The organism is Pseudomonas sp. CMR5c (assembly GCF_003850545.1).
GTDB classification, from domain to species: domain Bacteria; phylum Pseudomonadota; class Gammaproteobacteria; order Pseudomonadales; family Pseudomonadaceae; genus Aquipseudomonas; species Aquipseudomonas piscis.
Genome location: NZ_CP027705.1, coordinates 1,969,235 through 2,081,459 on the forward strand (window position 1 = coordinate 1,969,235; position 112,225 = coordinate 2,081,459).

A 112,225-nucleotide genomic window follows, 5' to 3' on the forward strand; every position below is an offset into this window, starting at 1 on the left:
CTTGGTGCCGGGGACGCGACGAACGGTGTCAGGTTTCCCGGGCCTGGAGTCGCTGGCGCTGCCGCCAGCCCAGGCGTCCGAGGCTGATCAGCCAGTTCAGCACGGCGATCGCCAGGACGGTGGATAGCAGGGCCTGGATGCCGGAGCCGACGATGAGCCTGCCGGCCAGCCAGGGGAAGCCGAACACGCCGATGAAATACGCCAGGCTGAACAGCAGCAATGCCTGCGAGGTGTGGCCCGGTGGCGCTTCATTGGCTGCCTGGCCGTTGATCACCGAGTAGGTCAAGCCATAGCCGACCCCGAGCACCATGGCAGCCAGCAAGTAGCTGGTGCTGCTGTCCACGACGAACAGCAACAGCAGGACCGCCACCACCATCAGCCCCGACAGCAGGCAGGCGGCGCGGTACGGATCACGCTTGACCACCAGGCCGGCCAGCAGCATCCGGCTGGCGATGGCCGCGCTCATGAAACCGATGAAGAACAGCGAGTAATCCACGCCCCTGGAGGGGCCGTAGCTGGTCTGGAAACTCGACAAGCCGCCGAAGACGCAACCGCCCAGGCCCACCATCAGGATCGGCAGCGACGCCCCGGACCTGAGGACGCGGGCACTGCCACTCCAGGTGATTCGTGCCGCAGTGGCCTGCAGGTGGTTGGCCTGGTTGCGCAACTGGCCAGCCAGCCTCCAGAAGATCAGCACGCCCAGCAGGCTGGCTGCCGCAGCGATGAAAAAGGCGCTGCTCAACGGATAGCCCAGGGCACTGGCCAGGCGCCCCAGCAGTGGCGCGCTGCCGATGCCGGTCATCATGCTGCCCGAGAGCAGGGCGAAGTAGCGGGCTCGGTGGGCCGGCTCCACCAGCATGGCGACGATGATCGGGCCCAGGGTATAGAACACCCCCCAGCCCAGCCCCAGGAGCAGGCCGAACCCCAGCAGCACCGGGCCAACCCCCGGGCTCAGGGCGAACCCCAGGCAGGCCACGGCCAGCAGGCTGCCGAAGCAGGCCACCGAGCGGGCGGCGCCGAGCCAGTCCGAAAGGTGGCCGGATCCGATCACCGCGGCGAAAGTGCTGAGCATCGCCACGGCAATCACTTGGCCGGCGTCCTGTTCGTTGCCGCCGTGGCTGCCGATCAGCAACGCCAGGAGGAAGGTCGAGCCATAGGACAGCGATAACAGGTAGCTGCCCAGGCAGAGCAAGCCGAACACCGGGCCGGGGACGCGGGTGGCCGGGATAGAACAGGGGGACATGCAGGCGCCTCTTTATGCTTGTGGTTATGCGGGGCTTTCTAGCATGACGGTGGCGGGTGTTGGTTGTATTCCTCGCTGCCTCAGGGTTAGCCGGCAGCGGAGTAAGAGCGGGCGCTATTGGCCGATTTCCTCCAGCAGCTCCTGGCGAAAGCGTACGAGGCGCTCATGCCGGACCTGGGCCAGGCGGCTGCCGGCGGCGGTCTGGAAACCTTCGGCCAAGTGCAGCAGCTTGCTTTGGAAGTGGTCCAGGGTGAAGCGCGAGTCATCCAGTTCGCGGTGGTTGGCGCGTGGGTCGGCCGGGTCATACAGGGCCCGCCCCAGGCGCCCCGAGACATAAAAGGTGCGAGCCACGCCGAGCGCGCCCAGGGAGTCGAGACGATCGGCATCCTGGAGGATTCGCGCTTCCAGGGTGGTCGGCGTCAGTCCTGCGGAAAAACTGTGGGTGGCGATGGCATGGGCCACGGCCTCGATATCGCTGGCGCTCCAGTGCAGGTCGGCCAGGATCTGCCGCGCCCGCTCTGCCGAGAGCCGTGACGCCTGGGAGCGCAGCGGCGAGCTTTTTTCCACGTTCACGCAGTCATGGAGCAGAGTCGCGGCCAGCAACAGGCGCAGGTCGCCGCCTTCCTCTGCGGCGATACGCCGGACGTTGCTCCACACCCGATACAGGTGGGACAGGTCGTGGGCGCCGTCGTCGTGGGGCTCGAAGGCATGGGGCAGCAGGCTGGCGGCCAAGGACTCCAGGGGCGCGAAAGTCATGGGCAGGCTCCGGTTGGCGGTTGGGCCGTCACTCTAACCGCTGGCGCCGGTGGTGATAAGTGTCGATGGGGGCAAGGCCGGTACGGAGCATGGATGGCCGATGGCGGAGAAATGCCCGTGCATGTCTTTCGGCTGTCGTTTTAATATGGCCGACCTGATTCCGCCATGAGACCCGCCGATGACCGTCGAAATTCGCCCTGCGCTGCCCAGCGATGCCCTGCAGATCCTTGCGTTCATCACCGAACTCGCCGACTACGAGCGAGCCCGTCACGAGGTGATCGCCAGCGTCGCCGACATCGAGCGCAGCCTGTTCAGCGAAGGCGCCACGGCCCATGGCCTGATGTGCCTGCGCGACGGCGTACCGATCGGTTTTGCGGTGTTCTTCTTCAGCTATTCCACCTGGCTGGGCAGCAACTGCCTGTACCTGGAGGATCTCTACATCACCCCCGAGCAGCGTGGGGGAGGGGCCGGCAAGCAACTGTTGCGGCACCTGGCGCAGATCGCCTGCGACAACGACTGCGGGCGTTTCGAGTGGAGTGTGCTGGAGTGGAATGAACCGGCGATCCAGTTCTACAAGTCCCTGGGCGCGCAGCCCCAGGAGGAGTGGGTCAAGTACCGCATGGATGGCGAGGTGCTGCGCGCCTTCGCCCGGGGTTGAGGCGCGGGCGCCAGCGATCCGGGTCGCTGGCGCCGTACTTCAGGGTGACTCAGCCCTTGAGGGTCGCCATGTCGATCACGAAGCGGTATTTCACGTCGCCCTTGATCATGCGCTCGTAGGCCTGGTTGATCTGGCGGATATCCAGCATCTCGATGTCGCAACGGATGCCGTGCTCGGCGCAGAAATCCAGCACTTCCTGGGTTTCGGCGATGCCGCCGATCAACGAGCCGGCCAGCACCCGGCGGCCCATCACCAGCTTGCCGGCGTGCAGTGCCGGGTCCACCGGTTCGATCAGGCCCACCAGGATGTGCACGCCGTCAAAGCGCAGGGTATCGAGGTAGGGATTGAGATCGTGGGCCACCGGGATGGTGTCCAGGAGGAAGTCGAACTGCCCGGCCGCGGCCTGCATCTGCGCCGGGTCGGTGGACACGACCACGTGATCCGCGCCTTGTTGCCGGGCTTCCTCGGCCTTGCTCGCCGAGCGGGTGAACAAGGTCACTTCGGCCCCCAGGGCCTTGGCGAACTTGATGCCCATGTGGCCCAGGCCGCCCATGCCGAGAATCCCCACCTTGTCCCCGGCCTTGACGCCGTAGTGCTTGAGCGGCGAGTAGGTGGTGATGCCGGCGCAGAGGATCGGCGCGGCGCTGGCCGGGTCCAGGGACTCGGGGATGCGCACCACGAAATGCTCGCTGACCACGATGCTGTCGGAGTAGCCACCCATGGTGTTGCTGCCATCGACCCGGTCTGGCGAGGCATAGGTCAAGGTCGGACCCTGCAGGCAGTATTGTTCCAGGTTGGCGGCGCAGGCCTCGCACTGGCGGCAGGAGTCCACCATGCAGCCGACGCCGACCAGGTCGCCGACCTTATGCAGGTTGACGCTGGAGCCGACGGCGGTGACCCGGCCGATGATTTCATGGCCCGGCATCAGCGGGTACACGGCGATGCCCCATTCGTTGCGGGCCTGGTGGATGTCGGAGTGGCAGACGCCGCAGTAGAGGATCTCGATGGCCACGTCGTCCGGGCGCGGGCTGCGCCGCTGGAAGCTCATGGGGGCGAGGGGAGTGGTGGCCGACTGGGCGGCATAGCCGATGGCGGTGTACATGGTGAACCTCGCAAAGCGCTGACAAGTGAGGCGGCGCATTGTCGGCGCGAGGCTTGCGGGCAACCATGGCGATTCCTCGGCATGTCATGCCTATTCCTCCGCCATCGACGGTTTTCACGGGGCATTGGCCAACGGACCTGCGATGATGCTGGTATCCCCTCTCTTGCATGAAGTTTGCCCATATGTTGTTGACCCGCCATCTGGACGCCAATGCCCCCCTGGTCGCGCTGCTCGAGCCCCTGGCCAGTCGCGAGGGCTTCGCCGCTACTGCCTTGCCCGGGATCCAGGTGCTGCGGGCCAGTCGCGATGTGGCCCGGGGGCCGCAGATCTACGAGCCGAGCCTGATGATCATCGTCCAGGGCAGCAAGCTGGCCTACCTGGGCACCCGGACCCTGGAGTACGGCGCCGGGCATTACCTGATCCAGGCGCTGTCGGTGCCCTTCGAGTGCGAAACCTTCGCCTTGCCCAACGCGCCGCTGCTGGGAATCTCCATCGGTATCGACCGCGCCATGCTCAGGGAGCTGGTGCTGGCCATGGGCATCGGCGATGGGCCGGCTGCTGCGGCGCAGACCCTGGAGTCCATGACCTCGGTGGTCCTCGACGACAGCATGCGCGGTTGCGTGGAGCGCTTGTTGCGCTGCCTGCACGATCCCCTGGAGTGCAAGGTCATGGGACCGGCGCGGGTCCGTGAGCTGCTGTTCGCTGCCTTGCGCGGACCCCAGGCCGAAGCCTTGCGGGCACTGGTGGAGCAGCAGGGGCATTTCGCCCGGGTCGCCGCCTCGCTCAACCATTTGCACCAGCACTACACCGAGCCGTTGAACGTCGAGACCCTGGCCCGCTGCGCCAATATGAGTACTTCGACCTTCCATGAGCATTTCAAGCGCAGCACCTTGTTGTCGCCGGTGCAGTACCTCAAGCGCTTGCGGTTGCTCAAGGCCCAGCAATTGCTGCTGGGCGAGGGGTTGGGCGTGGCCCAGGTGGCTCATCGGGTGGGATACCAGAGCACCTCGCAATTCAGCCGCGAGTACAAGCGCTACTTCGAGCGCAGCCCTGGGGATGAGCGCGTAGCTTGAATGCTGGAATGAAAAAGGCCCCCATTTGGGGGCCTTTTCGCAGGGCGTCGACTTACATGTTCGGGTAGGTCGGGCCGCCGGAACCTTCCGGGGTAACCCAGGTGATGTTCTGCGCAGGGTCCTTGATGTCACAGGTCTTGCAGTGCACGCAGTTCTGGGCGTTGATCTGGAAGCGCTTCTCGCCGTCTTCCTGGGTGACCACTTCGTACACGCCGGCCGGGCAGTAGCGCTGGGCTGGCTCGTCGTACAGCGGCAGGTTGCGGCCCAGGGGGATGCTCGGGTCGGTGAGCTTCAGGTGGCAAGGCTGTTCTTCTTCATGGTTGGTGCCGGAGATGAACACCGAGCTCAATTTGTCGAAGCTCAGCTTGCCGTCGGGTTTCGGGTAGTCGATCTTCACGCAGTCCTTGGCCAGCTTGAGGCAGGCGTAGTCCGGCTTGGTGTCGTGCAGGGTGAACGGCAGCTTGCCGCCGAACAGGTTCTGATCGACCCAGTTGAAGCCGCCACCGACGATGGCGCCGAACTTGTGGATCGCCGGGCCGAAGTTGCGGCTGGCGAACAGCTCGTCATGCAGCCAGCTGGACTTGAATGCGCTGACGTAGCTGTTGAGCTCGTCGGCGCCTTCGGAACCGGCCAGCAGCGCATCGGCCACGGCATCGGCGGCCAGCATGCCGGACTTCATGGCGGTGTGGCTGCCCTTGATCTTGGCGAAGTTCAGGGTGCCCAGGTCGCAGCCGATCAGCGCGCCGCCCTTGAACACCATCTTCGGCAGCGAGTTCAGGCCACCCTTGCAGATGGCACGGGCGCCGTAGCTGATGCGCTTGCCGCCTTCCAGGTATTGCTTGAGCACCGGGTGGTGCTTGAGGCGCTGGAATTCATCGAACGGCGACAGGTAGGTGTTGGCGTAGGACAGGTCGACGATCAGGCCGACCACCACCTGGTTGTTCTCCAGGTGATAGAGGAAGGAGCCGCCGGTGTTCTCGGTGCCCATGATGTCCAGCGGCCAGCCGGCGGTGTGTACCACCAGGCCCGGTTGGTGCTTGGCCGGGTCGATTTCCCAGATTTCCTTGAGGCCGATGCCGTAGTGCTGGGCGTCGGCGTCGCTGTCCAGGTTGAAGCGCTTGATCAGCTGCTTGCCGATATGGCCACGGCAGCCTTCGGCGAACAGGGTGTACTTGCCGCGCAGCTCCATGCCCGGGGTGTACATGCCGTCCTTGGGATGGCCTTCGCGATCCACGCCCATGTCGCCGGTGAGGATGCCGCGAACCACGCCGTTTTCGTCGATCAGGGCTTCCTGGGCGGCGAAGCCTGGGTAGATTTCCACGCCCAGGTTCTCGGCCTGCTGGGCCAGCCAGCGGCACAGGTTGCCCAGGGAAATGATGTAGTTGCCTTCGTTGTGCATGGTCTTGGGCACAAAGAAGTCGGGAACTTTGGTGGCGGCTTCGCCGTTGCGCAGGACATAGATGTCGTCGCGGGTGACCGGGGTGTTGAGCGGGGCGCCCAGTTCCTTCCAGTCAGGGAAGAGTTCGTTCAGGGCCCGTGGTTCGAACACGGCGCCGGAAAGGATGTGGGCACCGACTTCGGAGCCTTTTTCAACGACGCAGACGCTGATTTCCTTGCCTGCTTCTGCAGCCTTCTGCTTCAGGCGGCAAGCGGCGGACAAGCCTGCGGGGCCGGCACCGACGATGACTACGTCGAATTCCATGTATTCGCGTTCCACTAGGCTATCTCCTACTCAAGGCTCAACGGTTTTTTCTAATTGGAGGTTTGGCATTGCGTCCCGCTTTCTCCCATCGCCGATGGGGGGAGAGGGGAGGGACGGCCGACCTTTCTCTCTGGGCGGCGCATTATATCTACACCACTCCTAGCGTCCAATACAAACGTTTGTTTGAAATTGCCGCAGGCCAGGTAAATCAAAGAAGCGCGGCTCATGAACGGCCATTTTGCCGTATTGACCGGAAAAGGTGTTCCGGTCAAGATACGGTCGGTTTTGCGCTCGCCGTAGGCTGACTGTTGGTCTCAAGAGCACCTCTAAAGACAGGGCAAAGGCAGTGAAGGTGATGCGCCGCGCAGCTTGAAGGTGCGCAGTTTACACGCCGCGATAATGAATGACTCGTCGGTCGCCACTGACGAACGGTCATCGTCCCGTGAGCAAGGTCAACCTTAGTGTGCCGGCGTTTTTGGAGGTGCCCTTGTGCCGATGAGCATCAACCGCCAGGTTCTCGCCTAGGCGACTTTCTTTTCACCGGAGAGTAACGAGGAATCCATGAAGGTTCTTGTAGCTGTCAAACGAGTGGTCGACTATAACGTCAAGGTTCGCGTCAAGGCGGACAACTCCGGCGTCGACCTCGCCAACGTCAAGATGTCGATGAACCCTTTCTGCGAAATCGCAGTGGAAGAAGCCGTACGCCTGAAAGAGAAAGGCGTGGCGACTGAAATCGTCGTCGTCTCCATCGGTCCTGCTACTGCCCAAGAGCAGCTGCGTACCGCCCTGGCACTGGGTGCCGATCGCGCGATCCTCGTCGAATCCGCTGAAGAGTTGACCTCCCTGGCCGTGGCCAAGCTGCTCAAGGCCGTGGTCGACAAGGAACAGCCACAGCTGGTGATCCTGGGCAAACAGGCCATCGACAGCGACAACAACCAGACCGGCCAGATGCTGGCTGCCCTGAGCGGCTACGCCCAAGGCACCTTCGCCTCCAAGGTCGAAGTGGCTGGGGACAAGGTCAACGTCACCCGTGAAATCGATGGCGGCCTGCAGACCGTTGCGCTGAACCTGCCAGCGATCGTCACCACCGACCTGCGCCTGAACGAGCCACGCTACGCGTCGCTGCCGAACATCATGAAAGCCAAGAAGAAGCCGCTCGAGACGCTGACTCCTGATGCTTTGGGCGTTTCCACCGCCTCCACCAACAAGACCCTGAAAGTCGAAGCGCCGGCTGCACGCAGCGCAGGCATCAAGGTCAAGTCGGTGGCTGAACTGGTCGAGAAACTGAAAAACGAAGCGAAGGTAATCTGATCATGACTATCTTGGTAATCGCTGAACACGATAACAAAGCGCTGGCCCAGGCCACCCTGAACACCGTGGCTGCTGCTGCCAAAATCGGTGGCGACATTCACGTGCTGGTGGCCGGTCAAGGCGTTGGCGCCGTGGCCGAGGCTGCTGCCAAAGTCGCTGGCGTGGCCAAGGTGCTGGTAGCCGACAACGCTGCCTATGCGCACCAACTGCCGGAAAACGTCGCACCGCTGGTTGCCGAGCTGGGCGCTGGCTACAGCCACATCCTGGCTGCCGCCACTTCCAACGGCAAGAATATCCTGCCGCGGGTTGCTGCCCAGCTGGACGTCGACCAGATCTCCGAGATCATCTCGGTAGAAAGCGCCGACACCTTCAAGCGTCCGATCTATGCCGGTAACGCCATTGCCACCGTGCAGTCCACTGCTGCGGTCAAGGTCATCACCGTGCGCGCCACCGGCTTCGACGCCGTTGCCGCCGAAGGTGGTTCGGCGGCGGTGGAAACTGTCGGCGCGGCCCACGATGCTGGCAAGTCGAGCTTCGTCGGCGAAGAGCTGGCCAAGTCCGATCGCCCTGAGCTGACCGCTGCCAAGATCGTCGTTTCCGGCGGCCGCGGCATGCAGAACGGCGACAACTTCAAGCACCTGTACGCCCTGGCCGACAAGCTGGGCGCTGCGGTCGGCGCTTCCCGCGCGGCCGTGGACGCAGGCTTCGTGCCTAACGATATGCAGGTCGGCCAGACCGGCAAGATCGTCGCGCCACAGCTGTACATCGCTGTCGGTATCTCCGGCGCGATCCAGCACCTGGCGGGCATGAAGGACTCCAAGGTGATCGTCGCGATCAACAAGGACGAAGAGGCGCCAATCTTCCAGGTGGCTGACTACGGCCTGGTGGCTGACCTGTTCGAAGCCGTACCTGAGCTGGAGAAGCTGGTCTAATCCAGCCGCTTCACTTATAAAGAGCCCGGCCTCATGGCCGGGTTTTTTTTGTCTGTCGTTTATCGAGGGAGTGATGTCATGGAACTGCGCCGCATGAGTGGTTGGCCCGTGTTGCTGGGGCTGGCGCTGTTGCCCTCGCTGGCGATGGCGGTGGGCAAGTGCGAGCGGCTGGTGGTGACCGGCAGTCCCGATGCGCCACCCTACCTGTGGCGTGATCCACAGGATCCCAGGCACCTGATCGGTGCCAGCGCCGACTTGCTGCAACAGGTGGCCGGGGAGCTGGGGCTCAAGGTCGAGCTGCTGTACGCCGGCAAGCGTTCCGAGGCGCTCGAGGAGGTGCGTACCGGGCGCATGGACATGCTCGCCGATGCCCCGTTGACCCTCGACGAGCTGGAGTCCCTGGACTATATCCACCCGGCCCTGGTGCAGAACGACTATCTGGTCTGGACGCGCAAGGAAACGACCCTGGATTACCGCCAGTTGTCCGATTTGCAGGGCCACTCCGGCGCCGTTTCGGAAAAGGCCCGCCTGACCCAGCCATTCCAGGCCTTGGCCAAGGAGCAATTGCAGCTCAAGCGCCTGCCGAACCTGACCCAGGTTTTCCAGAAACTGCTGCTGGGCGAGTTCGACTATGTGCTGGCGCCACGCTACGCCGGCATGGTCATGGCCCAGTCCCTGGGAATGGCCGCCGACCTGGCGGCATTTCCCCTGCCCATCGACAAGCCCGGGTTGTTCCTGGCGCTGTCCCACAACTCTGCCTGCAATGACCCATGGTTGCGCGGACAGCTGGCGAAAAAGATGACAGAATTGCCCGCGTCCGGTCTGACGGAGGCCCTGTTGCAGCGCAATCTCGAGCGTTGGAAGGCCCAGTTGCAGCAACCCGTCAGCAGTCCCAAACCGTAGGAATCTCGTGTGACTATTCGACCTCTTTTTGCTGCCTTGGCCCTGCTGGCCATGGCGGGTTGTGCCTCAGACCCAGCCCCCAACGAGCAGATGCGCCTCACTGCCCAGGCCCTGGAGCAGGCCAAGGCCGTGGGAGCCTCGGCCGAGGATGTGCCGGAGTTGAAGCTGGCCGAAGACAAGTTTTCCCGGGCCCAGGGCAATATGCAGGATGAGTCCTACAAGAAGGCGCGGGTCCGTGCCGAGCAGGCGGAGTTGGATGCGCGCCTGGCCGAGGCCAAGGTCCTGACCCAGAAGAGCCGGGAGCAGGTGAATATGCTCGAGACCCGCATCACTCGCCTGCGCAAGCAACTGGGGGATGCCCAATGAAGATTTCCAAGCCGCTCTTGGGTGCCGCGGTGTTGCTGGCTGGCGCCAGCCTCCTGGGATGTGCCGGCCAGCAGAGCGAGGAAGCGCTGCAACAAGCCGGCAACGACTTCCAGAAGGTCAAGGAAGACTCCAATGTCCTTCGGGTCGCCCCCAAGGATGTGATCCGCGCCGGTGAGTCCCTCGCTCGTGCCGATCGTCTGTCCAGCTACTGGGGCAGCGGCAGCGACGTGGAGCATTACGCCTACCTGAGCCGCCGCTACAGCGAGATTGCCCGCGAGCATACCGAGCAGACGCTGAACCAGGAGCGGGCGGCCAAGCTCGAGCTGGAGCGCCAGCGCCTGCAACTGGCCCTGCGTGAAGCCAAGTTGATCAGCGTGCAACAGCAGGGCAAGTGGCTGGAGGAGCAGATCCTCAACATGGCCACCACCCAGACCGATCGAGGCCTGGTGATGACCCTGGGGGATGTGCAGTTCGATACCGGCGAGGCGGAGCTCAATAACTCCGCCAACCGCATCGTGCTCAAGGTGGCCCAGTTCCTCCAGCTCAATTCCAAGCGCGTGGTGCGGATCGAGGGGTACACCGACAATACCGGTGAACATCAGGGCAACCTGCAGCTGTCCCGCGACCGGGCCCAGGCAGTGGCGGATGTGCTGGTGGACCTGGGCGTCGACGAAAAACGCATCCAGGTCGAGGGTTATGGCGACGACTATCCGGTGGAGGCCAACGCTTCCGAGCGCGGCCGGGCGCAGAACCGTCGGGTAGAGATCGTTTTCTCCGATGAGAAGGGCCAGCTCGGCGCCGCACGCTGAGGTTTTGCCAGCTTTCATGAAAAACCCGATGCCTGGCCGCATCGGGTTTTTTTATGCCTGCCCAACGGCTGGAAAAAACTTGCCGTGGTGCTTTTCACTGCCTGGTGTCCTCGACTATTGTGGAAACTGTCCCAGTACACTTCTAAACTGTGCCGGTATTGTTTCACACAAGAATAAAACACCGTGAAATCGGGTGCTGCGCCATGACCAATCTCTTGCTCTATCAACGTATCGCTCAGCAGTTGGCTGAGGATATTCGCCGTGGTGTCTATCAGCCTGGGGAGCGCGTACCGTCGGTGCGCAAGATGAGCTCGCAGCTCAATGTCAGCCACGCCACGGTGCTGCAGGCCTACGCCAACCTGGAAGACCAGGGGCTGATCCGCGCGCGACCGCAGTCGGGCTACTACGTGCACCAGACGCCTGCGCTCACCGCGCCGACGCCGGATATCGCCCGGGTCGAGCGTCCGGGGCTGGTCACTCGCAGCAGTATCATCCAGCAGGTGCTGGTGGAGTCGCGCCGGGAAGGGGTGTTTCCCCTGGGGGCCGCGGTGCCCAGCGTCGACTACCTGCCCGTGCGCGCACTGCACCAGCAATTGGCCAAGGTCACGCGCTTCCATAGCCCTCGCGCCTTCAGCTACATGTTCAGCCCGGGATTCGAGCCGCTGCGGCGCCAAGTGGCGATTCGCATGCGCGATGCCGGCGTGGTGGTCGACCCGTCCGAAGTGGTGATCACCCACGGTTGCGTCGACGCGCTGCAGATGTCGCTGCGGGTCCTGACCCGACCCGGTGACCTGATCGCCGCCGAGTCGCCGACCTATTACGGGTTGCTGCAACTGGCCGACTTGCTGGGGCTCAAGGTCATCGAGATCCCCAGCGATCCATCCACCGGCATGAGCCTGGAGGCCTTGCAACTGGCAGCCAACCAGTGGTCGATCAAGGCCCTGGTGCTGACCACGCGCCTGAGCAATCCCCTGGGCGGCACCATGCCCGAGGAGCGGCAGAAGCAGTTGCTGCGCCTGGCGTCGGACTTCGATATCCAGGTGGTCGAGGACGATATCTACGGCGAGCTGATGTTCGAGGTCGGCCGCACCAAGTCCCTGAAGGCCTATGACCGCCTGGACCGGGTGATCTACTGTTCCAGTTTCTCCAAGACCTTGTCGCCCGGCGTACGCATCGGTTGGATGATCGCCGGCAAGTACCAGCAGGAAATCCAGCGCCTGCAGACCTTCAGCACCCATTCGGCCTGCAGCGTGACCCAGATGGCCGTCGCGGCTTACCTTGAGAACGGCGGCTACGATCGGCACCTGCGCTACATCCGCCAGGAGTATCGCAAGAACCTCAGCGCCTTCCAGCTGGCGGTCCAGCAGTACTTCCCGGAGGGCACGCAGATCACCCGGCCCACTGGCGGCTTTATCCTCTGGGTCAGCTTGCCGGGGCGGGTCAACACCCAGGAATTGCATGTCCGGGCCCTGCAACAGGGCATCAGCATCGCCCCCGGGTTGATCTTCAGCAATACCGAGCAGTTCAACCACTGCGTACGCCTCAACTGCGGCACCCCATGGAATCGCGAGGCCGAGCGGGCGCTGATGACCTTGGGGATGCTCGCCAGCCAGTTGTGCCAGGAGGCGGCAGGCGGATTCTAGACAATGCAGTCCCGTGCTTGTCATGGGGCGTGCAACAAGCGAGCATAGAGGCACCTTGTTCTCGATCTGCCTGTTTTTATGAAAGCCTTTCTTCCTGCCATCTGGTTATGTGCCTGCCTGTTGGGAGCGGTTGCTGCCATGCCCGTCGAGGCCGCAGCACCTGTGGAAAAAACCGCTGCCGGCACTACTCGGACGGACCATTCGACAGCCTCTGGCAAAGCACCGGCAAAGAAAGTCCCGGTAAAGAAAGCTCCGGCCAGTAAAACCAAGGCCAGCAAGACCCAACCGGCAAACAAGAAGCCTGCTCCCACCAAACAGTCCAAGTGGGCCTACCAGGACATCAAGACGCCGCTGGTCAGCCCCAAGCTGGACTTGAACCTGCCAACCGAGATGGTCAAGCACCTGCAACCCCTGGGCGCCACGCCATTACCCAAGCGCGCGCCGTTGCTGCCGCCGATGTTTGGCGAGAAACCCAAGGAAAGTACCCCGTTCCAGCTCAACGGCCGCCTGCTCACCAACGAGATGCAGCTGCAATTGCGTCGGGAAGAGCGTCGGGACATCGAGGGCGCCGCCCTGGATTTCGAGTTCAAGCAGTAAATTCTTTGCCGTCCTTGTGACCGTCGTGGCCGACACTTTGTCGGAGACTGATCAGTCACGCACGGTTGTGCGTCAAATCCGTTCTTCGAGTAATTTTAAACGGCTGTTTTAGCGGTTACTCTTGTGCGGCGTCATCCAACTCTTTGCTTGTCGCGAGGAAATCTTCGTCATGAACTGCCGTGAAGGTTGTGGCGCTTGCTGCATCGCCCCTTCCATCAGCACCCCGATTCCCGGAATGCCCCAGGGCAAGCCGGCTGGAGAACGTTGCCTGCATCTTTCGGTCGAACACCTGTGTGGGCTGTTCGGCCTGCCTGAGCGGCCGGCGGTGTGTGGGGCCTTCCAGGCAGAGGCCGAGGTCTGTGGCCAGAGTCGTGAAGAAGCCATCCGCCTGATCGGCTGGTGGGAGCAAGTGACGGCGGCTTAGGGTGTTCTCAATGAACGGAACTTCAACAATAAGGAATAAGACAATGGGTTCGCTGCATCGAATCGCTGTGCTCTGTGGTTTAACCGTGCTGTTGTCGGCAACGGCCCAGGCCGAAGACTGGCAGACGGCCAAGGACGAAGACGGCATCAAGATCTCCTTGAGCGAAGTGGCCGGCTCCAAGTACAAGGCCTACCGTGGTGTCACCACCATGAAGACCTCCATCGACAAGCTCCGCGCGCTGCAAGAAGACGTTGCCGGAGCCTGCTCCTGGATCCACGAATGCAAGACCCAGAAGCTGCTCAAGCATGAGGGCGACCAGAGCTGGACCTACACCCAGTTCAACACCCCATGGCCGGTCACTGCCCGCGACTCGGTCCTGCACATCACCACCAGCCAAGGCGCCGACGGCAGCCTGACCCGCAAGCTGGAGGGTGTGCCGACCTATATCCCCGAGGAGAAAGGCTTCGTGCGCGTGGCCCAGGTCGAGGGCTACTGGAAGTTCGTGCCCAAGGGCGCCGACCAGGTGGAAGTGACCTACCAGGTCCATACCGAGCCAGGTGGCAGTGTCCCTTCCTGGCTGGCCAACAAATTTGTGGTCGATGCTCCGTTCAACACCCTGAAGGCACTCAGGGCCCGTGCCGAGAAGCCTTGATCGCAGCGTTGCATCCGCCATGCAAAAGGCCGCCTTCGGGCGGCTTTTTTAATGGCTTCGGGCCATGGCGCAGCGGAACGTTTGCCTGGGCCACAAGGTCCAGATTATGTGGGCCCATACAGGGGCCATCGAGGAGGCATTGATGCAAAAGTGGCAAGTCACTTTCGTTGATGATCATGGTGTCCAGTCCGTCGAGCATTTCGACTGCGAACAGCCACCGACCCTGGAGCGTGCCGCGCAGCTGGTGCGGGCCAGATTACTGCCGGTGAGTGCCGAACTGGATCTCAACGACCTGGAGGGGCGCACCGACACGCCCACCCTCAAGAGCCTGAAAGAACAGAACAGCATTCAGATTCTGAGCATCACGCCGATCCAGTAAGTAGCAGAGATGGCACCGGCCATGATTTCTGGCAGCGTCCAGAGGCAGGCGCTAATCTGCAAGCAAGGTCAGCGAATTCTTCACCAAGGCCTGATCTTGCCAGCTCCATGCTTGTTTCCTGTCGACCTCCCCCGGGTCGTGATACGGGCCTTTTGGGCCTGTCATTCGGGAAGCACGGAAAGTCTATCCATCGGTTTGAGGAGGACGTTTCATGAGCACAGCCTTTCAAGACGACATCAGCAGCAGCGTGCTGCGCCGCATGAAAGAGGGCGGCTTCGATTTTTCACGCTTTCATCCCATCGAGTTCTACGCCATTTTTCCGGATGAGGAGCGGGCGCGCAGGGCCGCGGGGCAGTTTCGCGGCGAATCCTTGAATGCCCAGGTCAGTCCCCGTGACGACGGTGCCTGGTACCTGGAACTGAGCAAGGTGATGTATGCCACCCATGGTGGCATCGGTGATTTCGAGCAGGACTTCGAAGCAGTGGTCGAGCCCTTGGGCGGCATCATCGAGGGCTGGGGAGTGAAGCACGAGATTCGTGGGCGGCTGATATAGCCGGATAAGCGCACCGAGACCGACGATTGGCCAACCCACGGGTTGGCCAATTGCATTTCAGGGCCCGCAAAGGCAAAAAAAAGCCACCCGGGAGGGTGGCTAAAAGGGAAGACCGGTCTTGAGCGGGAGCCGGTCAGGAGAGTCCGGATCCTTTGATCGTCGGCGTCATCAGGTTTGCAGCAGTGGCTTCATCAGGCAGGTGAAGTGTTGCTCGATGGGGGCGATTATCCGCCGGCATGCGCAGTGGGTGAAATCGACTCTGGCTATGCCAGCGATAGCCAGGGTCTCTAGTCGAACCGAGGGGTTCAGGGCTGCTTGCGCCCGGCCATGTGGCGCAGGTAGTCCAGCAGCAGCTCCAGTTCGGTATCGGGCAGGACGCTGTTGCTGAAGCCCGGCATCTTCGCCTGTGGCCAGCGTCTCAGGCTCTGTGGATCGCGGATGTAGCGCTTGAGGAAGTCACCGCCGAAGTACTCGGTGGGGTTATAGGGGACGTTCAGGTCGGGGCCGAACTGCGAATCCCCGGCGCCGTTGAGCCGGTGGCAGGCCAGGCAGTTCTTCTGGAACAGGGCGAAACCCTGGTTCACCGGGCCATCGGCGGCTAGCGCAGGGTCCGGCCGCAGGGCCGGGAAACGTTCGGCCACCGGCGCCAGGCGCTGGATCCGCGCCACCTGGAACGGCCATTGCTCGGGGCTGATATGCCCGGCCGCGGGGTTGGTCCACACCAGGTAGAAGGGGCCGGCGCTGGGCTTGCCGGCTGCCAGGGCTGGCCAGGGCTTATGTGGATCCTCGATGGCCAGCCAGGCCCGGGCTCCCTGGCGTTCGAGCAGTGGCGCGGCGCTCAATTCGGCGGCGAAGCCGTCCAGGGCCACGGCCTGCAAGTGGTCCTCGGGCTTGAGGCCGGGGAGCAGGTCGGCCAGCGGGACCGCGCGGTAGCGCATCTGGCGTTTGTAGGAGACATCGTCCTGGATGCTGATGTCCCGGGCCTCGGGGTGGCGCAACAGCTCTTCGGTCTGCCAGGCGCGGCTGCCGGAGCCCAGGTCGATCAGCAGTTGTGCGGCGTGCAGGGGCATGCTCAGCAACAGGGCAGTGCACAGGAACAGGGTTTTCAATTGATGGCCGTCGGATCGTCGTCAGTGGGTTCGTTGCCGGGCAGCACGTCGTCCGGTCGCGACACGTGATCGAACAAGGCGTCCCGGAGTTCTTCGTAGTTGCCGCCGTTCACGATACCGAAATAACCACGCTGGATCAGCGTGTCCTCGGCTTCCAGGGCGTGCTGGTTGGTGTCGCTGTAGATCACCACCGTGGCGTTGGGGTCCAGCACCACCTTGCGCAGCTGGTAGGCCAGGCCCTCGGCGCTGATGCCGGTGCCGTCTTCCAGTTCGAGGTTGACCTGCAGCGAGTTGTGCAGGTTGCCGGCGGCGAAGTCGCTGTCGTTGCGCAGATCCAGGATCAGGGCACCGTCGTTGATCTCATCCACGGCGCGGTTGACGTCGATGATCCCGGCATGGGCGTTGAAGGCGCTCAAGAGCGCGGCAAGTGCAATCCAATGGCGCATGAATCTTCCCCGTGATGTTCCCCAGGAAGACTGGCACACAAGTCCGTGCCCCGGTAGGAACCGGGGACAATTTTATGACTCGTTGATCGAGCCGCCATGAATCAGCCGATCACCTTGGTGAGGTTCGGCAAGATCAGCAGCAGCGTGGTTGCGAAGAGGATGAGTCCCGCCTGGCGAACTTTCGAGTGTTTGAACATGGCTGAATGCCTTTTGTTGTTATTCCTGAGCATCAATGCAAGCCGGTCCCTGTTCTTCACTATGGGCCGGCCATGTTTCCATTTTCTTACCTGTCCCGGTGCAAAGACCCTCCGGGACTTCCTACAGTTTCTACCTTAGGGGCCTTGAATCCCCTGGCTTAGATCCAATTCATATGACGTCATCGCGAGCTTCGATAAAAACCTTATAAGTTCTTCCCGATGCCCCCTGGCCGCCCTTTGGCTAGACAGCTCGCGACCCTTGGTCGGGCTATCCATTAGCTGCCTACCGTTCGTCTGAGCGTCACCGTCAAGGCGGCTGAGCGCATCGGTCATTGAATCCGACGCTGCCGCGCCTAAGGTGGGAACTCGACATTTTCTCCCTGCACAAACGGTTCGAGGACGTCATGACCCAAGCTTTGATATTCGATGCGTTACGCACGCCCCGTGGCAAAGGCAAGGCCGATGGCGCCTTGCACAGTGTGAAGCCGGTGAACCTGGTGGCGGGGCTGATGCGGGCCCTGCGCCAGCGTTGCGAGCTGGATACCAGCCAGGTGGACGATGTGGTCCTGGGTTGTGTGACGCCCATCGGCGACCAGGGCGCCGATATCGCCAAGACCGCGGTGCAGGTCGCGGACTGGGATGTCAGCGTGGCCGGGGTGCAGATCAACCGCTTCTGCGCCTCGGGCCTCGAGGCGGTGAACCTGGGAGCGATGAAGGTGCGCTCCGGCTTCGAGGAGCTGGTGGTGGTCGGTGGCGTGGAGTCCATGTCGCGGGTACCCATGGGCAGCGACGGTGGCGCCTGGGTGCTGGACCCCGAGACCAACCTGCACAGCCACTTCACGCCCCAGGGCATAGGTGCCGACCTGATCGCCACCCTCGAAGGCTTCTCCCGCCAGGATGTCGATCAGTTCGCCCTGCAATCCCAGCACAAGGCCGCGCGGGCCCGGGCGGCCGGAGCCTTCGCCAAGTCCCTGGTGCCGGTGCAGGACCAGAACGGCATTGTCCTGCTGGACCATGACGAATTCATTCGTGCCGACTCGACCCTCGAGGGCCTGGGCAATCTCAAGCCGAGCTTCGAGATGATGGGGCAGATGGGTTTCGACGCCACGGCTTTGCGGGTCTACAGCCACGTCGAGCGGATCAATCATGTGCACACCCCGGGCAACAGTTCCGGGATCGTCGACGGAGCGGCGCTGATGCTCATCGGCTCCGAGGCCAAGGGACGTGAGCTGGGTCTCAAGCCCCGGGCGCGGATCGTCGCCACTGCGGTCACCAGCACCGACCCGACCATCATGCTCACCGGCCCGGCACCGGCCACCCGCAAGGCCCTGGCCAAGGCCGGGCTGCGGGTCGAGGACATCGACCTGTTCGAGGTCAACGAAGCCTTCGCCTCGGTGGTGCTCAAGTTCATCAAGGACATGGCCATCGACCCCGCCAAGGTCAACGTCAACGGTGGCTCCATCGCCATGGGCCACCCCCTGGGCGCCACGGGCTGCGCGATCCTCGGCACCCTGCTCGACGAACTGGAGGCCCGCGGCCAGCGCTATGGCCTGGCCACCCTGTGTGTCGGCGGCGGCATGGGCATCGCCACCATCATCGAACGCCTCTGAGCCCCGATATCAAGGAATCCTTTCATGACCGATGCCATCCGTTACGAAAAAGGCCAGGACCAGATCGTGGTCCTGACCATCGATATGCCGGGCCAGAGCGCCAACACCATGAATGCGGCCTACCGCGACGCCATGGCCGCCACCCTGGCCCGGCTGCAGGCCGAGCAAGCCGACATCGCCGGGGTGATCGTCACTTCGGCGAAGAAAACCTTCTTCGCCGGCGGCGATCTCAACGAGCTGATCAAGGTCGGCAAACCACAGGCCCAGGCCTTCTATGACATGGTTCTGGCCCTCAAGGCCCAACTGCGGGCGCTGGAGATCCTGGGCAAGCCGGTGGTGGCGGCAATCAACGGCGCGGCCCTGGGCGGCGGTTGGGAAATCTGCCTGGCTTGCCATTACCGCGTGGCCCTGGACGACAAGTCGCTGCAGGTAGGCCTGCCGGAAGTCACCCTGGGCCTGCTGCCTGGCGGCGGCGGGGTAGTGCGCATGGTGCGCATGCTGGGCCTGGAGAAGGCTTTGCCGTATCTGCTCGAGGGCAAGAAGGTCCGGGCGCAGCAGGCGCTGCAGGCGGGCCTGGTGAATGAGCTGGCTGGCGATCGCGACGAGCTGCTGGCCAAGGCCCGGGCCTGGATCGCCAGCAACCCGACGGCCAAGCAGCCCTGGGATGTGAAGGGCTACCAGATTCCCGGCGGCGCCCCTTCGAACCCGAAAGTGGCGCAGATGCTGGCCATCGCTCCTTCGATCCTGCGCACCAAGACCCAGGGCTGCTTCCCCGCACCGGAGAAGATCCTCTGTGCCGCGGTTGAGGGCGCCCAGGTGGACTTCGATACCGCCCAGTTGATCGAGGCTCGCTACTTCACCGAGCTGACCACCGGCCAGGTGGCGAAGAACATGATCGGCACCTTCTGGTTCCAGCTCAATGAAATCAACGCCGGCGGCTCGCGGCCCCAGGGCGTGGCGCCCCAGGCGACCCGCAAGGTCGGGGTGCTGGGCGCCGGGATGATGGGCGCGGGCATCGCCTATGTCAGTGCCGTGGCGGGCATCGAGGTGGTGCTCAAGGATGTCAGCCGCGAGGCGGCGGAGAAGGGCAAGGCCCATTCCGCGGCCCTGCTGGAGAAGAAGGTCGGCCGTGGGCAACTGAGCGCCGAACAGCGCGACGCGACCCTGGCACGCATCCTCACCACCGCCGAAGATGCCGACCTGGCCGGTTGCGACTTGATCATCGAGGCGGTCTACGAGGATCGCGAGCTCAAGGCCAAGGTCTCCAAGGCGGCGCAGCAGGTGGTCGGTGCGCAGGCGGTGATCGCCTCCAATACCTCGACCCTGCCCATCACCGGGCTGGCCAGCGCGGTGCCCAATCCGGACAAGTTCATCGGCCTGCATTTCTTCAGCCCGGTGGAAAAGATGCCGCTGGTGGAAATCATCAAGGGCGCCAAGACCAGTGATGAGACCCTGGCCCGAGGGTTCGATTTCGTCCAGCAGATCAAGAAGACCCCGATCGTGGTCAACGATAGCCGCGGCTTCTTCACCTCCCGGGTATTCGGCACCTTCACCAACGAAGGCATCGCCATGCTCGGCGAAGGCATCGCCGCGCCGATGATCGAGACCGAGGCTCGCAAGGCCGGGATGCCCGTGGGTCCGCTGGCGATCTCCGACGAAGTGTCCCTGAGCCTGATGAGCCACATTCGCCTGCAGACCACCAAGGACCTGCAAGCCGAAGGCAAGCCTGTCATCGAACACCCGGCATTCGCCGTGATCGACCTGCTGCTCAACGAGTACAAGCGCGCGGGCAAGGCCGCCGGTGGCGGTTTCTACGACTACCCGGCCGGTGGCCAGAAACACCTGTGGCCGCAGTTGCGTACGCGCTTCTACAAGGCCGACGGGCAGATCTCGCCCCAGGACGTGCGCGACCGTTTGTTGTTCATCCAGGCCATCGAGACCGTGCGCTGCGTGGAAGAGGGCGTGTTGCAATCCACGGCCGACGCCAACGTCGGTTCGATCTTCGGCATCGGTTTCGCGGCCTGGAGTGGCGGCGCGCTGCAGTTCATCAACCAGTACGGGGTGCAGGATTTCGTCGCCCGCGCCCAGTACCTGGCACGTCAATACGGCGAGCGCTTCAACCCGCCGGACCTGCTCCTGGAGAAGGCGCGCCAGGGCCAGTTGTTCTGAGCCTGGCGGGCGTTAAATGACGGCCCCCGGGGCTTGCCTTGCCGTGGTATTTCAAGGCAGGCTCTGGGGTGTTCGTTATTGCCATCGCCTTGTCAGGAATATTTTATGTCGCTACGCATCTGCATTCTTGAAACCGATATCCTGCGTCCCGAACTGATCGACCAGTACCAGGGCTACGGGCAGATGTTCCAGCGCCTGTTTTCCCAACAGCCCATCGCCGCGCAGTTCAGTGTCTACAACGTGGTGCAGGGCCAGTATCCGGCTGACGACCTGAAGTTCGATGCCTACCTGGTGACGGGCAGCAAGGCCGATTCGTTCGGCACCGATCCGTGGATCCAGACCCTCAAGGCCTACCTGCTGGAGCGCTACGAGCGTGGCGACAAGCTGCTGGGCATCTGCTTCGGCCATCAGTTGCTGGCGTTGCTGCTGGGGGGCAAGAGCGAGCGGGCGAACCAGGGCTGGGGCGTGGGCATCCACAACTACAAGCTTGCGGCCAAGGCGCCGTGGATGAGCCCGGTGGTGGAGGAGCTGACCCTGCTGATCAGCCACCAGGACCAGGTCACCGCCTTGCCGGAGAACGCCACGGTGATCGCCTCCAGCGATTTCTGCCCGTACGCGGCCTACCACATCAATGACCAGGTGCTGTGCTTCCAGGGGCATCCGGAATTCATCCACGACTATTCCCGCGCCTTGCTCGACCTGCGCCATGAGTTCCTCGGCGAGCAGGTCTACCAGAAGGGCGTGGCCAGTCTCCAGCACGATCATCACGGCACTACCGTGGCCGAATGGATGATGCGCTTCGTCGCCCACAAGCCCGCAGCGGCCTGAGGCAAGCCGTGGCCCCGCCTGGCGCGGGGCCACGTCGTTTCACAGCCAGCCTGAACGCTTGAAGCTGGCCCAGAGGGCCACGCAGCCCACGCTGATGAAACCCAGGACGCCAAAGTAGCCGTAGTGCCAGCCCAGCTCCGGCATGTTCTGGAAGTTCATCCCGTAGATCCCCGCCACCGCCGTGGGAAACGCCAGGATCGCCGCCCAGGCGGCGAACTTGCGCTGTACGATGCTTTGCCGCGAGGCCTCCAGCAGCACGCCGATCTCGATGGTCTGGCTGGCGATGTCGCGCAGGGTCGAAAGGTCTTCCATCTGCCGTGTGACGTGGATCTGCACATCGCGAAAATACGGCCGCATGTTCTTGTCGATGAAGGGGAAGCTGAGCTTCTGCAGGTCCTCGCTGATCTCCACCATCGGCGCCACGTGGCGGCGCAGGCGCAGTACATCGCGACGCAGGCTGTGCAGGCTGAGGATGTCGCGCTCGTTCATCGACTGGCACAGCACGTTGCTCTCCAGCTCCTCGATCTCGGCGTGGATGGCTTCGCTGACCGGCTGGTAGTTCTCGGTGACGAAGTCCAGCAGGGCATAGAGCACGAAGTCCTCGCCATGTTCGAGCAGCAACGGGCGGGCCTCGCAACGCTGGCGCACATGGCCGTAGGAGGCCGAGTGGCCATTGCGGGCGGTGATGATGTAGCCGTTGCCGGCGAAGATATGGGTTTCGATGAACTCCAGCTTGCCGTCGGTGCGCACCGGCGAGTAGGTGACGATGAACAGGGCATCGCCGAAGGTTTCCAGCTTGGGCCGGCTGTGTTTCTCCAGGGCATCCTCGATGGCCAGTTCATGCAGGTTGAACTGGCGTTGCAGGTTGGCCAGTTCGTGGGCGTTGGGTTCTTCCAGGCCGATCCAGACGAAATGCCCGGGCTTGGCCGCCCAGGCCGCCCCCTCGTCGAGGCTGATGTTCGTGACTTTCTTTCCGCCGCTGTAGACGGCGGCAGCAACAACTCTACCCATGGTTCAGGTTCACTTCTTCTTATCAAGGGAGCGGTGGCAAATCAGCAGCTTAGCCTGCATTGCAGCATCAGAGTCCCCTGGGAGATGCGAGTTCGTAGATAAATGAAAGCCCGCGCGAGGCGGGCTTTGGCTCAACAGGGCTCAGTTCGATTGCAACTGACGATCCATACTGGCGATGCACTCGAGCATTTGCTCGCGACATTGCGCCATCAGCCGTGGCAAGTCGTCCATGCTCAAGCCGGCAGTGGGGATCGCCGGTAGCGAACGAATCAGGATTTCACCGCTGTTCCAGCGGTTCAGGCGCATGTGCTTGATGTAGTTGCTGGTACAGACCGGAACGATGGGGACCCCGGCGGCGATCGCCATCTGGAAGGCGCCGCGCTTGAATGGCAGCAGCTCTTCGCCGCCGTTGCGCGTGCCTTCCGGGAATACCCAGATCGAGGTGTCCTTGTGTTGCAGGGTGTGGGTGGTGGTGACTATCGAGCGCCGGGCCTTGTGTGGGTTACCGCGGTCGATCAAGACGTTGCCCGACAGCCAGAACAACTGGCCGAACAGCGGAACCCATTTCAGGCTCTTCTTGCCAATGCATACGGTGCGTGGCGGCACCACGTTGCCGAACACGAACAGGTCGTAGTTGGACTGATGGTTGGCGATGATCACGCAACTTTGTGGCTTGTCCATCAATGGCCCGGCCTCGGCCCTGACCTTCAGGCCCAGGATGCGCATGGCCGGCCAGGCATACAGGCGGGCACACAGGCGGCTGTTGTCAGGGTTGAAGGGACGACACAGTCCAAGCAGCAAGCCCAGGCTGCCAGCAGCTATAAAGTGCAAGCCCATCAAAGACATACGAAACAGATACAGCATCTAAACGGCCACCGCGCAGGGGACAAAAGGTGGCGCAGTGTACGAATGTGCACTGTTTTCGGCAATTGCTCCGCCAGGCAGGATGAGCAGTGATGATTGAGCGGATGTGTCCGATGGCGGGGCGTGCAGGGGGGGAGGCTTCGCGAGGCAATAAAAAGCCCGGCACAAGGGCCGGGCCATGCTCGTTCATGCCGGGGTTTAGCCCAGATGCCCCTGGTCTTCGATGATGGCGTTGTCCAGTCTTTCCAGCAGGGCCTTGCGTACCTTCAGCTTGGTGTTCTTGTGGGCCAGCATGTTGATCTTCTTCAACTGGCGCGCTGCGGCCAGGGCGGCGCCCTGGAGTTCTTCGGCGCTGACCACCTTGTCGAGGAAGCCGGCATCCACCGCGCTGTGGGGGTCGAACATCTCGCCGTTGATCACCGAGCGGTGCAAGGCCGAACGCCGCAGGCGGTCACGAGCCAACTCGATGCCGGCGTGGTGCATAGTCATGCCGATCTGCACTTCGTTGAGGCCGATGCTGAAGGGGCCCTCGACACCGATGCGGTAATCGGCCGACAGCAGCAGGAAGGCGCCCTTGGCCACTGCGTGCCCGGGGCATGCGACGATCACCGGGAACGGATGGGACAGCAGGCGCCGGGCCAGGGTCGAGCCCAGGGTCACCAGGGCCACGGCCTCCTTGGGGCCGGCGGTCATGACCTTGAGGTCGTAGCCGCCGGAGAGGATCCCTGGCTGGCCAGTGATGATCACCACCGCGCGATCGGCGGTGGCCTGGTCCAGCGCGGCATTAAAAGCGGCAATCACGTCCGGGGAGATGGCATTGACCTTGCCATTGCTCAAGGTCAGGGTCGCGATACCGTCTTCGAGATGGTAGGAAATCAACTCACTCATGACGCAATTCCTTGTATTAGAAGTGCAGCAGAAGTTACCCAGCATGACCGGCCTGGTAAAGCGCCATGACTGACTGATGAGTCAGGCTTTGTCCCGGGTGGCAGGTCGCACGACCCGCTGGGCTGCATCCCTGTAGCTGCACGGCAGCCAGGAGCGAGCCGAAGATTGGCCGGTTTGCCGTGTGCCGCAGGGGCGTGTAGGCCCTGAAAACCAGAAAAGTGCTTAAGCGCATGAAAATTCTGAAAAAAACCTTTGCCATCTGAAAAGCTTTCGACTACATTAGCGCGCCTCGACAGACTGAATCGGTTTGAAGAGAAACGGTGAGGTGTCCGAGTGGCTTAAGGAGCACGCCTGGAAAGTGTGTATACAGGAAACTGTATCGAGGGTTCGAATCCCTCCTTCACCGCCATATTCGATACAAGAAACCCCTGAAGGCCCATGGCTTCCAGGGGTTTTTTGTTGCCTGCGAAAATAGCCTCCCGCCCAGGGCTCGGTCGTTCTCGGCGCGTGGGTGCGCTCACCGGGGGTTGCTGTTGTTCTGGTCCTCGGGCAACTGCACGTTTGCCCTTTCCAGCATTGCCTCCACCTGCGCCAGGAAGTACCGGGGCAGGGGCGAGCCCTGGCCGTACATATCCGCCAGGCCGACTTCCACGACATTGCAGGCCAGCGCCTGCAATTGTTCGACCTGTTGCGTATCGAGCATTGCACAGAGCGAGGCCGGCATGTCGTCGCCCCGGCCGTTCAGGGCCAGGCCGGCGCCGGCCTGTTCCCACAAGGTCAGGTTCGAGTAGCTGGCCATGGATCGCAGATGCTCCAGCAGTTCGTCGATGCACGGGTGGGCGATGCCTTGCGCCTGACAGTAGGCATCCAGGCAATGGGCGGCGTACTCCTGTAAGGCCGATAGGGATGCAGGCGAGGGACTGGCGTTCATCGGTAGTTTCCGTGGGGAGTATCGGCGCTGTCGACGGTCGTGGTCTGCGGCTCGTGTGCGGCGGCCTGCTGGCTATTCACTAGCACCAGGTCCACGTGCAGCCCAGGATCGAAGTCGGCCCAGGCATCCTGCAGGTGCAAATGCTCCATGCCGTCTTCCTGCATGCGTTGTGCGGCCTGCAGCAGGAAATCCCCCAGCGCCCTGAGAGCCGCGGGCGAGGCGAGCAGGGTTATTTCGTCCAGCGGCATTTGCGTAGGCGAACCGGTGCGGGTGCCGTATGCCTTGAAGGCGTCGATCGTTATCATTGCGCGATTTTCCCGGAGTAGGGCGCTTGGCGTGCTACTGGCCCTGTGCAGGCCGCCATTGAAACAAAGAACGACCACAGCGGCTACGCCTGGGGTAGCGCCTTCAGATGGCACCGGACTAAGCATCGAATGGAGATGAGCTTGTGAAGCATCAGCAGTTGCTGGAGAAACTGGCCGCCAGGCACCTGGTCCAGGCTTTGGACGAGGACCTTGCGCGGCTGACCTGGAAGGCGATGGTTGCACAGCAGCATGGTCACCAGGGCCCGCGGATCGATGTGGTGTTGCCAGGTCTGCTGGCTCGCTGGAATTGCGTGCTGCTGGCGGATGAGTCCCAGGTCGCGCCGCTCTATCGGCACAAGGCCTGGCTCGCGCTGGCCACGCTGTTACATAAATATGGCCTGGCCGAGCCGGGCATTACCGCCCGGGCCGTGGAGGCGATCGAGGAACTGAATCGAGCGGTGGCCCTGGGGGACAAGTTTCACCAGCGCTCGCAGGAGTTCAGCGCTGGCCTGCAAGTGCCTCCCGTGGCCCTGGCGCGCAAGCCGGCGCTCCCGGACTCCGTGACGTTCTACCGTGCTGGCGACGTATTGGCCATTCAGCTGGAAGGCCGGTTCTACGCCGCTTATGTGCACCGCCTGGGTAGCATCAACGAGAGCCCGATCATCGAGTTCTACGCCCGGGTATTCGACCAGGTGCCGACGCTGGAACAGTTGCAGCAAGCACTGGCCCAGGGCGAGCTATACAACGATGGCATCCGGCGCAAGAGCCTGTATTGCGTGAGCGGCATCAAGTTCCAGCCCGATCCTGCCAATCAGCTGACACTGATTGCCGCCTGTGTCGCCAATCCCCCGGATAGCCGCCACCTGGCCCCTTCAGTGGGGCTGTATGCGCTCTCGGACATCCTGCGCATCCAGGGCACCATTCGCAGTCTGTTCGAGGAGTCCGCCCCGGCGGCCTGAATACCACCAGACCAGCTGGCGCCCGGATGTTCGCCGCGGGGCCCGGCCGTTCATCCCCGGCGAATAATCACTGGCAGTTGGAACACCATGACGATTTCAAGGAAAGGCCGCTACCGGTACGGCAGCGAAGACGCGGATATCCAGCCGGAGATCCACCGCTACAGCCAACCGAGCTACGAGGCAGTGAGGTTCAACGCTGCCCGGTGCGTCTGCGGGAACGACAGGTTCACCCTGGAAACCGACGAGGAAGTCGGCGCCGGCAGATGCACTTGCACCCGGTGCGCAACCGTCAAGCTGCTGGGTGACAGTGCCGACTATGCGGCACAGGCGGCTTTCGAGAACCATGTCTGCGTCTGTGACCACGAACACTTTGCGATCACCTCGGCAGTCGCGCTCTATGCCGATAGCAACGATGTGCGCTGGTACTACATCGGCTGCCGGTGCGATGCCTGCAATTTGGTCGGGGTGTTCGCCGACTGGAAATGCGAAGGAGGCGACGCCGACAGCTTCCTGGCCCGGACTTGAAGGCTCAGCTGCGCCGGTCCAGGGGCTCGGGCAACTGCTGCCGGGCGGGGGGCGCGGTCGTCGGATCGCCGGTGCTGGCCAGGACCGTCTCGATGAACTGCAAGATGGCCTGGTTCATCTGGGTCAACCCCGGTTCTTCCAGTGGATAGTGCCCGGCATTCTCCAGCATGCGGATCTGTACCTCGACCCGGGCCAAGCGCTCGAGGAACGGCTGGCTCAGTTCCAGTGGCGTCCAGCGGTCCGCAGCCGGCTGGGTCAACAGTACCGGGCAGGCCTGGAAGTCTTGCGGGGCCACCACCGGCACGTAGTTCAAATAGGAGCTCAGGAAACGCAGGCTGGCCCAGTTGCCCGCCGAGGTGCGGTCCCTGAGGCAGGTTTTCAGCGCGGCGCGGTCGTTGACCAGGGTGTGCATCTTGCTTGCCAGCCACATCGGCATCTTCATTCCTGCCAATGGAGTACCGGCCAGGGCGTGCATCAGCGGCCCGCCCAGGCGGCCCAGCAAGGGGGTGAGGGCGGTCTGCTCCCTGACCAGGGCCAGTCGCTGGTCGAGGAAGGTCATGCCGATGATGCCCGCCACTTTCTGGTTCATGGCCGCCGCGTGGTAGGTGAGCATGCCGCCGGCGCTGAGGCCGTAGAGAAAGATCGGCCGAGGGTCGCGGCGCCGTTCATGCTCGATGAACTCATGGGCCAGTTCCACCCAGGTGTCATAGCGCACCTGGGCGCCTGGGGCGACCCGGGTCTCGCCGTATCCAGGCATGTCGATTGCCACCGTTTCCAGCCCTTGCCGCGACAGGGGTAGGCCGACGATGGTCGACATCTGCCGACCGTTGGTCCCGACCCCATGGAACAGGATGACCTTGGCCGGTGCTGTCGGATTGACGAACCGGTCCAGGTGCACCTGATGCCCACGCCATGGCCAATACTCCTCTTGCGGGGCATTTTCAGCGTCGATGCGATAGGCCGCGGGGAGGAAGGCCTGGATGTCTTGCCATTGGGTCTGGTCTTGGTAGCTCATTGCAGGTCTCGCTCTGGACGGGGAAGATGGAGCGCTTGGTGAACATGACATTTGTCACGTTGAAATATAACTTATGTTGGATTTATGCGATATGCAAGACAGCTCGTCGGTTCCCAAAGGCAAGAAGGTCGCAAGGCTGCCCCAGCAGGAGCGCTCGCAATCGCGCATGGAAAAGGTGCTGGCGGCTGCAGAGCAACTGCTCCAGGAAGTCGGCCCGGACGCCACATCGATCCCCGAGATCGCCAAGTTGTCGGGAGTCCCGAGGGCGAGCATCTATCAGTTCTTTCCGGACAAATACGCGTTGCTCGCCCATCTGGCGAGCCAGCAGATGGAGCGTATCGCCGCGCTGATCGATAGCTCCAGACCCGGCCCCGAGGGCGACTGGAAACAGGCCATCGGTCGGGTCATTCGCGGCGTTGCCGGTTACTACAACGCTCACCCGGCCGCCAGCCTGCTGCTCCTGCGCGGCAACTTCACCCCGCTGGACAGCCAGGCCCACGAGCGCAAGGACGCCATGATCGGCAGCTTGCTGCGCGACTACCTGCTGGCCCGGGGCGGCTTCGACAGCCTGCCTCGGCAGCCGGACGTGACCACCCTGGCGGTGGAAATCGCATTCGCCTGCATGAAGTACGGCTACCTGGCCGAAGGCCGCATCAGTGAAACCATTTGCGTCGAGGCGGAGCAGGCGGCGACCGCCTACCTGTCCCGTTGGCAATCACCAGCGGCTTGAGGCTGCGTTCGGACACGCCGGATGCTAAGTTGCGCGCCTGCCTTGGCCCAGGATGGCGATCCACCGATGAAGAGTTGTAACCAGGCGTTATTGATCTGTGCGTTGTGTGTCACCCCGCTCTCGGTGGTGGCGGGAGAGGAGAGGAACCCCGTGGACCGGGCCTCGATGATGGTCACCGGCGTGACCGGCCTGACCACGTTCGGCACCTTGGGCACCACATCCAATCCTGGCGAGATCTTTCATTCGGCCAAGGGCGATGCCCTGGCCTTCGTCGGTTCCGGGGGCCAGATTCGCGGCGCCCAGCTGGAGCAGGCACTGCGTTGCTATCGGACACTGCATCCTGCCAGTGATGCCGACGACATGCGCCTGGCCCGGGCCCTGGCGGCGTACGACAGCTGAACGTCGAGGGAAAATTTGCCCTGGATCAGTTTTTCTTCCACTGGCTGGCCGCTCGTCGGCGTCTGCGGTGCTTTGGCCGGCAGGTCGGCGAATGACTGTCTAGTCTCAAGCGCCGTGACGATCAGTACTTTCCAGGCAATCAGGAGCTTGCCGGTGCTGGTCGGTTGTTGGAGGGAGCTGGGAGATGAGGAGTCTTGCTTATATCGAAGACAACGGGGATGAGTTCCCAATCAACAACTTGGTGCGTTGCGGGCAGGCGGCATTCGAGGCGAAGGCTGAGCCTTCTGCGAATGTCGTCAGGAAAAAATCCGCGGTGACATCGGTCGCCAGCAATACGATGTTTTTTCCTCGGGCCCTGCCCAAGAACAAGCGATCTTGAATAACGACTGCCCCGCACTTGCGGGGCTTTTTGTATGTGGGCGAAGAGGCGCGGGTGGCGGGCGGCAGAAAATTTTTCATTCGCGCCGCCACGCCCGCAGGCCGGGGGCGACAGAGGTCGCGTTGGAGGGGCGTCGGGCCTGGCGGTGAAATTTTTCACGCTTTCTTCACATCTGCCTGCGTAGGCTCAAACCATCCGTTAAACGCAACACCCTAGCCCGTTCCCCAGCGGGCTTTTTTTTGCGTGGTGATAAAACTCTTCTGGAATTGGTTGTCCAATCCGGCGCCAAATCCCGGGTGGTTTCGCGGTGACCTGCGTCGAGTCATGCGGCGCCGGGTTCTTACATGTCAGTTTGACAGTCTTTTTTCGAGGTTCAAGTCATGCGTTTAACTCTCCCTGCCCTGGTTGTGGGACTTTTGCTGGCCCAAGGCGCGATGGCCGGTGACGGTACAGCAGCCATTGGCGGTGGCCTCGGCGGCGCGCTGGGCAATGTGGTGGGGCAGAAGCTTGGCGGCAGCACCGGAGCGGCCATCGGCGCGGGTGTCGCCGGGGCAGCCGGCAGCGCGGCTGGTGCGCGCAAGGGCAGCCGGGCCAAGGCGGCGATCGGTGGCGGCCTGGGTTCGGCTGGTGGCTCGTTGATCGGCAATCGCCTGGGCGGCAGCACCGGCGCCACTGTCGGTGCTGGCATCGGTGGTGCGGCGGGCGGTGCCCTGGGCAGCAGCATGGGGCACAAGAAGCGTCACTGATCCAGGCGCAAGCAACCCGAGAACCCGGCCATGCGCCGGGTTTTTTGTGCGCCTCGCCCAGGTTTCGCCATACTTGCCAGGATGGTCCTGGCGATCGAGGAGGCGATCATGGCCCGTGAAGCTCCAGGCAACACCCAACCCATCTCCGGGGAGCCCGAGGTGATCAACGACCCGGGCAACGAGGACCCAGGTTCCTTGCTGGACGATGCCCGCGTCCCTCTGCAAGAAGCCCTCGATCCGGACGCCAGCGGGCCCGACCCGCGCGATTGAAGCCTGCGTGCCCCGTCGCACCTGTGCCGGGTTGCCCCTGGCACAGGCCCGCCGCTATGCTGCTGAACCCTTTCATCGAAAGGCTGGCTAACGAACGGGCCGTACCTGAGCCGCTCCCTGGAATGTACTTTTGCTAACGGATCAGATGCGATGAATGCACAGTTGAATGATTTTGGGCCGATCAAGGCGGTCATTTTCGACATGGACGGTCTGCTGCTGGATACCGAGGGCATCTACACCGAGATCACCCAGTTGATCGCCGAGCGTTATGGCCGTACCTACGACTGGACCATCAAGCAGAACATCATCGGCCGTGGCGCCGCCGACCTCGCGCGTTATGTGGTGCAGGCCCTGGACCTGCCGATCACTGCCGAGGAGTTCCTGGTGATGCGCGAGCCGCTGATGCGCGAGCGCTTTCCCCGGGCCGAGGCGATGCCCGGGGCACAGCAGCTGGTGCGCCATCTCAAGGAGCACCGGATTCCGATCGCCGTGGGTACCAGCTCTTCGCAGATGTCCTTCGTCGAGAAAACCACCCGCCATGGCGACTGGTTCGCCCTGTTCGACACCATCGTCACCGCCGACGACCCGGAAGTGACCGCCGCCAAGCCGGCGCCGGACATCTTCCTGACCGCGGCCCGACGCCTGGGAGTCGATCCGGCCGAATGCCTGGTGTTCGAGGACTCGCCGTTCGGCGTGACTGCCGCCAAGGCCGCCGGCATGACCGCGATCGCGGTGCCCGACCCGGCCATGGCCGATCATAAGTTCGCCCATGCCGATGGGATCCTGCGTTCGCTGCAAGGCTTCCAGCCCGCGGCCTGTGGTTTGCCGCACCTGGCGTGGAGCTGACGCCGCACAGCCAGGCCATCGTATCAACCAAGACGCCGGGCCCCCGCAAGGGTAGCCCGGCGTTTTTTTGCCCGGGGCTTCAGGCGCCGAAACCACCGTCGATGCTCAAGCTGGCACCGGTGATATAGGCCGCTTCGGGGCTGGCCAGGTAGGCCACGAAGCCAGCCACTTCTTCGGCGCGCCCATAGCGGCCCACCGCCATGAGATCCATCAGGCTGTCAGCGAAATCGCTGTCGGCCGGGTTCATGTCGGTGTCCACCGGGCCGGGTTGCACGTTGTTGATGGTGATACCGCGCGGGCCCAGGTCCCGGGCCAGGCCCTTGGTCAGGCCCACCAGCGCGGCCTTGCTCATGGCATAAGGGCCGCCACCGGCGAAAGGCATGCGGTCGGCGTTGGTACTGCCGATGTTGATGATGCGGCCGCCTTCGCCCATGTGCCGGGCGGCTTCCTGGGTGGCGATGAAGACGCTGCGGACGTTGATCGCCAGGGTCCGGTCGAAGTCTTCCAGCTGGAACTCATCCAGCGGTGCCACCGCCAGCACCCCGGCATTGTTGACCAGGATATCCAGGCGGCCGAACGCCTCCACCGTGCTGCCCACGGCCTGGCGAATGGCTGCGGCATCGGCGCTGTCGGCCTGGATCGCCAGGGCCTGGCCACCCTGGGCGATGATGTGTTCTTGCAGGGCCCGGGCTTTATCCGCCGAGCTGACATAGGTGAAGGCCACGGCAGCGCCTTCGGCCGCCAGGCGCTCGACGATGGCGGCGCCAATGCCGCGGGAACCGCCCTGGATCAAGGCCACTTTGCCGTTGAGGTCGAACTTGCTCATGTAGGTCTCCTGGATTGAAAGGCGAATGCCTTGGGTGGAGCCCAGTATCGAGCGCTGATTGAGTCCTGGGTAGCGGGTAATCCCTATACTCTGTGTAAACCAAAAGTTTGGAATCCTGGTGTATGGAAGGCTTCAGCAGCATTGAGTGTTTCGTGCGCAGCGCCGAAGTCGGCAGTTTTGCCGAAGCGGCACGGCGCCTGGGGCTGACCCCGGCGGCGGTGGGCAAGAGCGTGGCCAAGCTGGAGGCGCGGGTGGGGGTCAGGCTGTTCCAGCGCAGTACCCGGCGCCTGACCCTGACCGAGGCCGGCCGCCTGTTCCTGGCGGAAGTCAGCGACAGCCTGCACACCATCCAGCATGCCGTGAGCAGCCTGGCCAACGCCCAGGGGCGGCCCGCCGGTACCCTCAAGGTCAGCGTGGGCACAGTGTTCGGTTGCCTGTACATCGTGCCTCTGCTGGGGGCGTTCCTGGCCCGTTATCCGGATATCCAGCCGGACTGGCATTTCGATAACCGCCAGGTAGACCTGATCGGCCAGGGCTTCGATGCCGCCATCGGCGGTGGCTTCGAGCTGCCGCCCGGCGTGGTGGCCCGGCGCCTGACCCCGGCCCATCGGGTGCTGGTGGCCAGCGCAGCCTACCTGCATGGGCGAGGGCCGATCAGCGAGCCTGCGGACCTGCGCGATTGCCGCGGCATCCTGATCCGCTCCCCGCAGACCGGGCGTATCCGCACCTGGCAGCTGACTGGGCGAGCAGGGGGGCAGCAACCCCTGGAGCTCAAGGCGGCCATGACCATGAGCGATTCCGAGGCGGCCTGTATCGCCGCCGCCCAGGGGCTGGGCGTGGCCCTGGTGAGCATGCCGTTCGCGGTCAATCACTTGCGCTCCGGCGCCCTGCGGCGAGTGCTGCCGGATTGGTACGTGGATGATGGCTTCACCTCGATCTACTACGCCGAGCACAAGATGTTGCCGGGCAAGACCCGGGCCTTCGTCGATTTCGTGATCCAGCAGTTCGCCGAACAGGGCCTGGCCCAGGCCTTCAGCGCGGTCTAGCGACCAGTCGGCTCAGCGGCCCTGGCGCATCGGCCAGCCGACGACCCGCTTGGGGCGTGGCGTGGCATAGGTGCGCACCTTGGAAGTCGACAGGCCCTGGCGCACCAGGGCCTCGGCGGTGGTCACCGCTGCCGTCACCCCGTCCACCACCGGCACGCCGGTACGCTGGCGGATCTGCTCATCCAGCCCGGCCATGCCGCCGCAGCCCAGGCAAATGACCTCGGCCTTGTCCTGGGTCACCGCAAGTTCCGCCTGGCGCACAATGGCCTCCACCGCCCGTGCCGGATCTTCCTCCAGCTCCAGCACCGCCAGGCCACTGGCACGCACCGATGCGCAGCGTTGGTCCAGGCCCGACAGCCTGAGGCGGTCCTCGATCAACGGCACGGTACGGTCCAGGGTGGTCACCACCGAATAGGCGTGGCCGAGGAACATCGCGGTGCTGGCGGCGGCGTCGGTGATGTCCACCACCGGCACATTCAACAGCTCCTGCAGGCCCTCGCGGCCGTGCTCGCCGTAGCCGGCCTGGATCACCGCGTCATAGGGCTGATCGTAGGCCAGTACCCGATCCATCACGGCGATGGCCGCCAGGTAGCTTTCGAAGTTGCCTTCCACCGATTCGGCGCCGAAGTAGGGCGTCAGGCCGATGATCTCGGTGCCTGGGGCGGCAACGCTCCGGGCCTGTTGGGCGATGGCCTGGGTGATGCTGTCGGTGGTGTTGACGTTGACCACGAGAATTCGCATGGGGGTTCCTTGCAGGTTGGATAGGTTCAGGCCCGGCGGAGCGGGCCGTGCATGGGGGCTCAATGACCGGCATCGTCCACGGCGATCGACTCGCCGCTGACGTCCGCATAGTGCGACTGGCGCTTGGCGATGATCAGGTACAGCAGGCTGGCGATAGCGGCGCCCACCAGCCAGGAGAACGGCGAGATGCTGGCGAACCCCGGGACCAGGGCCAGGACGATGGCGATCAGCGCCGCGGGAACGAATGCCGCCACTGCTCGCAGGTTGACGCCGTGGCTGTAGAAGTACGGTCCTTGAGGGTCTTCGCTGTACAACTGCGGCACGTCGACCCGGCCTTTGCGCAGCATCCAGTAGTCCACCATGATCACCCCGTACAGCGGGCCCAGCAGCGCGCCGAGGCCGGCCAGGAAGTACTGGATCACCAGCGGGCTGTTGTAGAGATTCCACGGCAGGATCAGCACCGCGATGGTGGCGCTGATCAGCCCGGCCCGGCGGAAGGTCAGGTGCCGGGGCGCCAGGTTGCTGAGGACGAAGGCCGGGGCGACGAAGTTGGCCATGATGTTCACCGCCACGGTGACGATCAGGAATGCCAGGCAGCCCAGGGCCAGGAACGGGGTGCTGGGGATCGAGGCGATGATGTCGGTGGGGCTTTCGATGATCTTGCCGTTGATCTGCAGTTGTGCGCCGCACAGCAGCACCGTGATGCTGGCGAACACCAGGATGTTCACCGGCAGGCCCCAGAAGTTGCCCACGGTGATGGTCTTGCGGCATGGCGCGGAGCGGGCGAAGTCGCAGAAGTTGAGCACCATCGTGCCGTAGATCGCCAGCCACAGCGTGCCGCCGGCGAAGATCTGCCGCCACATTTCACCACCGCTCAGGGGCTCGCGGATCGACCAGGCAATGTGCCCGTCGGCCTGGGTGTACATCCATCCGGCGAGGCAGGCCACAGTCAGCAGGATGATCGGGCCGGCGAAGGCTTCGTAGCGCCGGATGGTCTCCATGCCGTAGGCCAGGATCGCCAGCTGCACCAGCCAGATCGTCACGAAACAGGCCCAGCCCAGGCTCGACAGGCCGAGGATCGCATCATGGTCGTAGGCCGCGAAGCCTGGATGGATGGCGGTGAGCAACACGCGAAACACCACCGAGGCCAGGTAGGTCTGGATGCCGAACCAGGCGATGGCGATCACGGCGCGGATCAATGCCGGGATCTGCGCGCCATGGATGCCGAAGGCGATGCGGCTGATCACCGGGAACGGCACGCCGGTCTTCTGTCCCATGTAGCCGGAGAGGTTCATGAAGCCATAGACCAGCAGTGCGCCGATACCTAGGCTCAACAAGATCTGCCAGCCACCCAGGCCCAGGGCATACAGGCCGATGGCGAAGGAGTAGTTGGCGATGTTGTGCACATCGTTGGTCCACAGGGCGAAGATGCTGTATCGGCCCCAGCGCCGGCCCGCGATCCTGGTGGGTGCCAGGTCATGGTTGTGCAGGCGTGGGCTGAGGGCGACGGACCCTTGATCGCTGTCGGTCATGGGCTGTGACGAGGTGTACGGGTGCAGCGGGGAGGCGGTGTCCAGTGCGATGTCGTGGGAAGGGCGGGTCTGCATTCCGGCGTACTCCGATTCCGCCCCTGGATGACTGTGCCTGAGCCTGGGCTCGACAATCTTCCGCGTAGGGTGGAATCACCTGGCTTCGGGGCATCTGCAGCCTGGGGCGTGCGGATGGTGAGTGTATGTATGTTTTGATTATTTTTGTATACAAAACATGTTTCGACTCAAGCCACTTTTATGCCAGGTTTGCTTCTATGGGTTTTCCTGCTGATTTCGTTTGGTTATTGGTTTACGCTAACCGACTGAAATAGCGCAGTTAAAAATTGACCGTTCGAACAGGTATTTATTTTCAGGCAGCAGGAGGCAGCAACTGGCGGGGAGGGGATGTGTAACTTTCTGGGGCGATCGAAGAATCTAGTGCACACAAAAATGGCACCTTGAGTGACATTTTTGTGTACATGTTTTGTGCTCGTGGGGTGGGCACCCCAACGGATGCCCGGGAGGATCAGGCCTTGCCGATGAGGTTGCCGGCGTGCAGGCCGCATTCCTTCTGGGTGGCTTCTTCCCACCACCAGCGACCTTCGCGTTCGTGCTGGTTGGGCAGGACCGGACGGGTGCAGGGCTCGCAGCCGATGCTGATGAAGCCGCGCTCATGCAGGCTGTTGTATGGCAGTTCGAGCATGCGGATGTAGCCCCAGATTTCCTCGCTGCTCATCTGCGCCAGCGGGTTGAACTTGTACAGCGTGCGCTCTGGGGTGGAGAACGCGCTGTCGATCTCCATTACCGCCACTTGGCTGCGGGTGCCCGGGCTCTGGTCGCGGCGCTGGCCGGTGGCCCAGGCACTGACGGTGGACAGCTTGCGTCGCAGGGGCTCGATCTTGCGGATGCCGCAGCATTCGCCATGGCCATCCTTGTAGAAACTGAACAGGCCCTTTTCCTTGACGAAGGGTTCGAGCTTGCTGTGGTCCGGCGAGATCAGCTCGATATCGATCTTGTAGTGCTCGCGCACCTGGTCGATGAAGCGGTAGGTCTCCGGATGCAGGCGCCCGGTGTCGAGGCTGAAGACCTTGACGTTCTTGTTCAGCTTCCAGGCCATGTCCACCAGCACCACATCCTCGGCGCCGCTGAAGGAGATCCACAGGTCATCGCCGAACTGGGAAAAGGCCAGCTTGAGGATGTCCTGGGCGGATTTGTTGGCATAGGTCGCGGCGAGTTCAGCGACGTCGAACGATGGGGTCATCAGGGCGGTTTCCTACAGGTCGGTGGCGCTATGCGCTCTATAGGGGGGCGATCTTAGCAAAATCCCCCAGGGCCTGGCGCCATTTGACGCGGCAACGCGGTTTGCGCCGAAACGGCAACAGACCCTATAGTTCGGCCGTCCTTTTGCTCGCTCAATTTCAATAATCAGAACCAATGGGAGTATCTCGTGGAAATCGCCTGTCTCGATCTGGAAGGTGTGCTGGTCCCGGAAATCTGGATCGCCTTCGCCGAAAAAACCGGGATTGAATCCCTCAAGGCCACCACCCGGGATATTCCCGACTACGACGTGCTGATGAAGCAGCGCCTGCGCATTCTCGATGAGCACGGCCTGAAGCTTTCGGACATCCAGGAAGTGATCGCTACCCTGAAGCCGCTGGACGGCGCGGTGGAGTTCGTCAATTGGCTGCGCGAGCGCTTCCAGGTGGTGATCCTCTCCGACACCTTCTATGAGTTCTCCCAGCCGCTGATGCGCCAGCTGGGTTTCCCGACCCTGTTGTGCCACCGCCTGGTCACCGATGACAGCGGCCGCGTCACCGGCTATCAGTTGCGCCAAAAGGATCCCAAGCGCCAGTCGGTGCTGGCCTTCAAGAGCCTGTACTACCGGGTGATCGCCGCCGGCGACTCCTACAACGACACCACCATGCTCGGCGAGGCGGATGCCGGCATCCTGTTCCACGCGCCGGACAACGTGATTCGCGAGTTCCCGCAGTTCCCGGCGGTGCACAGCTTCGCCGAGCTCAAGCAGGAGTTCCTCAAGGCTTCCAACCGTAGCCTGAGTCTGTAACGACGGCGGCAATCGCGCTGGCTGGAGCGGCTACGGAATCAGGCTTCGTGTAGCCGCTGCCGCAGGCTGCGCACGGGCGCGCAGCGGCCGCAAGATCGGGCAGCCTCCGCCATCGTTGGAAGGCCCCGCGGGCCTTGGCGCAGCTTCGCCGGCTCAGCAGCGGCTACAGATGCTTCGTGTAGCCGCGATGTTCGTCAGAGCTGCTGCAGGGTGTCCAGCAGCACTCGCACCTTGGTGATCGACTCCTGGTATTCGGCCTGCCAGTCCGAGTCGGCCACGATTCCGCCGCCGCCCCAGCAACTGATCTGCCCGTCCTTGGCCAGCAGGCTGCGGATGGCAATGGAGCTGTCCATTTCCCCGCGCACGTCCAGGTACAGCAGCGAGCCGCAATACAGCGCCCGGCGTGTGGGTTCGAGTTCGTCGATGATCTGCATCGAGCGGATCTTCGGCGCGCCGGTGATCGAGCCGCCAGGGAAGCTGCCGGCGATCAGGTCCAGGGCGTCCTTGTCTGCCGCCAGCTCGCCGGTGACGCTGCTCACCAGGTGGTGGACGTTGGGGTAGCTCTCCAGGCTGAACAGTTCCGGCACCTTGACCGAGCCGATGCGGCAGCTGCGGCCCAGGTCATTGCGCAGCAGGTCGACGATCATCAGGTTTTCCGCCCGGTCCTTGGCGCTGGCCAGCAGTTCGGCGGCGCTGGCCGCATCCTCGGCGGCATCCCGGCCGCGGGGGCGGGTGCCCTTGATCGGCCGGGTTTCCACCCGGCCCTGGCTGACATGAACGAAGCGTTCCGGTGACAGGCTCAGCACCGCGCCACCGTCGGCCAGGCGCTGGAAGCCGGAGAACGGCGTGGGGCAGGCGGCGCGCAGGGCCCGGTAGGCCACCCAGGGGTCGCCCTGGTACTGGCCGCGAAAGCGCTGGGCGAAGTTCACCTGGTAGCAGTCGCCGGCCTGGATGTATTGCTGGATGCGCTGGAATGCCTGGCGATAATCGTCGGCGCCGAGGTCGGCCTGCATCGGCCCATCCAGCTTGAACCAGCCGCTTGGCGCCGGCAGTGGCTGTTCGAACAGTTGCACCAGGCGCTGGCGTTCGTCTTGCTCCAGGGCCGGATGGAACACCAACTGGCTGGTACCGGCCTGGTGATCGTTGACCAGCGCCCAGGCATACAGGCCCAGGCGTGCATCGGGCAGGTGCAGGTCGTCCCGGGCCTGGCTGGGCATGCGCTCCAGGTGCCGGCCGAAGTCATAGCTCAGGTAGCCGATCAGGCCGCCGGCGAACGGCAGTTCGTAGGGTGCCGGAATCTGTGCCGGGCCCAGTTGCGCGAGGTTGTCCCGCAGGCGTTGCAGGAATGCGCCGCCGCTTTCCTCGGCGGCCACGGTCAGTTGCGCCAGGGGCCAGGCGCTGAGCAGGTCGTAACGGCCGCGCTCGGCGCTGGGGCGGCCGCTATCGAGCAGCACGGCGCCGGGGGCGTGTTCGATTGCCGCGAAGTAGTCGGCGGGATTGTCGCGATAGGGGAGCGGGTGTACGGAACAGGTCAACATGCGGGGCAGATCAGCCATCGGGGCGCGGCTGGCGATTGTAGTCCCCCCGGGGATTTGCTCCTAGGGGGGAGGTCGGCAATGGAGTGGTTTGCGACGTACCGCTTGCATTGGCCATGGCCACCGGCTGCGCCAGGACCTTCAGGCAGCCGTCGCGATCAGCCTTCCACGGCGGGGATATGGCCGAACAACTGCTGGGCGAAACGTACCCGCTCCTCGACGCTTTCCTCGATGCCCTGGGCCTTGAGCTGTTCCAGGTGGGCCTCGATGGCGTGGGTGCGCTGGGTCAGGCCGCAGTCGTTGGCGATCTGGATGTTCAGGCCCGGGCGGGCGTTGAGCTCGAGAATCAACGGCCCCTTATCCTGGTCCAGCACCATGTCCACGCCGATGTAGCCCAGGCCGCACAGCTCGTAGCAACCGGCCGCCAGCTTCATGAAACCGTCCCAGTAGGGCAGCTGCACGCCGTCTACCGCGTTGGTGGTGTCCGGGTGCTTGGTGATGATGTTGTTCAGCCAGGTGCCGCGCAGGGTCAGGCCGGTGGCCAGGTCGACCCCGACGCCGATGGCGCCCTGGTGCAGGTTGGCCTTGCCGCCGGACTGGCGGGTCGGCAGGCGCAGCATGGCCATCACCGGGTAGCCCATGAGCACGATGATGCGGATGTCCGGCACGCCTTCGTAGCTGATGCTCTTGAAGATCTGGTCCGGGGTCACCCGGTATTCGATCAGCGCGCGGTCGCGGTGGCCGCCCAGGGAATACAGGCCGGTGAGGATGCTGGAGATCTGATGCTCGATTTCCTCATGGCTGATGATCTTCCCGGACACCGTGCGATAGCGACCCTCGAAGCGGTCGGCGATCACCAGGATGCCATCGCCGCCGGCGCCCTGGGCCGGCTTGATGACGAAGTCGTTGCGCCCACCGATGATCTCGTCGAGCTTGTCGATTTCCTTCTCGGTGGAGATCACCCCGTACAGCTCCGGCACGTGGATGCCGGCCTTGAGCGCCCGCTCCTTGGTGATGATCTTGTCATCGACGATGGGGTACAGGCTGCGCTTGTTGTACTTGAGCACGTAGTCGGCGTTACGCCGGTTGATGCCCATGATCCCGCGCGCTTCCAGGGCCTTCCAGGTCTTCCAGAGGCCGAACATCAGGAGTCAGCCTTGACGAAGGCTTTGAACCGCACCAGCTCCGTCAGCCGGTAGCCGCGGTAGCGACCCATGGCCAGCATGAAGCCCACCAGGATCAGCAGCATCGCCGGGAAGGTGAAGACGAAGTACGTCAGCTCCGGCACGCTCATGATCAGGTGCGCCAGGGAGGCGGCGAACAGGGTGCCGATCGCGACTTTCATCGCATGGCCGCCGCCACGCTCTTCCCAGGTGATGGACAGCCGCTCGATGGTCATGGTCAGGATCACCATCGGGAACAGCGCCACCGACAAGCCGCGCTCCAGGCCCAGCTTGTGGCTGAACAGGCTGATGGCGGCGATCAGTACCACGACGAAGGTCAGCACCACCGACAGGCGCGGCAGCATCTGCAGCTTCAGGTGCTCGAGGTAGGAGCGCAGCGACAGGCCCAGGGCGGTGATCACGGTGAACAGCGCGATGCCGAAGCCCAGCTGGGTCTCGCGAAAGGCCAGGGCGATCAGCACCGGGGTGAAGGTGCCCAGGGTCTGCAGGCCGATCAGGTTGCGCAGCACCAGGATCACCAGCACGCCAATCGGGATCATCACCATGATCATGAAGGTCTGCTGGGTCTGCAGCGGCAGGCCGTAGAGCGAGTATTCGAGGAAGTTGGCGTCGGTGTTCTCGTCGGTCAGCTTGGCCAGGCGGATGGCATTCATCTCGCTGTTGTTCATGCTGAAGGTGACGTTGGCTTTCTTGCCGCCATCGACGGTGATCAGGTTGTCGTCGCCGGTCCACCACAGCAGGCGATCGCTGGGCAGGCCCTGCTCGCCGGTCTCGGGGTTGAAGTACAGCCAGTCGGTGCCGTTGAAGCTGCGCAGCCACAGCTCCGGGGTCTGCGGCTGGTCGGCCACCAGGCGGATGGTGTGGACCTTCTCGGCCGGCACGTGGGCGATGGACAGCAGCAGTTCGACGATCTTGGCCTTGTTGGCGCTGGATGGGTCGCCGGCCAGCAGCAGCTTGGCGTTGTCGTCGTTGGCGTTGTTGACCCGCTTGATGGCTTCGCTGATGAAGGTCTCGACGTCTGCCGAGTGCTGGCGGATCGGTGCCAGCAAGGCGTCGGCGGCGATCTTCTCCGGCCCTTCGATGGCCATGCTGTCGCGGAAGGTCGGACCCTTGACCTTGGCTTTCTCGGCGCTGTAGCGCTTGGTCAGGACCAGGCGGTAGTACAGGGTCTGGTTGCCCTTGGCCCGGCGTGCCGACCAGGTGACCTTGCGGTTGCCGTCGATGCGGTTCACCGCCACCCCATAATTGTTGGAGATGAAGCTCTCGTTGAGGCTCACATAGTCACGGCTCAGGGGCGGCACGAACATCTGGATCTTGATCGGGTCCTTGCCGTTGGCGACGAACTCGACCTTGGCGTCGATGTTCCACAAGTCGTCGGTAGCGTCTTCGGTCACCGGAATGCCGAGCACGAAGATCTGGTAGGCCGTGATCGAAATGCCCAGCACCACCAGCACGGCGATCAGGACTTTCAGATGAAGGGTAAGAGAGCGCATTGGAATTACTCTGCGGTAAGAGCGGCGGTGGCGCAGGCAGGTTTGCCAGCAGCGTATTTAAGACTGGGGTCGACCAGCGCATCGAAACGCTTGAGGGCTTCGGAGCCGATCAAGAGCGGGTATTGGAATGCACTACGGTCGGTCAAGTTCACTTCGATGCTGCGCAAGGCGCTGCCCATGCAGACTTCCAGGGCGATCACCGGGCGCGCGGTGTAGTTCTTGTCCTCATCGGGGTCGTAGTCGCCAGCGCGGCGCTTGATCTTGCTGACCCGGGCCAGGGGGCGTTCGATGGGGTGGGAGTGGGCGGTGTCGATGGCCAGATAGAAGCGTACCCAGGACTCGCCATTGCGCTTGAAGCGCTTGATGTCGCGGGCGCTCAGCGAAGCGGTCTTGGCCCCGGTGTCGAGTTTGGCGGCGACCTCCAGGTCGATGCCCGCCAGTTGGGCGTATTCATTCAAGCCGTAGACGGTCTTGCCGGCGGCGATGCCGGTACCAGGAAGGATGAATAGGCAGAGCAGTGGGAGAAGGGCCTTGAGAGTCATAGATCCTGATGGTCATGGGTTCTTCAGTTCAAGGCGACCGGCATTGCTGCGCAAGCTCCCTCGTGTGCGTGGCATAAAAAGATGACAGGCCAATGCGGGCGGCATTCTAGCATGCTGGTTTGTTGGCGCCAGCGTCCGGGGCGGGCCATTTGTCTCGTTTAGAGTTCATGGAGTCTTAGACGATTGTCGACAATCTATATTTTTCCTTTGACTGTAATGGGGGTATTGGCTAATTTTCGCCTCATTGATTTTCAAGGTGTCGACAATATGCTGGATCAACTGGAACATTCGACGCCGGCCCAGGACGACTCCGAGACCCTCTCCGAAAACGTCTTTCGGCGTATCCAGGCGGCCATCGTCAAGGGCGAGATCGCCCCGGGCAGCAAGATCTCCGAGCCCGAGCTGGCCCGCACCTACGGCATCAGCCGTGGCCCGCTGCGCGAGGCCATCCATCGCCTGGAGGGCCAGCGGCTGCTGGTGCGCGTGCCCCATGTCGGCGCCCGGGTGGTTTCCCTGAGCCATGCCGAGCTGATCGAGCTCTACGAAATCCGCGAATCCCTGGAAGGCATGGCCTGCCGCCTGGCGGCCGAGCGCATGAGCGTGGCCGAGATCGACGAACTGCGCCGGGTACTGGAGACCCACGAGCGCGATGCGGCGTTCCAGGCCGGGGTTGGCTACTACCAGCAGGAAGGGGATTTCGACTTCCACTACCGGATCATCCAGGGCGCGGGCAACCAGACCCTGACCAAGATGCTTTGCGGCGAGCTCTACCAACTGGTACGCATGTACCGCCTGCAGTTCTCCAGCGTGCCGAACCGGCCACGCCAGGCTTTCGCCGAACACCACCGAATTCTCGATGCCATCGCCGACCGAGACGGCGAACTGGCCGAGTTGCTGATGCGCCGTCATATCGGTGCCTCCAAGCGCAATATCGAGCGCCATTACCAGGAAGCGCTCGTCAACCCGTCCAAGACACGAGGTGAGTCATGAGTCAGAAAACCGCCGGCCAGCGCTTCCGCGACGCCATTGCCGAAGAACATCCGCTGCAGGTCATCGGCGCCATCAACGCCAACCATGCACTGCTGGCCAAGCGCGCCGGCTTCAAGGCCATCTACCTCTCCGGTGGCGGTGTCGCCGCCGGCTCCCTGGGCCTGCCGGACCTGGGCATCAACACTCTGGATGACGTGCTCACCGACGTGCGTCGCATCACCGATGTCTGCGACCTGCCGCTGCTGGTGGACATCGACACCGGTTTCGGCCCCAGCGCCTTCAACATCGAGCGTACCGTCAAGAACCTGATCAAGGCCGGCGCCGCCGCCGCCCATATCGAGGATCAGGTGGGTGCCAAGCGGTGCGGCCACCGTCCGGGCAAGGAAATCGTCTCCACCGAGGAAATGGCCGACCGCGTGCGCGCCGCCGCCGATGCCAAGACCGACCCGAGCTTCTTCCTGATCGCCCGGACCGACGCCATCCAGGCCGAGGGCGTGGACGCCGCCATCGAGCGCTGCCAGCGCTATGTGGAGGCGGGCGCCGACGGCATCTTCGCCGAGGCCGCCTACGACCTGCCGACCTACAAGCGCTTTGTCGACGCCCTCGACGTGCCCGTGCTGGCCAACATCACCGAGTTCGGCGCCACCCCGCTGTTCTCCCGCGATGAGCTGGCCTCGGTGGGCGTCGCCATCCAGCTCTATCCGCTGTCGGCCTTCCGCGCCGCCAACAAGGCGGCCGAGGCGGTCTACACCGCTATCCGCCGCGACGGCCATCAAAAAGAAGTCATCGACCTGATGCAAACTCGTGCCGAATTGTACGACCGTATCGGCTACCACGCCTTCGAGCAGAAGCTCGACGCCCTGTTCGCTGCCAAGAAATGACCGGACCCGGGCCGCTCCCCGAGAGCGGCCTGCGGATATAACAAGATGCAAGCAACCGGATAAAAATGAGGAGATTCACGCGATGAGCCCCAGCGAAACCACCACCGCCTTCAAACCGAAGAAATCCGTGGCCCTGAGCGGCACCGCCGCCGGCAACACGGCCCTGTGCACCGTTGGTCGTACCGGCAACGACCTGCACTACCGCGGTTATGACATCCTCGACTTCGCCACCTCCTGCGAGTTCGAGGAAATCGCCCACCTGCTGGTCCATGGCAAGCTGCCGAACGTCGCCGAGCTGACGGGCTACAAGGCCAAGCTCAAGGCCCTGCGCGGCCTGCCGGCCGGGGTCAAGCTGGCGCTGGAGCAACTGCCACCGTCCGCCCACCCGATGGACGTGATGCGCACCGCCGTTTCCGTGCTGGGTTGCCTGTCGCCGGAGAAGGACGACCACAACCATCCGGGCGCCCGGGACATCGCCGACAAGCTGATGGCATGCCTCGGCTCCGCGTTGCTCTACTGGTACCACTTCAGCCACAACGGCAAGCGCATCGACGTGGAGACCGACGACGATTCCATCGGCGGCCACTTCCTGCACCTGCTGCACGGCGAGAAGCCGCGTGAGTCGTGGGTACGCGCCATGCACACCTCGCTGATCCTCTATGCCGAGCACGAATTCAACGCCTCGACCTTCACCTCGCGGGTGATCGCCGGTACCGGTTCCGACATGTTCTCCTGCATCGCCGGGGCCATCGGCGCACTGCGCGGTCCCAAGCATGGTGGCGCCAACGAGGTGGCCTTCGAGATCCAGAAGCGCTACGACAACCCGGACGAAGCAGAAGCCGACATCCGCGCCCGCGTCGAGAAGAAGGAAGTGGTAATCGGTTTCGGCCATCCGGTCTACACCGTGTCCGACCCGCGCAACAAGGTAATCAAGGAAGTGGCCCGCGAGCTGTCCGTCGAGCAGAGCAACAGCAAGATGTTCGACATCGCCGAGCGCCTGGAATCGACCATGTGGGAAATCAAGAAAATGTTCCCCAACCTCGATTGGTTCAGCGCCGTCAGCTACCACATGATGGGCGTGCCCACCGCCATGTTCACCCCGCTGTTCGTGATCGCCCGTACTTCCGGCTGGTCTTCCCACGTCATCGAGCAACGCATCGACGGCAAGATCATCCGCCCGAGCGCCAACTATGTCGGCCCCGAAGACCTGAAGTTCGTGCCCCTGAAGGACCGCAAGTAATCATGAACAGCCAATACCGCAAGAACCTGCCTGGTACGGCGCTGGACTACTTCGACACCCGCGAGGCGGTGGATGCCATCGCCCCGGGTGCCTACGCCGGCCTGCCGTACACCTCCCGGGTGCTGGCCGAGCAACTGGTGCGCCGGTGCGACCCGGCGCAGCTCACTGACTCGCTGAAGCAACTGATCGAGCGCAAGCGCGACCTCGACTTCCCCTGGTACCCGGCCCGCGTGGTCTGCCACGACATCCTCGGCCAGACCGCGCTGGTGGACCTGGCCGGCCTGCGCGATGCGATCGCCGACCAGGGGGGGAACCCGGCCCTGGTCAACCCGGTGGTGCCGACCCAGCTGATCGTCGACCACTCCCTGGCCGTGGAGTTCGGCGGTTTCGACCCGGACGCCTTCGAGAAGAACCGCGCCGTCGAGGAGCGCCGCAACGAGGACCGCTTCCACTTCATCGAGTGGACCAAGACCGCGTTCAAGAACGTCGATGTGATCCCCGCCGGCAACGGCATCATGCACCAGATCAACCTGGAGAAAATGAGCCCGGTGATCCAGGCGCGCGGCGGCGTGGCCTTCCCCGACACCTGCGTCGGCACCGACAGCCATACCCCCCACGTCGATGCGCTGGGCGTGATCGCCATCGGCGTCGGTGGCCTGGAGGCGGAGACGGTGATGCTCGGTCGCGCGTCGATGATGCGCCTGCCCGACATCGTCGGCGTCAAGCTCACCGGCAAGCGCCAGCCCGGGATCACCGCCACCGACATCGTCCTGGCCCTGACCGAGTTCCTGCGCAAGGAAAAGGTGGTGGGTGCCTACGTCGAGTTCTTCGGCGAAGGGGCCGACAGCCTGTCCGTTGGCGACCGCGCGACCATCTCCAACATGTGCCCGGAGTACGGTGCCACCGCGTCGATGTTCTACATCGACCAGCAGACCATCGACTACCTCAAGCTCACCGGCCGCGAGCCGGAGCAGGTAGCCCTGGTGGAGAACTACGCCAAGACCACCGGCCTGTGGGCCGATGCCCTGGTCACCGCCGAGTACGAGCGGGTGCTGACATTCGACCTGTCCACCGTGGTGCGCAACATGGCCGGTCCGTCCAACCCGCACCGGCGCTTGCCGACCTCGGCCCTGGCCGAGCGGGGGATCGCCGACGAAACCAAGCTGGCCGCCGGCAAGGTCGAACAAGCCGAGGGCCTGATGCCCGATGGCGCGGTGATCATCGCGGCGATCACCAGCTGCACCAACACCTCCAACCCGCGCAACGTGGTGGCTGCCGGCTTGGTGGCGAAGAAGGCCAACGCCCTGGGCCTGGTGCGCCAGCCTTGGGTCAAGACGTCCTTCGCGCCGGGCTCGAAGGTCGCCAAGCTGTACCTGGAAGAGGCCGGCCTGCTGCCGGAGCTGGAGAAGCTCGGCTTCGGCATCGTCGCCTACGCCTGCACCACCTGCAACGGCATGTCCGGTGCGCTGGACCCGGTCATCCAGCAGGAAATCATCGACCGCGACCTGTATGCCACCGCAGTGCTGTCGGGCAACCGCAACTTCGACGGCCGTATCCACCCCTACGCCAAGCAGGCGTTCCTCGCCTCGCCGCCGCTGGTGGTGGCCTATGCGATCGCCGGCACCGTGCGCTTCGACATCGAGCAGGACGTGCTGGGCCATGACCAGGCCGGCAACCCGGTGACCCTGAAGGACCTGTGGCCGAGCGACGAGGAGATCGACGCCATCGTCGCCGCCTCGGTGAAGCCCGAGCAGTTCCGCCAGATCTACATCCCGATGTTCGACCTGGGCACCGTCAAGGAAGCCGAGAGCCCGCTGTACGACTGGCGCCCGATGAGCACCTACATCCGTCGTCCGCCGTACTGGGAAGGCGCGCTGGCCGGGGAGCGCACGCTCAAGGGCATGCGCCCGCTGGCGGTGCTGCCGGACAACATCACCACCGACCACCTGTCGCCGTCCAACGCCATCCTGGCGGACTCCGCGGCCGGTGAGTACCTGGCGAAGATGGGCCTGCCGGAGGAGGACTTCAACTCCTACGCCACCCACCGTGGCGACCACCTGACCGCCCAGCGCGCGACCTTCGCCAACCCGCAGTTGGTGAACGAGATGGCGGTGGTCGATGGCGAGGTGAAGAAGGGTTCCCTGGCCCGTGTCGAGCCCGAAGGCAAGGTCACGCGGATGTGGGAAGCCATCGAGACCTACATGGAGCGCAAGCAGCCGCTGATCATCATCGCCGGTGCCGACTACGGCCAGGGTTCGTCCCGCGACTGGGCGGCCAAGGGCGTGCGCCTGGCGGGTGTCGAGGCGATCGTCGCCGAGGGCTTCGAGCGTATCCACCGCACCAACCTGGTGGGCATGGGCGTGCTGCCGCTGCAGTTCCTGCCGGGCACCGACCGCAAGACCCTGGGCATCGACGGTACCGAGACCTATGACGTGCTCGGCCAGCGCACTCCCCGGGCGCAGTTGACCCTGGTGATCCACCGCCACAATGGCGAGCGGCTCGAGGTGCCGGTGACCTGCCGCCTCGACACCGCCGAGGAGGTGTCGATCTACGAGGCCGGCGGTGTGCTGCAGCGCTTTGCCCAGGATTTCCTGGAATCGGCCACAGCCAGTTAAGCGACGTACCGGGGGTGGGCCGCAAGGCGCCGCCCCCGGTCTTTATCAGGACCTGAAATCCATGGCATTTGTAGCGCAAATCAAGATTCCGGCCACCTACATGCGTGGCGGCACCAGCAAGGGTGTGTTCTTCAACCTGCAAGACCTGCCCGAGGCTGCGCAGCTGCCCGGCGCAGCCCGCGATGCCTTGCTGTTGCGGGTGATCGGCAGCCCCGATCCCTATGACAAGCAGATCGACGGCATGGGCGGCGCCACCTCCAGCACCAGCAAGACGGTGATCCTGTCAAAGAGCATCAAGCCCGACCACGACGTCGACTACCTGTTCGGCCAGGTCGCCATCGACAAGCCTTTCGTCGACTGGAGCGGCAACTGCGGCAACCTGTCGGCGGCGGTGGGTTCCTTCGCCATCAGCAGCGGCCTGGTGGACCCGGCGCGCATTCCCCACAACGGTGTGGCGGTGGTGCGCATCTGGCAGGCCAACATCGGCAAGACCATCATCGCCCATGTGCCGATCACCGATGGCGCGGTCCAGGAGACCGGCGACTTCGAGCTGGACGGCGTGACCTTCCCGGCGGCAGAGGTGCAGTTGGAGTTCCTCGACCCGGCGGCCGAGGAGGAGGGCGGTGGCGGTTCGATGTTCCCCACCGGCAACTTGGTGGACGACCTGGAAGTACCCGGTGTCGGCACCCTCAAGGCGACCCTGATCAATGCCGGGATCCCCACTATCTTCGTCAATGCGGCGGACATCGGTTATCGCGGTACCGAGTTGCAGGGCGTGATCAATGGCGACCCCAAGGCCCTGGCGATGTTCGAGACCATCCGTGCCCACGGCGCCTTGCGCATGGGCCTGATCAAGCACCTGGACGAGGCCGCGCAGCGCCAGCACACGCCGAAGGTGGCCTTCGTCGCCGCGCCGGCGGACTACCAGGCCTCCAGCGGCAAGGCGGTCAAGGCGGCGGATGTCGACCTGCTGGTGCGCGCCATGTCCATGGGCAAGCTGCACCACGCGATGATGGGCACCGCGGCGGTGGCCATCGGCACGGCAGCGGCGATCCCCGGGACCCTGGTCAACCTCGCGGCCGGTGGCGGCGAGCGTAGCGCCGTGCGTTTCGGCCATCCTTCGGGCACCTTGCGTGTAGGCGCCGAGGCCAGCCTCGAGGCCGGCGAGTGGAGCGTGGTCAAGGCGATCATGAGCCGCAGCGCGCGGGTGCTGATGGAAGGCTGGGTGAGAGTGCCCGGCGACACCTTCTAAGGACCGGCGGTGGCGAGGGAGCCGGCTCCCTCGCCACCGATGCCGTTATCGAATCATTGAGCAGACGCAGACCTGCGATGCCGTTATTGACCTGAACCTGCAGCCTGAGGAATCGACCTACCCATAACCCCGTCATTGGAGTGCACGATCCATGAGCGCCAACGTTGATCTGAACAACCGTCCCGATTACGACCCGGTTTTGCAGGACATCGCCGATTATGTCCTGGAGTATCGCGTCGACTCCCCCCTAGCCCTCGATACCGCCCGCCATTGCCTGATGGATACCTTGGGCTGCGGCCTGCTGGCATTGCGTTTTCCTGAATGCACCAAGCACCTGGGGCCGCTCGTCGAAGGCACCGTGGTGCCCCATGGCGCCCGTGTGCCGGGTACCAGTTATCGCCTGGACCCGGTGAAGGCCGCCTGGGATATCGGCTGCATCGTGCGCTGGCTCGATTACAACGACACCTGGCTGGCGGCGGAGTGGGGGCACCCGTCGGACAACCTCGGCGGCATCCTGGCCGTGGCCGATCACCTTTCGCAGAAACGCGTAGCCAACGGCGAGGCGCCGCTGAGCATGGGCGATGTGCTGCAGGCGATGGTCATGGCCCACGAGATCCAGGGTGTGCTGGCCCTGGACAACTCCTTCAACCGCGTCGGGCTCGATCATGTGCTGCTGGTGAAGGTGGCCTCCACCGCCGTTTGCGCCCGCTTGATGGGGGCCAATCGCGAGCAGCTGTTGTCCGCCCTGTCCCATGCCTTCGTCGACGGCCAGGCGCTGCGTACCTATCGCCATGCACCCAATGCCGGGTCGCGCAAGTCCTGGGCGGCGGGGGATGCCTCGAGCCGCGGGGTGCGCCTGGCGGACATGGCGCTGCGTGGCGAAATGGGCATTCCTGGCGTGCTCAGCGCGCCGCAGTGGGGCTTCTACGACGTGCTGTTCAGCCATGCCAACAAGGACCTTTCGCTCAAGCCCGAGGGCCAGCGGCGCTTCAGCCTGCCCCAGGGGTACGCCAGCTACGTGATGGAAAACATCCTGTTCAAGATCAGCTTTCCGGCCGAGTTCCATGCGCAAACCGCCTGCGAAGCGGCAGTGGCCCTGCACCCGCTGGTGCGCGATCGGTTGCAGGAGATCGAGCGGATCGTCATCACCACCCATGAGTCGGCGATCCGCATCATTTCCAAGGTCGGACCGCTGGCCAATGCCGCCGATCGCGACCACTGCCTGCAGTACATGGCCGCCGTGCCCCTGGCGTTCGGCACCCTGGTGGCCGAGCACTACGAGGATGATTTCCACGCGGCGCATCCGATCATCGACCAGTTGCGCGACAAGATGCAGATCGTCGAGGACCCGCGCTACACCCGCGAGTACCTGGAGGCCGACAAGCGTTCGATCGCCAACGCGGTGCAGGTGTTCTTCGCCGATGGCAGTTGCACCGAACAGGTGGCGGTGGAGTACCCCATTGGTCACCGCCGGCGGCGGGCCGAGGGCATCCCGCTGCTGGAGGACAAGTTCAAGGCCAACCTGGCCACGCGCTTCAGCGCCCAGCGCTCGGCGCAGATCTTCGATCTGTGCAAGGACCCGGGACGGCTGTCGGCCACGCCGGTGCAGCGCTTCGTCGATCTGCTGGTGATTTGAAACCGCGATGCAGGCAGCGCCTGGTGCGCTGCCTGCCGATGGTCGCCGGGGCCGCGCAGGCCCTGGGAATGGGGGACAGCTTTACTTGAAACGGCGTTCGACGCCTTTTTCCACGAGGATCTTGGCCGAGATTTCCTCGACGGAGAAGTGCGTGGAGTTGATATGCGGGATGTTTTCCCGGCGCAGCAGGTTCTCGACTTCCCGTACCTCGAATTCGCACTGGGCGAAGCTGGAATAGCGGCTGTTGGGCTTGCGCTCGTTGCGGATGGCGGTGAGGCGGTCGGGGTCGATGGTCAGGCCGAACAGCTTGTGCTTGTGCGGGCGCAGCGCGTTGGGCAGTTGCAGGCGCTCCATGTCTTCTTCGGTGAGCGGGTAGTTGGCCGCGCGGATGCCGAATTGCATGGCCATGTACAGGCAGGTCGGGGTCTTGCCGCAGCGTGACACGCCCACCAGGATCAGGTCGGCCTTGTCGTAGTAGTGGGTGCGGGCGCCGTCGTCGTTGTCCAGGGCGAAGTTCACCGCCTCGATCCGCTCCATGTAGTTGGAGTTGTGGCCGATGGAGTGGGATTTGCCCACGGAGTAGGAGGAATGCTCGCTCAGCTCCTGTTCCAGAGGGGCGAGGAAGGTGGAGAAGATATCGATCATGAAACCATTGGAGGTCGCGAGAATCTCACGGATGTCCTGGTTGACGATAGTGTCGAAAATGATCGGTCGATAACCGTCTTTTTCGGCGGCTATATTGATTTGCTGTACCATGGCCCGCGCTTTTTCCATGCTGTCGATATACGGCCGCGTGAATTTGCTGAACGTAATGTTCTCGAACTGCGCCAGAAGGCTCTGGCCGAGGGTTTCCGCTGTGATACCGGTACCGTCGGAGATGAAGAAGGCAGATCGTTTCATTTGCGGCTTGGGCCTTAAGCTAGTGACGATTCTTGGATATGATAGGCGCGATTTGTCGGCCGGGAATGGCCCGCATTCTCACTTATTTTCCAGGTCCAGGCCATATGACGGGCAGATGCACCCCTGAAGCAGCCCGTTTCTGAGCTTTTCCAACACAGTTAGTGGAGAGATCACCTTGGTAGAGTACGTAGTTTCCCTCGATAAGCTCGGCAAACACGATGTTGAGCATGTGGGGGGCAAGAACGCATCCCTGGGCGAGATGATCAGTAACCTCGCGGGTGCCGGCGTCTCGGTCCCGGGTGGCTTCGCCACGACCGCCCAGGCATATCGGGACTTTCTCGAGCTGAGCGGTCTGAACGACCAGATCCATGCAGCGCTCGACGCGCTGGATGTCGATGACGTGAATGCCCTGGCCAAGACCGGCGCACAGATCCGCCAATGGATCATGGACGCCGAGTTCCCCGAGCGCCTCGACGCGGAAATCCGCAAGGCCTTCGCCGCGCTGTCGGCGGGCAACCCCGAGATGGCCGTGGCCGTGCGCTCCTCGGCTACCGCCGAAGACCTTCCGGATGCATCCTTCGCCGGCCAGCAAGAGACCTTCCTCAACATCCGTGGCGTGGACAACGTGATCCGCGCTGCCAAGGAAGTGTTCGCCTCGTTGTTCAACGACCGCGCCATTTCCTACCGCGTGCACCAGGGCTTCGACCACAAGCTGGTGGCCCTGTCCGCCGGCGTGCAGCGCATGGTCCGTTCGGAAACCGGTACCGCCGGGGTGATGTTCACCCTGGATACCGAGTCGGGCTTCCGTGACGTGGTGTTCATCACCGGCGCCTACGGCCTGGGTGAAACCGTGGTGCAGGGCGCCGTCAACCCTGACGAGTTCTACGTTCACAAGAACACCCTGACCGCCGGCCGTCCTGCGATCCTGCGTCGCAACCTGGGCAGCAAGGCGATCAAGATGATCTACGGCGACGAAGCCAAGGCCGGTCGCTCGGTGAAGACCGTGGACGTGGACAAGGCCGATCGCGCACGTTTCTGCCTGACCGACGCCGAAGTGAGCGAGCTGGCCAAGCAGGCGATGATCATCGAGAAGCACTACCAGTGCCCGATGGACATCGAGTGGGCCAAGGACGGTGACGACGGCAAGCTGTACATCGTGCAGGCCCGCCCGGAAACCGTGAAGAGCCGTACCCAGGCCAACGTGATGGAGCGCTACCTGCTCAAGGAAAAAGGCACCGTCCTGGTGGAAGGCCGTGCCATCGGCCAGCGCATCGGCGCCGGCAAGGTGCGGATCATCAAGGACGTGTCGGAGATGGACAAGGTCCAGGCCGGCGACGTGCTGGTTTCCGACATGACCGACCCGGATTGGGAGCCGGTGATGAAGCGCGCGAGCGCCATCGTCACCAATCGCGGCGGCCGTACCTGCCACGCGGCGATCATCGCCCGTGAACTGGGCATTCCGGCGGTAGTGGGTTGCGGCAACGCCACCGAGCTGCTGAAGGATGGCCAGGGCGTGACCGTTTCCTGCGCCGAGGGGGACACCGGCTTCATCTTCGAGGGCGAACTGGGCTTCGACGTCAAGCAGAACTCCGTGGATGCCATGCCGGAGCTGCCGTTCAAGATCATGATGAACGTCGGCAACCCGGACCGCGCCTTCGACTTCGCCCAGCTGCCGAACGCCGGTGTGGGCCTGGCCCGCCTGGAATTCATCATCAACCGCATGATCGGCGTGCACCCCAAGGCGCTGCTGAACTACGCGGGCCTGCCACAGGACATCAAGGACAGCGTCGACAAGCGTGTCGCCGGCTACCATGATCCGGTGGACTTCTACGTCGACAAGCTGGTCGAGGGTATCAGCACCCTGGCCGCGGCATTCACGCCGAAGAAGGTCATCGTGCGCCTGTCGGACTTCAAGTCCAACGAATACGCCAACCTGATCGGCGGCAAGCTCTACGAGCCGGAAGAAGAAAACCCGATGCTGGGCTTCCGTGGCGCCTCGCGCTACATCAGCGAATCCTTCCGCGATTGCTTCGAGCTCGAGTGCCGTGCCCTCAAGCGCGTGCGCAACGAGATGGGTCTGACCAACGTCGAGATCATGGTGCCCTTCGTGCGTACCCTCGGCGAAGCCAGCCAAGTGGTTGATCTGCTCGCGGAAAACGGTCTCAAGCGGGGCGAGAATGGCCTGCGCGTGATCATGATGTGCGAACTGCCATCCAACGCGATCCTGGCCGAGGAGTTCCTGGAGTACTTCGATGGTTTCTCCATCGGTTCCAACGACCTGACCCAGCTGACCCTGGGCCTGGACCGCGACTCCGGCATCATCGCCCACCTGTTCGACGAGCGTAATCCTGCGGTCAAGAAGCTGCTGGCCAACGCCATTGCGGCTTGCAACAAGGCTGGCAAGTACATCGGCATTTGCGGCCAGGGCCCTTCGGATCACCCTGACCTGGCCAAGTGGCTGATGGAGCAGGGCATCGAAAGCGTTTCGCTGAACCCGGACTCGGTGCTCGAGACCTGGTTCTTCCTGGCCGAGGGCCAGGGCGCCGCATAATCGGTGAGTGCAGGCCTGGCCAGCGACTGGCCGGGCCTTGCGATTCAAGCAGGGCGCGCTTCTTCCGGATGCCGCCCTTTTTTGTGCAAGAAAGAATATGCAAAGCAGCAGCAACCTATTTCCTGTCGCCTTGATCAGCGCCGAGCGTCGAGGTGACCTCAGCGAAGATGTCTATCGCTTGAAACCCGGCAACAGCCCCGATCCTTCGGTGGAGCTGGCCGTGACGCGCCTGGGCCTGGCCGATGCGCCTGGGGCCCAAGGCGTGCCCGTGGTCCTGTTGCACGGCAGCTTTTCCAACCGGCGCTTCTGGTACTCGCCCAAGGGCATCGGCCTCGGGGCCTACCTGGCACGGGCCGGTTTCGATGTGTGGATCCCGGAAATGCGTGGCCATGGCTTGTCGCGCCGCAATGCCCAGTACCGCAACAACCGAGTGGCGGATTACGCACGCTACGACCTGCCGGCCATCGCGGCCTTCGTTCGTGAGCTGAGTGGGCAGGTTCCCCACTGGATCGGCCATTCCCTGGGCGGCACCACCCTGGCCGCGGCGCTGGGCGGTCAATACCTGGGCGATGCGGGGGTGGCCTCGGCGGCGTTCTTCGGCACCCAGGTCAGCCGTATCTACTGGCCCTTGAAGATTCCCTTGGTGGAATGGAGCGGACGCCTGTTCATCAAGCGGTTTGCCCAGTTGTCCGGTTCCCGGCTCAAGCGCGGCCCGGAGGACGAGCCCATCGGCCTGGCCCTGGAGAGCATGCGCTGGCATGGGCTGTTCGGGCGTTTCGGTGATGCCGACAAGGATTGGTGGGCCGGCCTGACGGAGGTCGGCGTACCGGCCCTGGCGGTCAGCGCCGCTGGCGACCACCAGGATCCGACCTGGGCCTGCCGCAAGCTGTTCGATCAACTGGGCAGCGAGCACAAGCAGTTCGTCTGCCTGGGGCGTGAACAGGGCTTTGGCGGTAATTTCGGCCATGTCGAGATGCTCGTGAGCAAACCGGCGCAGGCCGAGGTCTGGCCGTTGGTGGCGCGCTGGCTCAGGGACCAGCAGGCGCCGTTGCTGGTTTGCGCCACCGAGCAGATGGCGACGGTTTGACGCAGAGGCTCTGACAAGGGCATTTCGCTGGATAGCGCTTGCGGCTAAGATATGACGCGCTGAACCGTTTTGGTCACATTCAGTTATTGAGTCGACTTTCCGTTCTGTCGGCAGTCTTGCGAAAATGCCCGCCAGGTTGGTGGGCGGCCCGAGTGCGGTAGGCTAAACATCTGCCGATTGGGCTCGTATTTTCATTGCTGGCCCCGGAATGACCGACACCGTCGATCGTGTTCTTTCTGTTACAGGAGCTTCTCGATGAACCATTACCTTACTCCCGACCTGTGCGACGCCTACCCGGACCTGGTGCAGGTGGTCGAGCCCATGTTCAGCAACTTTGGCGGGCGCGATTCCTTTGGTGGCGAAATCGTCACCATCAAGTGCTTCGAGGACAACTCGCTGGTCAAGGAGCAAGTCGAGCTCAAGGGGCATGGCAAGGTGCTGGTGGTCGACGGTGGCGGTTCCCTGCGACGCGCCCTGCTGGGGGACATGCTGGCCGAGAAGGCAGCCAAGAATGGCTGGGAAGGCTTGGTGATCTACGGTTGCATCCGCGACGTGGATGTCATCGCCCAGACCGACCTCGGCGTCCAGGCCCTGGCCAGCCACCCGATGAAGACCGACAAGCGCGGTATCGGCGACCTCAACGTGGCCGTGACCTTTGCCGGGGTGACCTTCCGTCCGGGTGAATATGTTTACGCCGACAACAATGGCGTGATCGTTTCGCCCAGCCCGCTGAAAATGCCTGAATGACCAAGCGACCAGACAAGGGGTGAGGATGTTCGAGGAAGAAAACGCGCAGTGGGGGCTGGTGCATGCCCTGGTGCTGGATGGTAAAGGCGGTGCGCGTTCGATTGCCCGGACTGAGCTCGACGATCTGCAACTGCAGGCCCATGAGAGCCTGTGGTTGCATTGGGATCGCAGCCATCCGCAGACCCAGACCTGGTTGCGTCGCTCCAGTGGCTTGAGCGAGTTCAGTTGTGACTTGCTGCTGGAGGAAAATACCCGGCCACGCTTGCTGGCACTGCCTGATTCGGAACTGCTGCTGTTCTTGCGTGGCATCAATCTCAACCCGGGTGCCGAGCCTGAGGACATGGTCTCGGTGCGGATCTTCGCCAGTGCGCAGCGGGTGATCTCGCTGCGTTTGCGCCCCTTGCGAGCCACCGATGAGCTACTGGTGCAGTTGAGCGAGGGCAATGGCCCGAAAAGCGCCGCCGAGTTGCTCCTCTACATGGCCGAATACCTGACCCACAAGGTGCAGAACCTGGTCAGCGATCTCGCTGAAGTGGTCGATGATGAGGAAGAAAAACTGGATGCCGACGAACGGTATACCCCGGAGCATGGCAGCATTTTGCAGATTCGTCGTCGGGCTGCCGGACTTAAGCGGTTCCTGGCCCCGCAACGGGATATCTTCTCGCAGTTGAGCCGGATAAAACTGCCCTGGTTCGCTGCCGACGATGGCGACTACTGGAATGAATTGCACAACAGCCTGACCCGCTACCTGGAAGAGCTGGAACTGGCCCGGGAGCGCGTGGGGCTTGTGCTCGAGGCCGAGGATCGGCGTTTGAGCGTGCGCATGAATCGCACCATGTACCGCTTCGGCATCATTACCGGGATCTTCTTGCCGATGAGCTTTCTCACCGGGCTTTTGGGGATCAATGTCGGGGGTATTCCGTTCTCTGCCAGTCCCTATGGCTTCATCATCGCCTGCCTGTTGCTGGTGGCGGTGGCGCTGGGCCAATGGTGGCTATTCCGGCGTTTGCGTTGGGTATGAAGAGGCTTCATGTGACCCGAATAAATCTGATCGCGTCTTTTTCAAACATCACCAGAGGTGCTTATGCACGATCCGTTTGAAGAGTCGCTGCGTGACATGCTCAAGGCCTCGCCATCCAGTCGCGATGACGACGCTTGCCTGGGCCGCGTATTGAAAACCGCCAACCGCCAAGTGGGGGCAGGGGACCTGTTCAGCCTGCTGGGTCGCTGGTTGCCGGCCTTGATGATCGCCCTGAATAACGGATCGGCCCATATCGCGCCGGTTTCTCGTCTTAAATCTACTGCTCGCACTGCTGATAAGGCTGATTGAATATGGAACTTGATCTCTGGACGCAGAGCCTCGTCACAGCGATGACCGCCTTGTGGACCAAGGTGGCGAACTTCATTCCGAACCTGTTCGGCGCATTGGTGGTGCTGTTGCTGGGCTTCGTGGTTGCGAAGCTGCTCGACACCCTGCTGTCCAAATTGCTGGCCAAGCTGGGGCTGGATCGGCTCATGGGTGGTACCGGCCTGACCAAATTGTTGTCCCGTGCGGGCTTGCAAGTTCCCATTTCGACCCTGATCGGCAAGATCGTCTACTGGTTCGTACTGCTTATTTTTCTGGTTTCTGCTGCTGAATCCCTTGGCCTTGAGCGAGTTTCGGCTACGCTCGACATGCTTGCGCTGTATTTGCCGAAGGTTTTCGGCGCTGCGCTGGTGCTGTTGGTGGGGGTTCTGCTGGCGCAACTGGCCAATGGGCTGGTGCGGGGCGCGGCGGAAGGCGTGGGATTGGAGTACGCCAGTGGCGTGGGGCGGATCGCTCAGGGATTGGTGATCATCATCAGTATTTCCGTGGCGATCAGCCAGTTGGAGGTCAAGACCGACCTGCTCAACCACGTGATCGTGATCGTTTTGATTACCGTTGGTCTGGCAGTTGCGCTGGCGATGGGATTGGGAAGCCGGGAAATTGCCGGTCAGATTCTTGCGGGAATCTATGTGCGTGAGTTGTACCAGGTGGGTCAACAAGTGCGTGTTGGCGAGGTTGAAGGCCAGATCGAGGAGATTGGCACGGTCAAAACTACATTGCTGACCGATGAGGGTGAGCTAGTCTCTCTCTCCAATCGGATCCTGCTGGAGCAGCATGTAAGTAGCCGCTAACCCGGCACCCTGCTAATGTATGCCGCCGCAAAATGCCCCTCGCCGGGCTGCGGTGGACACTGACCTGACTGTCGGCACGACTCGTTTTGAATAACACCCAAACGCTATCCACGCGCTATGACCCCCGTGAGCTCTCTGATGAGGAGTTGGTTGCGCGTTCACATACGGAGCTGTTTCACGTAACACGCGCCTATGAAGAGTTGATGCGACGTTATCAGCGAACCCTATTTAATGTTTGTGCGCGTTATCTGGGGAACGATCGGGATGCCGATGATGTCTGTCAGGAAGTGATGTTGAAGGTGCTGTATGGCCTTAAGAACTTTGAGGGTAAATCGAAGTTCAAGACCTGGCTATACAGCATCACGTACAACGAATGCATCACGCAGTATCGCAAGGAGCGACGCAAGCGGCGGTTGATGGATGCTTTGAGTCTTGATCCCCTCGAGGAGGCGTCTGAAGAGAAGGCGCCGAAACCTGAGGAGAAGGGCGGACTTGACCGCTGGTTGGTGCATGTGAACCCGATCGATCGGGAAATTCTGGTGCTGCGTTTTGTCGCAGAACTGGAGTTCCAGGAGATCGCAGACATCATGCATATGGGTTTGAGTGCTACAAAAATGCGTTACAAACGTGCTCTTGATAAATTGCGTGAGAAATTTGCAGGCATTGCTGAAACTTAGTTCGGCGCAAATATCTCTTACGTCTAGGTGAGTTCTGATAGACTTACCGCCGAGTTGTCCCCCGGTATGTGGGACTGCTTTACAATCACCAGATGGGGATTTAACGGATGAAACTGAAAAACACCTTGGGCATTGCCATTGGTTCTATTGTTGCCGTGACTTCGTTCGGCGTTCTGGCGCAAGGCCAAGGCGCGGTCGAGGGTGAACTGTTTTACAAAAAACAGTACAACGACAGCGTTAAGCACATCGAAGATGGCTTCAACCCAGGCGCCCGTATTGGTTACTTCTTGACCGACGACCTGTCGTTGGACCTGAGCTACGACAAGACTAACCACACCCGTTCCAACGACGGTACCGGCAACCAGAAGATCAAGGGTGACACCGCCAGCCTGCTGGCCACCTACCACTTCGGCCAAGCTGGCGTGGACTCCCTGCGTCCATACGTTTCCGGTGGTTTCGGTCACCAGAGCCGTAGCAGCGTAGAAGCCGACGGTCACAGCGGTCGTGACAAGACTACCCAGGCCATCATCGGTACTGGTGTTAAGTACTACTTCACCGACAACCTGTTCGCCCGTGCTGGCGTTGAAGCCGACTACGGCATGGACAACGGCAAGTGGGACTACGCTGCCCTGGTTGGTCTGGGTGTGAACTTCGGCGGCAACGCCGGTAAAGTCGCTCCAGCTCCAGTAGCTCCAGCTCCGGCTCCAGAGCCAGCTCCAGAAGCTCCAGTTGCTGAAGTCGTACGTGTTGAGCTGGACGTGAAGTTCGACTTCGACAAGTCGGTCGTCAAGCCTAACAGCTACGCTGACATCAAGAACCTGGCTGACTTCATGAAGCAGTACCCACAGACCACCACCGTTGTTGAAGGTCACACTGACTCCGTCGGTCCTGACGCTTACAACCAGAAGCTGTCTGAGCGTCGTGCAAACGCCGTTAAGCAAGTACTGGTTAACCAGTACGGCGTTGGCGCTGAGCGCGTTCAGTCCGTTGGTTACGGTGAGTCCCGCCCAGTTGCCGACAACGCAACTGAAGCTGGTCGTGCTGTTAACCGTCGCGTAGAAGCCTCGGTAGAAGCTCAAGCTAAGTAATTAGCCTGTAAGCTTGGAAAAACCCGGCCTAGGCCGGGTTTTTCTTTGCCCGGATTTTGTCCTGGGCCTCAGGCCTGGAGCAGGCGGGTGGCGCTGGTATCGGCAGTTGCCGCTACTGCGCCGATCACCAGGATCGCCGGGCTCTTGAGCCCGAAATCCAGGGCATCCTGCTGCATATTCCCCAGCATGCTGCGACATTCCCGCTGCTCTGGCAGCGAGGCGTTCTCGATCATCGCTACTGGTGTCCAATCCGGCATGCCAGCGGCGCGTAACTGTTCGGCGATCTCTGTCAGTTTCGCCACTCCCATGTAGATCACCAGGGTCGTTCCGCCCTGGGCCAGTGCCTGCCAGTCCAACGGGCTGTCGTCCTGGGTATGGGCGGTGAGTAACGTCACGCCGCGGGCCACGCCACGCAAGGTCAGGGAGATATCGCAACTGGTGGCGCCGGCCAGGCCGGCGGTGATGCCGTTCACCAACTCCACCTCGATTCCGTACTCCCGGAGCCACTGGGCCTCTTCGCCACCGCGTCCGAAAATGCATGGATCGCCACCCTTGAGGCGAACCACGCAATGGCCTTGGCGGGCATAACGCAGCATCAGGCGATGGATGAAGGCCTGGGGCGTGGAACGACAGCCGCCACGCTTGCCCACCGCGATCACCCGCGCTCCGGAACAGTGTTGCAAGACGGCACTGTTGACCAAGTCATCGATCAGTACCACATCGGCCTCGCCCAGGGCGCGTACCGCCTTGAGCGTCAGCAGCTCCGGGTCGCCAGGACCCGCGCCGACCAGCCAGACTTTTGCACTCATGGGAATTCCTCTCACACAGGGATGGCCAAAGGTTGCGCTGCAGTGGCCAGGAGACGCTTGATCTCCGGCACGCAGGAGCCGCATTGGCTGCCGCAACCCAGTTGTTGTCGCAGTTGCCCCAGATCCAGGCCGGCGGCGATGCCGGCTTGCACGGCGCGATAACCGACGTTCTTGCAGTTGCACAAGGTGCGGTCCGCAGGCTCGCCCAGGCCGCAGGCTTGCGGTGGCGTGCTCAGGGGGGCCAGCAGCCAGCGGCGCAGTTGTTCGTCGGCACGTCCTTCGAGCCAGAGCTGCTGCAACCAATGCCGGGCGAGGGTTTCCCCGGCCAGGCGGATGGCCGTGATCCGCTGCTGCTCGATACGCACCCGCTTGCCGATTGCCCGGCGCGGATCGTCATAGGCCAGCACCGGGCCGGCATCCAGCCCCAGGTGCTGGTCGATGGCCGCAAGCAGCTGGGGTTCCGGCGCCTGCAGGTGGGCGGCGCGAATCACCAAGGCCGGGCGCTCGCGGCCGGTCAGGGCGAGGCTGACATAGGCCAGGGACTCGCACAGCGGGCGCAGGGCCTGGAAGCGGGCCTGTACATCGCCTTCGACCAGGGCGAACAGTTGCCACGGCAAGTGCACCGGCTCCAGGCGCACGCCGCTGTGCTTGAGCTCCGGTTGCTTGGACAGGGGGTCGAAGGCCGGTTGGGTGACGGCATTGATTCCGCCCTTGAGGAAGCGATCGCCCCAATGCATTGGCAAGAACGCCTGGCCCGGGCGCACGCTGTCATCGCCGGTCACGGGCACTATCACGCTGCCGCGTCGGCTCTTGAGGCTCACCAGGTCGCCGTCTTGCAGGCGCTGGCGGCGCAGGTCATCCGGATGCAGGCTCAGCAGCGCCTCGCCGACATGGCCGAACGCCTGCGCTGCGGTGCCGGTACGGCTCATGCCGTGCCATTGGTCCCGCAGCCGGCCGGTGATCAGGGTCAGGGGAAAGCGCGCCTCGCGCTGCTCCCGGGCCGCTACGTAGGGATCGCTGATAAAGCGTGCGCGCCCCGTGGGCGTGGGGAACACGCCGTCGCCATACAGGCGTGGCGTGCCGTGGTCGGCGCCCTCTGGAAATGGCCACTGCTGCGGGCCAAGCCGGTCGAGCAGTTCGAAGCCGAGGCCGGACAGATCCAGGTCGCGCCCCCGAGTCAGGCCCTTGTATTCATCGAACAGCTGGCTGGCACTCTCGAAGGCGAACAGGCTGGGCAGCCCGGGACGCAGGCGGCGCTCCAGGCGTCGGGCAAAATCCAGGGTGATCGCCCAATCCGCACGAGCTTCTCCAGGCGGCGGCACCGCTTGGCGCACATGGGAAACCCGGCGCTCGGAGTTGGTCACCGAGCCTTCTTTTTCCCCCCAGCTGGCCGCTGGCAGCAAGAGGTCGGCGAAAGCCGCGGTTTCCGTGGTGGCGAAGGCCTCTTGCAGGACCACGAAGGGACACTCGAGCAAAGCCGCGCGTACGCGATTCTGGTCGGGCAGCGATTGGGCCGGGTTGGTGCAGGCGATCCACAGCGCCTTGATCCGTCCGCTGTGCAATTGCTCGAACAGTTCGATGGCGCTCAGCCCGGGTGTCTCCGGCAGGCGCTCAACGCCCCAGTAGCTGGCGACTTCGGCGCGGTCTCCGGGATTGGCGGCTTCCCGGTGGCCCGGCAGCAGGTTGCTCAGGCTACCGGTTTCCCGACCGCCCATGGCATTGGGCTGGCCGGTGAGGGAGAAGGGCCCAGCGCCGGGCCGGCCAATCTGCCCGGTGGCCAGGTGCAGGTTGATCAGCGCGCTGTTCTTGGCGCTGCCGGCGCTGGACTGGTTCAGGCCCATGCACCACAGCGACAGGAAGCTCGGCGCGGTGCCGATCCATTGGGCGCACTGCTGCAGTTGCTCGATACCGATGCCGCACAGCTGCGCCACCATGGCCGGGGTGTAGTCGCGCACCAGGGCCTTGAGTTCGGCCAGGCCCTCGGTATGGGCCTGGATGAAATCCCGGTCGATCCAGTCCTCCCACAACAGCAGATGCAGGATGCCGTGGAACAGCGCGACATCGGTGCCCGGCAGGATCGCCAGGTGCAGGTCGGCCAGGTCGCAGGTGTCGGTACGCCTGGGGTCGATGACGATGACCTTCATCGTCGGGCGCTGGTTCTTGGCCTGTTCCAGGCGGCGAAACAGCACCGGGTGGGCATAGGCCATGTTGCTGCCGACGATCATCACGCAATCGCTCTGCTCCAGGTCCTCGTAGTTGCACGGTGGCGCATCGGCACCCAGGCTGCGCTTGTAGCCCACCACCGCCGAAGACATGCACAGCCGTGAGTTGCTGTCGATGTTATGGGTGCCCACCAACGCCCGGGCCAGCTTGTTGAAGGCGTAGTAGTCCTCGGTCAGCAGTTGCCCGGAAAGGTAGAACGCCACGCTGTCCGGGCCGTGCTCGGCGATGGTCCGGGCAAAGACTTCGGCGGCGTGGTCCAGGGCACTGTCCCAATCGCAGCGGCTGCGAGCCAGGGCCTTGCCCAGGCGCAGCTGCGGGTACAGCGCGCGGGCCGCCGGGTCGCCGGTCAGGTGCAGGCTGGCGCCCTTGCTGCAGAGTCGGCCGAAGTTCGCCGGGTGCGCCGGATCGCCGCTGACCCCGAGGATCTGCCGGCCATCGTGCTCGATCAGCACGCCGCAGCCGACCCCGCAATAGCAACAGGTCGAGGCGGTGCTCTGGCGCTCCATCACCCGGCATCCCGCAGGGCCAGTTGCACCCGGCCGCTGGCGACCCGGGCCGCGTGCTGGTGGGCGCAGCCGACATCCGGCGCCTGGGCCTGACCCGATTGCAGGTCGATCTGCCAGTTGTGCAGCGGACAGGCCACCCGCTTGCCGTGGATCAGGCCCTGGGACAACGGACCACCCTTGTGCGGGCAGCGATCGTCGAGGGCGAACACCTGGTCGTCGCTGGTGCGGAAAATCGCGATATCGCCCCGGGGCCCCTTGATGATGCGCGAGCCCAGGATGTTGATGTCTTCCAGGGCGCAGATATCCAGCCAGTTCATGCCGGCACCTCCAGTTGCTTGACGGGAATGGTCTCGTACTCTTTTTTCAGCTGCGGCTCGGCCAGCCGCTGCTGCCAGGGGTCCTGCTCGAAGGACAGGGAAAACTGCAGGCGTTCGTTGAGCGCCTGGCGCCGCTGCGGGTCTTCCAGTACGGCGCGTTTCACGTGTTCCAGGCCGACCCGCTCCAGGTAGTGCACGGTGCGCTCCAGGTAGAAGGCTTCCTCGCGGTACAGCTGGAGGAAGGCGCCGTTGTACTCGCGCACCTCGTCGGCGGTCTTGAGCTTGACGAAGAACTGCGCGACCTCGGTCTTGATCCCGCCGTTGCCGCCGATATACATCTCCCAGCCGGAGTCGACGCCGATGATGCCCACGTCCTTGATCCCAGCTTCCGAGCAGTTGCGCGGGCAGCCGGAGACGGCCAGCTTGACCTTGTGCGGCGCCCACATGTTGAACAGGTCGTGCTCCAGGTCGATACCCAGCCGGGTCGAGTCCTGGGTGCCGAAGCGGCAGAATTCGCTGCCAACGCAGGTCTTCACAGTGCGGATGGATTTGCCGTAGGCATGGCCGGACGGCATGTCCAGGTCCTTCCACACTCCCGGCAGGTCTTCCTTGCGGATGCCCAGCAAGTCGATGCGCTGGCCGCCGGTGACCTTGACCATGGGCACCTGGTACTTGTCCGCCACGTCGGCGATGCGCCGCAGCTCGGACGGGTTGGTCACGCCGCCCCACATCCTCGGCACCACCGAGTAGGTGCCGTCCTTCTGGATGTTGGCGTGGGCCCGCTCGTTGATCAGGCGCGACTGTGGGTCGTCCTTGGCCTCGCCCGGCCAGGTGGAGATCAGGTAGTAGTTCAGGGCCGGACGGCAGGTGGCGCAGCCGTCCGGGGTACGCCAGTCCATGAAACGCATGGCGCTGCCCAGGGTGATCAGGTGGTGCTCGCGGATCGCCTGGCGCACCTGGCCATGGGTGAGGTCGCTGCAGCCGCAGATGGCCTTCTCGCTCTTGGGCTTGACGTCCGCCGCGCCGCCCACGGTGCTGATCAGGATCTGTTCCACCAGCCCGGCGCAGGAGCCGCAGGAGCTGGCGGCCTTGGTGTGCTTTTTCACCTCGTCGACGCTGAACAGGCCGTTCTCCTGGATGGCCTTGACGATGGTGCCCTTGCATACGCCATTGCAGCCGCAGACTTCGGCGCTGTCGGGCATGTTCGCCGCGCTGTTTTGGCCCTGGTGGCCAACGTCGCCCACGCTGTTCTCGCCGAACATCAGGTGGTCGCGGATCTCGCTGACGTTGTGGTTCTCGCGGATCTGCCGGAAGTACCAGCCGCCGTCGGCGGTGTCGCCATACAAGCAGGCGCCCACCAGCACGTCGTCCTTGATCACCAGCTTCTTGTACACCCCGCCGATGGGGTCGGCGAGGGTGATGGTCTCGGTGCCTTCGCCGCCCATGAAGTCGCCGGCGGAGAACAGGTCGATCCCGGTGACCTTGAGCTTGGTCGACGTGACCGAGCCTTGGTAGCGGGCGAAACCCAGCTGGGCCAGGTGATTGGCGCAGACCTTGGCCTGCTCGAACAGCGGCGCCACCAGGCCATAGGCGATGCCGCGATGGCTGGCGCATTCGCCGATGGCATAGATGCGTGGGTCGTAGGTCTGCAGGGTGTCGTTGACCAGGATCCCGCGATTGCAGGGCAGGCCGGCCCGTTCCGCCAGTTCGGTATTGGGCCGGATGCCGGCCGCCATGACTACGAGGTCGGCGGGCAGGATGTCGCCGTTCTTGAACCGTACCGAGCCGACCCGACCGTTGCCGGCATCGAGCAGCGCCTGGGTCTGCTCGCTCAGGCGGAACTGCAATCCGCGGCTTTCCAGGGCGCCTTGCAGCAGCTGGGCGCTGGTCTGGTCCAGCTGGCGCTCGAGCAGCCATTCCCCCAGGTGCACCACGGTCACTTCCATGCCGCGCAGCTTCAGGCCGTTGGCGGCCTCCAGGCCCAGCAGGCCTCCACCGATCACCACGGCATGGCGGTGGGTCCTGGCGGTGTCGATCATCACCTGGGTGTCGGCGATGTCCCGGTAGCCGATCACGCCCTGCAGATCGTTGCCGGGAATCGGCAGGATGAAGGGCGTGGAGCCGGTGGCGATCAGCAGGCGGTCGTATTCGGCCTCGGTGCCGTCGTCGGCGATCACCCGGCGCCGGATACGGTCGATCTGCACCACCTTGCGGTTGAGCAGCAGCTTGATGCCGTGCTCCTGGTACCAGCCAAGGTCGTTGAGGATGATGTCCTCGAACTGCTGTTCGCCGGCCAGCACCGGCGACAGCAAGATACGGTTGTAGTTGGCGTGGGGCTCGGCACCGAAGACGGTGATGTCGTACAGCTCCTCGCTCAGCTTGAGCAGTTCCTCCAGGGTGCGGACCCCGGCCATGCCATTGCCGATCATCACCAGCTTGAGTTTTTTCATGGGCTCCTCCGGGAGCGCAGGCAGGGCTTGGGCCTGGCTCGACAAAATGCGCGCAAACAAAAAAGGCGTCCCGTCAGTGGCCTGACGAGGACGCCTTTGTCCGATCCCGTTCTCTCGGGAAGCCTACCTTCGTCGTTGAAGGCCGGGCTTTATGTCTGTTGCCAGGAGCAATGCAGCGCCTGTGCCAAGTTACCGAGACCGCGTATTTGCGTGCTGCCCAGGCAGCTGTTCGCGCTACCGGGGCAGTTTCTGCACCGAATTGACGCGTCCTGCCCCGTTTCGATACCGGCCATTTCCACTCCCACGTGGCCGCTGCCGAGCCTGTGAGGCTGCGACAAGGCCCGCAGGGCCTTCATCGCCCGGTCATGCGCAACCAAGGCCTCAGCCGCGCAGCACCAGCCACAGCAGCACCAGGTTGAGCAGCACGGCGGCCAGGGCGAGTCCGCGCCAGACCTTCAGCGGCTCGCGTTCCAGCAGTGGCCGGGGCCGGCTGTGCAGGCTGCGGCGTTCACCCTGTTCCAGCGCCAGCAGCCACTGCTCGGCAGTTTCGTAGCGCTGCTGTGGTTGGGCGCAGACTCCGCGCTCCAGGCTTTCCTCCAGCCATTGCGGCAAGTCCGGGCGGTAGCGTCCGGGGCTGGTCGGCAGGCCGAATCGCGGGCGCTGGAAGGCTTCGACCTCGCCATGGGGATAGTGCCCGGTCAGCAGGAAGTACAAGCACACGCCCACGGCGTACAGGTCTTGCCCGGGGCCGGGAGGTTCGCCAGCGAAGGCTTCCGGGGCGATGAAGCTCGGGGTGCCGGGCAGCAGGTGTTGCGGGTCCACCGTCAATCCGGGGCAGTAGGCCAGGCCGAAATCCAGGATGCGCAGTTCGCCATCCTCGCCCAGCAGCAGGTTCTCCGGCTTGAGGTCGCGGTGCACGATCTGCCGCCGATGCAGCAGGCCCACCGCCCGCAGCAGGCGTTCGGCCAGGGCCTGCCACTGGTCCAGGGGCAGGGGGCCGTGCTGTTGGAACAACTGCGCCAGGGTCCGTCCCGGATATTCGCGCATCAGGTAGTACAGGTGCTGGCGCGAGCTGCCGCCATGTACTTGGGGAAAGTGCCGGCCGGCGACCCGACGCAGCAGCCATTCTTCGGCCAGCAGCGCCTGGCAGGCCGGCAGGTCATCGTGCAGGGCGCCGGGCAGGGTCTTGAGCAGCCAGGCCTGATCTTGCTCGTCGCGCACCCGATACAGCAGCGACTGCCGGCTCTGGCCCAGCAGCGCCTCGACCTGCCAGCCCTCGAACATCTGGCCGGGCTTCAATGGCGGCGGCAGGGGCCATTGCCGCAGGTGCAGCAGGGCATCGCCGATGCTCTGTTCACCCAGGGCATCGACCCGTACCAGCAGGGCGCTGGCGTTGTCCTGGCTGCCGGCCAGGTGGGCGGCGCTGACCAGGGTCCGGGTGGCGCTCTCCGGGTCTGGTTGGTCGTGCAGGATCGCCGCGATGGCGGTGTCGCCCAGGGTGGCCCAGACCCCGTCGCTGAGCAGCAGGAAGCTCTCGCCCTGGCGCAGTTCCCCGTCGAGGAAGTCCAGCACCAGGTGCTGGTCCAGCCCCAGGGCGCGCTTGAGCACATGCTGCATGCCTGGCTGCTCCCAGACATGATCTTCGCTGATGCGCTGCAAGCGTTGCTGGTGCCAGCGGTAGACCCGGCAGTCGCCGACGTGGGCCAGGGTGAAGCGCCGCCCGCGCAGCACCAGGGCGCTGAGGGTGGTCAGCAGTGGTTGGCCGCCACCATTGGCCTGCAGCCAGCGATTCTGTGCGTTCAGCAGGCGCTCCAGGGATTCGGCCACGCCCCAGGTTTCTGGTGTCGCATAGTAGTCCAGGGCCAGCGCCTGCAAGCTGGAACGGGCTGCCAGGCCACCATCGGCGCACTGGCTGACACCGTCGGCAATGGCGAATAGCAGGCCCTTGCTCGCGGCCAGGACCGGCTCCGGGGTGACCCGGCGCAGGGCATCCTGGTTCTCGGCCCGGGGGCCGGTGGCGCTGGCCTGGGCGTGGCTCAGTTGCAGGGCCATGCAGTGTCAGACCCGGGCCGCGGTCACGGCAGCCGAGCCCCAGGTGGTGCGCCAGCGACGCTTGACCCCATGCAGGCCGAACCAGGCCAGCAAGCCCAGGCTGGCGAACAACCACAGCGCCAGCTGGTAGCTGCCGGTGTCTTGCTTGATCGCCCCCATGCCGGCCGCCAGGGCGAAACCGCCGATGCCGCCGGCCATGCCGATCAGCCCGGTCATCACGCCGATTTCCCGCCGAAAGCGCTGCGGCACCAGCTGGAACACCGCGCCATTGCCCGCTCCCAGGCCGAGCATGGTGCAGACGAACAGCGCCAGGGCGGCGTAGGAGCTGGGCAGGTTGAAACCCACCGCGGCGATGCAGACCGCCGCCACGCTGTACATCGCCAGCAAGGTGCGGATGCCGCCGAAGCGGTCCGCCAGGGCCCCGCCCAGGGGGCGCATCAGGCTGCCGCCGAAGACACAGGCTGCGGTGTAGTAGCCGGCCGTCACCGGGCTCAGCCCGTACTGGTCGTTGAAGTAGCCGGGCAGGGCGCTGGCCAGGCCGATGAAGCCGCCGAAGGTGACGCTGTAGAAGAACATGAACCACCAGCTGTCGCGGTCGCCCAGGGCCTTTAGGTAGTCCGCCATGGACTTTGCCCGGGGCCGTTCGGGGGCGTTTTGCGCGAGCCAGGCGAACAGCACCAGGGTCAGCAGCAGCGGGATCAGGGCGAAGCCGAACACATTGCTCCAGCCATAGGCCGCGGCCAGCGCCGGGGCCAGCAGCGCGGCGAACACCGTGCCGGAGTTGCCCGCGCCGGCGATGCCCATGGCCTTGCCCTGGTGCTGCGGCGGATACCACTGCGAGGCCAGGGGCAGGGCCACCGCGAACGATGCGCCGGCCATGCCCAGGAACACTCCCAGCAGCAGGGCCTGCTGGTAGCTGTGGACCCCTAGCGTCCAGGCGCCGAACAACGCGCCGATGACGATCGCCTGGCCGATCAGGCCGGCGGTCTTGGGGGACAGGCGATCGGCCAGCAGGCCCATGGCGAAGCGCAGCACCGCGCCGGCGAGGATCGGCGTGGCCACCATCAGGCCGCGCTGCTGGGTGGTCAGCTGCAGGTCGCTGGCGATCTGTACCGCCAGTGGTCCCAGCAGGTACCAGACCATGAAACTCAGGTCGAAATAGAGAAAGGCCGCGAACAGGGTCGGGGCATGGCCGGATTTCCAGAAGCTTGAACTCATCGCGCACCTCGGCTGACAGCAATCGTGAAAGTGGTCATGGGCTTTGAGGGGGTGCGCCACGCCGGCCGCACCACCAGCCCCGTGCAGTGGGGCCAGAACGAAAAGACGCCGGCACCCGGCTCGCGGTGGGCGAGCAGGATGCGCGACGTCTTTGTCGTGGGTGGGGCAACCGCCGTTGGTTACCGATGCTTATCCGATAGCAAGAGCCGGGCCAATCGCCGCCAGGGGCGGGGTCAGCCCAGCAGTTCCTGCATGGCGATGATCTGTTCCGCCACCTGGATCAGCTTCTGCTGCCGGCTCATGGCCTGGCGGCGCATCAGGGTGTAAGCCTGCTCCTCGTCGCAGGCCTTCATCTTCATCAGTAGCCCTTTGGCCAGTTCGATGCGCTTGCGCTCCGCCAGTTGCTGGTCCCGGGCCTGCAACTGGGCGCGCAGGGCCTGGTCGCTCTCGAAGCGGGCCATGGCCACATCGAGGATCGGTTGCAGGCGCTGGACCTGGATGCCTTCGACTATGTAGGCGCTGACCCCGGATTTGATCGCCTGGCGCATCACGCCCGGGTCGTGCTCGTCGGTGAACATCACGATGGGCCGGGGCTGGTCGCGGCTGACCAGCACCACTTGCTCCATGACGTCGCGCCCCGGTGACTCGGTATCGATCAGGATCACGTCCGGACGCACCGCTTCGACGCGTCCGGGCAGGTCGATGGTCAGGCCGGATTCGTCGATGACTTCGAAGCCGGCCTCGCTGAGGGCCGCCTTGAGCCGCCCGACTTTCTTCGCGGTGTCGTTGATCAGCAAGATTCGCAGCATGTTCGCAGGCTCCGCTCAGTGCCGGGCGCAGAGGGCAGGGGTGTCGTTCAGGGCGTGCAGGTGGAAGCTGCGGGCATAGGCGGCCGGTTGTGAGCCGTCCCAGACCTTGCCATCGATCAACTGGCTGCTGCGCATCTGCGGGCCGCAGGCGATGCCCAGGGCTGTCGCTGCTTCGCGGTAGAGCTGCACTTGCTGTACCTGGCGTGCCACGGCCAGGTAGTCCGGGTCTTCGCGCAGCAGGCCCCAGCGGCGGAACTGGGTCATGAACCACATGCCGTCTGACAGATAGGGCTGGTTCACCGCGCCATGCTGGTGAAAGCGCAGGGCATGGGGATCCCGCCAGCGATGGCCGAGGCCGTCGGCGTAGTCGCCCAGCAGTCGTGGTTCGATGCAGGCAAGCGGCGCGTCGAGGTAGTCGCTGGCGCTCAGTAGCCGGGCGGTGCCTCGACGGTTCTCCAGGCTTTGCTCGATGAAGCGGCTGGCCTCCAGGACGGCCATCACCAGGGCTCGGGCGGTGTTGGGGTAGTGCTCGGCGAAGGTTCGGGTGCAGCCCAGGACCTTTTCCGGATGATCCGGCCAGATCGCCTGGCTGGTGGCCAGGGTGAAGCCCAGGTCTTGCTGCACCGCGCTGGCGCTCCAGGGTTCGCCGACGCAGAAGCCGTCGATGCGCCCTGCCTGCAGGTGGGCCACCATCTGCGGCGGCGGTACCACCACGCTGTCCACGTCCTGCAGCGGATGGATGCCCTGGCTGGCCAGCCAGTAGTACAGCCACAGGGCGTGGGTGCCGGTGGGAAAGGTCTGGGCGAAAGTCAGGCGCGCCCGGCTTTGGTGCACATGGCGCTCCAGTGCTTCAGGGCTGGTCACCTCGAGGGCTTGCAGCCCCGGCGACAGGTTGATGCTCTGGCCGTTCTGGTTCAGGCCCATGAGTACCGCCATGGGGCAGGGGCTGGTACCGCCGATGCCCAGGTGCACGGCGTAGACCAGGCCGTACAGGCTGTGGGCGGCGTCCAGTTCGCCGCTTACCAGTTTGTCCCGCAGGCTGGACCAGGAGCTCTGGCGCTTGAGGTTCAGGGTCAGGCCGTGGGGCTGGGCGAACCCCTGGGTGGCGGCGACTACCAGCGAGGCGCAATCGGTCAGGGCCATGAAGCCCAGGTCCAGTTCGGGCTTTTCCGGGGCATCGCTACCGTTGACCCAGGCCAGCGCTGGGCGAAGGTGTTCAGTCATGGGGCTACCTTGCGTGAAGGACCTGGCCTTGGCCCGGGAGGATGGCGAAGCAGCAGGTGCAAGGCATATGCCAGCGCTGGTCGGATTTGCCGATGTGCCTCGCCTGTGGGGCCCGGGCCCGGCTATAATCGCCGCCCCATTTCGCTGTCCACCGAGTCCATCGCGCCCATGTATAACCTGGCCCGCCAGCTGCTGTTCAAACTCTCCCCGGAAACCTCCCACGATCTGTCCCTGGACCTGATCGGCGCGGGCGGGCGTCTGGGCCTCAACGGCTTGCTGTGCAAGGCTCCGGCATCAAAGCCGGTGACGGTCATGGGCCTGGAGTTCGCCAACCCGGTGGGGCTGGCCGCCGGCCTGGACAAGAACGGCGCGGCCATCGATGGCTTCTCCCAGCTGGGTTTCGGTTTCGTCGAGATCGGCACCGTCACCCCGCGCCCGCAGCCAGGCAACCCCAAGCCACGGATCTTCCGCCTGCCGGAGGCCGAGGGCATCATCAACCGCATGGGTTTCAACAACCTGGGGGTCGATAACCTGCTGGCGCGGGTCGCCGCCGCCAAGTACCGGGGCGTGCTGGGGATCAACATCGGCAAGAACTTCGATACCCCGGTGGAGCGGGCGGTGGACGACTACCTGATCTGCCTGGACAAGGTCTATTCCCGGGCCAGCTACATCACGGTCAACGTCAGCTCACCCAACACCCCGGGCCTGCGCAGCCTGCAGTTCGGCGAGTCCCTCAAGCAGCTGTTGGCCGCCCTGGGCCGGCGCCAGGAGGAATTGACCGCGATCCATGGCAAGCGTGTGCCGCTGGCGATCAAGGTCGCTCCGGACATGAGCGATGAAGAAACCGTGGAAGTGGCCCGCGCCCTGCTGGAGGCGGGCATGGATGCGGTGATCGCCACCAACACCACCCTCAGCCGTGAAGGCGTCGAAGGCCTGGAGCATTGCGACGAGGCCGGTGGCCTGTCCGGTGCGCCGGTGCGGGAGAAGAGCACCCATACGGTCAAGGTCCTGGCTTCCGAGCTGGCCGGTCGCCTGCCGATCATCGCGGTGGGCGGCATCACCGAAGGCAAGCATGCGGCCGAGAAGATCGCCGCCGGAGCGAGCCTGGTGCAGCTGTATTCGGGGTTCATCTATAAAGGACCGGCGCTGATTCGCGAATCGGTGGATGCCATCGCGGCGATGGGCTGAGGCATCGGCGGACTGTTGCGGCGGCAATAAAAAGGGCTCCTTGAAGGAGCCCCTGGGCCGAAGCCCGCCGCCCGGATGGGGCGCGCGTGGTTAAATCGTCATCTATTCAAGTTTTAGGTGTCGGAATGTGCCCTGATCAGCCGACAGCGCGAAGTTCGTTGAGTCTGTGTATACCCGCAGTGCCTGTCATACCGTCCCAGTTGTCGCCGCGTCCTTCGCGCCAGCCGTTGATCCAGGCTTGGCGTACCGACGGTAGAGTAAATGGGCAAAGCTCACGGGACTTGCCATTAACGCCATACTGATATCCGCGTAAAAACGCTCTTTCCAACGGATCACGCTTTAGTCTTCTCATAGGGTGTTTCCCTCACTTGTTGACTGTATATGTCCCGTCGACCTTCGTTGAGGTCGGGCAGATCGGTTCTGCCGTTGGTGCTCGCTGCCGGCGTCGCGAGCCTTGATGTCGACGCCGTTGCGGCGCCAACCTGTGTTGAGTTCTAACCAATAGGTCACAGCAAGTGAATGATCGTTTTGTCATAAGAACGTAACCATAATGCTGTCCAGGCCATAAGCCAGAGCGGTTTTTGCACGGTCTCCTTGGAGCAAAGCCTGCTGTGATCAGGTCTCTACTAGATGATGAGGTTAATGCTTTAGTGAGAATGTCGAACGGTTGCACTCAACTACTATTCGACGAAGGGTAGACTTATGTCATTTTGTTGCCCTGACTTTTCATCTGCCCCGGCCTCTAAGCTCTTTTGTCTTGCAAGAAAGCCTGCCCGCCGGGGTGGGACGGCACGTTGCGTGCCACACGAGCGCTCTTGAAGAAAAGCGCTTGATTAAAAACCGAGCGGGCGATGCGTTGCCCGTTCACTTATTTGCCTAAGGCCCTGGTATTTCCATGTCGGATCGTTACGAACTCTTCCTCACCTGTCCCAAAGGCCTAGAAGGCCTGCTGATCGAGGAAGCCACCGGGCTTGGCCTTGAACAAGCGCGCGAACACACCTCCGCCGTGCGCGGCATGGGCGACATGGAGACGGCTTACCGCCTGTGCCTGTGGTCGCGCCTGGCCAACCGGGTCTTGCTGGTCCTCAAGCGCTTCCCGATGAAGAACGCCGACGACCTGTACCAGGGCGTGCTGGATGTCGACTGGCAGGACCACATGCTGGCCGACGGTACCCTGGCGGTGGAGTTCAGCGGGCATGGCTCGGGCATCGACAACACCCATTTCGGCGCCTTGAAGGTCAAGGACGCCATCGTCGACAAGCTGCGGACCCCAACCGGCGAGCGTCCCTCGGTGGACAAGCTCAATCCGGACCTGCGCATCCATCTGCGCCTGGATCGTGGCGAAGCCATCCTCTCCCTGGACCTCTCCGGCCACAGCCTGCACCAGCGTGGCTATCGCTTGCAGCAGGGCGCCGCGCCACTCAAGGAAAACCTCGCCGCGGCGGTGCTGATCCGCGCCGGCTGGCCGCGTATCGCGGCTGAAGGCGGGGCTCTGGCCGACCCGATGTGCGGTGTCGGGACCTTCCTGGTGGAGGCCGCGATGATCGCCGCCGACATCGCCCCCAACCTCAAGCGCGAGCGCTGGGGCTTCACCGCCTGGCAGGGACATGTGCCGGCGCTGTGGCGCAAGCTGCACGACGAGGCCCAGGCCCGTGCCCAGGCCGGGTTGGCCCGGCCGCCGCTGTGGATCCGTGGCTACGAAGCCGATCCGCGCCTGATCCAGCCGGGCCGCAACAACGTCGAGCGTGCCGGCTTGAGCGACTGGATCAAGATCTACCAGGGCGAGGTGGCGACCTTCGAGCCGCGCCCGGACCAGAACCAGAAGGGCCTGGTGATCAGCAACCCGCCCTACGGCGAGCGCCTGGGGGACGAAGCAAGCCTGCTGTACCTCTACCAGAATCTTGGCGAGCGCCTGCGCCAGGCCTGCCTGAACTGGGAGGCGGCGGTCTTCACCGGCGCCCCGGAGCTGGGCAAGCGCATGGGCATCCGCAGCCACAAGCAATACTCGTTCTGGAACGGTGCCCTGCCTTGCAAGTTGCTGTTGATCAAGGTTCAGCCGGACCAGTTCGTCACTGGCGAGCGCCGGACTCCCGAGCAACGCCAGCTGGAACGCGAGCAGGCCCAGGCCGCGCCTGAGCCGGTCGAGCGCCAGTACAACAAGAACGGCAACCCGATCAAGCCGGCTCCAGCCCCGGCCCCGGTGGTGGAGCAGGCGCGCTTGAGCGAAGGTGGGCAGATGTTCGCCAACCGCCTGCAGAAGAACCTCAAGCAACTGGGCAAGTGGGCCAAGCGCGAGGGTGTGGAGTGCTACCGGGTCTACGATGCCGACATGCCCGAATACTCCCTGGCCATCGACCTGTACCAGGATTGGGTGCATGTGCAGGAATACGCGGCACCCAAGTCGGTGGATCCGGAGAAGGCCCAGGCGCGGCTGTTCGATGCCCTGGCGGCGATCCCCCAGGCACTCGACGTCGACAAGAGCCGTGTGCTGATCAAGCGCCGTGAGCGCCAGAGCGGCACCCGCCAGTACGAGCGCCAGGGGGCCCAGGGGCAGTTCACCGAGGTCCGCGAAGGCGGGGTCAAGCTGCTGGTGAACCTCACCGACTACCTGGATACCGGGCTGTTCCTGGACCACCGGCCGATGCGCATGCGCATCCAGAAGGAAGCGGCGGGCAAGCGTTTCCTCAACCTGTTCTGCTACACCGCTACCGCCAGCGTGCATGCGGCCAAGGGCGGGGCGCGCAGCACCACCAGCGTCGACCTGTCGAAAACCTACCTGGACTGGGCACGGCGCAACTTCTCGCTCAATGGCTTCTCCGACAAGAACCGCCTGGAGCAGGGCGATGTGATGGCCTGGCTGGAAACCTGCCGCGACGAGTTCGACCTGATCTTCATCGACCCGCCGACCTTCTCCAACTCCAAGCGCATGGAAGGGGTGTTCGACGTACAGCGCGACCACGTGCAGTTGCTCGACCTGGCCCTGGCGCGCCTGGCTCCTGGCGGCGTGCTGTATTTCTCCAACAACTTCCGCAAGTTCCAGCTGGATGAGAATCTCGTTGCGCGCTACCAGGTCGAGGAGATCACCGCGAGCACCATCGACCCGGACTTCGCCCGTAACGGCAAGATCCACCGCGCCTGGAAAATCAGCGTCCGCTGAAGACCGGACAAGCCGCCGAGGCCTGAATTTCCAGGCTTCGGAATGGCTTGATACTGGTCAAATTAATGGCTAATGGCTATAACTCACAGCAAGTCCGAATGACACCCAAACTCGCTGGCGTGATGAGTTCTACTTATGCCGTTGCATGTGGTACGCCCGAAAATCCTGGGTTTCATCAGTGAAGAAGTTTCCGCCTGGCTGGTGGCCCTGTTGGTGCTGCTGGCCGGCGGCATCCTGACCGGCCTGCTGGCCTGGTCCACCTACAACCTCAACAAGCAGCAGTTGCGCCAGCGCTTCCAGTTGCTGGCCAGCGAGCGCTACAGCCGTATCGAGGAACGCTTCCAGGACCAGGAGCAACGCCTGGATGGCCTGCGGCGTTTCTTCGTCAATTCCGACCTGGTGAGTCGCCAGGATTTCGATGGTTATGCCAAGCCCTTGTTGCGTCGTACCCAGGCCTATGCCTGGGCGCCGCTGATCAGTCGTGCCCGGCGCCCGGCCTTCGAGCAGGAGGTGCGCGACCAGGGCGTGGCAGGGTTCTCCATCCTGCAACTCAATGGCGCCGGGCAGATGGAACCGGCCGGCGAGCGCGAGGACTATGCCCCGGTGTTGTACAGCCAGACTCAGAGCCCCATGGGTTCGCCCCTGGGCTACGACCTGCTGGCCCAGCCCCTGCGCCGGGCCACCCTGGAGCGGGCGCGGGAGCTGGATGGCATGGCGGTGTCGGCGCCAGTGCACCTGGTGGCGGTCGACCCGGCCTATGCCCGTGGCGTGGTGCTGGCGGCCCCGGTCCGGCGTGCTGTGCATGGCGGCCAACAGCAGTCGCGGCCTGACGGCTACGTATTGGCGGTGATCAGCCTGCGGCAGTTGGTGGCCGAAGGGTTGTCGGTGCCGGCCAGCGACAATCTCTCGGTGCGCATCCTCGACCTGTCCAGCGAAGGCCGGCACGAGGTGCTCTATGAATCGAACAACCCGCCGATCAACGGGTACCTGAATGCCAGCCGCCTGCTACGCCTGGCGGACCGCGATTACCAGGTGGAGATCCGGCCGGGAGCGGCCTTCCTGCATGCCAACCATTTTTCCCTGGCTAGCCTGGTGATCCTCGGCGGGCTCTTGAGCCTGTTGCTCAGCGCCTTGCTCTACGTGCTGGTCAGCCAGCGCCAGCGGGCCCTGACCCTGGTGGAGCAGCGCACCGCCGAACTGCGTAGTCGCGAGCACGAACTGCGCGGGACCCACAGCCAGCTGCGCAGCGTGCTCAACGCCGCGACCCAGGTGGCGATCATCGCCACCGACCTGCGCGGGATCATCACCACCTTCAACGCCGGGGCCGAGCAGATGCTCGGCTACAGCAGCAGCGAAGTGGTGGGGTTGTTGACCCTGGAGAGCCTGCATTTGCCCAAGGAGCTGGAGAGCTGGGCCCAGAGCCTCAGCCAGCGCTATGGCAAGCCGATCCCGATGTCCCAGGCGATGCTGGTGGAAGAGGGCATGGCGGGCGGCCACGAAGCCCGGGAGTGGACCCTGGTGCGCCGGGATGGCAGCCACCTGCCGGTGAACATGCTGGCGACCCCGGTACTCGACGACCAGGGTTTGTGGATCGGCCACCTGGCGATCTGCATCGACATCACCGAGCGCAAGCGCGTTCACGAGGCCCTGGCTGCCCGTGACCGCTTGCTCAAGCGGCTCAGCGCCCATGTTCCTGGCGGCATCTACCAGTTCAAGATCGACGCCGACGGGCACATGAGCTTCACCTATGCCAGTGATGGCATGCGGGAGATCTACGAGATCGATCCGCTGCTACTGCAAGAGGATGCCGCGCCGGTGTTCGAACGCATTCATCCCGAGGACCTGGAACGGATAAGCCAGTCGATCCAGGTGTCGGCGCAGCACCTGAGCCCTTGGCGCGAGGAATACCGGGTCTGCCTGCCGGAGCGAGGCCTGCGCTGGATGCGCGGCGCGGCCAGCCCGGAAAGCCTGCCTGGCGGCGGGGTGCTATGGCACGGCTACATCTCGGATATTTCCGATCTCAAGCGGGTCGAGGAAGAGTTGCGCGCGCTGTCGGTCACCGACGCCCTGACCGGCATCCACAACCGGCGCTATTTCCAGGAGCAGCTGCAACATGAGATGCAGCGCCTGGAGCGTAGTGGCGGGGAGATGGCGGTGATCATGCTGGACATCGACCACTTCAAGCGGATCAACGACCGCTACGGCCATGCCGTGGGCGACCAGGTGCTGCGCGGCGTGTGCCAGCGCATCAGCCGGCGCTTGCGCCGCACCGATGTGTTCTGCCGCCTGGGGGGCGAGGAATTCATGCTCCTGTGTCCGGACACCAATGGCCAGCAGGCGCAGGTTTTGGCCCAAGAGCTGTGGCAGGGCTTGCGCAGTGCGCCGATCGAGCCGGTGGGCAGGGTCACCGCCAGCTTCGGCATTGCCAGCTGGCGGGTGGGCGAGGGAGCGGATGGCTTGTTGCTGCGGGCCGACTCCGGCGTCTATGCCGCCAAGCAGGCCGGGCGCGACCGGGTACAGCCGGAGCAGGTGTGAACGGCAGCGGCGGCGGATGCGCCGCCGTTGCAACAGGGCCTAGCGCGTCGCTGCGCTACCGGCCAGTTTGGGCTGGCGATAGAGGTCCAGCAGGACCTGGTCCAGCACCGAGGAAGCGCCGAAGGGTTGCGGATCGTTGAGGATCGCCACCACGGCCCAGGTGTTGCCATTGTCATCGCGGCTGTAGCCGGCAATGGCCCGAACGGTGTTCAAGGTGCCGGTCTTGATGTGCGCCTCGCCGCTCATGGCCGTGCGTTTCAGGCGCTTGCGCATGGTCCCGTCCATCCCGGCGATAGGCATCGAGCTGATGAACTCGGCAGCGTAGGGGCTTTTCCAGGCCGCTTGCAGCAGGCCGGCCATCTCCCGGGCGCTGACCCGCTCGGCCCGGGACAGGCCGGAACCGTTCTCCATCACCAGGTGCGGCGAGGTGATGCCTTTTCTCGCCAGCCACTGGCGCACCACTCGCTGCGCGGCCTTGGCGTCGTCGCCGTCGGCTTCGTTGCGGTACTTGGCCCCCAGGCTCAGGAACAGCTGCTGGGCCATGGTGTTGTTACTGTACTTGTTGATGTCGCGGATGATCTCCGCCAGGTCCGGGGAGAAGGCCCGGGCCAGGACCTTGGCGTCCTTGGGCACCACGGCCAGGCGATCCTTGCCCTGGATGCTGCCGCCCAGTTCGCTCCAGATCGCCCGTACCGCACCGGCGGTGTAGGTGGCATGGTCCAGCAGCGACAGGTAGGTCTGCGAGCTGCAGCCATCGCCCAACTGGCCGCCGACGGTAACGATCACGCTGCCATCGGCCTGGGTCACCGGGTTGTAGCGCACATCGCCCGTGCATTGCTTGCCGCTGAGGGCCTTGACCTGATTGTCGATGCGGATCTTGGCGATCGGCGGTTCCACCGATACCAGCACCCGGCCGGAGTCGTTGCGGGCGACGAAGCGCAGGGCCTTGAGGTTGACCATCAGGGCATCGGGCTTGACCAGGAATGGCTTGTTCTCGTCCTTGCCGTCGTCATCGAATTCCGGCAGTTGCGGCTGGACGAAATAGTTGCGATCCAGCACCAGGTCGCCGGTGATCTGCTGCACGCCGTTGGCCCGCAGGTCGCGCATCAGCAGCCAGAGCTTCTCCATGTTCAGCTTGGGGTCGCCGCCGCCCTTGAGGTACAGGTTGCCGTTGAGGATGCCGCCGCTGAGGGTGCCGTCGGTGTAGAACTCGGTCTTCCACTGGTGGGTCGGGCCGAGCATTTCCAGGGCCGCGTAGGTGGTCACCAGCTTCATGGTGGAGGCCGGATTGACCGATACGTCGGCGTTGAAGATGGTCGGGGTGCCAGGGCCATCGAGAGGCAGCATCACCAGGGACAGGGCGTTGTCCGGGACCTTGGCGGCCTTGAGGGCTTGCTGGACCTTGGGAGTCAGGGTGGTGTTGATCGGGGCGGCGTAAGCCTGTAAAGCCAGGGGCAAGACGACACTGGCGAGCAGTAGTGGACGCAACGATTTGATCATATGGAATGGAACCCTGCAGTCGAGGGGAAAAAAGGCGAGGGGTACAAATGAAAATCCCTCAGTGGTCATGAAAGTGTCGGCATTATGCCCCAAGGTATAGCGGCTTGTGCCGTGCCACGGCCTGCGGTGGCGGTATTTTTTTTGCCAATGACCGACCGGCGTTCTCATAGAGTCAGGCAATCGCCTGGCTAAACTGGTAAAGTGCCGCCCGTTATTACTTATGAGGATTGTTCCATGGCCACTAACCGTTCCCGCCGTCTGCGCAAAAAGCTCTGCGTAGATGAATTCCAGGAGCTGGGTTTTGAGCTGAACCTGGATTTCAAAGAAGATCTGTCCGACGAAGCCATCGACGCTTTCCTCGACGCATTCCTCAAAGAAGCGATGGAAGCCAACGGCCTGGGCTATGTGGGCGGTGACGACTTCGGTCTGGTTTGCCTGAGCAAGCGCGGTTCCGTCAGCGAAGAGCAACGTGCCACCGTTGAAGCCTGGCTCAAGGCACGCACCGAGCTGACCAACGTTGAAGTCAGCCCGCTGCTGGACGTGTGGTACCCGGACAACGCGATCAACCCGACCGCGTGATGTCATGCACGGACGACCCGGCCGGGTCGTCCGTGCGTTGTTGCCCGAGGGCAACCTTTCCTTATTCCCTATCGATCATTGCTCCGGCCTCGGGCTTGTCCCGGGTTTTGTCGTGGGCGTCATTTGGCGCCCACGCCGGTTCCGGGTCTCAGGCGTTGCGCCAGTTGAGGATCAGCAGGGTCAGCACCCCGGCGACGATGCCCCAGAATGCCGAGCCCACCGAGAACAGCGTCAGCCCGGATGCGGTCACCATGAAGGTGATCAGCGCCGCTTCGCGCTCCTTGCTTTCGCTCATGGCGATGGTCAGGCCGTTGATGATGGAGCCGAACAGCGCCAGGGCGGCGATGGACAACACCAGCTCCTTGGGCAGAGCGGCGAACAGCGCGGCCAGGGTGGCGCCGAAGGTCCCGGCGATGCCGTAGAAGATCCCGCACCAGACCGCTGCGGTGTAGCGCTTGGCGTGGTCTTCATGGGCATGGGGGCCGGTGCAGATCGCCGCGCTGATGGCCGCAAGGTTGATGCCGTGGGAGCCGAAGGGCGCCATCAGCAACGAACCCAGGCCGGTGGCGGTGATCAGCGGCGAGGCTGGCACGTTGTAGCCATCGGCTCGCAGCACGGCGACCCCGGGCATGTTCTGCGAGGTCATGGCCACCACGAACAGCGGGATGCCGATGCTGATGGTGGCCGCCAGGGAGAAGTGCGGAGTGGTCCAGACCGGGGTCGCCACTTCTAGCTTGAAGCCGCTGAAATCCAGCAGCCCCATCATTCCAGAGAGCGCCGTGCCGATCAGCAGGGCCGCCAGCACCGCATAGCGCGGCGACAGGCGCTTGACCACCAGGTAGGTGAAGAACATGCCCAGCACCAGGGCGGTGCGATGCTGGGCGGCAACGAAGATCTCGCTGCCGATCTTGAACAGGATCCCGGCCAGCAGGGCCGCCGCCAGGGACGCCGGGATCTTTTTCACCAGGCGTTCGAAGCTACCGGTGAGGCCGCAGATGATGACCAGCACCGCGCAGGTGATGTAGGCGCCGATGGCTTCGCCGTAGGTCACGCCCCCCAGGCTGGTGATCAGCAGGGCGGCGCCCGGGGTCGACCAGGCGATGGTGATGGGGGTGCGGTAGCGCAGGGACAGGCCGATGCTGCATACCGCCATGCCGATGGACAGGGCCCAGATCCACGAGGAGATCTGGCCGTTGCTCAGGCCGGCGGCTTGTCCGGCCTGGAACATCAGCACCAGGGAGCTGGTGTAGCCGGTCATCATGGCGATGAAGCCGGCGACTATGGCTGAAGGCGAAGTGTCGGCCAGGGGGCGCAGTTGCGCGGGGTTGGCATCGGACATCATGGGGTTCCTTGTTCTTGAAAGACGCGATGGACCGCTCTTGTTCCTGGTGCGAGCCGCGAAGGAGGGCACTGCAATGCTGAAAGGTCCAGGGGCCAAGCCTAAACGTAAACGGCGCTTGCCGTTGCCATACAGCCGCGCCTGCAAACAGCCGTACAGTCAGGGGGCGCCAGCAGGGGGGCAAGTATACTTTTTACTGTTGCGTTCCAAGGGTTGTGTACAATGTGCACCTGTTTTAACGCGATACTTGCCAGCGCCCCACCGTGGCGTATTAAAGTCACGCTGACACCGCTGCAGTCCTCCCGACCCGAGTGCCCATGAACGAACAGTTGCAACCCCTGAAGAAACAACCGCGAGCAGGCAAGGCCGGACGCAGCGGAACCCAGGACGATATCGTCTACGCGCATATCTTCGAGGCCATTCTCGAACAGCGCCTGGCGCCCGGTACCAAATTGAGCGAAGAGGCGCTGGGGGAGATTTTCGGGGTCAGCCGTACCATCATCCGTCGCGCGCTCTCGCGCCTGGCCCATGAAGGCGTGGTGCTGCTGCGTCCCAACCGTGGGGCAGTGGTGGCCAGCCCGAGCGTCGAGGAAGCGCGCCAGGTGTTCCTCGCCCGGCGCCTGGTGGAGCGGGCCATCACCGAGCTGGCAGTGCAGCACGCCACCACCGAGCAGTTGCTGGAGCTGCGGCAGATGGTCAACGAGGAGCGCGACAGCTTCTCCCGTGGCGATCGCGGTGCCGGCATCCGTCTTTCCGGGGAATTCCACCTGAAGCTGGCGGAGGCGGCGAAAAATGCCCCGCTGATCAGCTTCCAGCGCAGCCTGGTATCCCAGACCTCGCTGATCATCGCCCAGTATGAAAGTGGCAACCGCTCCCATTGCTCCTACGACGAGCACACCCAGCTGATCGATGCCATCGAGGCGCGGGATGCCGAGCTGGCGGTGAACCTGATGATGCACCACATGGACCACATCGACAGCAAGCTCAATCTCGACGAGGAAAGTGCCTCGGACGACCTGCATGCGGTGTTCTCGCACCTGCTGCAGACGAAAAAACCGGGCCGCTCCAGCGCCAAGCTGTAGGACCTCGTCCCGCACGACCGATCCCCCGTTCCATGTTCCATGGGGCGGGGGATTTTTGTTTGGCGCCCCGAGCGCTGGGCAACTGCTGGATTGTTGTGGTTTTCTTGTTTAATTGTATACAGTTCTGTCGTCAACGCTCTCGGTCAGCCCGTGGCGGCCTTTCATCGTGCCCAAGGAGTCCAAGGCATGAGCGGCAGAACCCTGCGTATTCATTCTTGCGCGATCCATTATTTCGACATGGTCCGCCGTTGCCGCTCGATCCGCGAGGCTGCCCGGCGCTTGAATGTCGCCTCCTCGGCGGTGAACCGGCAGATCCTCAAGATCGAGGATGAAATCGGTACCTCGCTATTCGAGCGCGTGCCCGGCGGCCTGCGCCTGACCCTGGCCGGCGAGGCGTTGAGTCGGCATGTCAGCCTGGTACTGCAGGACCTGGAGCGAGTGCGCCTGGAGTTCGATGCGCTGCGCGGGCTTCAGAGCGGGCACGTGGAGATCGCCACGGTGGAGGGCGCCACCGTCGAACTGTTGCCGGCGGTACTCAAGCGCATGCGCGACCTCTATCCCCAGGTGACCATCGGTGTGACGGTCCAGGGCTCGCAGGCGATTCCCCAGGCGCTGACCAGCAATCGAGCGGACCTGGGGCTGGCGTTCGCCTTGCCCAGGGCGGCCGAGATCCGCCAATTGAGCGTCGGGCATTTTCGCCTGGGAGCGCTGGTCAGCCCCGGGCATCCCCTGGCCGATCGGGGAAGCGTGAATTTCGCCACCTGTGCCGAGCATGGCCTGATCCTGGCCAAGAGCGAGTTGTCGATCCATCACCTGCTGATGCCCCTGCACAAGCGTCTCGGCCTGCTGGACAAACCACCCCTGCAGAGCAACTCCATGGAGCTGGCGCGGCAGATGGTCCGCCACGGCCTGGGCGTGGCCTTCCAGACCCGGATCGGAGTCGAGGCGGACCTGGCCCAGGGCGCGCTGGTGCACATCCCCCTGAGCGACCAGGGCGGCATCTACAGCGACCTGGGGCTCTATGCCCGAAGCGGTCGCGAGCTGCCTGGCGCGGTGGAGGCACTGGCGCACCTGCTGGATGAAGAGATCGGTATTCGCCAGCGCGCCGAATGCACTGGCCGCCAGCCAGTGCTTAATGTCGATCAGTTAAGGAAATTGTAGGAGCGAGGCTTGCCCGCGATGGACTGCAGAGCGCCGCGTTTATCCAGTCAGCAAGCGCTAACGCTGACAGCCATCGCGAGCAATCGAGCGTCGACCGGCTGCTCCTGCAGGGGATCACCTCGCTTAACTGACCGGCATCAGGCCAGCGCTGCCGTTTTGGCAGCACGCCGGGCGATATTCTGTGCTTTGGCCCCTGCGGCGCTTGTGTCGATACTGCGCCGGTCGGCAGCCAGCGAAGCTGCCATCAGCCACAGGACATAATAAAAATGAAAAAGGCACTACAAGGCGCGACCCTGCTGATGACCTTGATCGGAGCGGGGCAAGCGACCGCCCTGGAATGGATGAGCAACAGCGTGGGCTTTCGCTATGGCAAGGAATTCACCAATCCCAACAACCCGCACTACATCAGCAAGCGTGTCTATAGCTTCACCCACGCCAGCGGCTATCAGTACGGCAGCAACTACCTGCACCTGGATGTGCTGCTCTCCGACAACGATGACCCGCGCAAGGGCACCAACAGGGGTAGCAGCGAAGTGTACGGCGTCTATCGTCACCAGCTCTTCGCCTCGCGGGTGCTGGATACGCCCCTGGGCACAGGCCTGGTCAAGGACTACGCGCTGACCCTGGGTTTCGACGCCAGCCGCAACAACAACCTGGGTTCGGCGAAGAAACGCGCCCTGGTGTTCGGCCCGACCCTGAAGTTCAACACCGTCGGCGTGCTCGACCTGAGCCTGCTGTACTACAAGGAAAACAACCATTCCGGCATCCCCGGGGCCAAGGATCCGGACCATACCTTCGACGATACCTACCTGCTCAACCTGGCCTGGATGAGGCCATTCGAGGTAGGCAGCCATGCGGCCAAGTTCCAGGGTTTCGTCAACTACATCGGGGAGAAGGGCCATGACTACAACGACCGTGACACGGCCCCGGAAACCCTGATGCGCACCTCGTTGATGTTCGCCGTGCTGCCGGGCAAGAACGTCAAGCCCAACCTCTACCTCGGGGTCGGCTACGAGTACTGGCACAACAAGTTCGGCGTGGATGGCGGCCGTGGTACCCGCACCTCGGCGCCAACCCTGAACCTGGAAGTGACCTTCTAGTCCGAGCACCCGTACCGGAGCCGGGCCCTCCCCAGGGCCCGGCCGCCATCGCCGATCAAGATCTCAACGCCGTTTCACTCGTCCTCATCCGGATCGGGCTTGAGGCCGGCCAGCAACGCCTCGAAGCTGGGGGCGAGAATCTCCGGCTCGCTACCGTCGTCGTGTCGCCACAGGCGCACCTCGGGCCCCAGGCTCGGGTCGATGATGAGCTGGTCGCCGCTGCCGTCCCCGGCGATGGCGATCACCTTCCTGCCCAGTTCCTCGCAAGGCCACTCGGAGGCCACGGCGATGCTGTAGCTGTCGTCCGGATCGCTTTCCAGGGCCAGGTAGTGGAAGGCCTCGATGGCGAAGGCGGCCTCGTCGTTCTCGAAGAAGTTCAGCGTGGGCGCGCCGCCATTGATCGTGCGCAGGAACTGCAGGTAGTCGGCGGGCAGGGCGACGCCCTGCCTGGCCTGGAATTCGGCGATCTCATCCAGGCTCGGGATGGGCCGTTCGATGACGCAGTTCTGGTAGTAGATGCCGAGTTCAGCTAGCTCTCTCATGTGCTTTCTTCCGGTTCGGGGGCGGCCTGCGGCGAAGCCCCTTGTTGCTCCATGGGGCCCGGGGCAGAGCAGCAGGGCCCGGGCGAAGGGGGCAGATGATACGCAGTGCGAGCCCATCCGCGTGAGCTCTTTGCCGATGGTCGGCGCGAGCCTGCGCAGCAGGTTGCGACTCCATGAAAAATCCCCCGGTCGAGCGGTATCGAGCGGGGGATCCTTGACGCCGGGGACCGATCAGCGCTGGTGCACTTGCTGGCCGGCGGCGTAGGTCTGCAGCACGGTGCGGTCGTCGCCCAGGGTCATCAGCACGAACAGGGTCTCGGCGATGCTCTTGGCCTGTTGCAGGCGGTACTCCAGCAGCGGCGTGGCCTTGTAGTCCAGGACCAGGAAGTCGGCGTCGGTGCCGGGGTGCAAGGTGCCGATCCGTTCTTCCAGACGCAGGGCCCGGGCGCCACCGAGGGTGGCCAGGTACAGGGATTTGAACGGGCTCAGGCGCGCGCCCTGCAACTGCATCACCTTGTAGGCCTCATTGAGGGTGTTGAGCAGGGAGAAGCTGGTGCCGGCGCCGATATCGGTGCCCAGGCCGACATTGAGCTTGTGCTTCTCGGCCATCGGCAGGTTGAACAGGCCGCTGCCGAGGAAGAAGTTCGAGGTCGGGCAGAAGGCCACCGCCGAACCGGTCTGCGCCAGGCGCGCGCACTCGTCGTCGCACAGGTGCACGCCATGGGCGAACACCGAGCGTTCGCCCAGCAACTGGTAATGGTCGTAGACGTCCAGGTAGCCCTTGCGCTCGGGGAACAGCTCCTTGACCCACTCGATTTCCTGCAGGTTCTCGCTGATGTGGGTCTGCATGTAGAGATCGGGATACTCCTTGAGCAACTGGCCGGCCAGGGTCAACTGCTGCGGGGTGCTGGTGGGGGCGAAGCGCGGGGTCACTGCGTAGTGCAGGCGACCTTTGCCATGCCAGCGCTCGATCAATGCCTTGCTGTCCTGGTAGCCGGACTCGGCGGTGTCGACCAGGTAGTCCGGGGCGTTGCGGTCCATCATCACCTTGCCGGCGATCATTCGCAGATCGAGCTTCTGCGCGGCGCTGAAGAAAGCATCCACCGACTGCGGGTGCACGCTGCCGAACACCAGGGCGGTGGTGGTGCCGTTGCGCAGCAGCTCCTTGATGAACACGTCGGCCACTTCGTCGGCGTGGGCCCGGTCGGCGAACTGGCTTTCGCAGGGGAAGGTGTAGGTATTGAGCCAGTCCAGCAGTTGTTCGCCATAGGCGCCGACCATGCCGGTCTGCGGCAGGTGGATATGGGTGTCGATGAAGCCTGGGGTGATCAGCGCGTCCGGGTAATGGTTCACCGGTACCTCGGCGGGCAGGCTCGCGAGCAGTTCGCTGGCATGGCCAAGGGCGCTGATCCGGCCGTTTTCCACCACCAGCAGGCCGTCCTCGAAGTACTCGTAGGAGGCTTCGATTCCGACCTCCGCCGGGTCGGCGATGCTGTGCAGGATGGCGGCACGGTAGGCTTTGCGAGTCTGGGACATGGTCATTCTCAAGTGTGTGGCTGTTTCAGTTCGAGGCCTGGCTGCGGCGCGAGACCGGCAGCAGCTGGGCAATGGGTTCGGCGATGACGCTGGGCTGGCCGAAATGGGCGTTGTAGGTGGCGATGATTTCACCGGCGATGGAGATGGCGATTTCCACGGGCAGCTTGCCCTTGACCTCGCCCAGCCCCATGGGGCAACGCATGCGTTGCACGGTGGCGGCGTCGAAGCCGCGATCGCGCAGGCGATGTTCGAACTTCACCCGCTTGGTCCTGGAGCCGATCAGGCCGAAATAGGTGAAATCGTTGCGCTTGAGCAGGGCGGCGGTCAACTCCAGGTCCAGCTGGTGATTATGGGTCATGACGATGCAATAGCTGCCTGGGGGCAGGTCATCGATCTCGTCCACCGGCTCCTCGCTGACGATCTTGCGCACCCCTTGGGGAATCTGTTCGGGGAATTCCTGCTCCCGCGAGTCGATCCAGCGCACCCGGCAGGGCAGCGCGGCGAGCAAGGGTACCAGGGCGCGGCCGACATGGCCGGCACCGAACACGGCAATTTGCGCCTGCACCTGGCCCATGGGCTCGAACAGCAGCACCGTGGCCCCGCCGCAGCACTGGCCGAGGCTGGCACCGAGGCTGAAGCGCTCCAGGTGGGTGGTTTGCCGGCCGCTGGCGAGCATCTGCCGGGCGATCTGCATGGCCTTGTATTCCAGGTGGCCGCCGCCGATGGTGTCGAAGGCCCGGCTGGCGCTGACCACCATCTTCGAACCGGCGTTGCGCGGGGTCGAGCCCAGCTCTTCGATGATGGTCACCAGCACGCAGGGTTCACCCTGGTTCTGCAGGTCGGCGAGGGCGCTGATCCAGTCGTACATGTTCACCTCGACATCGCTGTTGTGTGTTCGGGCCTCATCGCGGGCAAGCCTGGCTCTTCCAGGGAAATGCCATCCCGGCAGGAGCCAGGCTGCCCGCGACAGGCGCGCCTGGGTCTAGAGCGGAGCCAGCTCGGATTCGCTCTCTACGGCTTTCGCCACCTGCAGCTGGCGCATCTGTTCACAGCCCCAGAGCACCCGTTCCGGGGTCGCCGGGGCGTCGATCCGTGGCTGGTGCCGGTAGTCGCCAAGGCTGGCCACGGCGTCCTTGATGGCGCACCAGGCGGCGATGCCGAGCATGAACGGCGGTTCGCCCACCGCCTTGGAGTGGAACACCGTGTCTTCCGGGTTCTTGCGGTTTTCCACCAGCTTGACCCGCAAGTCCGCCGGCATGTCGGCCACTGCCGGGATCTTGTAGCTGGCCGGGCCATTGGTCATCAGCTTGCCCTTGGCGTTCCATACCAATTCCTCGGTGGTCAGCCAGCCCATGCCCTGGATGAAGCCGCCTTCCACCTGGCCGATGTCGATGGCCGGGTTCAGCGACGCGCCGACGTCATGCAGGATATCGGTGCGCAGCATCTTGTATTCGCCGGTCAGGGTATCGACGAGCACCTCGGCGCAGGCCGCGCCGAAGGCGAAGTAGTAGAACGGCCGGCCGCGGGCCTGGGCGCGGTCGTAGTAGATCTTCGGAGTCTTGTAGAAGCCGGTGCTGGACAGCGACACTTGGGCGAAATACGCCTGCTGGATCAGTTCCTCGAAGGTCAGGATCAGCTCGCGAACCCGCACGTGGCCGTTGTGGAACTCCACATCTTCCTCGCTGACCTGGTACTTGCGCGCGGCGAACTCCACCAGCCGGTCCTTGATGGTTTGCGCCGCGTTCTGCGCCGCCTTGCCGTTGAGGTCTGCGCCGCTGGAGGCCGCGGTCGGCGAGGTGTTGGGCACCTTGTCGGTATTGGTGGCGGTGATCTGCACCCGGCCGATATCGACCTGGAACACCTCGGCCACCACCTGGGCCACCTTGGTGTTCAGGCCCTGGCCCATCTCGGTGCCGCCATGGTTGAGGTGGATGCTGCCGTCGGTGTAGACGTGGACCAGCGCGCCGGCCTGGTTGAGGAAGCTGGCGGTGAAGGAGATGCCGAATTTCACCGGGGTCAGGGCCAGGCCTTTCTTCAGCACCGGGCTGTTGGCGTTGTACAGCCGGATGGCTTCGCGGCGCTCGGCATACTGGCTGCTGGCTTCCAGTTCGGCGGTCATTTCCTCGAGCATGTTGTGCTCGACGGTCTGGTAGTAGTGGGTGACGTTGCGCTCGGTCTTGCCGTAGTAGTTGGCCTTGCGCACGGCCAGCGGGTCCAGGTGCAGGTGACGGGCGATGGCATCCATCACTTCCTCGATGGCGACCATGCCCTGGGGGCCGCCGAAACCGCGATAGGCGGTGTTGGAGGCAGTGTTGGTCTTGCAGCGGTGGCCGTTGACCGTGGCGTCGCCCAGGTAGTACGAGTTGTCGGCGTGGAACATCGCCCGGTCGACGATGGACGCCGACAGGTCCGGCGAGCAGCCGCAGTTGCCCGCCAGCTCCAGCTGGATGCCGTGCAGCCGGCCGCTTTCGTCGAAGCCCACGTCGTATTCGATGTAGAACGGGTGGCGCTTGCCGGTCATCAGCATGTCCTCGACCCGGGGCAGGCGCATCTTGGTCGGCTGGCCGGTGAGGCGCGCGATCACCGCGCACAGGCAGGCGGGGCTGGCAGCCTGGGTTTCCTTGCCGCCGAAGCCGCCACCCATGCGGCGCATGTCCACCACGATCTTGTTCATCGAGACATCCAGCACCTCGGCCACCAGCTTCTGCACTTCAGTGGGGTTTTGGGTCGAGCAGTAGACGATCATGCCGCCGTCTTCGGTGGGCATCACCGAGGAGATCTGGGTCTCCAGGTAGAAGTGCTCCTGGCCGCCGATGTGCAGGGTGCCCTGGATGCGGTGCCTGGCGTTGGCCAGGGCGCTGGCCGAGTCGCCGCGCTGGTGGGTGTGGCTGTCGAGCACGAAGTGGCGCTTGCGCAGGGCCTCGACCACGTCCAGCACTGGTTCCAGGTCCTCGTACTCGATGATCGCGGCCATGGCGGCCTGGCGAGCGGTATCCAGGTCGCGGGCGGCCACCGCCAGCACCGGCTGGCCGACGTATTGCACGGTGTCGATGGCCAGCAACGGGTCGCCGGGCAGCAGCGGGCCGATGTCCTTGAGGCCGGGAATGTCCTCGTGGGTGATGACGATGCGCACCCCTTCGAAGGCATGGCAGGGGGTGGTGTCGATGCTGATGACCCGGGCGTGGGCACGGTCCGAGAGCCGGGCATAGACGTGCAGCTGGTTGGGGAATTCCAGGCGGTCGTCGATGTACACCGCTTCGCCGGACACATGTTTTTCGGCGCTGTCATGCTTGACGCTGCGACCGACGCCGGTGGTCAGGTCCTGGCGAAACAGGGCCGAGAGTTCGTCCTGGGTCTTTTCGACCTTGTGCTGGTTAGACATGAGCGGTCACCCGAGTCTCGATGTGCGGTGTGTGCAGTTCGATGAAGTACTTGCGCAGCAGGTTCTGCGCGCTCAGCAGGCGGTATTCCTTGCTCGCGCGAAAATCCGAGAGCGGCGTGAAGTCCTGGGCCAGGGCCGCGCAGGCCTGCTCGATGCTCGCCTGGGTCCAGTCGGCGCCGGTCAGGATCGCCTCGCAGTGCCTGGCGCGCTTGGGGGTTGCGGCCATGCCGCCGAAGGCGATGCGCGCCTCCTCGATCACGCCGTCGACTATCCGCAGGTTGAAGGCCGCGCAGACCGCGGAGATATCGTCGTCCAGGCGCTTGGACACCTTGTAGGCGCGGAACTGCCGCTCGGCGCTGGCGCGGGGCACGATGATCTTCTCGATGAACTCGCTGTCCTGGCGGGCGGTGACGCGGTAGTCGATGAAGTAATCCTCCAGGGCCAGGGTCCGGCGCACCTGGCCCTTGCACAGTACGATCTGCGCGCCCAGGGCGATCAGCAGCGGCGGCGAGTCGCCGATGGGCGAGGCGTTGCCGATGTTGCCGCCCAGGGTGCCCTGGTTGCGGATCTGCAGCGAGGCGAAGCGTTGCAGCAGTTCGCCGAAGTCCGGGTACTCGCCGCGCAGGGCGTCGTAGCAATCGGTGAGGGCGGTGGCCGCGCCGATCTCCAGGCGGTCCTCGAAGTGTTCGATGCGCTTGAGCTCGGCGATATTGCCGACGTAGATCATCACCGGCAGGGTGCGGTGGAACTGCGTTACCTCCAGTGCCAGGTCGGTGCCGCCGGCCAGCAGACGGGCCTGGGGATAGGCGTCGTAGAGGTCGGCCAGGTCGGCGACTGTCAGGGGCACCAGGCAGCGCTTGTCGCCGCTGTTGAGCTCGGCCGTGTCTTGCGGGGCGATGGCCTTGAGGCGGGCGATGGTCTCGGCCTGGCGGGCATCGAACTGGTCGCCGCGTTCATCAGCGCAGGCCTGTTCGGCGGCGGCGAGGATCGGCCGGTAGCCGGTGCAGCGGCACAGATTGCCGGCCAGTGCTTCGTGGGCCTTGTGGCTGTCGGGCTGGCTGCTGTTCTTCTGCAGGGCGAACAGCGACATGACGAAGCCCGGCGTGCAGAAGCCGCACTGCGAACCATGGCAGTCGACCATGGCCTGCTGCACGCTGTGCAACTGGCCCTGGTGCTTGAGGCCTTCGATGCTGATCAGCTGCTTGCCATGCAGGGAGGACACGAAGGTCAGGCACGAGTTGAGGCTGCGGTAGCGGATCGATTCGCCGCCCCGGGCATCGACTTGCAGCTCGCCGACCACCACGGTGCAGGCCCCGCAGTCACCGCTAGCACAGCCTTCCTTGGTGCCAGGCTTGCCCAGGTGTTCGCGCAGGTAGTCGAGCACGGTCAGGTTCGGGTCCAGGGTGTGCTCGCTGCGGAGCTCCTGGTTGAGTAGAAACTGGATCACGGAAGGCCTCGCAAACTCATTATTGTTGTTAAGCGACGTGGGCCGAATTTAGTCATGTCTGACTTTTCGGTCAATGATTTTCTGACTTCAAGGTCAGGAAATTTATTCGCCCAACAATTCAAGTATGACCAAGATCCTCGTGGCCGCAGGCGCGGGGCCGGGCGTCAGTCGACAACCATCGGTGCAGACCCGACCAATAGCCGTCTATGTGCGGGTTTCATGGCAAATTCCGCTGCCGTGGCACTCCGCGCCGAGGTATCAATTGCGCTACACTTCGCCGCTTGTGCCGATTAAAGATTCTGAAGGAAAACCATGACGTTCAAGGCGCCGGACAGTCTCGCCGAGCAAATTGCTCACCACCTCGCCGAACGTATCATTCGCGGGGATCTCAAGCCTGGGGAGCGCATTCAGGAACAGAAGGTCACCCTGGCTCTCAATGTCAGCCGCGGCTCGGTGCGCGAGGCCTTGCTGATCCTGGAGCGTCGCCACCTGATCGCCATCCTGCCGCGCCGTGGCGCCCACGTGACCGAGCTCACCGAGCACAAGGTCCGCAGCCTCTGCACCCTGATGAGCGAGATGTACATCCTGCTCGGCAATTCGGTAGCCAGCGGCTGGCAGCAGCAAAGCGACATGGCGCCGTTCCTGCAGATCCAGCAACGCCTGGAAAGTGCCTACCAGAGCCAGGACATCCGCGCCTTCGTCGAAGACAGCTTCAGCGTGATGCGCGCCGCCTATCCCTTCGCCAACAACCCGTACCTGCAGGAGACCGTCGAGAACCTGCACCCGGCCATGAGCCGCGCCTATTACCTGGCGCTGGACCAGCGCAAGGCGTCCATGAGCGAGTACCTGGAGTTGTTCGAGCAACTGCTGGCTGCCGTGCTGGCCCGTGACCTGGCGCAGATCCGCCGGGTACTGACCGCCTACGGCCAGCGCAGCAGCGACCTGGTGGTGTCTGCCCTGGCGGATGCATAAACGTGCGACTCAAGTGCATCAAGCTGGCGGGGTTCAAGTCCTTCGTCGATCCGACCACGGTCAACTTCCCCAGTAACATGGCGGCGGTGGTCGGGCCCAATGGCTGCGGCAAGTCGAACATCATCGACGCCGTACGCTGGGTGATGGGCGAAAGCTCGGCGAAGAACCTGCGTGGCGAATCGATGACCGACGTCATCTTCAACGGCTCCACCAGCCGCAAGCCGGTGAGCCAGGCGAGCATCGAACTGGTATTCGACAACTCCGATGGCACCCTGGTGGGCGAGTATGCCGCCTACGCCGAGATCTCGATCCGGCGCAAGGTCACCCGCGATAGCCAGAACAGCTATTTCCTCAACGGTGCCAAGTGCCGTCGCCGGGACATCACCGACATCTTCCTGGGCACCGGCCTCGGGCCGCGCAGCTACTCGATCATCGAGCAGGGCATGATCTCCAAGCTGATCGAGGCCAAGCCCGAGGACCTGCGCAATTTCATCGAGGAAGCCGCAGGCATTTCCAAGTACAAGGAGCGCCGGCGCGAGACGGAAAACCGCATCCGTCGCACCCATGAGAACCTGGCGCGCCTGACCGACCTGCGCGAGGAGCTGGAGCGCCAGCTCGAGCGCCTGCATCGCCAGGCCCAGGCCGCTGAGAAATACCAGGAATACAAGGCCGAGGAGCGTCAGCTCAAGGCGCAACTGTCGGCCTTGCGCTGGCAGGCGCTGAACGAGCAGGTGGGGCAGCGCGAGTCGGTGATCGGCAGCCAGGAGGTCAGCTTCGAGGCCCTGGTGGCCGAGCAGCGCAACGCCGATGCCGCCATCGAGCGCCTGCGCGACGGCCATCATGAGTTGTCCGAGCGCTTCAACCAGGTGCAGGGGCGTTTCTACTCGGTAGGTGGCGACATCGCCCGGGTCGAGCAGAGCATCCAGCACGGCCAGCAGCGCCTGCGTCAGTTACAGGACGATCTGAAAGAGGCCGAGCGCGCGCGCCTGGAGACCGAATCGCACCTGGGCCTCGACCGCACCTTGCTGGCGACCCTGGGCGAAGAGTTGGCGATGCTCGAGCCCGAGCAGGAGCTCACCAGCGCCGCTGCCGAGGAAGCCGCGGCGGCCCTGGAAGAGTCCGAGGCCACCATGCATGGCTGGCAGGAGCAGTGGGACGCCTTCAACCTCAGTTCCGCCGAGCCAAGGCGCCAGGCGGAAGTGCAGCAGTCACGCATCCAGCAGTTGGAGGCCAGCCTGGAGCGCCTGGCCGAGCGCCAGCGACGCCTGGGCGAAGAGCGCGAGCAACTGACCGCCGATCCGGAAGACGCGGCCATGCTCGAGCTCAATGAACAACTGGCCGCCAGCGAGGCCACCCTGGAGGACTTGCAAGCCAGCGAGGAGTCCCAGGTCGAGCGCCTGGAACAACTGCGCCAGCAGTTGCAGCAGGCGACCCAGGCCCAGCAGCAAGCCCAGGGCGAGTTGCAGCGGCTCAACGGTCGCCTGGCGTCCCTGGAGGCCCTGCAGCAAGCGGCCCTGGACCCGGACACCGGTACCGCCCAATGGCTGCGTGAGCAGCAACTGGCCGAGCGCCCGCGCCTGGCCGATGACCTGCAGGTGGAGGCCGGCTGGGAGCTGGCGGTGGAAACCGTGTTGGGTGCCGACCTGCAGGCAGTGCTGGTGGAGGATTTCACCGGTATCGACCTGGGTGGGTTCGAGCAGGGCGACCTGCGCTTGTTGAGCCTGCCGGGAGAGGCTTCATCCTTGCCCGGCAGCTTGCTGGACAAGGTGCAGTCCCAGGTCGACCTGGCGCCCTGGTTGGGCCAGGTCAAGCCGGTGGACAGTCTCGAGCAGGCCTTGGCCTTGCGTGGCCAGCTGGCGGTGGGGCAGAGCCTGATCAGCCGCGACGGTTATTGGGTCGGTCGGCATTTCTTGCGGGTGCGCCGCGCCAGCGACGCGCAGAGCGGGGTGTTGGCCCGGGGCCAGGAAATCCAGCAACTGATACTCGAGCGCGACGAGCGTGAAGCCAGTGTCGAGGACCTGGAAAGCCAGTTGCTCAACCTGCGGGCCCAGCAGCGCCAGCAGGAAAACGGGCGTGAGCATCTGCGCCGGCTATTGCAGGACGAGGCTCGCCAGCAGGGTGAGTTGAAAGCCCTGTTGTCCGCTGGCAAAGCCAAGGCCGAGCAGTTGCATCTGCGCCGCAGCCGCCTCGACGAGGAGCTGCTGGAGCTGGCTGAGCAGCGCGAACTGGAGCATGAGCAGATCGGCGAGGCGCGCCTGCAACTGCAGGATGCGCTGGATGGCATGGCCTTGGACACCGAGCAGCGCGAGTCGCTGCTGGCCCAGCGCGACAGCTTGCGTGAGCGTCTCGACCGGGTGCGCCAGGAGGCCCGCCAGCACAAGGACCATGCCCATCAGTTGGCGGTGCGCATGGGCTCGCTCAAGGCCCAGCACGACTCCACGCGCCAGGCCCTGGAGCGCCTGGAGATGCAGTCCGAGCGCCTGACCGAGAAGCGCGAACAGTTGAGCCTCAACCTGGAGGAGGGCGAGGCGCCCCTGGAAGAGTTGCGCCTCAAGCTCGAAGAGTTGCTGGAGCGGCGCATGAGCGTGGATGTCGAGCTCAAGGCCGCGCAGATCGCCATGGAAGACGCCGACCGTGAATTGCGTGAAGCCGAGAAGCGTCGCAGCCAGGCCGAGCAGCAGTCGCAGTTGATCCGCGGGCAGCTCGAGCAGCAACGGATGGAGTGGCAGGCGCTGAGCGTGCGGCGCAAGGCGCTGCAGGAGCAGTTGCTGGCCGATGGTTATGACTTGGATGGGGTCCTGGCGACCCTGGCGGCGGATGCCAGCGAGCCGGCCGCGGAAGAGGAACTGGAGCGGATTGCGGCGCGGATCCAGCGCCTGGGGGCGATCAACCTCGCGGCGATCGACGAATACCGCCAGCAGTCCGAGCGCAAGCGCTACCTGGATGCCCAGGATGCCGACCTGGTACAGGCCCTGGAAACCCTGGAAAACGTGATCCGCAAGATCGACAAGGAAACCCGGAATCGTTTCAAGGACACTTTCGACCAGATCAATGGTGGCCTACAGGCATTGTTTCCAAAAGTTTTCGGTGGCGGCAGCGCTTATTTGGAACTGACGGGCGAAGATCTACTCGATACAGGGGTGACGATCATGGCGCGCCCTCCGGGGAAGAAGAACAGCACCATTCATTTGCTCTCCGGTGGAGAAAAGGCACTGACCGCACTGGCCCTGGTATTCGCCATCTTCAAGTTGAATCCGGCACCTTTCTGCATGCTCGACGAAGTTGACGCACCGCTGGATGACGCTAACGTTGGACGCTATGCAAAGCTGGTCAAGGAGATGTCGCAAACGGTGCAGTTCATCTATATCACCCACAATAAGATCGCCATGGAAATGGCCGATCAATTGATGGGGGTGACGATGCACGAGCCCGGTTGTTCGCGCCTGGTGGCCGTGGACGTCGAAGAGGCCATGGCGATGGTGGACGCTTGAACCAGCGGGGTTGAGGGGGCTGTCGGGGGCAGCGCAGGAGGTTTTTCGCCATTGTCGAGCCAGCCAGGCGACATATTGGCCATAAGCGTTGCGACAGACGGTGTAAAGTTGCCTTTGGTCGTGCTAGTTTAATGTCAATTTTTTCTACGCGTGAGCAAAAGGCCATTCAGAACATAGAGTTGGCGCCACGTTTTAAAGCGGTTTGCAGATTGTAAGCCCCTTATTTTTCAGCATTTTTCATAGAGGCACGGGATTACATGGAAATCGGTCTGCGCGAGTGGCTGATCGTCATCGGCATTATTGTCATCGCCGGTATTCTTTTTGATGGCTGGCGGCGTATGCGCGGCGGCAAGGGCAAGTTGAAGTTCCGTCTTGATCGAAGTCTTTCCAACTTGCCGGATGAGGAAGGCAATGCCGAACTGCTGGGTCCGTCCCGGGTGCTGGACAACCACAAGGAGCCGCAACTGGATGAGCATGACTTGCCATCGGTGAGCATGCCGGCCCGCGAGCCTCGGGAAAGTTCTTCGTCCAAGCGCGGCAAGCGTGGTAGCGAGCCGCAGCAGGGCGACCTCAATCTGGACCTGGATCTGGACAACGGTCCGAGCTTCAGCAGCCGTGACGATGATTTCCCGGCCGATGAGGGCAAGTCTGCCAGCTTCGGCGACAAGGACCAGCCCCAGGCCGAGGAGGTGCTGGTGATCAGCGTGATCTGCCGTGATGCGGCGGGCTTCAAGGGGCCGGCGCTGTTGCAGAACATCCTCGAGAGCGGCCTGCGTTTTGGCGAGATGGATATCTTCCACCGCCACGAAAGCATGGCTGGCAACGGCGAGGTGCTGTTCTCCATGGCCAATGCGGTCAAGCCCGGGGTGTTCGACCTGGATGATATCGACCACTTCAGCACCCCGGCCGTGAGCTTCTTCCTGGGCCTGCCGGGCCCACGTCATCCGAAACAGGCTTTCGACGTGATGGTGGCCGCGGCACGCAAGTTGTCCCAGGAGCTCAATGGCGAGCTAAAGGACGACCAGCGCAGCGTCCTGACCGCCCAGACCATCGAACACTACCGCCAGCGCATCGTCGAGTTCGAGCGCCGTGCGCTGACCCAGAAGCGGTGACCCTCTGATCGCTGGCCAGCGATTTCGCCGAAGCGGGATCTATCCTGTAGGAGTCGACTGGCCAGCCAAGCCTGAACACCATCTTCGATCGAGCAGCCTAGGCTGCTCTTTTGCTTTATGAGAGAACCCCATGACCGCCGCCGAAACCCGCATTCTTGAGCTGCGTGCCGAGCTGGACCTGCACAACTATCGCTACCACGTGCTCGATGAACCCAGCATCCCGGACGCCGAGTACGACCGCCTGTTCCGCGAGCTCAAGGCCCTGGAGGCCGAGCATCCGGAACTGGTGACCAGCGACTCGCCGACCCAGCGGGTCGGCAGCGCCGCGCTCTCGGCCTTCACCCAGGTCCGCCATGAGATCCCCATGCTCAGCCTGGGCAACGCCTTCGAAGAAGTCGACATGCGCGAGTTCGATCGCCGGGTCAATGAGGGCCTGGACCTGCCGAGCGGCGACCTGTTCGGTGGTGGCGTGGCGGTGGAGTACAGCTGCGAGCCCAAGCTCGACGGCCTGGCGGTCAGCCTGCTGTACCAGGACGGCCTGCTGGTGCGTGGCGCCACCCGTGGCGACGGCACCACCGGTGAGGACATCAGCGTCAACGTGCGTACCGTGCGCAACATTCCGCTGAAGCTGCAGGGCAGTGGTTGGCCGGCGACCCTGGAAGTGCGCGGTGAAGTGTTCATGTCCAAGGCCGGCTTCGAGCGCTTGAACGCCGCGCAACTGGAGGCGGGCGGCAAGACCTTCGCCAACCCGCGCAACGCCGCGGCGGGCAGCCTGCGCCAGCTGGATTCGAAGATCACCGCCAGTCGGCCCCTGGAGTTCTGCTGCTACGGTCTGGGCCAGGTCACGGCGGACATCGCCGATACCCATATCGGCAACCTCGAGCAGCTCAAGCAGTGGGGCATGCCCATCAGTCGCGAGCTGCGCCTGGCCAAGGGGATCGACGAGTGCCTGGACTACTACCGCGAGATCGGCGAGCGGCGTAACGCGCTGCCCTACGAAATCGACGGTGTGGTGTTCAAGGTCAACAGCATCGCTTCCCAGCGCGAGCTGGGCTTCCGGGCCCGGGAGCCGCGCTGGGCCATTGCCCACAAGTTTCCGGCCATGGAAGAGCTCACCGAGCTGCTGGATGTGGAGTTCCAGGTCGGTCGTACCGGCGCGGTAACGCCGGTGGCGCGCTTGAAACCGGTCAAGGTGGCGGGGGTGACCGTATCCAACGCCACCTTGCACAACATGGACGAAGTGGCGCGCCTGGGGCTGATGATCGGCGACACGGTGATCATCCGGCGTGCTGGCGACGTGATCCCGCAGGTGGTGCAAGTGGTCACCGAACGGCGCCCGGAGGATGCCCGGGCGGTGCAGATTCCCGAAAGCTGTCCGGTCTGCGGTTCCCATGTCGAGCGCACGCAACTGGTCAAGCGCAGCAAGGGCCGCGAAACCGTCAGCGAAGGTGCGGTCTATCGCTGCGTGGGCCGTCTGGCCTGCGGTGCGCAACTCAAGCAGGCGATCATCCACTTCGTCTCCCGGCGTGCCATGGATATCGAAGGCCTGGGGGACAAGACCATCGAGCAACTGGTGGACGAGCAGCTCATCGCCTCGCCGGCTGATCTCTACAAGCTCAAGTACGAGCAGATCATCGACCTGGAAGGCTTTGCCGAGGTCTCCAGCAACAAGCTGCTCAAGGCCATCGAAGACAGCAAGCGCCCGTCACTGGCGCGTTTCGTCTATGCCCTGGGCATCCCCGATGTCGGCGAAGAGACCGCCAAGGTCCTGGCGCGTTCCCTGGGCACCCTGGAGCGGGTACGCCTGGCGTTGCCGCAGGTGTTGACCTACTTGCCGGATGTCGGCCTGGAAGTCGCCCATGAAATCCACAGTTTCTTCGAGGACAGCCATAACCAGCAGGTGATCGGCGCCTTGCTGGCGGCGGACCAATGCGCCCTGGTGCTGCAGGACCAGGGCGAGCTGGGGGCGGAATTCGCCGCCAGCACCACCCTGGGCGGCATGCTCGACAAGTTGAACATTCCTTCAGTGGGGCCGGGCGCGGCACAGAAGCTGGCGGACAAGTTCGGTTCCTTGCAAGGGGTGATCGACGCCGATTGGCTGGACATGCGCCAGGCCTTGCCGGAGAAGCAGGCCAAGGCGGTCCGTGAGTTCTTCGACAATCCGGCCAATGCCCAATTGGCCCAGGCCATCGAGCAACAGTTGCGTGACTTCGGCATGCACTGGCAGAGCGAGAAGAAGGCGGTCGAAGGCTTGCCCCTGGCCGGCCAGACCTGGGTGCTGACCGGTTCCCTGGAGTTGATGAGCCGCGATGTGGCCAAGGACAAGCTGGAAAGCCTGGGAGCCAAGGTGGCTGGTTCGGTTTCGGCCAAGACCCATTGCGTGGTGGCAGGCCCGGGGGCCGGTTCCAAATTGGCCAAGGCCAACGAACTGGGCCTGAAGGTGCTGGACGAGGAGGCATTCGTCGCCTTCCTCGGTGAGCACGGCATTTCCGCTTCGGCCTGAAGCGTGGGCCGGCCGGCGCGAGCCAGCGCCCGCCGGCCCTGCTTGGTGACACTCCAAGTGCTTGAAGCCCTTCGAGTTTTTTATTCTGCAATGAGCGGTTGTATCTTCAACTCAGATAGGTACAATGGCGCGGCTCGCCGTCAGGTGAGCGTCGTTATGGTGGCCCCATCGGTCCCCCCGCAACGATTACCCGTTAACCTGGTCAGGCCCGGAAGGGAGCAGCCACAGCGGGAACATTGTGTGCCGGGGTGTGGCTGGTGGGGCTGCCTCCTATCTCTAAGTCCTTGGTTCTACAAGGATTTATCAGTCAGAAATCTCGAAGTGGAACAGCGTTTAGGTACACCTAAGTGGTGCACTGTGCTGAGCATTCTAGCTCGCTCAAACGTCCTCTCCAAGCTCCGTGTCCCTCGCCAATGACTTGTTCTCCTGCATGCATTGCGAGCGTCTAAATTCATGATTACGCCCGAGCGTATCCAGATCCTCCATGATAAGTATCTTGAGCTAATCAAGCTCGAGGTAAACGAATTTGGGGTCAAAGCCACGGAGGTTCGCCACCTCATAGGTAGGCTGGGTGAGTTTCATTGTGCGCTTCAATTGGGCGGAACCTTGGCAAGCCAAGCCAATCAGCATGGGTTTGATGTGCTATGCCGAAAGGGCAGGAGGGTAAGCGTCAAAACGACCGCTCAAATGAATGGCTTTGTACCAATCTCGAAATCTACTATTGATCGAGTGGATGACATCATGGTTGTTCAGTATCTAGAGGGTGCTTTGACTACCATTTATTATGGGGAGATTGCCGTGGCTATTGGCTCGGCTCGATACTACGCCCCGTCAGGACAGTATGAGCTAGATATCTCCAAAGCTCGTCGCTTGGCAGCTGCGTTGCCCTGAGGGGAAAACTCGAAGTGAGGGGGCGTATCTAGCGCCACTGATGAGGTTGAGCTTTGACGTAGGTAGCGGTTCCAGTGCCCTAAAACGCTTAGTGCTTGCCCTTTTCTCAATCAATATAGAGGGCAGTGACAGCTACTTATGCTCCACGTACCAAATTGAAAGCAGAGGATTTGCGTCATGCCAGAAACGGAAGTCCCCCCGAAGGTATTCATTTCATACTCGTGGGAAAGTGATGCTCATAAGTCTTGGGTAAGATCTTTGGCCGAAAGGCTAACAAAGAACGGCGTAAACGTCCGGCTAGACCAGTGGCATATCGCTCCAGGGCAAAGCCTCACCCAGTTCATGGAGGTGGAGGCACAAGATTGTGATTTCGCTCTGATCATTTGCACGAAAGACTACAGCAGAAAATCTTTGGTGCGGGCTGGTGGTGTTGGCTATGAGCAACAGATAATTACCGGGCGTATTGCTGCCGGTTTGGAGAGGGAGCGCTTCATCCCTATCATTCGAGATGGCGAATTTACCCCCGGTCCCGATTGCTCCGTACCCGCCCAGTTTTTAGGAATCTATGCTGTCGATATGCGGGATGAGGACAAGCTAGATCAGCGGGTCGAAGATTTACTAAGGGCAATATTCAGGGACCCGGCCCTGACACAGCCACCAATAGGACCTCGCCCAACCTTTGGTGCGGTTCTCGCCCCCGAAACTGCTGTAAGACCCAACCAACGGTTGGCCGTACTGGATATTGATGGGTGGCATCTGCTTAGCGGAGTAGCTAGTAATGAGCGTTGGCCTCAAACCTTTCATATCCCAGAAGACTCAGAGCGGTACAGTCTTGGTTTAGGGGATAGCGTCAAGCTTCAGTTCGAGTTCTCGCTACTCGATGAAAATGGGGATGATGAGCTCTTTGGTGAGAGAATGTGGGTTGATGTCAAAGGTCACTCTGGCCCCTACCTCGTGGGGGAGCTACAAAACCACCCTGCTTGCTCAGATGAACAGGACCGTCTTAAGTTTGGAGATGTGGTGATATTTCTTCCAGAGCACGTTGTAGACATTTGGGAAGACTGACGCCTAGCATTCCTCACGCTAGTCACCTTCCACAAGGCGTTCCCGTGCAAGTGTCGATAAGGATACTTCCATTGTAGGGCTCATGCCCCGCCGCCAGAAATCGCGTGCACTTCAATATGAGCATGGCTTTCGGGTTGAAAATGTAATCTGGCCTTTTTGCCCAAGGTGTTAAGCAAGGTGCGAGGTGCTCAAATGAGCGCCATCAAAATTTGAAAATAAGTCTCAGCTTGCCCTGCATCTGCTGACCCCAACAGACACAGGGCGAGTATCCATCACACTGCTGTTGACTCCTTCTTGATCCGGTACACCGTTGCAACGCCACACTCAGCCAGTTTGGCAATCTCATCAGCCGACATCGTTGGATGTTTCTGCATCAGCGACTGTACCTTTTCCCACTTGGCCGCGTTCCTGCCTTTGCCTGCTGGCTTCCATTCAGGTTCAGCAATACGTTTGTTGTCCAGACCCTGCCTGATACGCTCCACGCGTTTTTCTTGATCCAGTCGTGCCATGGTGGCCATGAGGTCGATCAGCATGTTGTTGATCACATCCATGATTTGACCTGTGATTCCTTTCGCCTCAACTAGCATGTGACTGGTGGGCAAATCAGCTACAACCAGACGCAATCCCTTGGTCTTGATGGTGGTCTTGAGAGTATCCCAGTCAGCTTGCGAGAGGCGACTGAGGCGGTCTACAGACTCGACCAGTAGTACGTCACCACTCTGGGCATTGTTGAGCAGGGAGAGCAGCTCTGGCCGGTTGAGCTTTGTCCCACTGATGTTCTCAGCATACACCCTCACTATGTTCAAACCCTTCTCACCAGCGAACAGCTCCAACGCGACTCTTGCACGGCTGGCGTCTTGGTCTTTCGTTGATGCACGGAGGTAGAGGTGGGCGTTCATGGGCTGCTATCCTTTGTCGTTCGCTTTGATAGATAAATGATAATTGAATCGTATGACTATCTTCAATAGATATTTGATAGTGGCTGGCGGGCAGCTCTCGCACTACCATTTACGTCTACTCCATTGATAGCAGTTATTGACTCGACCTTGATGGCGTCGGCGTTTAGGTCAAGGGCTTCCAGGCTTAAACGACGATTTCGTGGTCATGTACCTACCTCCTTACCTCTTGTCATCACACTGGACACTTTGTGTAGTTGCAGGTAGCGTCAGTTACTTAGTCGAGATGACAGGGATACAGTACATGGCAGATAAGCACCCGTACTCCGGAATTGCAGGGCTGACACAGACTATTGCCCAGCTCAGAAAATCGTTCCCAGCCCAATTTGGCTCAGATACGATGAAGAAATTAGGGATAGCACCTAACAACGAAAGTTACGTGTTGAATACGTTGCGATTTCTGGGCGTACTCGATGAAGATGGGAAGAAAGGGAAAAACGTTGGCTCCGTTTTCAGTCAGCATGAAGATGAGGAGTTTCAGCGAGGATTTTCGGGAATCGTTTCTTCTGCTTACAGCGAGCTTTTTGAGTTGCACGGTGAGGGTGCTTGGACGCTCCCGCTGACCAAATTAATCGCTTACTTCAGGCACACAGACAGCACGAGCGACGTTGTAGGAAAGAAGCAGGCCGCTACATTTCAAGCACTTGGAGTACTCTCGGGTAAGGTAGATGGAGTAGTACGATCGCCCGTAACTAAACCGAAGGCAAGCGACCCATCCACGCCTACTCGCCCAGTGCGATCTAAGCCCCCTAAAGCCACTCTGCAGCAATCTAAAGTCGAAATGCCTTTGCCCATTCAATCGGCAAGCCCAGTAACCCAGTCGTCAGCCATGGCTCTTACTGTACGGGTAGAAATCAACCTACCTGCTGGTGGTGACCAAGAGACGTATGACCGCATCTTCAAAAGCATTAGAGAGAACCTGCTGAATGGCAATGTCTCTTGAACTCTTCGAAGGAATAGTCCGCAGGACCACAGGGGCATTCGTTCACGAAGAAGCTGAGGTCAAAAACGATGCTCTGCATCCATTTGAGCTAAGGAATATTCATCAAAGCCTTTATGGGAAGGTCAAAAAGCTCTTCGACAATGGTCACTGTGCAGAGTCTACCTTCGAGGCATTCAAGCTTATAGATAAGCTCGTGCAGCGGTTATGTCGAGTTGATGAGTCGGGCTTTAAGCTCATGATGAATGCCTTTAACGAGAGTAAACCGATTCTCACCCTTGCCGACTTATCAACAACGAGTGGCCGAGATGAGCAGAAAGGTTACAGCTTTCTTTTCAGTGGGGCGGTGATGGCCATTCGAAACCCCAGAGGTCATGAGATAAATTTAAGTGATGATCCTGACACCTGCTTAGATCACCTTGCGTTTGCCTCTCTATTGCTAAGACGGTTGGAGCAGAGTGGTTTTTCCTGAATGCACTGGGTACTTTTCAAAGTGCATCAAGTGTAAGTTCTTCAATCAATATCGAGCCTGCCGTTCGATAAATTTTCTTCCAAGGATCGTTAAAGCTCAGCTTCGAACTCGGCAAGTCTAATTCTAGGACTTCGAACAGGTCGCGAAGCTGAATGGTATCCAAAAGTATTAGGAGCGAAAGCTGTGCAGGCTATCGCTCCTTTGCTAGCTAGTGCTGATATTGGAACGTAGGAATCATCACATCTGCATTGGACCGCAGCCGATCAGCGTACTTAATCAGTGCTCGTACAACGCGAAGATCAGGTGCAATCTCTCTCAGATAATCACGAAGGTGATCGTCAATCACATCAGCTTTCAATCTCTGCCAGTCGCAATGGGCTTCCAGAGCATCCGTTCTCCATTCTCCGATCTGGCTTGATCCCTTGTGCATAATCTCGGCTTGGAATCCATCAGCGAAGGTCCGGACGCCAGGATACCCTGATCGAGGTGTTTTCCTTCTCCATCGCACTGCCATATTAATGCTCGGAGGTACAAAGCAACAGGTGTCAGGGCTGTAGATTCTGTTACCCGGTACAAGATATCTTTGTCCAACTGGTAGTCGCCGACGGCATTCTGGTAAAACCAGACCTTAAAGTCGGAGTATCTATACCAGCACGGTGCTACGGTGCAATCAGAGTAGGTAGCACGAGACCTTGTTGAGTTTGCGTTGTAGCAGCAGTCAAACATTCTCTGCCAAACATTGTATGACCAGTCGTCTGCACCAGAAGTGTCTGTGAAGTCGTCAATGCCCACACCGAACAACAAATCACTTTTCAATTTGTTGGTGATGAGTTTTGGTATCGTAAATTCTATCGGTGCGTAGTCTGGGGTGTGTGATTTCGAACCCTTGTCACGAGAAGGAAGGATTTCTGTTTCTTGTGTTTCGTAAATCATGAACATGTTGGGCTCCTTGTTTTGTTGTTGGTAGTATTCCTCTTCTGTCTGATTGAGGCTGCTCGACCTTCCCGTCGAAAGGTCTTTCTTTAATAATAGGAATTTGCTAAAGCCCTTGTATTGCAAGGCTTACAGCGGAATTATTGCGTAATTTTTTCGAAAAAGTTACGTGAGGCTATGCGGCAACTAGTGTGACTGTGGCTGAGGGCAGCCTGCCGCTTGCAGGGTTCAAATACCAGTCTTTCACGTACCGTTCCTGCGCGTATTGATCACCCCGGAAGATCAGTCTAGGGTTGATCACCAGCTTGATCTCACCCTTGCGAATATCACCGTTCCTCGATGTGCTGATCTGTACCATGTTGGCATTGGTCAGCGTGTTCAGCTTCTTCATCAGATTCGATTCTATCGTGTTCAGTGCATTCGCCAGATCAGCTTGAGGCATGATGATGACGTTATGGTACTGAACCAACCCGTGCAGCGTGCGAAGGATGTTCATCATCGGCAGGGTGATACGACAATCCACGCCTGTACGGCGCCAAACGCCATGGGCAATATCTTGTGTGTCGAGCAGTGAGTGCAGCGTATGTGCAGGCAAGTTGCGACGGTCAATATGCTTCAGGAACGCACTCAGGTCGTCAGCACTCCGGCACTTGCTTAGTTCGGGGCAGTGATCAGGACGTTCGTTGAATACAGAAGGCTTGTCGTCATAGCCGAAGATTTCGCCGGTTGCTGGACTGATCAACAGTCCATCGACGTGAAGAAAGGGTATTGCGGTAAAAGCTGGGCGTTCGATCGCCATTGTTCATTCTCCTGTTCAAGTTTAGTGCATAGGCAATCCTCTCGGGTTGTGCCGGTTAGTTTGGTAGATCGCAGACAACACTGTACCGATCATCTGGCACTGTATGGATGCAAGACGTGTTCGGTATGTTTGGCTGAGTTCTGAATTGTCGCTCAAGTTGCCCCGATTTGTCAAGCATTAGTTGTTGCATGTGCCGATAGAATAATGTAGGCGTTTCGCACTAGCGAGGTTTTAACCACCTCTAAATCCAGTCCGTCAGAAACTGGTTTCCGGTGGGAGAGAAAGCGCCCCGCTTAGTCCAGACCGCCGATGTGCCCTGCAAACATTGGGGTTGGCATTGTAGGCGGCTGGATAGCGTCGTTTGAAAGGCAAGGTTTAGTCGGGGTTATTGGTAAGTTATTCGACGTTATTGAATGTGCAACAATGCCTCTGCCATCGCTTTAATTGGAGTCCTGCTGCCGTAAATGCCGAAGGTGACGGAACTGTCTTCATGCCCCACCATTCGCTTGATCAGTGAGTCTTGAACCCCTGCATCACGCAAATCGTCGATGAAGGTATGACGGAAGCTATGAAAGGTCTTGCGGGTATCTGAGACCCCACATTTAGCCTTGTATCTGCCGAACCATTTGGAGGGGGCGTGTCCCAGCTTTCCCCGCACTGGATCAAGTTCTGGGAACAGTCGATCTGCTCCAGTGGCTTTGATTGAATCAACATGCTGCAGTAGACCAAGTTCGAGCAAGGCGGGGTGGAGGGGTAGCAAGCGTCGGCTACTAGAATTCTTCAAGTTCTGGCCTTCACTACTATCATCGATACGGATGCATTGAATGCCCTGTTGGAGGATGAAGTCGTCGACGTGCAGTTGGCATATCTCTTCCAAGCGGGCGCCTGTATAGCGACCCAGCAATGGTATCCAGTACCGCCAAGGATACTTACAGGACTCTGCCTTAAGTCCATTCAGATTGAGTAGGGGGGTCAGGTCGTGTCGTTCAAATGAAAGCCGTGCGTCCTTGGCTGAGCCTGTCATGACCTTCAATCCCACCAGTGGATTGTCCGTGATGTACCCGTTCGCCTTGCACCAGTTGAGGAAGGCAGAGAGTTTGCGTAGCCGGTTGTTCACGGTAACGGCGGTGACGGTCTTGTAGGTGCTTGCGGACTCGACCACCTGTAGCAATGTTTTACCCTTGAATTCGGGTCTGAGGCCGAAGTATTGAGGGCACCTACTGAGGCGGTCTTTCAGTAAGCGAGCTTGATGCACATCGAATTCGGAGATAGGCATGTCACCCATCAACTCGAGCAGATCACGCAGAGCACGTTCCACCTCGAAGATGCTGACTTCCCGCCATGTACCGCCACGTTTTCCTTCTTCTATATATAGCTTCGATAAGTTGGCGAGGGTGGGGCCGTCCTTGCTGGGCTTCACGGTAATCGTTGGTGCTCTCCGTGGTGCAGTTTGGATGGTTGGTAAGGGGGCTGAATCTCGCCACTGCACGCATAACTCACGAAGTACCTCAGGAGCTGTCAGTGGGTGTTCGCTCAAGTGGCTATTCACTTGCTGGGCCAATGAGCTGGCTAGGAATAGTGCAGCCTGACGTTCTCGAATGCGCAAGCATATGCGTAGGGTCTGACGCTTCGGGAACAAGTGCTTCGGTAGTCGAAGGTTGAGGTAGTAAATGGACTGGCGACGGACGATGTAGGCCATGATGGGGCACCAGAGTGGACCAACAAAGTGGACCAATTGAGTGGAACAATTCTGGTCACACCTCGTCCTTTGACTGCCCGTGCAATGAGTTCGCACGGTAGATATCACGCAACCTGATCAGCCTGAAACCCTTACTCCATAAGGCCCGCAACGATTACCGAGCATGCTCGCATGCCACCCGGTCAGGCCCGGAAGGGAGCAGCCACAGCGGGAACATTGTGTGCCGGGGTGTGGCTGGTGGGGCTGCCTCCAATCATCTAGATGATTGAGTCTCAACGAATTCCAAGGCTTTAGCGCGTGTTTGGGCCTTGTTTCGTATCTTTTCCAATCCTGCATACCCCTATCTTCGGCTGCTCATCGTTGAGTCAAGTCGCAGGACTGTTTCGTTTCCATTTTAAAAGACCTCTCTGCGCCAGTTCGGAGAACGAACTGCGGAAGAATCAGCAACGGTCGCAGTTGTCCTTGGCATGGCGACTCAGAGGCCGGGATCAAACAGCGATTTGCTGGAATCCAATGGTTTTCTGAGGTAGAGAGGAATGCCATCCAGTTTGCTGAAATCAGGTTTGAGCTTTTTACCTCCCTTGGGCGCAGGCGCTGCTGGCTTGGCCTCCGGAGCGGCGGCAGCCGGTCCTGTTGTACCTTCAAGACCGATCATGTGTTTGAGCTGGAGCAGGTTGGCCTGGGCGAGATTGTCATAGATCTTCGCGCAAGCGCTGTCCAATGATGGGGGCCGGCGTGCGCTGGGCAGGTTCGCATAGGCGTTGAGGCAGATGTAGAACAGGTCGTTGGTCCAGGTGGTCATTTCGGTAATGCGCTGGACCGCTTCGGCAATTGCCTGCACGTCTGCGGCAGGAAGAGTGGTGGCAGGCGCGGCACTCAGGGTTGCTGCGCTGGAGGTTTGCACCATTGCTTGCTGCGCTTGCTTGAGCTGGGCCTGCATGGCGTCGATATTGCCTTGCATGGTTTTGGCTTCTTCACTGCCAGCGGTCATTTTGGCCAATTTGTCCTGAGCGTCCTTGATCATCTTGCTCTGGTCGATCAGGTATTGGCTGTTGGCGGTCGAACTGGCGCTGGTCAGGGCCACGGCGGGGCCCTTGGCTACACCGGTGAGTTGCTCGATTGCAAGAATGGCGACGGTGTTGCGTTGGTTGCGGGTCATGTACATCTGATACATGTCGGCAGTTATCGCCCCATTGGCATAAGCCTGGCACACGGCAAACAGCTGGTCGCGCAGGAGCTGGATGGATTGGGTGCGCAGGCCAATACTGGCTCCGGACTGCTGGTACGCGGCAGACAGCGCCGCGATATCTTCCTTGGACGCCGTGCCTGATGCTGCGAATGTCTTCAAGGCGTCGGGGCTGGGCTCGGGGCAGATGATCCGGACATCCTGAAGGACGTTGTTGACCAACTCCTTGCGCTCGATACCTGTTATGACTCGATCCTCTGCCTGGAGAGTCCGGGTCGATAGGCGGGCGGTGGTGCAGCCCGACAACAAAGCCAGGCAAAGAGCTGCTGACAAGGCTCGTTTCATCGAATTCCCTTCCGTTGGATCATGGTTTTTCATGTTCTGCCGGAGTCTAGATGCAGTCAGAAGATCGATATGGCGCTTCGCCATATTGCTGACGAGTGGCAAGTGCCGAAGCACTCGCGAGGGTGTTGTAGTGCCCTGGATAATCGAAACGAACGCACATCCAAGGAGTGAACATGGCGTTGACCAGCAAGATTTCCCCCTACGACCCGCGATGGCCCCTGGCATTCGCCGCGGAGCGCGAGCGCATTGCGCCGGGTTTTGTCGGCGAGCTGCTGGACATTCATCACGTGGGCAGTACTGCGGTGGCCGGGCTTGCGGCCAAGCCGGAAATCGATGTGCTGCTGGTGGTCGCGCAGCATCGGGACGAGGCGCTGCGCCAGGCTTTCATGGCGACCCTGGGTTATGTCCGGGGCAGCGACTTGTCTGCCGGGCATCATTTCTATCGGCGGGACGTCGATGGGGTGCGGACCCACAAGGTGCATGTGTGCCTGGCGGGGCATGGGCAAATCCGGCGGATGCTGGGGTTTCGCGACCTGTTGCGCAGTGACCCCGGCCTGCGCCAGCGCTATCAGGAACTGAAGCTGCAACTGGAAGCCAGTAACCGCGACGGTATCGGTGAGTATCTTGCACGCAAGGCGCCTTTCATTGATGCGGTGATGGAGAGCTGTCGATCGTGACCGCTCCGGGCGCGCTCATGCGTCGAGTTTCTCGCGCAGCAACTGGGCGAAGGCATCCCGGGCGCGGTGCTGCTGCACGTCCTGATGCCAGACAAAACGGTTGTCCACCGGCGCCAGGTCATCGAAGCGTTGCACGGTCAGGGTCGAGGACTGCGCATAGCGCTCCAGCACGCCTTCGGGGATCAGCGACACCCCCACACCCGCGCTGACGCAGCCGATGATGGTGCCCCAGCTGGCATAACCGGTGATCGGCAGGTTCAGGCCGTGCTTGCCGAGCCAGTTCTCCAGGGCGCGGCGATAGGGGCAACCGGCTGGCCACATGAACAGGTGCTGGCCTTGCAGGTCGCTGGCGCTGTGGATCGGAGCGCTACCGGCACTGGAAATCAGCACCAGGGGTTCGTGGTAAAGCACGGTTTGCTGCAGTTTCGCCGGCAGGGTATCGATGGCCACCAGGGCGCCGTCGATGCGCTGGTGGCGCAATTCTTCGAAGAGTTGCGACCAGGTGCCGGTGACCAGTTCCACGCTGACTTGTGGGTAGCGCCGGTGATACTCGGCCAGCAGCGGGGGCAGGCGGCCGCCGGCGCAGGACTCGATCGAACCCAGGCGTAGCAGGCCGCTGGGCTCGGCCTGGCCGTCGACCGCGCGTCGGGCCTCATCCACCAGGGCGAGGATGCGCTCGCTGTAGCCGAGGAAGATTTCCCCGGCCGGGCTGATCCTCAGGCCGCGCCCGATGCGAGTGAACAGGGGAGTGCCTAGCTCGTTTTCCAGCTGCTTGAGGCGGTTGGTGATATTGGACGGCACGCAGTGCAGCTGCTCGGCCGCGCGAGCGATGCTGCCGAAGCGGGCCACGGCCTGCACCATCTTCAATTGAGTCAGTTCCATCGTTCATTTCCAGTGAGCAATAGGCTCAGTATTGATCAATTGTGGTGAGCTTTCGAGGGCGCGACACTGTAGTTCCCTACCTTGCCTGGAAGTTTGTCTCGTGAAGATCTCGCCCTCGCTGAAACTGGTTCTGGCCACGGCCATGGTCATCTTGTGCTGGGCCTATTCGCCGGTGGGCATCCATATCGGCCTTGAGGGCTACAGTCCCGGGCACCTGGCACTGCTGCGCTTTCTCATCGCTTCGGTATTCATGGTCGGCATTGCGCTGGTGGCGGGAATTTCCCTGCCGCGCTGGCGTGACATGCCCTGGTTGCTGGTGCTGGGGTTCTTCGCCATCGCCCTGCATCACGTCAGCCTCAACTACGGGCAGCAGGGTTTGAGTGCCGGCGCGTCCAGCGTGTTGGCGCAATCGGCACCGATCTTCAGCACCCTGATCGCGTTTTTCTGGCTCAAGGAGCCGGTCAGTGCCTGGCGCTGGAGTTGTGTGGCGCTGGGCCTGGTGGGCGCATTGCTGGTGGTGGCTGGTGATCGCGGCCTGGGTTCGATCCAGCCGCAGGGCTTGCTGGTGCTGCTGGCGGCTTTTTCCTGGGGGCTGTATTTCGTGCTGCAGCGGCGCTTTTCCGGGCGCCACGGGCTCTTGACCACCACTTGCTACATGGTCTGGGGCGGTACCTTGCTGTTGGCGGTGTATACCCCGGGCCTGGCCCAGACCGTTGTCCAGGCGCCCTTGCGGGTGAACCTGGCGGTGCTGTTGCTGGGGTTGTTTCCCAGCGCGCTGGCCTACCTGGCCTGGGCCTATGTGCTGGCGCGGGTCGAGGTCAGCCGGGCGTCGATCGCCATGTACCTGATCCCGCCGGTGGCCATGTTGTTGGCCGCGATCGTCTTGGGCGAGACGTTGCGCTCCGGGGTGGTGCTGGGGGCGGCGGTGGTGCTGGGCAGTGTGATGGCGATGCAGTTGGAGGGGCGCTGGCGCTGGAGCAAGAGCGCCAGTGCACGTGCCATGAACGACAAGGCCCCGGTTTGACGGGGCCTTG

General features: G+C 62.8%; 100 protein-coding genes, 1 tRNA gene and 1 other RNA gene. 58 read left to right on the forward strand and 44 right to left on the reverse strand.

The window, feature by feature from the left end:
- Positions 1-28: 28 nt before the first annotated feature.
- Positions 29-1,243 carry an MFS transporter gene (locus tag C4K40_RS09250; protein ID WP_053135829.1) on the reverse strand — a complete coding sequence of 405 codons (1,215 nt, stop codon included), beginning with the start codon at positions 1,241-1,243 and terminating at the stop codon, positions 29-31.
- A 114-nt stretch (positions 1,244-1,357) separates the two neighbouring features.
- Complete coding sequence (locus C4K40_RS09255) at positions 1,358-1,999, reverse strand: HD domain-containing protein (protein WP_022643190.1); 642 nt, start codon at positions 1,997-1,999, stop codon at positions 1,358-1,360.
- Between the two features lie 178 nt (positions 2,000-2,177).
- Here C4K40_RS09255 and C4K40_RS09260 point away from each other — a divergent pair, with 178 nt between their 5' ends.
- The gene (locus C4K40_RS09260; protein ID WP_022643191.1) at positions 2,178-2,657 is read left to right on the forward strand and encodes a GNAT family N-acetyltransferase; all 480 of its coding nucleotides are present in this window, start codon (positions 2,178-2,180) and stop codon (positions 2,655-2,657) included.
- Between the two features lie 49 nt (positions 2,658-2,706).
- Here the strand turns inward: C4K40_RS09260 and C4K40_RS09265 are convergent, their stop codons facing one another.
- Positions 2,707-3,759, reverse strand: coding sequence for an NAD(P)-dependent alcohol dehydrogenase (locus C4K40_RS09265; protein WP_053135831.1), 1,053 nt, complete (start codon positions 3,757-3,759; stop codon positions 2,707-2,709).
- Positions 3,760-3,941: 182 nt separating this feature from the next.
- On the opposite strand from C4K40_RS09265, the gene C4K40_RS09270 reads away from it, so the two are divergent.
- A complete protein-coding gene (locus tag C4K40_RS09270; RefSeq protein ID WP_053135834.1) occupies positions 3,942-4,832 on the forward strand; it encodes an AraC family transcriptional regulator in 891 nt (296 codons plus the stop codon).
- 52 nt (positions 4,833-4,884) lie between these two features.
- Here C4K40_RS09270 and C4K40_RS09275 read toward each other — a convergent pair whose 3' ends face one another.
- The gene (locus tag C4K40_RS09275) at positions 4,885-6,549 is read right to left on the reverse strand and encodes an electron transfer flavoprotein-ubiquinone oxidoreductase (RefSeq protein ID WP_022643194.1); all 1,665 of its coding nucleotides are present in this window, start codon (positions 6,547-6,549) and stop codon (positions 4,885-4,887) included.
- Between the two features lie 546 nt (positions 6,550-7,095).
- On the opposite strand from C4K40_RS09275, the gene C4K40_RS09285 reads away from it, so the two are divergent.
- The 11 genes from C4K40_RS09285 to C4K40_RS09335 all read left to right on the forward strand — a co-directional run bounded on the left by C4K40_RS09285 (position 7,096) and on the right by C4K40_RS09335 (position 15,103).
- Complete coding sequence (locus tag C4K40_RS09285; RefSeq protein WP_031321267.1) at positions 7,096-7,845, forward strand: electron transfer flavoprotein subunit beta/FixA family protein; 750 nt, start codon at positions 7,096-7,098, stop codon at positions 7,843-7,845.
- Between the two features lie 2 nt (positions 7,846-7,847).
- Positions 7,848-8,777, forward strand: coding sequence for an electron transfer flavoprotein subunit alpha/FixB family protein (locus C4K40_RS09290; protein WP_022643196.1), 930 nt, complete (start codon positions 7,848-7,850; stop codon positions 8,775-8,777).
- 78 nt (positions 8,778-8,855) lie between these two features.
- On the forward strand, positions 8,856-9,680 hold the full coding sequence (locus C4K40_RS09295; RefSeq protein ID WP_022643197.1) for an ABC transporter substrate-binding protein: 825 nt from the start codon (positions 8,856-8,858) through the stop codon (positions 9,678-9,680).
- A gap of 9 nt (positions 9,681-9,689) precedes the next feature.
- Complete coding sequence (locus C4K40_RS09300) at positions 9,690-10,046, forward strand: DUF4398 domain-containing protein (RefSeq protein ID WP_031321268.1); 357 nt, start codon at positions 9,690-9,692, stop codon at positions 10,044-10,046.
- Positions 10,043-10,855 (forward strand): OmpA family protein, encoded by an 813-nt coding sequence (locus tag C4K40_RS09305; RefSeq protein ID WP_053135837.1) that lies wholly within the window; start codon positions 10,043-10,045, stop codon positions 10,853-10,855. The genes C4K40_RS09300 and C4K40_RS09305 overlap by 4 nt, the downstream gene beginning before the upstream one ends.
- A 203-nt stretch (positions 10,856-11,058) precedes the next feature.
- Complete coding sequence (locus C4K40_RS09310) at positions 11,059-12,498, forward strand: PLP-dependent aminotransferase family protein (protein WP_022643200.1); 1,440 nt, start codon at positions 11,059-11,061, stop codon at positions 12,496-12,498.
- A 78-nt stretch (positions 12,499-12,576) separates the two neighbouring features.
- On the forward strand, positions 12,577-13,095 hold the full coding sequence (locus C4K40_RS09315) for a hypothetical protein (RefSeq protein ID WP_053135840.1): 519 nt from the start codon (positions 12,577-12,579) through the stop codon (positions 13,093-13,095).
- Between the two features lie 169 nt (positions 13,096-13,264).
- Entirely contained in the window at positions 13,265-13,519 is a 255-nt protein-coding gene (locus C4K40_RS09320) for a YkgJ family cysteine cluster protein (RefSeq protein ID WP_053135844.1), read from the forward strand.
- Positions 13,520-13,562: 43 nt separating this feature from the next.
- Positions 13,563-14,171 (forward strand): START domain-containing protein, encoded by a 609-nt coding sequence (locus tag C4K40_RS09325; protein WP_053135847.1) that lies wholly within the window; start codon positions 13,563-13,565, stop codon positions 14,169-14,171.
- Positions 14,172-14,313: 142 nt separating this feature from the next.
- Positions 14,314-14,550: a hypothetical protein gene (locus C4K40_RS09330; protein WP_031321271.1), complete on the forward strand. Its 237-nt coding sequence runs from the start codon at positions 14,314-14,316 to the stop codon at positions 14,548-14,550.
- A gap of 211 nt (positions 14,551-14,761) precedes the next feature.
- Positions 14,762-15,103: a ribonuclease E inhibitor RraB gene (locus tag C4K40_RS09335; RefSeq protein WP_022643205.1), complete on the forward strand. Its 342-nt coding sequence runs from the start codon at positions 14,762-14,764 to the stop codon at positions 15,101-15,103.
- A 305-nt stretch (positions 15,104-15,408) separates the two neighbouring features.
- Here the strand turns inward: C4K40_RS09335 and C4K40_RS09340 are convergent, their stop codons facing one another.
- Positions 15,409-16,173, reverse strand: a complete 765-nt coding sequence (locus C4K40_RS09340) for a cytochrome c (RefSeq protein ID WP_053136003.1) — start codon at positions 16,171-16,173, stop codon at positions 15,409-15,411.
- Positions 16,174-16,208: 35 nt separating this feature from the next.
- Positions 16,209-16,658 (reverse strand): rhodanese-like domain-containing protein, encoded by a 450-nt coding sequence (locus C4K40_RS09345; RefSeq protein WP_031321273.1) that lies wholly within the window; start codon positions 16,656-16,658, stop codon positions 16,209-16,211.
- Between the two features lie 601 nt (positions 16,659-17,259).
- Between C4K40_RS09345 and C4K40_RS09350 the strand changes: the two genes are divergently transcribed.
- From C4K40_RS09350 to C4K40_RS09360, 3 genes are all read left to right on the forward strand, one after another.
- Positions 17,260-18,465: an acetyl-CoA C-acetyltransferase gene (locus C4K40_RS09350; protein WP_053135849.1), complete on the forward strand. Its 1,206-nt coding sequence runs from the start codon at positions 17,260-17,262 to the stop codon at positions 18,463-18,465.
- Positions 18,466-18,489: 24 nt separating this feature from the next.
- A complete protein-coding gene (locus C4K40_RS09355; protein WP_053135851.1) occupies positions 18,490-20,634 on the forward strand; it encodes a 3-hydroxyacyl-CoA dehydrogenase NAD-binding domain-containing protein in 2,145 nt (714 codons plus the stop codon).
- 105 nt (positions 20,635-20,739) lie between these two features.
- Positions 20,740-21,462: an amidotransferase gene (locus C4K40_RS09360; protein WP_053135854.1), complete on the forward strand. Its 723-nt coding sequence runs from the start codon at positions 20,740-20,742 to the stop codon at positions 21,460-21,462.
- Positions 21,463-21,501: 39 nt separating this feature from the next.
- Here the strand turns inward: C4K40_RS09360 and C4K40_RS09365 are convergent, their stop codons facing one another.
- The 3 genes from C4K40_RS09365 to C4K40_RS09375 form a co-directional block, all read right to left on the reverse strand.
- Positions 21,502-22,473, reverse strand: coding sequence for a magnesium and cobalt transport protein CorA (locus C4K40_RS09365; RefSeq protein ID WP_022643211.1), 972 nt, complete (start codon positions 22,471-22,473; stop codon positions 21,502-21,504).
- Positions 22,474-22,614: 141 nt separating this feature from the next.
- Positions 22,615-23,337 carry a 1-acyl-sn-glycerol-3-phosphate acyltransferase gene (locus C4K40_RS09370; protein ID WP_031321274.1) on the reverse strand — a complete coding sequence of 241 codons (723 nt, stop codon included), beginning with the start codon at positions 23,335-23,337 and terminating at the stop codon, positions 22,615-22,617.
- Positions 23,338-23,535: 198 nt separating this feature from the next.
- Positions 23,536-24,225 carry a crotonase/enoyl-CoA hydratase family protein gene (locus C4K40_RS09375; RefSeq protein WP_022643213.1) on the reverse strand — a complete coding sequence of 230 codons (690 nt, stop codon included), beginning with the start codon at positions 24,223-24,225 and terminating at the stop codon, positions 23,536-23,538.
- 319 nt (positions 24,226-24,544) lie between these two features.
- Here C4K40_RS09375 and C4K40_RS09380 point away from each other — a divergent pair.
- Positions 24,545-24,634: transfer RNA gene (locus C4K40_RS09380), tRNA-Ser, on the forward strand.
- Between the two features lie 108 nt (positions 24,635-24,742).
- Here C4K40_RS09380 and C4K40_RS09385 read toward each other — a convergent pair.
- Positions 24,743-25,156: a hypothetical protein gene (locus C4K40_RS09385; RefSeq protein ID WP_031321275.1), complete on the reverse strand. Its 414-nt coding sequence runs from the start codon at positions 25,154-25,156 to the stop codon at positions 24,743-24,745.
- A complete protein-coding gene (locus C4K40_RS09390; RefSeq protein WP_053135857.1) occupies positions 25,153-25,461 on the reverse strand; it encodes a hypothetical protein in 309 nt (102 codons plus the stop codon). The genes C4K40_RS09385 and C4K40_RS09390 overlap by 4 nt, the downstream gene beginning before the upstream one ends.
- A 143-nt stretch (positions 25,462-25,604) precedes the next feature.
- On the opposite strand from C4K40_RS09390, the gene C4K40_RS09395 reads away from it, so the two are divergent.
- Positions 25,605-26,420, forward strand: coding sequence for a hypothetical protein (locus C4K40_RS09395; protein WP_022643216.1), 816 nt, complete (start codon positions 25,605-25,607; stop codon positions 26,418-26,420).
- Positions 26,421-26,507: 87 nt separating this feature from the next.
- Positions 26,508-26,945, forward strand: coding sequence for a hypothetical protein (locus C4K40_RS09400; protein ID WP_053135859.1), 438 nt, complete (start codon positions 26,508-26,510; stop codon positions 26,943-26,945).
- Between the two features lie 4 nt (positions 26,946-26,949).
- Here the strand turns inward: C4K40_RS09400 and C4K40_RS09405 are convergent, their stop codons facing one another.
- Positions 26,950-27,960 (reverse strand): alpha/beta hydrolase, encoded by a 1,011-nt coding sequence (locus C4K40_RS09405; RefSeq protein WP_083456967.1) that lies wholly within the window; start codon positions 27,958-27,960, stop codon positions 26,950-26,952.
- A gap of 91 nt (positions 27,961-28,051) precedes the next feature.
- Here C4K40_RS09405 and C4K40_RS09410 point away from each other — a divergent pair, with 91 nt between their 5' ends.
- Both C4K40_RS09410 and C4K40_RS09415 read left to right on the forward strand, forming a co-directional pair.
- Entirely contained in the window at positions 28,052-28,690 is a 639-nt protein-coding gene (locus tag C4K40_RS09410; RefSeq protein WP_053135862.1) for a TetR/AcrR family transcriptional regulator, read from the forward strand.
- 66 nt (positions 28,691-28,756) lie between these two features.
- Complete coding sequence (locus tag C4K40_RS09415; protein ID WP_031321278.1) at positions 28,757-29,089, forward strand: DUF2388 domain-containing protein; 333 nt, start codon at positions 28,757-28,759, stop codon at positions 29,087-29,089.
- 198 nt (positions 29,090-29,287) lie between these two features.
- Here C4K40_RS09415 and C4K40_RS31525 read toward each other — a convergent pair whose 3' ends face one another.
- Complete coding sequence (locus tag C4K40_RS31525; protein ID WP_157064371.1) at positions 29,288-29,548, reverse strand: hypothetical protein; 261 nt, start codon at positions 29,546-29,548, stop codon at positions 29,288-29,290.
- 300 nt (positions 29,549-29,848) lie between these two features.
- On the opposite strand from C4K40_RS31525, the gene C4K40_RS09425 reads away from it, so the two are divergent.
- From C4K40_RS09425 to C4K40_RS09430, 3 genes are all read left to right on the forward strand, one after another.
- Positions 29,849-30,214 (forward strand): glycine zipper domain-containing protein, encoded by a 366-nt coding sequence (locus tag C4K40_RS09425; protein WP_031321282.1) that lies wholly within the window; start codon positions 29,849-29,851, stop codon positions 30,212-30,214.
- Between the two features lie 108 nt (positions 30,215-30,322).
- Entirely contained in the window at positions 30,323-30,484 is a 162-nt protein-coding gene (locus C4K40_RS31530; RefSeq protein ID WP_164485015.1) for a hypothetical protein, read from the forward strand.
- Positions 30,485-30,634: 150 nt separating this feature from the next.
- On the forward strand, positions 30,635-31,330 hold the full coding sequence (locus C4K40_RS09430; protein ID WP_022643225.1) for an HAD-IA family hydrolase: 696 nt from the start codon (positions 30,635-30,637) through the stop codon (positions 31,328-31,330).
- Between the two features lie 79 nt (positions 31,331-31,409).
- Here the strand turns inward: C4K40_RS09430 and C4K40_RS09435 are convergent, their stop codons facing one another.
- Positions 31,410-32,156 (reverse strand): 3-oxoacyl-ACP reductase family protein, encoded by a 747-nt coding sequence (locus C4K40_RS09435; protein ID WP_053135868.1) that lies wholly within the window; start codon positions 32,154-32,156, stop codon positions 31,410-31,412.
- 122 nt (positions 32,157-32,278) lie between these two features.
- Here C4K40_RS09435 and C4K40_RS09440 point away from each other — a divergent pair, with 122 nt between their 5' ends.
- Complete coding sequence (locus tag C4K40_RS09440; protein WP_053135872.1) at positions 32,279-33,202, forward strand: LysR family transcriptional regulator; 924 nt, start codon at positions 32,279-32,281, stop codon at positions 33,200-33,202.
- Positions 33,203-33,214: 12 nt separating this feature from the next.
- Here C4K40_RS09440 and C4K40_RS09445 read toward each other — a convergent pair whose 3' ends face one another.
- The 3 genes from C4K40_RS09445 to C4K40_RS09455 all read right to left on the reverse strand — a co-directional run bounded on the left by C4K40_RS09445 (position 33,215) and on the right by C4K40_RS09455 (position 36,733).
- Complete coding sequence (locus C4K40_RS09445; protein WP_053135875.1) at positions 33,215-33,943, reverse strand: aspartate/glutamate racemase family protein; 729 nt, start codon at positions 33,941-33,943, stop codon at positions 33,215-33,217.
- Positions 33,944-34,002: 59 nt separating this feature from the next.
- Entirely contained in the window at positions 34,003-35,550 is a 1,548-nt protein-coding gene (locus C4K40_RS09450; protein ID WP_053135878.1) for an NCS1 family nucleobase:cation symporter-1, read from the reverse strand.
- A 448-nt stretch (positions 35,551-35,998) separates the two neighbouring features.
- On the reverse strand, positions 35,999-36,733 hold the full coding sequence (locus C4K40_RS09455; RefSeq protein WP_022643229.1) for a phosphoadenylyl-sulfate reductase: 735 nt from the start codon (positions 36,731-36,733) through the stop codon (positions 35,999-36,001).
- 186 nt (positions 36,734-36,919) lie between these two features.
- Here C4K40_RS09455 and thrH point away from each other — a divergent pair, with 186 nt between their 5' ends.
- A complete protein-coding gene (gene thrH / locus C4K40_RS09460) occupies positions 36,920-37,537 on the forward strand; it encodes a bifunctional phosphoserine phosphatase/homoserine phosphotransferase ThrH (protein WP_022643230.1) in 618 nt (205 codons plus the stop codon).
- Between the two features lie 194 nt (positions 37,538-37,731).
- On the opposite strand, the gene pabB is transcribed toward thrH, so the two are convergent.
- The 4 genes from pabB to C4K40_RS09480 all read right to left on the reverse strand — a co-directional run bounded on the left by pabB (position 37,732) and on the right by C4K40_RS09480 (position 42,291).
- The gene (gene pabB, locus C4K40_RS09465) at positions 37,732-39,075 is read right to left on the reverse strand and encodes an aminodeoxychorismate synthase component I (RefSeq protein WP_053135881.1); all 1,344 of its coding nucleotides are present in this window, start codon (positions 39,073-39,075) and stop codon (positions 37,732-37,734) included.
- 155 nt (positions 39,076-39,230) lie between these two features.
- The gene (locus C4K40_RS09470; protein ID WP_022643231.1) at positions 39,231-40,217 is read right to left on the reverse strand and encodes an alpha-L-glutamate ligase-like protein; all 987 of its coding nucleotides are present in this window, start codon (positions 40,215-40,217) and stop codon (positions 39,231-39,233) included.
- The gene (locus C4K40_RS09475; protein WP_053135884.1) at positions 40,217-41,749 is read right to left on the reverse strand and encodes an inactive transglutaminase family protein; all 1,533 of its coding nucleotides are present in this window, start codon (positions 41,747-41,749) and stop codon (positions 40,217-40,219) included. Before C4K40_RS09475 ends, C4K40_RS09470 begins: the two co-directional genes overlap by 1 nt.
- Before the next feature lie 5 nt (positions 41,750-41,754).
- Positions 41,755-42,291 (reverse strand): ATP-dependent zinc protease, encoded by a 537-nt coding sequence (locus C4K40_RS09480; RefSeq protein ID WP_022643233.1) that lies wholly within the window; start codon positions 42,289-42,291, stop codon positions 41,755-41,757.
- A gap of 267 nt (positions 42,292-42,558) precedes the next feature.
- Between C4K40_RS09480 and C4K40_RS09485 the strand changes: the two genes are divergently transcribed.
- The 6 genes from C4K40_RS09485 (at position 42,559) to prpD (ending at position 50,905) form a co-directional block, all read left to right on the forward strand.
- Positions 42,559-43,281 (forward strand): GntR family transcriptional regulator, encoded by a 723-nt coding sequence (locus C4K40_RS09485; protein ID WP_022643234.1) that lies wholly within the window; start codon positions 42,559-42,561, stop codon positions 43,279-43,281.
- A complete protein-coding gene (prpB, locus tag C4K40_RS09490; protein WP_022643235.1) occupies positions 43,278-44,162 on the forward strand; it encodes a methylisocitrate lyase in 885 nt (294 codons plus the stop codon). The genes C4K40_RS09485 and prpB overlap by 4 nt, the downstream gene beginning before the upstream one ends.
- A gap of 82 nt (positions 44,163-44,244) precedes the next feature.
- A complete protein-coding gene (prpC, locus tag C4K40_RS09495; RefSeq protein WP_022643236.1) occupies positions 44,245-45,402 on the forward strand; it encodes a 2-methylcitrate synthase in 1,158 nt (385 codons plus the stop codon).
- A gap of 2 nt (positions 45,403-45,404) precedes the next feature.
- Positions 45,405-48,017, forward strand: a complete 2,613-nt coding sequence (gene acnD, locus C4K40_RS09500) for a Fe/S-dependent 2-methylisocitrate dehydratase AcnD (protein ID WP_053135887.1) — start codon at positions 45,405-45,407, stop codon at positions 48,015-48,017.
- Between the two features lie 61 nt (positions 48,018-48,078).
- Positions 48,079-49,269, forward strand: coding sequence for a 2-methylaconitate cis-trans isomerase PrpF (gene prpF / locus C4K40_RS09505; RefSeq protein WP_053135891.1), 1,191 nt, complete (start codon positions 48,079-48,081; stop codon positions 49,267-49,269).
- Positions 49,270-49,420: 151 nt separating this feature from the next.
- Positions 49,421-50,905 carry a 2-methylcitrate dehydratase gene (gene prpD, locus C4K40_RS09510; RefSeq protein WP_053135895.1) on the forward strand — a complete coding sequence of 495 codons (1,485 nt, stop codon included), beginning with the start codon at positions 49,421-49,423 and terminating at the stop codon, positions 50,903-50,905.
- Between the two features lie 81 nt (positions 50,906-50,986).
- Here the strand turns inward: prpD and C4K40_RS09515 are convergent, their stop codons facing one another.
- On the reverse strand, positions 50,987-51,805 hold the full coding sequence (locus tag C4K40_RS09515) for a pyruvate, water dikinase regulatory protein (RefSeq protein WP_022643241.1): 819 nt from the start codon (positions 51,803-51,805) through the stop codon (positions 50,987-50,989).
- Positions 51,806-51,980: 175 nt separating this feature from the next.
- On the opposite strand from C4K40_RS09515, the gene ppsA reads away from it, so the two are divergent.
- From ppsA to C4K40_RS09555, 8 genes are all read left to right on the forward strand, one after another.
- A complete protein-coding gene (ppsA, locus tag C4K40_RS09520; RefSeq protein ID WP_053135898.1) occupies positions 51,981-54,356 on the forward strand; it encodes a phosphoenolpyruvate synthase in 2,376 nt (791 codons plus the stop codon).
- A gap of 97 nt (positions 54,357-54,453) precedes the next feature.
- Positions 54,454-55,443, forward strand: coding sequence for an alpha/beta fold hydrolase (locus tag C4K40_RS09525; RefSeq protein WP_022643243.1), 990 nt, complete (start codon positions 54,454-54,456; stop codon positions 55,441-55,443).
- A 255-nt stretch (positions 55,444-55,698) separates the two neighbouring features.
- A complete protein-coding gene (rraA, locus tag C4K40_RS09530; RefSeq protein ID WP_009042919.1) occupies positions 55,699-56,190 on the forward strand; it encodes a ribonuclease E activity regulator RraA in 492 nt (163 codons plus the stop codon).
- Positions 56,191-56,215: 25 nt separating this feature from the next.
- Positions 56,216-57,211 (forward strand): zinc transporter ZntB, encoded by a 996-nt coding sequence (locus C4K40_RS09535; protein WP_022643244.1) that lies wholly within the window; start codon positions 56,216-56,218, stop codon positions 57,209-57,211.
- A 63-nt stretch (positions 57,212-57,274) separates the two neighbouring features.
- Positions 57,275-57,520, forward strand: a complete 246-nt coding sequence (locus C4K40_RS09540; RefSeq protein WP_022643245.1) for a hypothetical protein — start codon at positions 57,275-57,277, stop codon at positions 57,518-57,520.
- 2 nt (positions 57,521-57,522) lie between these two features.
- On the forward strand, positions 57,523-58,347 hold the full coding sequence (locus C4K40_RS09545; protein WP_022643246.1) for a mechanosensitive ion channel domain-containing protein: 825 nt from the start codon (positions 57,523-57,525) through the stop codon (positions 58,345-58,347).
- Positions 58,348-58,433: 86 nt separating this feature from the next.
- Positions 58,434-59,024: an RNA polymerase sigma factor SigX gene (sigX, locus tag C4K40_RS09550; RefSeq protein ID WP_031321291.1), complete on the forward strand. Its 591-nt coding sequence runs from the start codon at positions 58,434-58,436 to the stop codon at positions 59,022-59,024.
- A 107-nt stretch (positions 59,025-59,131) separates the two neighbouring features.
- Complete coding sequence (locus tag C4K40_RS09555) at positions 59,132-60,112, forward strand: OmpA family protein (RefSeq protein ID WP_022643277.1); 981 nt, start codon at positions 59,132-59,134, stop codon at positions 60,110-60,112.
- Between the two features lie 68 nt (positions 60,113-60,180).
- On the opposite strand, the gene cobA is transcribed toward C4K40_RS09555, so the two are convergent.
- The 8 genes from cobA to C4K40_RS09600 all read right to left on the reverse strand — a co-directional run bounded on the left by cobA (position 60,181) and on the right by C4K40_RS09600 (position 71,720).
- Positions 60,181-60,921 (reverse strand): uroporphyrinogen-III C-methyltransferase, encoded by a 741-nt coding sequence (cobA, locus tag C4K40_RS09560; protein WP_053135901.1) that lies wholly within the window; start codon positions 60,919-60,921, stop codon positions 60,181-60,183.
- An 11-nt stretch (positions 60,922-60,932) separates the two neighbouring features.
- Positions 60,933-63,650 carry a nitrate reductase gene (locus C4K40_RS09565; protein ID WP_053135904.1) on the reverse strand — a complete coding sequence of 906 codons (2,718 nt, stop codon included), beginning with the start codon at positions 63,648-63,650 and terminating at the stop codon, positions 60,933-60,935.
- Positions 63,650-63,967: a nitrite reductase small subunit NirD gene (gene nirD / locus C4K40_RS09570; protein WP_053135907.1), complete on the reverse strand. Its 318-nt coding sequence runs from the start codon at positions 63,965-63,967 to the stop codon at positions 63,650-63,652. The genes C4K40_RS09565 and nirD overlap by 1 nt, the downstream gene beginning before the upstream one ends.
- Positions 63,964-66,417 (reverse strand): nitrite reductase large subunit NirB, encoded by a 2,454-nt coding sequence (nirB, locus tag C4K40_RS09575; protein ID WP_053135910.1) that lies wholly within the window; start codon positions 66,415-66,417, stop codon positions 63,964-63,966. The genes nirD and nirB overlap by 4 nt, the downstream gene beginning before the upstream one ends.
- 381 nt (positions 66,418-66,798) lie before the next feature.
- Positions 66,799-68,469 carry a bifunctional protein-serine/threonine kinase/phosphatase gene (locus C4K40_RS09580; protein ID WP_053135913.1) on the reverse strand — a complete coding sequence of 557 codons (1,671 nt, stop codon included), beginning with the start codon at positions 68,467-68,469 and terminating at the stop codon, positions 66,799-66,801.
- 6 nt (positions 68,470-68,475) lie between these two features.
- A complete protein-coding gene (locus tag C4K40_RS09585; protein ID WP_022643281.1) occupies positions 68,476-69,687 on the reverse strand; it encodes a NarK/NasA family nitrate transporter in 1,212 nt (403 codons plus the stop codon).
- Between the two features lie 233 nt (positions 69,688-69,920).
- Entirely contained in the window at positions 69,921-70,496 is a 576-nt protein-coding gene (locus C4K40_RS09595) for an ANTAR domain-containing response regulator (protein ID WP_022643282.1), read from the reverse strand.
- Positions 70,497-70,511: 15 nt separating this feature from the next.
- Positions 70,512-71,720 carry a CmpA/NrtA family ABC transporter substrate-binding protein gene (locus C4K40_RS09600; protein WP_022643283.1) on the reverse strand — a complete coding sequence of 403 codons (1,209 nt, stop codon included), beginning with the start codon at positions 71,718-71,720 and terminating at the stop codon, positions 70,512-70,514.
- A gap of 168 nt (positions 71,721-71,888) precedes the next feature.
- On the opposite strand from C4K40_RS09600, the gene C4K40_RS09605 reads away from it, so the two are divergent.
- The gene (locus tag C4K40_RS09605; RefSeq protein ID WP_022643284.1) at positions 71,889-72,908 is read left to right on the forward strand and encodes a quinone-dependent dihydroorotate dehydrogenase; all 1,020 of its coding nucleotides are present in this window, start codon (positions 71,889-71,891) and stop codon (positions 72,906-72,908) included.
- A 136-nt stretch (positions 72,909-73,044) separates the two neighbouring features.
- Here C4K40_RS09605 and rmf read toward each other — a convergent pair whose 3' ends face one another.
- Complete coding sequence (gene rmf, locus C4K40_RS09610) at positions 73,045-73,260, reverse strand: ribosome modulation factor (protein WP_016965693.1); 216 nt, start codon at positions 73,258-73,260, stop codon at positions 73,045-73,047.
- A gap of 543 nt (positions 73,261-73,803) precedes the next feature.
- Here rmf and rlmKL point away from each other — a divergent pair.
- Entirely contained in the window at positions 73,804-76,065 is a 2,262-nt protein-coding gene (rlmKL, locus tag C4K40_RS09615; protein ID WP_022643285.1) for a bifunctional 23S rRNA (guanine(2069)-N(7))-methyltransferase RlmK/23S rRNA (guanine(2445)-N(2))-methyltransferase RlmL, read from the forward strand.
- Positions 76,066-76,200: 135 nt separating this feature from the next.
- Positions 76,201-78,600 carry a diguanylate cyclase gene (locus C4K40_RS09620; RefSeq protein WP_022643286.1) on the forward strand — a complete coding sequence of 800 codons (2,400 nt, stop codon included), beginning with the start codon at positions 76,201-76,203 and terminating at the stop codon, positions 78,598-78,600.
- Between the two features lie 39 nt (positions 78,601-78,639).
- On the opposite strand, the gene dacB is transcribed toward C4K40_RS09620, so the two are convergent.
- On the reverse strand, positions 78,640-80,100 hold the full coding sequence (gene dacB, locus C4K40_RS09625; protein ID WP_053135916.1) for a D-alanyl-D-alanine carboxypeptidase/D-alanyl-D-alanine-endopeptidase: 1,461 nt from the start codon (positions 80,098-80,100) through the stop codon (positions 78,640-78,642).
- Positions 80,101-80,334: 234 nt separating this feature from the next.
- Between dacB and C4K40_RS09630 the strand changes: the two genes are divergently transcribed.
- Positions 80,335-80,679 (forward strand): YggL family protein, encoded by a 345-nt coding sequence (locus C4K40_RS09630; protein ID WP_022643287.1) that lies wholly within the window; start codon positions 80,335-80,337, stop codon positions 80,677-80,679.
- Positions 80,680-80,827: 148 nt separating this feature from the next.
- Here the strand turns inward: C4K40_RS09630 and C4K40_RS09635 are convergent, their stop codons facing one another.
- The gene (locus tag C4K40_RS09635) at positions 80,828-82,018 is read right to left on the reverse strand and encodes a benzoate/H(+) symporter BenE family transporter (RefSeq protein WP_053135919.1); all 1,191 of its coding nucleotides are present in this window, start codon (positions 82,016-82,018) and stop codon (positions 80,828-80,830) included.
- A gap of 317 nt (positions 82,019-82,335) precedes the next feature.
- Here C4K40_RS09635 and C4K40_RS09640 point away from each other — a divergent pair, with 317 nt between their 5' ends.
- From C4K40_RS09640 to C4K40_RS09650, 3 genes are all read left to right on the forward strand, one after another.
- Positions 82,336-83,100 carry a GntR family transcriptional regulator gene (locus tag C4K40_RS09640; RefSeq protein WP_022643289.1) on the forward strand — a complete coding sequence of 255 codons (765 nt, stop codon included), beginning with the start codon at positions 82,336-82,338 and terminating at the stop codon, positions 83,098-83,100.
- Between the two features lie 186 nt (positions 83,101-83,286).
- On the forward strand, positions 83,287-84,261 hold the full coding sequence (locus C4K40_RS09645; RefSeq protein WP_053135922.1) for a LysR family transcriptional regulator: 975 nt from the start codon (positions 83,287-83,289) through the stop codon (positions 84,259-84,261).
- A gap of 266 nt (positions 84,262-84,527) precedes the next feature.
- On the forward strand, positions 84,528-85,361 hold the full coding sequence (locus C4K40_RS09650; RefSeq protein WP_053135925.1) for a hypothetical protein: 834 nt from the start codon (positions 84,528-84,530) through the stop codon (positions 85,359-85,361).
- Between the two features lie 74 nt (positions 85,362-85,435).
- Here the strand turns inward: C4K40_RS09650 and C4K40_RS09655 are convergent, their stop codons facing one another.
- The 5 genes from C4K40_RS09655 to xdhA all read right to left on the reverse strand — a co-directional run bounded on the left by C4K40_RS09655 (position 85,436) and on the right by xdhA (position 92,268).
- On the reverse strand, positions 85,436-85,903 hold the full coding sequence (locus C4K40_RS09655) for an SMI1/KNR4 family protein (RefSeq protein ID WP_022643292.1): 468 nt from the start codon (positions 85,901-85,903) through the stop codon (positions 85,436-85,438).
- Between the two features lie 231 nt (positions 85,904-86,134).
- Positions 86,135-87,439, reverse strand: a complete 1,305-nt coding sequence (gene guaD / locus C4K40_RS09660) for a guanine deaminase (protein ID WP_053135927.1) — start codon at positions 87,437-87,439, stop codon at positions 86,135-86,137.
- Between the two features lie 25 nt (positions 87,440-87,464).
- On the reverse strand, positions 87,465-88,307 hold the full coding sequence (xdhC, locus tag C4K40_RS09665; RefSeq protein WP_053135930.1) for a xanthine dehydrogenase accessory protein XdhC: 843 nt from the start codon (positions 88,305-88,307) through the stop codon (positions 87,465-87,467).
- 114 nt (positions 88,308-88,421) lie between these two features.
- Positions 88,422-90,821 carry a xanthine dehydrogenase molybdopterin binding subunit gene (gene xdhB, locus C4K40_RS09670; RefSeq protein WP_053135933.1) on the reverse strand — a complete coding sequence of 800 codons (2,400 nt, stop codon included), beginning with the start codon at positions 90,819-90,821 and terminating at the stop codon, positions 88,422-88,424.
- Positions 90,814-92,268 (reverse strand): xanthine dehydrogenase small subunit, encoded by a 1,455-nt coding sequence (gene xdhA / locus C4K40_RS09675; RefSeq protein ID WP_022643297.1) that lies wholly within the window; start codon positions 92,266-92,268, stop codon positions 90,814-90,816. The genes xdhB and xdhA overlap by 8 nt, the downstream gene beginning before the upstream one ends.
- A 312-nt stretch (positions 92,269-92,580) precedes the next feature.
- Between xdhA and C4K40_RS09680 the strand changes: the two genes are divergently transcribed.
- From C4K40_RS09680 to C4K40_RS09710, 7 genes are all read left to right on the forward strand, one after another.
- The gene (locus C4K40_RS09680) at positions 92,581-93,240 is read left to right on the forward strand and encodes a GntR family transcriptional regulator (RefSeq protein WP_022643298.1); all 660 of its coding nucleotides are present in this window, start codon (positions 92,581-92,583) and stop codon (positions 93,238-93,240) included.
- A 2-nt stretch (positions 93,241-93,242) separates the two neighbouring features.
- On the forward strand, positions 93,243-96,731 hold the full coding sequence (gene smc / locus C4K40_RS09685) for a chromosome segregation protein SMC (RefSeq protein ID WP_053135936.1): 3,489 nt from the start codon (positions 93,243-93,245) through the stop codon (positions 96,729-96,731).
- Positions 96,732-96,988: 257 nt separating this feature from the next.
- A complete protein-coding gene (gene zipA, locus C4K40_RS09690) occupies positions 96,989-97,843 on the forward strand; it encodes a cell division protein ZipA (protein ID WP_053135939.1) in 855 nt (284 codons plus the stop codon).
- Between the two features lie 130 nt (positions 97,844-97,973).
- Positions 97,974-100,346, forward strand: a complete 2,373-nt coding sequence (gene ligA, locus C4K40_RS09695; RefSeq protein ID WP_053135942.1) for an NAD-dependent DNA ligase LigA — start codon at positions 97,974-97,976, stop codon at positions 100,344-100,346.
- 166 nt (positions 100,347-100,512) lie between these two features.
- Positions 100,513-100,609: signal recognition particle sRNA small type (gene ffs / locus C4K40_RS09700), an RNA gene on the forward strand.
- Positions 100,610-100,799: 190 nt separating this feature from the next.
- Positions 100,800-101,237, forward strand: a complete 438-nt coding sequence (locus tag C4K40_RS09705) for a hypothetical protein (RefSeq protein ID WP_053135945.1) — start codon at positions 100,800-100,802, stop codon at positions 101,235-101,237.
- A 177-nt stretch (positions 101,238-101,414) separates the two neighbouring features.
- Complete coding sequence (locus tag C4K40_RS09710; RefSeq protein WP_053135948.1) at positions 101,415-102,302, forward strand: toll/interleukin-1 receptor domain-containing protein; 888 nt, start codon at positions 101,415-101,417, stop codon at positions 102,300-102,302.
- A gap of 272 nt (positions 102,303-102,574) precedes the next feature.
- On the opposite strand, the gene C4K40_RS09715 is transcribed toward C4K40_RS09710, so the two are convergent.
- Complete coding sequence (locus C4K40_RS09715) at positions 102,575-103,201, reverse strand: recombinase family protein (RefSeq protein ID WP_053135952.1); 627 nt, start codon at positions 103,199-103,201, stop codon at positions 102,575-102,577.
- A 301-nt stretch (positions 103,202-103,502) separates the two neighbouring features.
- Between C4K40_RS09715 and C4K40_RS09720 the strand changes: the two genes are divergently transcribed.
- Complete coding sequence (locus C4K40_RS09720) at positions 103,503-104,201, forward strand: DUF5343 domain-containing protein (protein WP_124421277.1); 699 nt, start codon at positions 103,503-103,505, stop codon at positions 104,199-104,201.
- The gene (locus tag C4K40_RS09725) at positions 104,185-104,670 is read left to right on the forward strand and encodes a TIGR02391 family protein (protein WP_053135955.1); all 486 of its coding nucleotides are present in this window, start codon (positions 104,185-104,187) and stop codon (positions 104,668-104,670) included. The genes C4K40_RS09720 and C4K40_RS09725 overlap by 17 nt, the downstream gene beginning before the upstream one ends.
- Positions 104,671-105,024: 354 nt before the next feature.
- Here C4K40_RS09725 and C4K40_RS09730 read toward each other — a convergent pair whose 3' ends face one another.
- From C4K40_RS09730 to C4K40_RS09745, 4 genes are all read right to left on the reverse strand, one after another.
- Positions 105,025-105,609, reverse strand: a complete 585-nt coding sequence (locus C4K40_RS09730) for a hypothetical protein (RefSeq protein WP_124421278.1) — start codon at positions 105,607-105,609, stop codon at positions 105,025-105,027.
- 169 nt (positions 105,610-105,778) lie between these two features.
- Positions 105,779-106,402 carry a hypothetical protein gene (locus C4K40_RS09735; protein WP_053135958.1) on the reverse strand — a complete coding sequence of 208 codons (624 nt, stop codon included), beginning with the start codon at positions 106,400-106,402 and terminating at the stop codon, positions 105,779-105,781.
- Positions 106,403-106,808: 406 nt separating this feature from the next.
- On the reverse strand, positions 106,809-108,101 hold the full coding sequence (locus tag C4K40_RS09740) for a site-specific integrase (RefSeq protein ID WP_053135961.1): 1,293 nt from the start codon (positions 108,099-108,101) through the stop codon (positions 106,809-106,811).
- 475 nt (positions 108,102-108,576) lie between these two features.
- Positions 108,577-109,632, reverse strand: a complete 1,056-nt coding sequence (locus tag C4K40_RS09745) for a hypothetical protein (protein ID WP_124421279.1) — start codon at positions 109,630-109,632, stop codon at positions 108,577-108,579.
- A gap of 173 nt (positions 109,633-109,805) precedes the next feature.
- Between C4K40_RS09745 and C4K40_RS09750 the strand changes: the two genes are divergently transcribed.
- Positions 109,806-110,309, forward strand: coding sequence for a GrpB family protein (locus tag C4K40_RS09750; protein WP_053135969.1), 504 nt, complete (start codon positions 109,806-109,808; stop codon positions 110,307-110,309).
- 15 nt (positions 110,310-110,324) lie between these two features.
- Here the strand turns inward: C4K40_RS09750 and C4K40_RS09755 are convergent, their stop codons facing one another.
- Positions 110,325-111,191, reverse strand: coding sequence for a LysR family transcriptional regulator (locus tag C4K40_RS09755; protein ID WP_053135972.1), 867 nt, complete (start codon positions 111,189-111,191; stop codon positions 110,325-110,327).
- Positions 111,192-111,291: 100 nt separating this feature from the next.
- Here C4K40_RS09755 and C4K40_RS09760 point away from each other — a divergent pair, with 100 nt between their 5' ends.
- Positions 111,292-112,215 carry a DMT family transporter gene (locus tag C4K40_RS09760; RefSeq protein ID WP_022643304.1) on the forward strand — a complete coding sequence of 308 codons (924 nt, stop codon included), beginning with the start codon at positions 111,292-111,294 and terminating at the stop codon, positions 112,213-112,215.
- Positions 112,216-112,225 lie beyond the last annotated feature (10 nt).

What these genes read in the sequence shown, in the direction of transcription:
- C4K40_RS09410 (WP_053135862.1), top strand. Translation starts at nt 28,052, where the DNA reads ATGCAAGACAGCTCGTCGGTTCCCAAAGGCAAGAAGGTCGCAAGGCTG.
- xdhB (WP_053135933.1), bottom strand. Translation starts at nt 90,821, where the DNA reads ATGTCTAACCAGCACAAGGTCGAAAAGACCCAGGACGAACTCTCGGCC.
- C4K40_RS09305 (WP_053135837.1), top strand. Translation starts at nt 10,043, where the DNA reads ATGAAGATTTCCAAGCCGCTCTTGGGTGCCGCGGTGTTGCTGGCTGGC.
- C4K40_RS09310 (WP_022643200.1), top strand. Translation starts at nt 11,059, where the DNA reads ATGACCAATCTCTTGCTCTATCAACGTATCGCTCAGCAGTTGGCTGAG.
- C4K40_RS09270 (WP_053135834.1), top strand. Translation starts at nt 3,942, where the DNA reads ATGTTGTTGACCCGCCATCTGGACGCCAATGCCCCCCTGGTCGCGCTG.
- C4K40_RS09600 (WP_022643283.1), bottom strand. Translation starts at nt 71,720, where the DNA reads ATGACTGAACACCTTCGCCCAGCGCTGGCCTGGGTCAACGGTAGCGAT.
- C4K40_RS09650 (WP_053135925.1), top strand. Translation starts at nt 84,528, where the DNA reads ATGAAAAAGGCACTACAAGGCGCGACCCTGCTGATGACCTTGATCGGA.
- C4K40_RS09385 (WP_031321275.1), bottom strand. Translation starts at nt 25,156, where the DNA reads ATGAACGCCAGTCCCTCGCCTGCATCCCTATCGGCCTTACAGGAGTAC.
- C4K40_RS09755 (WP_053135972.1), bottom strand. Translation starts at nt 111,191, where the DNA reads ATGGAACTGACTCAATTGAAGATGGTGCAGGCCGTGGCCCGCTTCGGC.
- C4K40_RS09715 (WP_053135952.1), bottom strand. Translation starts at nt 103,201, where the DNA reads ATGAACGCCCACCTCTACCTCCGTGCATCAACGAAAGACCAAGACGCC.
- C4K40_RS09740 (WP_053135961.1), bottom strand. Translation starts at nt 108,101, where the DNA reads ATGGCCTACATCGTCCGTCGCCAGTCCATTTACTACCTCAACCTTCGA.
- prpF (WP_053135891.1), top strand. Translation starts at nt 48,079, where the DNA reads ATGGCATTTGTAGCGCAAATCAAGATTCCGGCCACCTACATGCGTGGC.
- C4K40_RS09325 (WP_053135847.1), top strand. Translation starts at nt 13,563, where the DNA reads ATGGGTTCGCTGCATCGAATCGCTGTGCTCTGTGGTTTAACCGTGCTG.
- C4K40_RS09335 (WP_022643205.1), top strand. Translation starts at nt 14,762, where the DNA reads ATGAGCACAGCCTTTCAAGACGACATCAGCAGCAGCGTGCTGCGCCGC.
- C4K40_RS09250 (WP_053135829.1), bottom strand. Translation starts at nt 1,243, where the DNA reads ATGTCCCCCTGTTCTATCCCGGCCACCCGCGTCCCCGGCCCGGTGTTC.
- C4K40_RS09545 (WP_022643246.1), top strand. Translation starts at nt 57,523, where the DNA reads ATGGAACTTGATCTCTGGACGCAGAGCCTCGTCACAGCGATGACCGCC.
- C4K40_RS09565 (WP_053135904.1), bottom strand. Translation starts at nt 63,650, where the DNA reads ATGGAGCGCCAGAGCACCGCCTCGACCTGTTGCTATTGCGGGGTCGGC.
- C4K40_RS09345 (WP_031321273.1), bottom strand. Translation starts at nt 16,658, where the DNA reads ATGCGCCATTGGATTGCACTTGCCGCGCTCTTGAGCGCCTTCAACGCC.
- C4K40_RS09655 (WP_022643292.1), bottom strand. Translation starts at nt 85,903, where the DNA reads ATGAGAGAGCTAGCTGAACTCGGCATCTACTACCAGAACTGCGTCATC.
- C4K40_RS09710 (WP_053135948.1), top strand. Translation starts at nt 101,415, where the DNA reads ATGCCAGAAACGGAAGTCCCCCCGAAGGTATTCATTTCATACTCGTGG.
- C4K40_RS09255 (WP_022643190.1), bottom strand. Translation starts at nt 1,999, where the DNA reads ATGACTTTCGCGCCCCTGGAGTCCTTGGCCGCCAGCCTGCTGCCCCAT.
- acnD (WP_053135887.1), top strand. Translation starts at nt 45,405, where the DNA reads ATGAACAGCCAATACCGCAAGAACCTGCCTGGTACGGCGCTGGACTAC.
- C4K40_RS09595 (WP_022643282.1), bottom strand. Translation starts at nt 70,496, where the DNA reads ATGCTGCGAATCTTGCTGATCAACGACACCGCGAAGAAAGTCGGGCGG.
- C4K40_RS09535 (WP_022643244.1), top strand. Translation starts at nt 56,216, where the DNA reads ATGTTCGAGGAAGAAAACGCGCAGTGGGGGCTGGTGCATGCCCTGGTG.
- C4K40_RS09730 (WP_124421278.1), bottom strand. Translation starts at nt 105,609, where the DNA reads ATGTTCATGATTTACGAAACACAAGAAACAGAAATCCTTCCTTCTCGT.
- C4K40_RS09680 (WP_022643298.1), top strand. Translation starts at nt 92,581, where the DNA reads ATGACGTTCAAGGCGCCGGACAGTCTCGCCGAGCAAATTGCTCACCAC.
- C4K40_RS09540 (WP_022643245.1), top strand. Translation starts at nt 57,275, where the DNA reads ATGCACGATCCGTTTGAAGAGTCGCTGCGTGACATGCTCAAGGCCTCG.
- C4K40_RS09285 (WP_031321267.1), top strand. Translation starts at nt 7,096, where the DNA reads ATGAAGGTTCTTGTAGCTGTCAAACGAGTGGTCGACTATAACGTCAAG.
- guaD (WP_053135927.1), bottom strand. Translation starts at nt 87,439, where the DNA reads ATGTCCCAGACTCGCAAAGCCTACCGTGCCGCCATCCTGCACAGCATC.
- C4K40_RS09580 (WP_053135913.1), bottom strand. Translation starts at nt 68,469, where the DNA reads ATGGCCCTGCAACTGAGCCACGCCCAGGCCAGCGCCACCGGCCCCCGG.
- C4K40_RS09480 (WP_022643233.1), bottom strand. Translation starts at nt 42,291, where the DNA reads ATGACTCTCAAGGCCCTTCTCCCACTGCTCTGCCTATTCATCCTTCCT.
- ligA (WP_053135942.1), top strand. Translation starts at nt 97,974, where the DNA reads ATGACCGCCGCCGAAACCCGCATTCTTGAGCTGCGTGCCGAGCTGGAC.
- C4K40_RS09400 (WP_053135859.1), top strand. Translation starts at nt 26,508, where the DNA reads ATGACGATTTCAAGGAAAGGCCGCTACCGGTACGGCAGCGAAGACGCG.
- C4K40_RS09405 (WP_083456967.1), bottom strand. Translation starts at nt 27,960, where the DNA reads ATGAGCTACCAAGACCAGACCCAATGGCAAGACATCCAGGCCTTCCTC.
- C4K40_RS09320 (WP_053135844.1), top strand. Translation starts at nt 13,265, where the DNA reads ATGAACTGCCGTGAAGGTTGTGGCGCTTGCTGCATCGCCCCTTCCATC.
- prpB (WP_022643235.1), top strand. Translation starts at nt 43,278, where the DNA reads ATGAGTCAGAAAACCGCCGGCCAGCGCTTCCGCGACGCCATTGCCGAA.
- C4K40_RS09290 (WP_022643196.1), top strand. Translation starts at nt 7,848, where the DNA reads ATGACTATCTTGGTAATCGCTGAACACGATAACAAAGCGCTGGCCCAG.
- nirB (WP_053135910.1), bottom strand. Translation starts at nt 66,417, where the DNA reads ATGAAAAAACTCAAGCTGGTGATGATCGGCAATGGCATGGCCGGGGTC.
- C4K40_RS09425 (WP_031321282.1), top strand. Translation starts at nt 29,849, where the DNA reads ATGCGTTTAACTCTCCCTGCCCTGGTTGTGGGACTTTTGCTGGCCCAA.
- C4K40_RS09745 (WP_124421279.1), bottom strand. Translation starts at nt 109,632, where the DNA reads ATGAAACGAGCCTTGTCAGCAGCTCTTTGCCTGGCTTTGTTGTCGGGC.
- C4K40_RS09725 (WP_053135955.1), top strand. Translation starts at nt 104,185, where the DNA reads ATGGCAATGTCTCTTGAACTCTTCGAAGGAATAGTCCGCAGGACCACA.
- C4K40_RS09295 (WP_022643197.1), top strand. Translation starts at nt 8,856, where the DNA reads ATGGAACTGCGCCGCATGAGTGGTTGGCCCGTGTTGCTGGGGCTGGCG.
- cobA (WP_053135901.1), bottom strand. Translation starts at nt 60,921, where the DNA reads ATGAGTGCAAAAGTCTGGCTGGTCGGCGCGGGTCCTGGCGACCCGGAG.
- C4K40_RS09355 (WP_053135851.1), top strand. Translation starts at nt 18,490, where the DNA reads ATGACCGATGCCATCCGTTACGAAAAAGGCCAGGACCAGATCGTGGTC.
- C4K40_RS09630 (WP_022643287.1), top strand. Translation starts at nt 80,335, where the DNA reads ATGGCCACTAACCGTTCCCGCCGTCTGCGCAAAAAGCTCTGCGTAGAT.
- C4K40_RS09455 (WP_022643229.1), bottom strand. Translation starts at nt 36,733, where the DNA reads ATGACCCCATCGTTCGACGTCGCTGAACTCGCCGCGACCTATGCCAAC.
- C4K40_RS09445 (WP_053135875.1), bottom strand. Translation starts at nt 33,943, where the DNA reads ATGCGAATTCTCGTGGTCAACGTCAACACCACCGACAGCATCACCCAG.
- C4K40_RS09415 (WP_031321278.1), top strand. Translation starts at nt 28,757, where the DNA reads ATGAAGAGTTGTAACCAGGCGTTATTGATCTGTGCGTTGTGTGTCACC.
- C4K40_RS09645 (WP_053135922.1), top strand. Translation starts at nt 83,287, where the DNA reads ATGAGCGGCAGAACCCTGCGTATTCATTCTTGCGCGATCCATTATTTC.
- rraA (WP_009042919.1), top strand. Translation starts at nt 55,699, where the DNA reads ATGAACCATTACCTTACTCCCGACCTGTGCGACGCCTACCCGGACCTG.
- C4K40_RS09430 (WP_022643225.1), top strand. Translation starts at nt 30,635, where the DNA reads ATGAATGCACAGTTGAATGATTTTGGGCCGATCAAGGCGGTCATTTTC.
- C4K40_RS09750 (WP_053135969.1), top strand. Translation starts at nt 109,806, where the DNA reads ATGGCGTTGACCAGCAAGATTTCCCCCTACGACCCGCGATGGCCCCTG.
- zipA (WP_053135939.1), top strand. Translation starts at nt 96,989, where the DNA reads ATGGAAATCGGTCTGCGCGAGTGGCTGATCGTCATCGGCATTATTGTC.
- C4K40_RS09585 (WP_022643281.1), bottom strand. Translation starts at nt 69,687, where the DNA reads ATGAGTTCAAGCTTCTGGAAATCCGGCCATGCCCCGACCCTGTTCGCG.
- nirD (WP_053135907.1), bottom strand. Translation starts at nt 63,967, where the DNA reads ATGAACTGGCTGGATATCTGCGCCCTGGAAGACATCAACATCCTGGGC.
- dacB (WP_053135916.1), bottom strand. Translation starts at nt 80,100, where the DNA reads ATGATCAAATCGTTGCGTCCACTACTGCTCGCCAGTGTCGTCTTGCCC.
- prpC (WP_022643236.1), top strand. Translation starts at nt 44,245, where the DNA reads ATGAGCCCCAGCGAAACCACCACCGCCTTCAAACCGAAGAAATCCGTG.
- C4K40_RS09350 (WP_053135849.1), top strand. Translation starts at nt 17,260, where the DNA reads ATGACCCAAGCTTTGATATTCGATGCGTTACGCACGCCCCGTGGCAAA.
- C4K40_RS09635 (WP_053135919.1), bottom strand. Translation starts at nt 82,018, where the DNA reads ATGTCCGATGCCAACCCCGCGCAACTGCGCCCCCTGGCCGACACTTCG.
- C4K40_RS09365 (WP_022643211.1), bottom strand. Translation starts at nt 22,473, where the DNA reads ATGGGTAGAGTTGTTGCTGCCGCCGTCTACAGCGGCGGAAAGAAAGTC.
- C4K40_RS09525 (WP_022643243.1), top strand. Translation starts at nt 54,454, where the DNA reads ATGCAAAGCAGCAGCAACCTATTTCCTGTCGCCTTGATCAGCGCCGAG.
- C4K40_RS09450 (WP_053135878.1), bottom strand. Translation starts at nt 35,550, where the DNA reads ATGCAGACCCGCCCTTCCCACGACATCGCACTGGACACCGCCTCCCCG.
- C4K40_RS09640 (WP_022643289.1), top strand. Translation starts at nt 82,336, where the DNA reads ATGAACGAACAGTTGCAACCCCTGAAGAAACAACCGCGAGCAGGCAAG.
- C4K40_RS09475 (WP_053135884.1), bottom strand. Translation starts at nt 41,749, where the DNA reads ATGCGCTCTCTTACCCTTCATCTGAAAGTCCTGATCGCCGTGCTGGTG.
- C4K40_RS09360 (WP_053135854.1), top strand. Translation starts at nt 20,740, where the DNA reads ATGTCGCTACGCATCTGCATTCTTGAAACCGATATCCTGCGTCCCGAA.
- C4K40_RS09435 (WP_053135868.1), bottom strand. Translation starts at nt 32,156, where the DNA reads ATGAGCAAGTTCGACCTCAACGGCAAAGTGGCCTTGATCCAGGGCGGT.
- rmf (WP_016965693.1), bottom strand. Translation starts at nt 73,260, where the DNA reads ATGAGAAGACTAAAGCGTGATCCGTTGGAAAGAGCGTTTTTACGCGGA.
- pabB (WP_053135881.1), bottom strand. Translation starts at nt 39,075, where the DNA reads ATGTTGACCTGTTCCGTACACCCGCTCCCCTATCGCGACAATCCCGCC.
- C4K40_RS09515 (WP_022643241.1), bottom strand. Translation starts at nt 51,805, where the DNA reads ATGAAACGATCTGCCTTCTTCATCTCCGACGGTACCGGTATCACAGCG.
- C4K40_RS09720 (WP_124421277.1), top strand. Translation starts at nt 103,503, where the DNA reads ATGGCAGATAAGCACCCGTACTCCGGAATTGCAGGGCTGACACAGACT.
- C4K40_RS31525 (WP_157064371.1), bottom strand. Translation starts at nt 29,548, where the DNA reads ATGAAAAATTTTCTGCCGCCCGCCACCCGCGCCTCTTCGCCCACATAC.
- C4K40_RS09470 (WP_022643231.1), bottom strand. Translation starts at nt 40,217, where the DNA reads ATGTTCGGCCTCTGGAAGACCTGGAAGGCCCTGGAAGCGCGCGGGATC.
- C4K40_RS09555 (WP_022643277.1), top strand. Translation starts at nt 59,132, where the DNA reads ATGAAACTGAAAAACACCTTGGGCATTGCCATTGGTTCTATTGTTGCC.
- C4K40_RS09390 (WP_053135857.1), bottom strand. Translation starts at nt 25,461, where the DNA reads ATGATAACGATCGACGCCTTCAAGGCATACGGCACCCGCACCGGTTCG.
- C4K40_RS09485 (WP_022643234.1), top strand. Translation starts at nt 42,559, where the DNA reads ATGCTGGATCAACTGGAACATTCGACGCCGGCCCAGGACGACTCCGAG.
- C4K40_RS09375 (WP_022643213.1), bottom strand. Translation starts at nt 24,225, where the DNA reads ATGAGTGAGTTGATTTCCTACCATCTCGAAGACGGTATCGCGACCCTG.
- C4K40_RS09370 (WP_031321274.1), bottom strand. Translation starts at nt 23,337, where the DNA reads ATGCTGTATCTGTTTCGTATGTCTTTGATGGGCTTGCACTTTATAGCT.
- C4K40_RS09620 (WP_022643286.1), top strand. Translation starts at nt 76,201, where the DNA reads ATGCCGTTGCATGTGGTACGCCCGAAAATCCTGGGTTTCATCAGTGAA.
- C4K40_RS09705 (WP_053135945.1), top strand. Translation starts at nt 100,800, where the DNA reads ATGATTACGCCCGAGCGTATCCAGATCCTCCATGATAAGTATCTTGAG.
- C4K40_RS31530 (WP_164485015.1), top strand. Translation starts at nt 30,323, where the DNA reads ATGGCCCGTGAAGCTCCAGGCAACACCCAACCCATCTCCGGGGAGCCC.
- C4K40_RS09260 (WP_022643191.1), top strand. Translation starts at nt 2,178, where the DNA reads ATGACCGTCGAAATTCGCCCTGCGCTGCCCAGCGATGCCCTGCAGATC.
- C4K40_RS09440 (WP_053135872.1), top strand. Translation starts at nt 32,279, where the DNA reads ATGGAAGGCTTCAGCAGCATTGAGTGTTTCGTGCGCAGCGCCGAAGTC.
- C4K40_RS09605 (WP_022643284.1), top strand. Translation starts at nt 71,889, where the DNA reads ATGTATAACCTGGCCCGCCAGCTGCTGTTCAAACTCTCCCCGGAAACC.
- C4K40_RS09315 (WP_053135840.1), top strand. Translation starts at nt 12,577, where the DNA reads ATGAAAGCCTTTCTTCCTGCCATCTGGTTATGTGCCTGCCTGTTGGGA.
- rlmKL (WP_022643285.1), top strand. Translation starts at nt 73,804, where the DNA reads ATGTCGGATCGTTACGAACTCTTCCTCACCTGTCCCAAAGGCCTAGAA.
- prpD (WP_053135895.1), top strand. Translation starts at nt 49,421, where the DNA reads ATGAGCGCCAACGTTGATCTGAACAACCGTCCCGATTACGACCCGGTT.
- C4K40_RS09735 (WP_053135958.1), bottom strand. Translation starts at nt 106,402, where the DNA reads ATGGCGATCGAACGCCCAGCTTTTACCGCAATACCCTTTCTTCACGTC.
- C4K40_RS09330 (WP_031321271.1), top strand. Translation starts at nt 14,314, where the DNA reads ATGCAAAAGTGGCAAGTCACTTTCGTTGATGATCATGGTGTCCAGTCC.
- C4K40_RS09265 (WP_053135831.1), bottom strand. Translation starts at nt 3,759, where the DNA reads ATGTACACCGCCATCGGCTATGCCGCCCAGTCGGCCACCACTCCCCTC.
- xdhC (WP_053135930.1), bottom strand. Translation starts at nt 88,307, where the DNA reads ATGTACGACTGGATCAGCGCCCTCGCCGACCTGCAGAACCAGGGTGAA.
- C4K40_RS09340 (WP_053136003.1), bottom strand. Translation starts at nt 16,173, where the DNA reads ATGCCCCTGCACGCCGCACAACTGCTGATCGACCTGGGCTCCGGCAGC.